A 115343-nucleotide genomic window follows, 5' to 3' on the forward strand; every position below is an offset into this window, starting at 1 on the left:
AAGACAGCCCGATCAAGGGTATCAAGGACATCGCCGGCAAGAGCATCGCGGTCAATACGCTCGGCGCGCATCTCGACTATACCATCCGTGAGGCCTTGCATTCCGTCGACCTGCCGACGGACGCAGCCAATCAGATCGTCGTTCCCGGGCCGCAGCTTGAACAGGTGCTGCGCTCCAAGCAGGTGGATATTGCCGCCTTCGGCTATTGGCAGACGACCTTCGAGGGGGCAGCGCTGAAGAATGGCGGCCTGCGCCCGATTTTTGACGATACCGACGTGCTTGGAGACATTGCCGGGGGCTTCGTGGTACTGCGCCGCGATTTCATTCGCCAGCATCCGGAGGTCTCGAAGATTTTCGTCGAGCAGTCGGCCCGCGCCCTCGACTATGCCCGCGAACATCCTGAGGAAACCAAGAAGATCCTGGCCAAGGCCCTCAGCGAGCGCGGCGAGAACGCTGATATCGCGCAATACTTCCGAGGCTATGGCGTGCGCGCCGGCGGCCTGCCGGTCGAGCGCGACATCCAGTTCTGGATCGACGTGCTGGTTCGCGAAGGCAAGCTGAAGCAGGGCCAACTGGCGGCCAAAGACATCCTCTTTACCGCCGATGCCAAGCCGGCAAGCAACTGAGGAATGGTGATGAGCATCGCTGAGGACACGCGCCGCGGAGAAGTGACGATCCGTCACCTCTCCAAATCCTACAGGTTGAACGGGGCACCTCTACAGGTTCTCAGGGATGTCAACCTCCACGTCCGCTCCGGCGAAAGCCTCGCCATCGTCGGCGCCAGCGGCTCGGGCAAGACAACCCTGCTCAGGGTTCTGGCCGGTCTTGAGGATTCCGACACGGGTGAGGTTCTCGTCGATGGCAAGGCGGTGCGAGGCGTCGGCGCAGAGCGCGCCGTCATCTTTCAGGAACCGCGCCTTCTGCCCTGGCTGACCGTGGTCGACAATGTCGCCTTCGGGCTGAAAACAAGGGGCCTGTCGCGTGAGCAGGCGAGGGGACGGGCGCGCCATTATGTCAAGCTCGTCGGCCTGCAGCAGTTCGAGGCGGCCTATCCCCGGCAGCTCTCCGGCGGCATGGCCCAGCGCGTCGGCATCGCCCGGGCTCTGGCCGTCCAGCCCGAGATCCTGCTGCTCGACGAACCGCTCGGCGCGCTCGACGCAATGACCAAGATCGGCATGCAGCAGGAACTCGCACGGATCTGGCGCGATGAGGATGTGACGACCATCCTCGTCACTCACGATCTCGAGGAGGCGATCTACCTGGCCGACCGGATCCTGATCCTGCCGCGGGAGAAGGGCGGCGAGCCGCGTCTGATCGAAATCGATCTGCCCCGCCCTCGCGACCGCAGCGCGCCGGAATTCGTTCGACACCGCGAAGAGCTGCTGAACCTGTTCGGACTGCACTGACGTCTACAGACGCCAGCCTTCGCAAAGAGCAAAGTATTTGCCCGGGACAGTTCGAACGGGTCGACGCCATATCCGCGTGTGATGTGCTGACCGCGGCGCGCGATCTTCTCGGTGAGGGTCGAGCGACGCAGCAGAAGGATGGTGACGGCATAGGCCACCACCGTTGCGGCGAGGAGCGGAACGAGCGTGCTGACGAACACGGCGTCAAATTGCGACATAGCCGAGTTCCCGACGTGCCGCTTTAACCCAAAAGCGTCTTCCTCAAGCGATGGATATGGGCGGCGCCAATGCCGCAACAGCCGCCGATGATGGTCGCGCCGGCTTCGGCCCAGGAGCAGGCATAACGCGAATAGGCGTCGTCATTCAGATCGGCGCGGGTATCGTGCAGGCCCTCATTGGCGGCTGCGTCGCCTGTTTCCCCTTCGAAGGCATTGGCATAGACGCCGATTTCGATGTGAGCATCCATCTTTCGGAAGACCCGGGCTGCCGTCTCCACAGCCGCCTGCATGACTTCGGGCTTGCTGCAATTGAACAGTAGAGCTTCAGCGCCCGATGAAACCGCCCAGGATGCCGCATCCTCGACCTTTTCTCCGGAGCGAAGCTTCGGTTCGCCGCCACTGATGGCTGCCTCGTCATCCGCCAATGTGAAGGAAATCCAGAACGGCTTGCCTGATGTCGCCACCGCCTTGCGGACGGCCTCTGCCTCGGCGATCAGGCTCAACGTCTCGCCGAGCCATATATCGACGAAGGGGCCGAGGTTCTCGACAAGCACCTGGAGATAATCCTGCACCCGCGAAGGCTGAAAATTCTGCGGCTCATATGAACCGAAGATCGGCGGTAGCGACCCGGCAACCAGCACCTTCCGATCGGTAACGGCATCCGCCGCCTCGCGCGCCAGGCGACCGGCGAGACGGATCAGCGCCGGCCCTTCCTTCCGGAACCGATCCTCGCCGATGTGAAAGGGCACGAGCGCATAGCTGTTCGTCGTAACGACCTCAGAACCGGCGGCGATAAATTCCTGGTGTACCCTACGGACGATATCCGGCGCATTGATCAGCGCCAATGCCGACCATTCCGGTTGTTTCAGTTCGGCACCCAGCCGCAGCAGCTCGCGGCTCATGCCGCCATCGAGAATTCGCGTCGTGCTCATGAAGCAGTCTCCATTCAGTCTGTCGCGCCGTCATCGGCGGCGGGCTTTTCATAACAAAGTGGGCGAGGTGCGCGTGGTTCGTGCGCCAGGGAGTTCATGGGCCAGTCCTGTTCCGTCGGCCTAGCGGCGAACCGGCACCTGCGCTTCGAGACCTCGAAAGACGCGGGCGATCACTGCGGTCAGCGCGAGATAGAAGAGGGTGACGACCAGCAGCGGTTCATAGACGAGCAGCGTGTCCTGCCGAACCTTGTTTGCCACGGCGTAGAGATCCATCACCGTCACCGTAAAGGCGAGCGGCGTCGCCTTGAGCTGCATGACGATCTCTCCCGCAATCGTCGGCAGGGCGATGCGAATGGCGCGCGGCAGCCAGATGCGGCGGGTCAGCATCCAGGGCGACAGGCCAAAGGCCCGGCCCGCTTCGAGTTCGCCCTTGGGAACGGCAAGCAGCGCGCCGCGCAACACCTCTGCCTCATAGGCTGCGTAGTTCAGGGTAAAACTGACGGCCGCGAAGAAGAAGCCCTCGCGCAGGATCGGCCAGAACAGGCTCTGGCGGATGCCGGGGACCATCGGCAGCAGCGAGCCAACCCCATAGTAGAGAAGCCACAGCTGTATCAGCAGCGGCGTGCCGCGAAAGAAGGTGCAGTAGCCGCGGGCGAGCAGCCGCGTCAGTCTGCCGCCGCTGACCTGCGCGAAGGCGAGGCCTATGGCGATGACGAAGCCGAACACCACCGAGATTACCAGCAGGCAAACAGTCTGCCAGGCGCCGGTCAGAAGAAGCGGCCAGTAGGAAGAGATCCAGGTGAAATTCATGGGGCGCTTTCTTCAGGCAAGACGCGGCTGCCCCCGCCGTACCCGTCCCTCGATCAGTTTGAAGACGACGTTGGAAACAAGAGTGATGGCGAGATAGAGAAGGGCCGAAGCAAGGAAAAAGACGAAGTAATGCTTGGTGCTTGCCCCGGCAAGACGGGTGGCGAGCGCCAGTTCCTGGTAGCCGACGACCGCGACCAGCGCGCTGTCCTTGGTGACCGACATCCAGAGATTGGCAAGGCCCGGCAGCGCGTTCGGCAGGAGCGCTGGCAGCAGGATCCGTCGGAACCTCAACACCGGCCCCATGCCGAAGGCCTTGGCGGCCTCGATCTGGCCGACGGGAATGGCGAGGATCGCGCCGCGCAGCACCTCCGTCATGTAGGCACCCTGGACGAAGCCCAGCACGGCGACGGCCGCGACGAAGCCGTTCACATTGACCGGTGGCAGGTCCAACGCGGCGAGCAGCCGGTTGAGACCATCGGTGCCCGCATAATAGAGCCCGACGATCAGGATCAGCTCGGGAACGGCACGGATCAGCGTGGTGTAGAGATCGAGCAGGAGACGAAGCATGCGATTGCCCGAAAGCTTTCCAAGCGCGCCGCCCGTGCCGAGCAGCAGGCCGATCGCGAAGGCGCAAGCCGAGATGGCGACCGTGGAAACTGCACCTGCCAGAAGAACGCCGCCCCATCCCGGAGGATAGGGAGACAGCAGGTCCAGAATACCTTGTTGCGTGGTCGCCATCGTTGGGCTGCTTACTTCGCGCCGTAGATGTCGAAATCGAAGTACTTCTTGTTGATGGTGTCGTATTGGCCACTTGCACGGACAGCGGCAATGGCTGTGTTCAGCTTGGCTTTCAGTTCCGTGTCTTCCTTGCGCAGGCCGCCCGAAACGCCAGCTCCGAGAATCTCCTTGTCGTCGGCGACGTCGCCCATCTTGGCGCAGCAATCCTTGCCGCCATCGCTTTTGAGGAACGCGTCAAGTGCCAGTGAATCGCCAAAAACATAGTCGATACGACCGGAGGCGAGGTCCTGAAAAGCCTCATCGAGCGTCTGATAGGTCTTTTCCTCGGCAGCCTCGGCAAAATATTTCTTGTAATATTCCGACTGGATCGTCGACACCTGGATACCGATGGTCTTGCCCTTCACGTCCTCGGCAGTGGCGCCCGGTTTCTGATCCTTAGGACCGATCAAGGTGCTCGGGGTGTTGTAATATTTGTCGGTGAAGTCGATCACCTTCGAGCGTTCCGCGGTGTTCGACATCGACGACCAAATCACGTCGAACTTCTTGCTCTGGAGCGCCGGAATGAGACCATCCCAGGAAATCTCGACGATCGAGCATTTCTCCTTCATCTCTTCGCATACGGCATTCATAAGGTCGATCTCCCATCCCTGCCATTGGCCGGAGGCGTCCTTGGCGAAGAAGGGTGGATAGGATTCGTTCATGACGCCGAAGCGGACTTCGGCCTGTGCGGTGACGGCGGAAAGCGCTAGCGCTACACCGGCGAACAGTGTGGGGAGCAGTTTCATTCGCAGGATTCTCCTGGTTTGTGTTGTCGATGATAGATCGATGCGCATCAGTGGGCGCTGAGGCCGGTGAATTCCCGGCAGCGGGCGCTGACCGGCGCCCCGAATATCTGCTCCGGGGAGCCTTCCTCCTCGATCCGTCCCTGATGCAGGAAGAGAACACGGCTGGAGACATCCCGGGCAAAGCGCATTTCATGCGTGACGATCAGCATGGTCCGGCCTTCTTCCGCCAGATCGCGGATGACCTTCAGCACCTCGCCGACCAGTTCCGGATCAAGCGCCGATGTCGGCTCGTCGAACAGCATGACATCAGGATCCACGCAGAGCGCTCTGGCAATCGCAGCACGCTGCTGCTGACCGCCGGAGAGGAAAGCGGGATAGGCGTCGCGTTTATCGAAGAGCCCGACCTTGTGGAGCAGGGCCTCAGCCTTTTCGATAGCCTCGCGCCGCGAAATGCCCATGACGTGTACCGGCGCCTCAATGACGTTTTCCAGCACCGTACGATGGGCCCAGAGATTGAAACTCTGAAAGACCATCCCCAATCCGGTCCGTATCCGCTCGATCTGCCGCCAGCTGCGCGGCTGCAGCCGGCCGCCTCGCCCCATTTTGAGCGCGATTTCCTCGCCGTTTACGGCAATGCGGCCACGATCAGGCGTTTCCAGGAAATTGATGCATCTGAGAAAGGTGCTTTTGCCGGAGCCCGACGAGCCGATGATCGAAATCACATCGGACTTTGCGGCCTGCGTCGAGATACCCTTGAGAACCTCTTGCGAGCCGAAGCTTTTATGGAGATCTTCGACGCGAAGAGCAGGAAAGGGTTGATCTGGCATGCATGGTTCCGGCTGAATTGAATTTGCGAAGGATAATGATAAAATAACGCGGTTTTTTCGCGCAGTTTTCATCTATTCTGCATATTTTATGCAAAATAATCTTCCTCGTGCGGCAATTACGGCAGAATGCGCGAATTGTTGCGGCGAGACTAGGACTGGACAATGGAACAACTCGATCGTTTTGACCGCGACATTCTCGATATCGTTCAGCGCGACTGCCAGCTGAAAGCCGAAACGATCGCCGAACGGATCGGACTGTCAGTCTCGGCCGTGCAGAGGCGGCTGAAGCGGCTGCGCGAAGAAGGGATCATCAAGGCGGAGGTGGCCGTCGTCGACCGCAAGGCGACGGGCACAGCGATGGTGTTCATCGTCGGGATGGAGATCGAGCGGGACAATTACGACGCGCTGGCCAAGTTCCGCCTCTGGGCGGAGAAGCAGGATCACATCCAGCAGGTCTATTATGTCACAGGCGCGGTCGATCTGATTGCGATCGTCACCGCCCGCGACGTCGAGCATTACGACGACATCGCTGCCTTGATCATGGCTGACAATCCGCAGATCCGCCGCATGCACACGAATGTCGTTCTGCGCGACGTCAAACTCGGCCTCTTCGTCCCGCTGGAATAGCGCAGACGCGATGGCTCCGCCGGCATTGGTTCCGACAAGCCGCTGGACTCGCATTTGACAAAGGGCATAATTCCCGGCGCAAATTCTCGGGAGGAATGATCGTTGACGTTACGACACCAGATCATCGCATTGGCGATCGTTCCGCTCGTCATTTCGATCCTTGGGATCACCACCTTCATCACATGGCAATCGGCAAACCTCGCCAAGAACAGCATCGACACGTTCGAGCAGAACATGCTGAAGACCAAGGAAGCCGAGATCCTCAACCTGACCAATCTTGCCCTGTCCGCCATCCAGACGATCTATGACAATGCCGGTTCTGATGACGAAGCCGCCAAGCAGCAGGTGGCGGCGATTCTGACCTCGCTCGATTACGGCAAGGACGGATATTTCTTTGTCTACGATTACGACGGCAACAACATCGTCCATCCGCGCCAGAGTTTCCGCCATGGGCACAATTGGCTCGACCTCACCGACCCGGATGGCGACAAGGTCATTGCCGAACTGATCGCCACGGCAAGAGCGGGCGGCGGTCTGCATCAGTACAAATGGCAGAAGCCATCGACCGGACAGATCGCCGACAAGCTCTCCTTCGTCGTCAGTCTCGACAAATGGCACTGGGTCGTCGGCACCGGCGTTTACCTGGATGACGTCTTTGCCCAAAGTGCCGCCGCCAACGCCGGGATGCGCGCCAACATAAGACGGACCTTCGTCATCGTCGCGCTGATCGCCGTGCCTTCGGTGCTCGTCGTTTTCACGACCTGCATGCTGCTGACGTTCCACGAGCGCCGCATGGCCGACAGCCGGCTCAAGGCGCTGACACAGCGGGTCATCGATACGCAGGAAGAAGAGCGCGCACGGCTGGCGCGCGAGTTGCACGACGGCATCTCCCAAAATCTCGTCGGCGTGCGCTATGCGATGGATCTTGCCGTCCGTAAAGTCAGAACCAATGTCGACGATGCGGCTGTCACCATCGACCGCGGTGTCGAAGCGCTGAACAGCGCCATCAAGGAAATCAGGCGGCTCTCGCACGATCTGCGCCCGCGCGTGCTGGACGACCTCGGCCTGACGGCTGCTCTCGAGGCGCTGTGTTATCATTTTGCCGAGCGGACGGGGGTCGAGACGAAAATCGACGCTTCGGGCTTCACTGACACGCTCAAGGCCGAAGCCAATACCGCGCTTTATCGCGTCGCACAGGAAGCGTTCAACAATGTCGAGCGGCACTCGGGCGCCTCCCGGCTTGCGGTCAAGCTCTGGAGCGACGGCGGCCGGGCCCGCATGACCGTCACCGACAACGGTACCGGCTTCGACGGCATCAAGGACGGGGTCTCCGGCAGATCAGGTCTCGGCCTGCGCAACATGCAGGAGCGGATGGCTCACTTCCGCGGCCTGCTGTTGATCAACAGCAGCGAGACCGGGACGACGCTGACGGCGATGATGCCGAAATCGGCCAATCGTCCCGCCGACCAGCAGGCGGAAGCCGCATGACGGAACGCCCGAAAATCAGGGTGCTCTTGATCGACAATCATCCGCTGGTGCTGGACGGATTGAAGGCCGTGCTCGAAACATTCGACCATATCGAAGTTGCCGGTACGGCCGGGCTCGCGCAAGCAGGGCTCGAGATCGGCCGGCAGGTCCTGCCGCAGGTCGTGCTGATGGACATCAACATGCCGAAGCTGAGCGGCATCGATGCGATCGAATTGTTCAGGAACGAACTTCCCCAGGCGCGGGTCGTGATGCTCTCCATGCATGACAGCCGCGAGTATATTTCCTCCTCGGTCATGCATGGCGCTGCCGGTTACGTCCTGAAGGACGTTTCGACCGACGAGATCGTCTCGGCCATCGAGACCGTGGCAAGTGGTGGGACATATTTCTCGTCGGGCGTGTTCGACGCGCTGATGGGCGAACGCGCCGAGGAGGGGAGCGATCCCCTGACGCCGCGCGAACGCGACATTCTCGGGCTGATCGTTGCCGGCAGGAGCAACAAGGAGATCGCCGACGTGCTCGGGATAACCTCCGCCACGACGGAAACCCATCGCAAGAACCTCAAGAGGAAGCTCGGCATCACGACCACGGCAGGCCTTATCCGCTACGCGCTCGATCATGGCATCGTCTCGAAAGTCGGGTAAATCTAGCCTACCCACTTCTGGGTAGGCTCCGGCATTTCGGCGGCGCGCCCATCTTGTGAGGACAAAATCAACGCCATAGGACTCCATCCACGGCTGGCCAAGTGCGAGCCGTTGGGAGGAATTCACATGTATTACATCAGCTTTCGATCGGTCGAAAAACCTCGAGCGACCCGAACCCGGGCTGCCGCGGCCGCCGGCTGACAGACCTGCCTTCCACGCCGACAACTGGAACATGGCGACCGCCGTCGCGGCGCCTGAAAGGTATTCCGACATGGAAAAACCACGTAGCAAGGCAGCGCTGTGGCTGCTCATCATTCCGTACATAGGTCTGCTCTGGCCGCCCTTCTACAATGTCCGCGAGCCGTCGCTTTTCGGCTTTCCGTTCTTTTACTGGTATCAGCTTCTCTGGGTGCCGATCACTGCGACGCTGACCTGGATCGCCTATCGGAGCACCCGCCATGACGACTGACATCAACGGCACGGCGCTTGCCGTCTTCATCTTCTTTTTCGCGCTCGTCACGGTCATGGGCTTCGTCGCCAGCCGCTGGCGCAAGCCCGAAACGCTGGCCCATATCGATGAATGGGGCCTCGGCGGACGCAACTTCGGCACCTGGATCACCTGGTTCCTGGTCGGCGGCGATTTTTATACCGCCTACACCGTGATCGCCGTCCCGGCGCTGGTCTATACTGTCGGAGCCTACGGCTTCTTTGCGCTGCCATACACCATCGTCGTTTACCCCTTCGTCTTCATGGTCATGCCGGTGCTGTGGAAACGCGCCAAGGATTTCGGCTATGTAACGGCTGCCGACGTCGTTCACGGTCAATACGGATCGCGCAGTCTCGAACTCGCCGTGGCGGCAACGGGCGTCATCGCCACCATGCCGTATATTGCCCTCCAGCTCGTCGGCATGACGGCGGTCCTGAAGGCGCTCGGGCTGCATGGCGAGTTGCCGCTGGCAATCGCCTTCATCGTGCTGGCGCTCTACACCTACTCCGCGGGTTTGCGCGCACCGGCGCTGATCGCCTTCGTCAAGGACATCATGATCTATATCGTCGTGATCGCGGCCGTCGCACTGATCCCGTCGAAACTCGGAGGCTACGCCAACGTCTTCGCCTCGGCCGATGCGGCCTTCCAGGCCAAGGGTTCCGGCAACCTGCTGCTCGGCGGCAATCAGTATGTCGCCTATGCCACGCTCGCTTTGGGTTCGGCGCTCGCGGCCTTCATGTATCCGCATACGCTGACGGGCATCTTTGCCTCCAACAGCGGCAAGACGATCCGCAAGAATGCGATCATGCTGCCCGCCTATACGCTACTGCTCGGCCTTCTGGCGCTGCTCGGCTATATGGGGCATGCCGCCAACCTGAAGCTCGACAGCGCCAATGACGTTGTTCCCACGCTGTTCAAGACGCTGTTTTCAGGCTGGTTCTCCGGCTTCGCCTTTGCGGCGATCGCTATCGGCGCGCTGGTGCCGGCAGCGGTGATGAGCATCGGTGCCGCCAATCTCTTCACCCGCAATTTCTGGAAAGCCTATGTCGACCCCGGCGTCAGCGATGCGGGTGAGGCCAAGGTTGCAAAGATCACCTCGCTCGTGGTGAAGATCGGTGCGCTTCTCGTCATCATCTTCCTGCCGACGCAGTTCGCACTCGACCTGCAGCTGCTCGGCGGCATCTGGATCCTGCAGACGCTTCCGGCGCTGGTCTTTGGCCTCTATACCAATTGGTTCCGCGCACCCGGTCTGCTTGCCGGCTGGTTCGTCGGCTTCGGCGGCGGTACTTTCCTCGTCTGGGATGCCGGTTGGAAGCCTTTGCATCTGATCAGCCTCGGCGGCGAACCCTTCACCGTCTACACGGGACTGCTGGCGCTTGCGGCAAACATAGGCGTTGCCCTCGTGGTCAATGCCCTGCTTCCGGCCAAGGCTCCGGCTCGGGCATAAGATTCAAATGCGAAGGGCAGCAAACACTGCCCTTCGTAAAATCATGCCGCTTTGGCGTTCCAGCATAGACTGGAGGGAAATCAGGGCGACTTAAAACTCTTCCCAATCGCCGGCCAATGCCGCATTCCCATTCGTCTGGAACGACTTACTCACTTTGGCAACCATCTGGCGCGCAGGCGAGGGCGCCGGTTGAGCATGTGGCGCCGCGGCAGCGGGCTGCGCTACGCGCTTCGGTGCCACCGCTCCGCCAATGTTGAACTGGCCCAGCAGCTGGAACAGCGCGTCGGCTTCCTTGGCCAGGTTGTGGGCGGCCGCTGTGGCTTCTTCCACCATGGCGGCGTTCTGCTGCGTGCCCTGATCCATCTTGTTGACAGCGGTATTGATCTCTTTCAGCCCCGTCGCCTGCTCTTGCGAAGCGCCGACGATGGCCCCCACATTGCCGTCGACCTGCTGTACCTGCTCCGCAATCTCTTTCAGCGCCTTTCCGGTCTCGCCAACCAGGGCAACGCCGCTTTTCACGTGGCCGTTCGAAGCGTTGATGAGTTCCTTGATTTCTTTTGCCGCCTTGGCGGAACGTTGCGCCAGCTCGCGCACTTCCTGAGCGACGACGGCAAAACCCTTGCCTGCCTCACCGGCGCGGGCGGCTTCGACGCCGGCATTGAGCGCCAGCAGATTGGTCTGGAACGCGATTTCATCGATGACGCCGATGATGCTGCCGATTTCGGTGGCGGAGGATTCGATTTTGCCCATGGCATCGACCGCATCCCGAACGACGCTGCCCGAGCGCTCCGCACTGTCCTTCGTCTTGCGAACGAGTTGGCCGGCTTCCTGAGCCTTGTTGCTCGAGTCGGCAACGGTGGTCGTGATCTCTTCCAGGGCAGCGGCGGTTTCCTCGACGGAGGCTGCCTGCTGTTCGGTCCGCTTGGCGAGATCGTCGGAGGCGGAGCGGATTTCCTGTGCACCGGCCGCGATGGCGCTGGCGTTCTGGGCAACCTTCTGCATGGCGGCACGGAGCTTTTCGACTGCAGAATTGAAGTCGGCTCTGAGCTTTTCGAGAGAGGGAATGAACGGAGTGCCGATCTGCTGTGTGAGGTCGCCGTCCGCCAGCGCCTGCAATGCATCGCCAAGCTGGCCGACAGCCTTGTCCGTCTGCTCGGCAAGGGTGCGGCGTTCATCGGCATCCTGTTCGAGGCGATGCCGCTCCGACACGGCTCTCTTCGCCTCGGCGTCAGCTTCCCGTTCGGCCTTTGCTGAAATTGCGTCGCGCAGCCCTGCCACCGCCCGTGCAAGCTTGCCGATCTCGTCGCCCCGCGCTTCGAGGCGACGATCGCCATCAAGATTGCCCTCGGCCATTGCTTTCAGCGAAAGCTGAAGTTTTGCCAGCGGGCCGACGATCGTGCGTGCGGTGACGGCGGCGGCAACCAGTGAAAGAACAGCCGCAATGCCGAGCGCGGTCAGCGCCAATGGCTTGAAGCCGCTTGCCGTGCTGCGAACCTCGCCGCCAATCGATTTGTTCAGCGCTTCCTGATAGTCGATGAATTTGTTGATGGCGCCAAGCCAGGCAACGAAGGCCGGTCGAGCCTGTTCGAGCAGGATCTTGCGGGCAGCCTCGCCGTCGCCCTTCTCCTGCAGTGCAATGATCTGGGCGACCAATGGATTGGTCTTCGCCTGGATGTCCGCGATCTCACCGAGAATGGTCTTTTCCTGTTCCGTCGCACCGGCCGGAGATGCAACCATATCCGCCATGCGCTTTTCATTTTCGGCGTAGGAGGCCGCCAGCTTTTCGATCAATGCCTCGGCGGCCTTCCGTTCATCGGCAGACGTCACCAGGGTGACGTCGCGAATGGCGATTGCCCGATCATGCACGCTGCCGCGATAGTTGATAGCAAACCGCTGCTTCACGCTGTTGACGTCGTTGATGGTTCCAAGCTTATCGTTGATCTGCGCAACTTTTTCCGTCGAATAGATGGTCAAGCCGACCATCAGCAAAAGGAGAACGCTGAAGCCAAGCGCCAGGCGCGCCACAACCCCGAAACTCATGATATTCTTCATATGCACTCTCCCCTCGCGGTGAGGTTTGTTGGAAGGATGTCTCGCAGCCAGGATTGCTTGTCATATCTCGTTCGAATGCCGAGCCTCGGTATGTCTCCGAGTGCATTCCGACAGGCACCCCTGTGCCCGGAATCGCGCTTGAGATACGGAACATCCGTCAAAGCAATAAAAGCCGATTTCATGCGAAGTTCGGGTGCCTCACCCGCCATCATGGCGGAGGTGACGAGCCTAAAGAACGTCGCCCCGATGTCTAAAAAAAGTTAGAGGAATATATTTTAGAGAGTGTAAACGGAGCCGACGGAGCATGCTATATCGCCATATCTGGATAGCATTTGCGCTTTTCGGACGGACTATTTGAGGAGCGCTCTCCCGGTGGTTGCGAAATCCGCGGACTCCCCTGCCCAACAAGGCTCTGCGGCTTACCTGCGACTACGCGACGCCGTCCTGGCATCGGGTGGTGATTTGCTGAAAGGTCTCGGCAACGGCATGAATTGCAGCTGCGGTGCCGGAGCGTCGGCGCCTCCGGCTTTAGCTGCGTAGCAGCGGAAGTAGCTGATCGCCCTGCCGCTTGATTTCGGAGAGATACGGCGTGTCGGACAGCACGAAATGGGTGATGCCGAGATCCTGGTATTTGCGCAGCGAGCGGGCGACGTCTTCCGCCGAGCCGACCAGCCAGGTGGTGCCGGCGCCGCCGCCGCCGAATTTGCCCGGGGCGGTATAGAGGTTGTCGTCGAGGACGTCGCCGCGCTCATGCAGATCGAGCAGCCGCTGCTGGCCGACGGCGAGCGCGCGCTGGTGATCGTGCCAGCCGCTGCCCTTGCTTCTGGCCATCTCGGCGACCTTCGCCTCGGCATCGGCCCAGGCCTGTTCGGTGGTGTCCCGGACCAGCGTCGTGATCCGCAGTCCGAATTCCAGCGGCGGGAGGTCGCGGTCCAGCTCCCTGCTCAGCGCCTTGAGCCGCGCGATCCGTTCGCGGACACCGTCGAGCGGCTCGCCCCAGAAGAGCTGGACATCGGCCTCGGTGGCGGCCACCCGCTCTGCCGCTTCCGAGGCACCGCCAAAATAGAATTTCGGGTGCCGACGGTCGCCGCGGACCTGGATGCGCGGCACCACGGTAGAGTCGGCAACCCGGAAGTGCTCACCCGCCGAAGTGACATTGTCCTCGGTCCACAGTCTGCGGACCAGCCGCATGAACTCCTTGGTGCGGCCGTAGCGATGCGCCTGATCGCCCTCGCTGTCGCCGTAGGCGGCCAGATTGTCCTTGCCCGACACGATGTTGATCCGCACCCGGCCGCCCGTCAGGTGGTCCAGCGTCGCCGCCGCAGACGCGAAGTTTGCCGGTCGCCAATAGCCCGGGCGGATCGCAATCAGCGGCTCGAAGGTGGTGGTCCGGGCGGCAAGTGAGGCCGCGACGGTGAACGTGTCGGGACGGCCCCAACCGGTGCCGATGAGCGCGCCCTTCCAGCCATGTTCCTCCAGCGCCCTTGCGTGGCTGGTCAGCGTATCCAGGCTGTTGTGGTTCTCGACAGCGGAATCGCCGCGATGACCGGCTTTGACGTCGTTGGGAATATACCAGAGAAATTCGGAATTATTGCTCATGCATGCTGCAGTTCTGTGTGATTGGAACAAGGAAACCAGGGGGAGGCCCCCTGGGAAATCATACGGCCGCCTGCACCTTTTGCTGCTGCCCCGCCTGAACCACAAAGCCATTCGGCGGGCGCTGAAGGCCCAAGTTCTCCCGCAGCGTCGTGCCTTCATATTCGTGCCGGAACAGACCGCGCTTGCGCAGGATCGGCACGACCTGATCGACGAAATCGGTCAGAGCGGTGGGCAGGATCGGCGGCATGATATTGAAGGCGTCGGCCGCACCATTCTCAAACCAGCTCTGCATCGCATCGGCGATCTGCTCGGGCGTTCCCACAACCGTCCGATGGCCACGAGCGGTGGCGACCGCCAGATAGAACTGGCGCAGCGTCAGATTGTTGCGCGAGACCAGATCGGAAACCAGCTTGAGGCGGCTTTTGTTGAGTTCGGTATTTTCAGGCAGGGGAGGGGCGGGATCGTCCAGCGAGTAGCCGGAAAGGTCGACTCCCTTGTAGTGGCGGGCAAGGATATTCCAGGCGATGGAGGGATGAACGAGCGATTGGATATGGTCGTAGCTCGCCTGGGCTTCCGCTTCCGTCCCGCCGAGAACAGGGAATATGCCGGGACTGATCAGCAGTTCGTCCGGCCGGCGTCCATAGCGGGCCAGCCGCCCTTTGACGTCGGAATAGAATTCCTGCGCATCCTCGAAGGTCTGGTTGGCGGTAAAGATCATCTCGGCCGTGCGGGCGGCAAGTTCGCGCCCCGGTTCGGATGCCCCGGCCTGCACGATAACAGGATAGCCCTGAACCGGACGGCCGACGTTGAGCGGACCGGCCACCGAGAAGAATTTGCCCTTGTGATCGACGAGATGCACCTTGTCAGGATCGAGATAGACCCCGCTTTCCTTGTCGCGGATGAAGGCATCGTCCTCATAAGAATCCCACAGGCCCTTAACCAGGTCGACGAATTCCTCGGCCCGCTCATAACGATCGGCATGGGCGGGATGGCCTGCGATTGAAAAATTCTTCGAAACATCCGCTCCCGTCGTGACGACATTCCATGCCGCACGACCCTTGGAGATATAGTCCAGCGACGCAAATCTGCGGGCGAGGAGGTAAGGGTCCTCGTAGGTCGTCGATGCCGTGGCGACGAAGCCGATATGTTTGGTCACCTGCGAGAGGGCAGCCCAGAGGGTCAGAGGCTCGAAATGCGCGCCCTGGGCGGTGCGGCGAAGCGCTTCCGGGTCCTTGGCGCGGTCCCATCCAGCCGGACTGTCTGCGACGAAGACGAGATCGAATTTGCCGCGTTCGGCGGTCTGCGCAAGCTCGCGGTAGTGATCGATATTGAGGCCGGCATCGGCCTGCGCCTCCGGATGACGCCAGGCGGCAATATGATGGCCGGTCGCCATGATGAACGCGCCAAGCCGCATTTGCCTTTTTGATGTGCTCATTGGCTTATCTCCAGATCAAACTGAACTGTTGCTGATGTCAGGCGGCCTTACGGCCCGGAAGCTCGACCCCGAGCCGGCTCAGAAGGTGGATTCGGAATTGCGCAAAGCGCGGATCGCCGTGGTCGCGCGGCGTCGGCAGATCGATCTTGAGATCCTCGATGAGGCGGCCTTCGTCGAGAACCAGTATCCGGTCGGCCAGCGAAATCGCCTCGTCGACGTCGTGGGTGACGAGCAGCACGGCAGGACGGTGTCTTGCACACAACTCCCTGAGCAGATCGTGCATTTTCAGCCGAGTCAGCGCATCAAGCGCGCCAAACGGCTCATCGGCGAGAAGCAGGGCCGGTTCGCGCACCAGCGAACGGGCAAGAGCGACCCTCTGCTGCTCGCCACCCGAAAGCTGGTTCGGCCACGCCGTTTCCCGACCCGCAAGTCCTACCTCCGCCAAAGCCTTCCGTCCGGCTTCCTGGCCGGAGGCGCCGGTCAAGCCGAGCGTGACGTTCTGGATGACGCTGCGCCACGGCAGCAGGCGGGCGTCCTGGAAAACCACCGAGAGGCTCTCCGGCGTCTCGAGGGTGCCGGTTCCCTCGACACCATGATCGAGACCGGCAAGAGCCCTGAGGAACGTGCTTTTGCCGGAGCCACTGCGGCCGAGCAGAGCAACGAACTCGCCCTCCTCGATGTCGAGATCGACGCCGTCGAGGATCGTCTTCGTCGCAAATCGCCGATCGAGGTTTCGCACGTGGACGGCTTTGGTTGCGGACTTCAGTTTGCCAGGGTGCGGCGCCATGAGAGGACCCTCCGTTCAAGCAGGCGGACGAGACCGTCCGAGACGAGACCGAGCAGCACATAGACCACCAGACCGACGAGAATGACGTCGGTCTGCCCGTAATTGCGGGCAAGATCGATCATGTAACCGAGCCCGCTGGTGGCGTTGATCTGCTCGACCACAACAAGAGAAACCCAGCAGAGGGTGACGGCAAACCGCAGGCCCAGAAGGAAACCCGGCAGGGCGCCGGGCAGCACCACCTGAAGGATGAAGTCCTTCTGGCTCATGCGCAGCGTCTCGGCGAGTTCGACATAGCGGCTGTCGATGCTGCGGAGCGCATTATGGGTGTGGATGTAAATCGGCACGATCACGGCAAGCGCGATGGTCGTAACCTTCATGCTCTCACCGATGCCGAACCACAGGATCAGCAAGGGGATCAGGGCCAGCGTCGGTATCGCACGCTTGATCTGGACCGGCCCGTCGATCAGGGCTTCACCGATCCGGGACAGGCCGGCGATAACCGCCAGGATCGTGCCGATCAGCAATCCGATGCTAAGGCCGAGCAGGGCGCGGGTCGCCGACGTCACGAAATTGTCCTGCAGGCGACCCTGCTCTATCAGCCTTACGAAAGCCTCGATGACAGTCCACGGCGCCGACAGGATGCGTGGGTCGATCCATCCCAATGCCGAACCGACGACCCAGGTCAGGACAAGCAATACCGGCCCGATCTGCAACCCGAAAGGGATCGCGGGTCCGGGACCCAGCCTGCGCCGGGCGCGGGGGCCAGCAGAGCTAGCCGGACCGGCCGGCTTTGTCGCGCGCGAGCCTCCATGAACTCTCCCGCTTGTTGTCAGGGATAGTTTCGCCTCATCTGCATCCCAAGTGGTTGCCATGTTTCAGATCTCCTCTCCGAAGGGTGTCGAACGTTACTGGCTCTTGGCCAAAGCCGCGGCGCCGAGCTTTTCGAAGCGGTTGTCGAAAATCTGTTCGACATTGAAAGACTTGTAGCCGAGCTCGTCCGCCAGCAGGTTGATGGTTTCCTGGTGGCGCTTCTTCACTTCGCTCCAATCGGCGGGAACGATCTGTTCGCCGGTCAGCTTGACGAGAAACTCCCCGTCCTCCTGGCTAAGGCCCTGCTGACCGACGTAGTATTCCTTGATCCAGAGGTCCGGGTTCCGGTTCACCCATTCGGTGGCGCGTGCCCATAGACCGACATATTCGGCGAGAGCGGCCGCCTTGGCGGGGTCGTCCAGAACCCATTGCGGCGCATAAAGATGGCTCGGATCATCCCGCAGGCCATGCTCCACGAGGGTCGCTCCGTCCGATCCGTATTGGGTGATATAGCGCCTGATATAGACGCCGCCGAGCGGTGCGATGTCGACTTGCTTGCTCGCCAATGCCTTCGGATAGACGTCGCTGGTGCTTGGCAGTTCCACCAGAGTGACGTCGCCGCTCTTCAAGCCTGCGGCATGGAGGGCACGCAGAACGAGCGTGCCCTGAGCCTGCCCCGGGCTGAAGGCGATGCGTTTGCCGCGGAAATCCGCCAGCGTCTTGACGGCTACGCCTGGTGCGATGCCGAAGCGATAGATGGGATTGGCGATCGGGTCACGGCGTTCGCGATAGGCGATGTTGCGGACGGGGAGGTTGTTCCAGTTGGCGAAGATCGAGGGGATCTCGGCCACCGATCCGACATCGAGCGCATGGGCGCGGAAAGCTTCCGACGTCTGCGGCCCGCCGCTGATATTGGCCCATTTGACTTCAAAACTGAGCTCTTTATCGAGGCCGGACACTTCGAGAGCTTTCTGAGTGACCGGATCGCCGATCGTCAGCACCGTGCCTGGCGGCACTTTGGAAAGCAGGGGGGCGTCTGCCTGGGCTGACGCCAGACCATGAATGGCACTGAGACCAAGCAGACTGAACAACGCAATTTTGAATGTCTTTGCCAATGTCATCGTCGATCTTCCCGTTTCGGATTGTTGTTTGCAGGAACGATGCACGGTAAGATGGCGGATAATCTACTAAATCGATAGACTATTTAGTTTAATAAAAGCGCCGCTGGTGGAAAATTGTCCCCAAAAGTCGAGCAACCGGAACGATCGCATCCGGCGCCTTCGCAGGATGATCGGCGTTAGCAGGCGTGAAAAAAGCGCCTGGGACCGTCGTCCGCGGGCGCTTTACGGGTCTTTGTTCAACCACCTTTCAGGCGCCCGAACCGTCGGAACGTCAGGCTCGCCTGATGTCAGGCAATATGGGGTGCGTATTCATTGGCCGAGAATACGTGGTGATGCACCTTGCCGGTGAAGAGTTGCAGGAGTTCGCCGGTGACTTCGCGGCTCTGCGACCGCACATCGGAGAGAAGTGCCGCCTTCACCGCATCCATATCGGGGTAGCGAATGGCCAAGGCCATGGCGTAGACCGGGGCGCCCTCGTCGCGCTCCATCCCGTCCAGCACTCGTATTTCCTCGGCGCCCGGAAATTTCGTCCAGAGAGGGACGAGCCGCTGCCGCACGAATTGGCGGAATTCTTCTTCCCGACCGGAATGGATTTCGCCTTCAAACAAAGCATAACGAATGATCATAGGTTCTCTTTTCCAAAACTCGCCGGAGCTGGATCGATGGTGGTGTGTTGTCGGAACATCAGGGCGTATCGGTCGATACGCCCTGACTGGAAGGGTTATTTACCCCAGATTTTCTTGTATTGATCGCGATAGCCGTTATCGGGATCGAAGCTGTTCTTCGGTCCACCGTCAAACTCGACGTTTTGGCTGGTCACCACATGCAGCGGCGATACGTAGCCCGACCATGGAGCGCCCGCAAAGGCGCGATTCAATTCGTCAACGAGCTGCCAGCCCTGGAGGTTGAGCGGCTCGGCGACCGTGACGGCCTGGAACTGCTTGGCGCGGATACGCTGATAGGCGCTCTCCGAACCGTCGCCGGCTGCGACGTTCACCGGCTTTCCATCACCTGCAATGCCGGCCGAGGCAAGCGAAGGTCCCATGAAGTCGTAATAGAGGTCGTTGATCGCCAGCGAATGCGTCCACTTCGCGCCATATTTCTGCAGAAGCGAGGTGGTGAGCTGCGGCATGCGCTGAGAGGTTTCGGCAATCGGCGTGTCGACATATTCGAGCACCGTGCCGCCGAGATCCTCGATCTCCTTCTTCATGCGATCGGCCTTGGCGATCGCGATCGCATAGGTGGAGTCGGTGAAGATGATGACACCCGGCTTGCCGCCGGCATCGGCAAAGGCCCAATCCGCCGCGGACTTCGACACTTCCATCGCATCGGTGGTGACGTTTGCGAAGACACCGACCTCGGGAACCGGACCAACCGCCGAGGCGGCGTGCCAGGAAACCATCGGAATGCCGGCAGCCTTGGCTGCTTCCATCGCCGGCTTCTGTTCGACCGCGTCAAAGCCATTGATGATGATGCCATCCGGCTTCAGCGCCATAGCCTGGCCGAACGCCGCGGTGCGCCCGCCGATTGAACCGGCGCCGTCAAGCGCCTTGACCGTCCAGCCGAGCGCGCCAGCCGCTTCCTGCACGCCATTGACCACGCCGAGGATGCCGCCGTTCTTCATATCACCGGCAAGAATGACGATGTTCTTTCCGGCAGCACCCTTGGGGCCGCTCGTCGGGCCATCCCAGGCGCTCACCTTGGAAGCATACTTTTCGACCACGGCCCTGGCGTCAGCCATTGAATCGGCCAGTGCCGGCATGCTGAGCATAACGGCGACGGTTGCGACCGTTGCCTGCAATAACGTTCTGCGCTTCATGTTCACTCCTCCATTTTGTTTGTTATGAAATGCCGGGTTGAGCCGGCATCCTCATTTGGATGCGGGTGTGATCCTCCTCACAGCTCCGCGCTTGCGCTGGGCGTAACCTGCTATGCCGATGGCAATCAGCAGGGTCACGCCGTTGAACAGCGGTTCGACGAAGAACGACCCGCCGAATTGCTGAATTCCTGATATTCCGACCGCCAGGATGATGACACCGATCAAGGTGCCCCAGACGTTCACCCGACCCGGCTTGATCGTCGTCGATCCGAGGAACGCGCCGACAAGCGCCGGCAGGAGATATTCGAGGCCGACGCTCGCCTGGCCGATGCGCAGCTTCGAGGCGAGAAGCACCCCGGTCAGAGCCGCCAGCAGCCCCGAGGTGACGAATGCGCCGATCACGAATTTGCGGACTGGAATACCATTGAGTGCGGCCGCCTTCGGATTGGCGCCGATGGCGTAGAGATAGCGGCCGATCGGCAGGTATTCGAGCACGATCCACATGCAGATCGCAATCAGCAGCACGTAGAAGCCGGTGATCGGCAGGCCGAACAACATGGTGCCGTTCAGCGCATAGAAACCCTCAGGCAGGACGCCGACCACCTGCCGCCCGCCGGTGTGCCAGAGGGCAAGCGCGTAGAGAACCGTTCCGGTGCCGAGTGTTGCGATGAAGCTGTCGATCTTTGCGACTTCGACCAGCAGCCCGTTGATAAAGCCGGTCAGGACGCCGAGCGCGAGGACGATGACAACCGCGACCGGCCAGGGCAGGCCGTAGGCCGTTTGCAGGCTGATGGCGAGGATGTGCCAGAGCACGATGCCATAGCCGACGGTCAGGTCTATGCGGCCGGATGCCATCGGGATCATCGCAGCCAGCGACAGAAGCGCAATGATTGCCTTGTCTGATACAATCGAACGGACGTTCAACACGGTCGGGAACGTATCAGGTAGAAGGATCGAGAAGATCACGATCAGGCCGACGGTCAAGATCACCAGCCCGTAAACCGGGATCAGGCGTCCGATCTTCTGTCCGGTGGACAGACCGGCCATTTCGCTCTTGGTCGGCTCCAGCGCCGTGGATTCAATGGATTGCATGGCTGTTCTCCCGATGGCTCAAGCAGCTTCCGACGCGGATGCGGCCGTGATGACCGCCTCCGTCGTCAGGCCGCTTCCAGTCAGTTCGCTGACGATTTTGCCGCGCGAGAAAACCAGCGCGCGGTGGCAGATATGGGCGATTTCCTCAAAGTCCGTCGACACCACGACAACCGCGAGGCCGGCCTCGAGCGCCTGGGTGATCAGACGGTAGATCTCCGCACGCGCTCCGATATCGACGCCGGCAGTCGGATCTTCTGCGACCAGCAGCTTGCGGCCGGTCGCCAGCCAACGGCCGACGACCACTTTTTGCTGATTGCCGCCCGACAGGGCCTCTACCGGCAGATCCGGGTCGTTCGGCCGCAGGCCGACGGAATGGCCGATCTTATGGGCAAGATCGGCTTCGCCGCGCGGCGACAGGAAGGACAAAAGCCCGCGTCCGACGGCTCCCGGATTGAGGTAGGTATTTTCCCGAATGGAAAGCGAGAGCGCCACGGATTCCTCCGTCCGGTCACGGGCAATCAAGCCGATGCCCGACGCCATAGCGCGCCGCGGGCTGGAAAGGTCGGGGGCCTCGTCATGCAGCAGAACCGAGCCGTTGAAGGGCTCGCAACCGAACAGCGCGCGGCCGATCCGTTCCTGACCGGCGCCACGCAATCCAGCCAATCCCAAAAGCTCGCCCTCGCGGATATCGAACGATATCGCGCCCGTGCCGGCGCAAACGAGATCGCGAACCTTGACGATCGCCTTGCCGGGCGTGATCTGGGTCTTGGAAAACAGGCTGTCACCGCTGCGGCCGATGATCATCGTCACCAGCTCGTCGGGGGTCGTCTCGCTGACCGGCTTCTGTCCCACCATGCAGCCGTCGCGCAGAACGGCGACCCGATCGGCAATCCGGAAAATCTCGTCCAGCCTGTGGGAGACGTAGATCATCCCGACGCCGCGATCCTTTAAGGGGCGGATCGCGTTGAACAGCCGATCGACTTCATCGGCGGGAAGGCTCGCCGTCGGCTCGTCGAGCACCAGGACGTCGGCTTCAACGGCAAGCGCACGGGCAATGGCGACAAGCGATTTTTCGGTGCGCGACAGCGCCGAAACCCGCGTGGTGGGATCAAAGTCGCAGCCGACCAGTTTCAAGGCTTCCTTGGCACGCGCCTGCGTCCTGTTCCAATCGATCAGGCCGCGACGCATCGAGAAACCCTGCGACAGGCCCATGTTCTCGCCGACGGTCATCCACTCGATCAAGCCGAGATCCTGGTGGATGAAGGCAACCGGCTGCCGCTCGTTCGGCCTCGGGGGGCGATGATGGTAGCTCTGGCCGCGAAACAGGATGTCGCCGGCATCGGGCTTGTAGATACCCGCAAGCGTCTTGATGAGCGTCGATTTGCCGGCGCCGTTTTCCCCCAGCAGCGCGAGGATTTCGCCCTCGCGCAGATCGATCGAGACGTCCCGCAGCGCTTGCGTGCCGCCGAAGCTCTTGGTGATCGACTGGAACTCCAGCAGTCTCTTGGCTTCCACTGTGGCTCCTCCCAAAGCTGCGGTTGTCATTGGTCGTATGTTATCGATAACATTTATGGATGGTCAAGCGGAAAGATGACGATCTCGAATTTCTCAGCGAGATTGACGTCAGCCGGCCTGAAATCCGTCGAGAAGACGCATCATCTCGGCGGAGTCCTTCGGCCCGAGGCCGGCAGCGCAGAGCAGGCGGTGAATTTCGACCACGGAGCCGGTCATCGGCAATGGCGTCTTGGTCTTCAGCGCGAAGGCCTGAAGTGAATCCAGGTCCTTCAACATGTTGTCGATTCGGCCTGTCGGCGAGAAATCCCGGGCGGCGAATTTTGCCATGAATTCCTGCATTATCCGGTTATCAGCCCTGCCGCCGGCAAGGGCTGTTGGAATTGCGGCCGGATCGACGCCGCCGGCTTCAGCGAGCTTCACCGCCTCGGCGACGGCCTGAAACAGCACGGCGCAAAACAGCTGATTGATCAGCTTCGTCGTCTGCCCGGCGCCGGATGCACCCATCAGCGTGTAATTGGCGGCAAGATGCCGCATCACCACGCGTGCCCGTTCGAAATCCTCAGCGCTGCCGCCGGCCATAATCGTCAGGCGTCCGCTCAGCGCACCTGGCACGCCGCCGGAGAGCGGGCAATCCACCCATGCCATGCCGGTTTCCCGACGCAGCCGCATCGCCATCTCAGCCGTGTCGGCGGGGTCGATCGACGACATGTCGATCAGCAGCTTGTCGGCATTTGCAGCCGCCGCAACACCCTTTTCGCCGAAGACGACAGCGCGAACAATATTTGCGTGATTGAGGCTCAGCACACAAAACGCCGACCGTGAGACCGCTTCCTCCACAGAGCCGGCCGCGCGTGCGCCCTTGGCCTCTAAAACCGCGACTTTTTCGGTATCCAGGTCGAAGACGGAGACCTTATGCCCGGTTTCGATCAATCGGGTGACGATCGCCGTTCCCATGATACCGGCACCGATGACGGCGACATCTGCTCTGTAGTTATCCTGCATGTTAATCTCCTCCCTTGACGGCCATGCCGCTCAGTCCCTTGCAAGCCAGTGCCACAATATCATCCAAGGCATTGTCGATCGCCACCGTCACCACACCAGCTTCACCGGTCGGCGGCTCCAGTGTCTGCAACTGGCTGTCGAGCAAAGTCGCGGGCATGAAATGGCCCTGACGAGCCTGCATGCGCGACAGCAGCAGATTGCGGGACCCTTCGAGGAAAACAAAGGCGAGATGCCCGTCCGCCGCCTGCCTCAACCTGTCCCGATAGCTTCTCTTCAGCGCCGAACAGGAAATCACCAGCCCTTGCGATGCTCTTTGCGCGGTCTTTATTTCCTCGCCGATCCGGTCGAGCCAGGGCAGGCGGTCGTCGTCAGTAAGCGGTATGCCCTGCGCCATCTTCTCGACATTTCCAGCGGGATGGAGTTGGTCTCCCTCCACAAACTCCATGCCGTTTTGAGCAGCGACGCGTTCTCCGACCGAGGATTTGCCGCAGCCGCTGACGCCCATGACGACGACAGCAAGAGGCCGTGCCTTCTTCTCGAAATCCATCATCTCGTCTCTATCAGAGGCAGGTCGTAATGCCGCCGTCGACATACAGCGTGTGCCCGTTGATGAAAGACGAACCGCGGCCTGACAGGAAAACAGCGGCACCCACCAGTTCCTCGACATTGCCCCAGCGTCCGGCTGGCGTCCGCTTTTCGAGCCAGGACGAGAACTCCGGATTGTCGACGAGCGCCTGATTGAGCGGCGTCTTGAAATAGCCCGGCGCAATCGCGTTGATTTGCAGGCCGTACTTGGCCCAGTCGGCGCACATGCCGCGGGTCAGATTGCGTACCGCGCCCTTGGTCGCAGTGTAGGGAGCAATGCCGGGGCGCGCCAGTTCGCTTTGAACGGAGGCGATGTTGATGATCTTGCCCTGGCCGCGGGCGATCATGGGCTTGGCCGCTGCCTGGCCGACGTAGAACACGCTCGAAATGTTGGTGGTCAGCAGCAGTTCCCATTTGTCCGCCGGAAAATCTTCCAGCGGCGTGCGAAACTGCATGCCGGCATTGTTGATCAGGATGTCGAGCGGCCCGATATCGGCTTCGATCGCGTCTATGCCTTCTTTGGCAGCATTCTTGCTGGTTACGTCGAAGATCGCCGCATGGGCAGACAGGCCTTGATCCTTGAGGCTCTCGACCGCACGTTTGACGCTTTCGGGCGTGCGGCCATTGATGATCACCTCGGCGCCATGCTGCGCCAGGCCTTCGGCCAGGGCATAGCCGATCCCCTGGCTCGAGCCGGTGATCAGGGCACGCCGTCCGGTAAGATCAAACAAGTTCTTCATGTAAATCACTCCTCCGGTCTCGCCGCAGGCGACGGCTTCAACTGCCGCTGACGGTGAAACTCACTTGACATCCCTTTTCCGAATTATATGTTATCGATAACATAATCAACTGTCAAAATGCGGGATGGAAACGGAATGCCTGAGGTAGAAATCTTGATGGCTGGAGCTTATCCGGAATGGGACATGGTGGATCTGGAGGCGAACTACCGCGTCCATCGCCTGTGGGAAGCGGCAGACCGGGACGAGCTGATTTCCAGGGTCGGCAAGGATATTCGCGCCATAGCGACCCGAGGCGAACTCGGAGCGTCTGCAGAACTGATGGCGCAATTGCCGAAACTGGAAATCGTCTCCTGTTACGGCGTCGGCACCGACGCAATCGACTTGTCCTATGCCCGCGCCAACGGCATTCGCGTCACGAATACCCCTGATGTGCTGACCGAAGATGTCGCCGATATCGCCGTCGGACTGCTGCTTGCCACGGCGAGGCAGGTCCCGCAGGCCGATGTTTTGGTCCGCTCCGGCCAGTGGGGCAGTGTCGCCATGCCGCTGGTGACGCGCGTCTCGGGCAAGAAAGTGGGGATCGCCGGCATGGGGCGGATCGGCAAGGCGATCGCCAAGAGGGCTGTCGCTTTCGGCTGCGACATCTCCTATTTCGCCCGCCATGACCACACGGATGTAGCTTACGCCTATGAACCCGACCTGATCGCGCTTGCGGATTGGGCCGACTTTCTGATCGTCATCGTCCCCGGTGGGGAGGCGACCATGAAAATCATCAATGCTGAGGTGCTTAAAGCGCTCGGTCCGAACGGCATCTTGATCAATGTTTCGCGCGGGACGACCGTCGACGAAGAGGCGCTGATCGCGGCCCTTCAAGACCGCACCATCCAGGCTGCTGGCCTTGATGTCTTCCTGAACGAACCGAGGATCGATGCCCGTTTCCTGACCCTCCAAAACGTCGTGTTGCAGCCCCATCACGGCTCTGGCACTGTCGAGACCCGCAAGGCCATGGGCCAACTGGTCAGAGACAATCTCGCTGCGCATTTTGCAGGCAGCCCGCTTCCAACTCCCGTCGTGTGAGGGTCCCGATATGAAAGCCATCGTCATTCATGCCGCCAAGGATCTGAGGATCGAAGAGCGCGAGCCGGAGGTTGCGGGCGCCGGGCAGGTGGAGATTGCCATCGAAGCCGGCGGCATCTGCGGTTCCGACCTGCATTATTACAATCACGGCGGTTTCGGCACCGTTCGCCTGCGCGAACCGATGATCCTCGGCCATGAGATCGCCGGCACGGTCAAGGCGCTGGGCTCCGGCGTCACCGATCTTGCCGTGGGAGACCGTGTCGCGGTTTCCCCGAGCCGGCCGTGCAACCATTGCCAATATTGCCTGAAGGGGCAGCAAAACCACTGCCTCAACATGCGGTTTTACGGCAGTGCCATGCCGATGCCGCATATTCAGGGTGGCTTTCGCCAGCGGCTGGTGGCGGAGCGCTGGCAATGCCACAAGGTCGCCGATGGCATCTCCATTCACGAGGCCGCCTTTGCCGAACCCTTTGCGGTGACGTTGCATGCGGCAAACCGCGCCGGATCGCTGCTCGGCAAACGGGTCCTTGTTACGGGTTGCGGCCCGATCGGGATGTTGGCGATCGTCGCGGCGCGCGTTCTCGGCGCCCGCGAGATCGTTGCGACCGACGTGACAGACAGCGTTCTGGCAATTGCCCGCACCAGCGGCGCGGATCGAACGATCAATGTTGCCACGCATGCTTCCGACCTTGCGGCTTACAGCGCTGACAAGGGATACTTCGATGTCATGTTCGAGGCGTCAGGCAATGAGCGGGCGGTGCGTGCGGGCCTGGAGACGCTTAAGCCCCGCGCCGTTCTCGTCCAGCTCGGCCTTGGCGGCGATGTCTCTATCCCGCAGAACATGATCGTTGCGAAGGAAATCGAGATGCGCGGCACATTCCGTTTTCACGAGGAATTTGCGCTCGCCGTCGAGCTGATCAACGCGCGCCGCGTCGATCTAAATCCACTGCTCACAGGTGTTTTCGGGATCGAAGAGGCCGTCGCCGCCTTCGAACTGGCGGGCGATCGCAGCAAATCCATGAAAGTCCAGATCGCCTTTTGACCGGCTGCATAACTCCTTAGATCGGAATCGATGTAGGGATAAAATTGCCTTCAAAGTGTTACGGCGCCGCGCATGTGAAAAGACGCGCGGCGCTGCAGTACTCAAGCGGACGGCGCGCCGTTACGATCCGTGCTTTCGCGCAAGACAACCTTGTAGCCGGTCAATGTGATCTCATCGCCGGTCGAGTTGCCGGTATGGAGGGCATCCAGCAGGCGGGCGGCCGCCTGACGGCCGATGCCATAACAATCGACATTGATGGTGGTGATGCGCGGATGACAGATGGACGAGATCTCGTAATCGCCGAAACCGGCAATGGCGATGTCCCGCGGAACCTTCATTCCCCGGCGCGTGCATTCCATGATGGCGCCGAAGGCGGAAAGGTCGGAGACGCAGAGAACCACTTCCGTGTCCGGCCAGCGCTCCAGCAGACTGACGATCGCCTGGCCGCCTTGTTCCATGGTGATGGGCGGGACGCCGAAGGAAATCATCCGTCCCGGTCCGAGGCCGAGTTCTTCGACAGTTTTCTGGAAACCGCTTCGCCGCTGGCTGCCGCGCGTATCGCGCGCCGTCGTTCCGCCGATATAGCCGAACTTCCGATATCCCTGGCCGGCAAGCGTCCGCACCAGCAAGGCCATCGCCTCGCCGTTGGAAAAGCCGACGACCTGATTGATCGGATTTTCCGGAAGTTCCCAGGTTTCGACAACGGGAATGCCGGCTTTTGCAAGCATGCGCCGCGCGCGTGCCGTGTGCGAACCACCGGTCAGGATGATGCCTTCAGGGCGGCGGCGCAGCATCGCCTCGATCAGTTCTTCCTCTTTCTCCGCCGAATAGTCGGTATAGCCGAGAAGGAGTTGAAGGCCGGTATTCTGCAGCGCATCGGTAATGCCCCGCGCCGTGTCGGAAAAATTCGAATTGTTGATCGAGGGCACCAGGGCGGCGATGAAACCGCTCCGCCGCGACGAAAGACTGCCGGCCGACAGATCGAGCACATAACCGAGCGCGTCGACGGCTTCCATGATACGCTTGCGGGTCTCCTCGGAAACGCTCGCATCCTGGCGAAAGGCACGCGAGACGGTCATGGCGGAGACGCCGACATATTTGGCGACCTCCGCCATCGTCAGCTTTTGAGCGTCTCCCGGCTTGAGACGCTTGTCTTTCGGCTCATCCTCGTTTTTCACTGGTCTCCGCTTTCACAAAGCTTCCGAGTTGGGCAATTCTAGACACGATAAAGTTATCGCTATCATCGCACAATCGATATTATTGCAGAAATGCACCGTTCCAAAGTCTGAAAACCAAGTTTCTTGGCAGCTTTTCGCAGAGGTCGGCGGACAGATGTCTATACGAAGCCCTCAAAACACGACAGGATGATATCGATAACAATTTGAAGGAAACGGAGGAGCATCATGTTCGGGCAAATTGACGGTACGGGTTTTGAGGTTCTCGACCCGCGCTTTGAAAGCTGCTTCGTCGGTCACGCTCGCGTCGAGCGGCTTTGGACGGGTGGCCGCTGGCTGGAGGGGCCGGCCTGGTTTGCCGCCGGGCGCTATCTGGTTTTCTCGGACATCCCCAACAACCGGATGATGCGCTACGACGATACCAGCGGACACACATCGGTATTCCGCTCTCCCAGCAACAACTCGAATGGCAACACTGTCGACAATCAGGGACGGCTCATCACCTGCGAGCATCTGACGCGCCGTGTCACGCGAACCGAATTCGACGGCAGGATCACCGTTCTGGCCGATCGAATTGCAGGCGAGCGGCTCAATTCTCCAAATGACGTCGCCGTCAGGTCCGATGGGACCGTCTGGTTCACCGATCCGAGCTACGGCATCCTCCACGACTATGAGGGCGACTACGGCGAGGAGGAAATCGGCGGATGCCACGTCTACCGGCATGATCCGGCAACGGGCACGACCGATCAGGTGACGGCCGATTTCGTCAAGCCGAACGGGCTGGCTTTTTCCCCGGATGAGACGGTGCTCTATGTTGCAGATACCGGCGCAACGCACCTGCCCGGCGGTCCGCGCCATATCAGAAGGCTCGCAGTCTCGAATGAGGGCAGGCTGACCGATCTCGGCGTTTTCGCAGAATGCACCTCAGGTCTGTTTGATGGTTTTCGCGTGGATCGCAAAGGCAGGATATGGACGAGCGCCGGCGATGGTGTCCACGCCTATGATCCGGATGGAACGCTGCTCGGCAAGATCCATATTCCCGAGGGCGTCTCCAACGTTACGTTCGGTGGAGAGAAATTGAACCGTCTCTTTATCACCGCGAGCACGTCTCTCTACGCCGTTTATCTCACGGCCAACGGGTCGAGACTGGGATAACGGAGAAAAAGGCCGCCTTCCGGGACGGCCTCTCGTTTGGTGCAGTTTTTCCTCATGCCTCACCGTTGACTGAGGCCGTCCGCCAAACGAACGAGGCTGAGGAAATCCGACCTGTAGCCGAAAGTGTCCGCTCCCCGCGATGCCGCGGCGAGATCGGCGATTGCCTGGTAAGAATAGGAATCGACGGCGGCAATCCGGCTCAGTTTCTGGCCGAAGGCGGCGACGGCCACCGAGAAACGGACATCCTGCGGCGCGGCATCGACGGCGGCGACGGCGTTGCTGTCATTGACGGGCGTGGTGACGAGAGCACTCTTATCCTCGCCCGGCCGTTTGTAACGCATCTTGACGAAGGCAAGCTCGCCTTGACGCGCGGTATCGGCGTTCTCGGCCGGCGCATTGTTGGCCGCGCCATAACGCAGGTCGTCATTCATGACCGCGGGGCTTCCCTTCGGCGTAATTTCGTAAATCGCCGTGACGCTGTGGCCGGAGCCGATATCGCCGGCATCGACACGATCGTTGTTGAAATCCTCGCGCTTCAGCGCCCGCGTCTCGTAGCCGATCAACCGGTACTCGGCGATCCGTTCCGGGTTGAACTCAACCTGGAACTTGACGTCGCTGGCGATCGGAAACAGCGTCGATCCGGCTTCTTCGACCAGCGTCTTTTGCGCCTCCGCCAGGGTGTCGATATAGGCAGCACTGCCGTTGCCGTTCTGCGCCAGCGTCTGCATCAGGGAATCGTTGAGATTGCCCCGCCCAAAGCCGAGAACGGTGAGGAAGATGCCGTCCCTGCGTCTCTCTTCGATGATCCGCTTCAAATCCTCGTCGCTCGACGGGCCGACATTGAAGTCGCCGTCCGTCGCCAGCATTACGCGGTTGACGCCGTCCTTGACGAAGGCCTGTTTGGCAAGATCGTAGGCCGCCTCGATGCCTTCGGCGCCGCCGGTCGAGCCGCCCGGCTCCAGCTTGTCGATCGCCGACAGGATCTTCGATTTCTCCGCCACGCGTGTCGGGGACAGCACGGTGCCGGCATTGCCGGCATAGGTGACGATCGAGACGGTATCGTCGGCCTTCAGCCTGTTGACGAGGAGCCGGAAGGCGCTCTTCAGCAGCGGCAGCTTGTCCGGCTCGTCCATCGAACCCGACACGTCGATCAGGAAGACCAGATTGGCATGCGGCGTGGTCGCCGGCGCGATGTCATAGCCCTTGATCGCCACATGCATCAATTCCGTGTCGTGGTTCCACGGGGTCGGCATCACAGTCGCCGTCGCCTTGAAAGGCTGGGCGGCATTTTCAGGACCCGGCCAGTCATAGGGGAAATAATTGATCATCTCCTCAACGCGAACCGATTGCGGATCGGGCATCGCCCCGCCGGTCAACGAGCGGCGGACGAAGGCATAGGACGCGCTGTCGACATCGGCGGAAAAGGTCGAGACCGGATCCGTCGAGACGCTCTTGATCGGATTGGCCGCGGCATTGGCAAACCGCTCGCGATTGGGATTGAGCTGCATCTGCACGCGCCCCTCCGCAGGCGGAGCAGGCGAGGGGGCGATGGCGGCCATCGGTTCGGCCAATTGCTGCTGGGGGGCGATGCCGGGAGCGGCCGGCGCAGAGCGTTTGGCCGCCCCGAGTGCCGTGGCGGAACCCTCCGATTTGTTCGTGAGGGTGGCGATGTCATTGGCGTCGAATTCGGATATCCGCGCGCCGGGTTTCGCGAGGGCCGGTGTCTCCTTGTCCTGCAGCGCTTGCGCGTCAGCGACAGATTGCTCAGCCAAGCTGCCGTTCTCGGCCGGTGCTTGCGGCGGAAGTTGCGGCGCGGCCTTGACCGATTGATCCGCCGTTGCGACCGGTTGTTTCGACGCTCCGCCTTGCGAAAGGTCGCCGGCGATCTCAGTCTGGTCGACGATCGGCAATCCGTTGCGGGTCAGCTCGATCGCGAGATAACCGGCGGCCGGAATGACGAGCAGCGTCGCAAGGGCTGAACCGGCGAGGAATTTCTTGTTCATGGCAGGGCTCCATATCCAGTTGATGATGGAGCTTTGACGCCAGCCTTTCGCATTTCCTTGGGGCGCCAGCGCATTATTTCCGGCGGTGTCGAAGGCCTGCATCGCCGCGGCAAGCGCGCGCGCGCGCGCCTCCGGCGTCGCTGCCGGCGGTGTGGAGTGGGAGAGCTTTTCGAGTTCCTTGTCCACGGTCATACCTCTTCCTTCCCAAGCACGGCCTTCAGCCTCTTGCGCGCCTCATGGACCTGCCAGGACACGGTCGCCTCCGAGCAGCCCATGATATCGGCAGCAGCCGAATGGCTGAGACCTTCGCCGTAAACGAGCAGCACGGCGTCGCATTGCCTCTCCGGCAAGGCGCGCACGGCCGCCCACAATTCGCTCGATATCTCGTCGTCATTTCCGCCCGGCGCATCCTGCGGTGGTTCGGCTGCGTAAGCGCGGAATGTCTGCTCCTCTCGTGCAAGCTTGCGTCTATGGTCGCGGGCGGCGTTGAGCGTCAGAGTGTAGAGCCATGTCCTGAAGCGGCTGGCGCCGCGAAAGCTGCGGATGGCCGCGCCGAGCTTGACGCAGACCTCCTGGGCAATGTCGTCGGCGTCCGTGGAACTGCCCGACCAACGCCACGCCGTCGCATGGACGAAATCATAATGGCGCGAGACCAGTTGCCCGAAGGCCTCCCGGTCGCCGCCCTGCGCTCGTTCTATGAGCTCCGCGTCCAATTCCGCACCTACCCCATGCTGCCAAGCAAGATGCTATTTCCAGATTGAGACGTTTCTCGGATGGCTTTCCTTGGGTCGATGGCCAAAAAATTATCGGGAATTTTGAGTTGGCGCGACATTCACGGGTCGCGACCAGACAGGTTGTTCACGCCACGTAGGCGCATGATGAGGACAGAGTCGGCCAGGGACATGACCTGTCACGTCCCAAATCGCGAAAGGACCTCCATGTCCGCTCAACCACCTGCCCCCACCGAAAAGGGCATCCTGCAGTTTCTCGCGATTTGCGATGCCTTCTATCCGCCAGACGCCGTTCAAGCATCGATCGAACAGCAGCGACATTGGTACGACGCTCTCTGCGCACGCTTCGATCGCCCGCTGCCCCCGGAGATGATCTTTGCGGACGGCATGCTCCAGCGCATACCGATCCGGCGTTACCGTCCGCGGAAAATCAGCACGCGCACCATTCTGCTCTATCTTCATGGCGGTGGCTTCGTTGTCGGTTCGCTCGAGAGCCATCATGCCATCTGCGCCGAGATTGCTGATTTTGCCGGCGCGGAACTTGTTTCGGTCGATTACCGGCTAGCCCCTGAATATCGCTGGCCGGCACAGACGGATGACGGCTTTACCGTGTTGAAACATCTGCTTTCCGCCAACAGCAAGGTCGTGCTGATCGGCGACAGCGCTGGGGCCAATCTTGCGGCGGGCCTTGCGTTGCGCGCGCGCGACGCGGGCCTGTCAGGCGTCGTCGGCCAAGTCCTGATCTATCCGGCGCTCGGCGGTGACCTTACTGCAGGCTCCTATGTCGAAATGGCCGCGGCCCCCGGATTGACGACGGCGGATGTCGCCTATTATCGCGAGATCTTGCGGGCGCCAGCAGGCAACGAGATTGCCGAACCACTGCAGGCAGCTTCGCTTGCCGGGCTGCCGCCGGCCTTCATCACGGTCGCGCATTTCGATCCGCTCCGGGACGACGGCCGGCACTATGCCGCCCGGCTCACCGCGGAGGGCGTCGAAGTCTGGTTCCGGGAGGAGCCGCAGATGGTGCACGCGTGGCTGCGCGCCCGCCACATGAGCGATGGCGCGCGGGACGGCTTCCGTGCCGTGTGCGAGGCCATAAGGCGTTTGGCAGTGGCCTAGAGCCTTTCCGGGTTAGATTGCAGCATTCTGCCGGAGCAGGTTTTCGTCAGGGCAGAGGCGATTGGCGACGGGCATACCCCTTGGTACGTCCGAGCCGATCGCCTTTGATCCTGGCGGAAAGATGCCCGGCCCTTCGGGTTGGCTGAAACGGGCCGGCTGATCGACCGGCCGACTTGGCCGTAGAGCCGGGCTACGACGCGCGCCGACCGGTCGACCATCCGACTCCGTTTGAGCCAACAGAATGCTGCAATCTAACCCGGAAAGGCTCTAACGATCACATCAGGTCACGCGCGATCCGCTTTTCCGCAAAGACCTTTTCGAAGATCTGCACATCGTCCTCGAAAGCGGTGACGACAGCGCTGATGATCCAGTCGGTCTGGGTGCAGGCAATGCGCGCGGTCGCGACTGTGCGGACGAACCAGCCGGGGCGGCGCATGTCGCAGGTCCAGGTCGACGTCCCGGTCATCGACAACGGATTATCGGGCGCAATCGACCAGACTTCCTCCCGCAATTGCCGGGTCGAGAGGCCGGTCTCAGGGTGTTCGGTGAGCCCGGTATCCTCGTGGATGTGATACTCCGTTCGGGCGGCCGAGAGATCGCGGACGACCTGCCGCTTCGTCGCGACGGCCGCGTGCTCGATGTATTTCGGCAGCGGATCGGGATTGGCCGGTTCCTTGATGTCGATCCGCTGGTGCTCGCCGAGCATCGGCAGCCCCAGGCCGAGTGCCGCGATATCGACCTCGATGCCTTCGTCATCAGGCGGCGGCAGGATCATCGGCCAATATGCGGTGGAAAGCGAAAGGCGGATGCGATGCCCCTTGCGGAAGCGATAACCGCAGGCATCGAGCACCAGCCGGATCGACACCTTCTCGCCTGGTATCAGCGGCTTGGGATCTGCATTGCCGTCGCGGTGAGTGAGATTGACGACGCCGAAGGCGACACGCGTTGCCGTGCCATCCGGATGGACATCGACGAGCCGGGCGCAGAGATTTCCGCCCGCCGTCCGAGAGCGCAGCGCAAGCGTGAGCACAGGCCGGCCGAGATAGTCGTAATCGCCAGCAAGCGGCATCGTATCGAAGATCAGCGAGCCGGCATCGTCCGAGCGTTGATCGATCGCCATTTCGGCATCGGGCTTCAGCGTAAAATACTCACCGGATGCCGTCCCGGTGTCGAGCGGAGAGCGGAGATAGACGGGATGCTCGGGCGCGTGCGGAATCGGCATGCCTTCCGTCAGCTTGCCGAACTGCTCGACATAGAAACACTGCATCTGCGGCGGCGACCAGACGTCCTTGGCGACCCAGAAACCCGGGTCGCTGTCGCGTCGCGGGGCAGGGCGGATGGCATCGAGAATATAGGCGCGGGCCTGCGGCAAGGTGTCGATGCCGTTATCCTCGCCACGCAGCCATTTGTTCCACCAGGCGATCGCTTCGCCATGGAAATCCGTGCGCGGCTTCGGCCAGGCAAAGTGCGGATATTTGTGGACCCAGGGACCGATCAGTGCCTTCGCTTTGTGGCTCAGGCCTTCGGCCGCCATCAGAGGCGTATTGCGGTAGCCGTCCGCCCAGCCCGCGATGACAAGCGCGGGAATCTCCACGCTCGAAAAATCCTCTGAGATCGAGCCGTGACGCCAGAAATCGTCGCGCCGCTGATGGGTCAGCCACTCCTCCATGAAGAAGGGTTCGCCGGCCAGGCGTTCCAGCCACATCTCCTTCCAGCGTTCGCCGACAAGTGCGGGATCGGGCGGGCGCGACTGGTAGCCGAGCATCGTTGCCGCCCATGAGAGCTGGGCGGAGAGATGGCAGCCGTTCTTGTAGTGGATGTCGTCATTGTAACGATCGACGGTCGAGGCGATCGATATGACGGCCTTCAGCGCCGGCGGTCGCAATGCTGCGACCTGCAGGCTGTTGAAGCCGCCCCAGGAGATGCCCATCATGCCGACCGAGCCGTTCGACCATGGCTGCGCGGCAATCCAGGCGATCAGCTCGCAGGCATTGGCAAGCTCGCTTTCGGTATATTCGCCGTCGATGACGCCGCCGGATTCTCCGGATCCGCGGATATCGACGCGCACACCGGCAATGCCTGCGGCCGCGAACACCGGATAGGTCGACTCATCCCTGAGGCAGGTTCCGTCCCGTTTGCGATAGGGCAGGAATTCGAAGACGGCAGGAACCGGATCTTCCTCAGCACCATCCGGCATCCAGATGCGCGCGGCAAGCCGCGTCCCATCCTTCAGGGTAATCCATTCATTCTCGATGGTGGCGAAGCCGCGCGAGGTCATGCTCATTCCTTGATGCACTTTCCGTGAGACGAGGGCTCTGCCCTCGTCGAGTCAGTTACCGGCGCTCTCCATGCGACGCGTGGCAAGCACCCGTTCCAGCCAGCCGATTTCCATTTCCGGTACGGATTTCAACAGCAGATCGGTGTAGTCGTCAAAGGGCGGGGAGAGCGCCGTCGATTTCGGACCGAACCGCACCAGCTTGCCACGATGCATCACCGCCACGCTGTCGGCAATCGCCCTGACGATCGCGATGTCGTGGGTGATGAAGACGTAGGACAGCTGTTCTTCTTCCTGCAGGCGCAGGAGAAGCTTGAGGATACCCTCCGCCACCAGCGGATCGAGCGCCGAAGTCGGCTCGTCGCAGAGGATGAGTTCGGGCTTGGCGGCAAGCGCTCTGGCGATCGCGACGCGCTGCTTCTGGCCACCTGATAGTTCGGCCGGGTAGCGGTCGACGAAACCCTTGCCCATTTCGATCTGGTCGAGCAACTCCTTCACCCGGGCGGTCTTCTCGGCACCTCTGAGGCCATAATAGAAGGTCAGCGGGCGGCCGATGATGTCTCGAACCGTCTGGCGCGGGTTCATCGCCGTGTCGGCCATCTGGTAGATCAGCTGGATACGCCTCAGATCGTCGTTCGGTCGGCTCTTGAGACCCGGCATCAGCGGTTTGCCGTCAAAGACGACGCGCCCGCTGCTCGGCGGCAACAGGCCGGTAATTACGCGCGCCAGGGTCGATTTGCCTGAACCGGATTCACCGACGACCGCAAGCGTCTGCCCCCTCGGCACGTGCAGCGTGACATCGTGCAGCACCTTGAAACCGTTGGAATATTCGGCGCTGACATTTTCGACCTTGAGAAGTGCTGCGGACTGGTCGGCCGCCTCCTCACGATAGGCCTGCCTGACATTGACGAGGGCGCGGGTATAATCCTCCCGCGGCGCCTCGATGATCTGCTGGACGCTGCCATATTCGACCTGTTTGCCATAACGCAGGACCATGATGTCGTCCGAGATCTGGGCGACGACGGCAAGGTCGTGGGTGATGTAGAGGGCGGCCGTGTGCGTTTCCTCGATGGCATGCTTGATCGCCGCCAGCACGTCGATCTGCGTGGTGACGTCGAGCGCCGTTGTCGGCTCGTCGAAAACGATGAGTTCGGGGTTGGAGCAGAGCGCCATCGCCGTCATCGCCCGCTGCAGCTGGCCACCGGAGACCTGGTGGGGAAAACGTTCGCCGAAGGTTTCGGGATTGGGCAGGCCGAGAACCCCGAACAGATAAAGCGCTCGCTCACGCGCCTTGTCCTTGGTCATCAATCCATGTTTGACTGAAGCCTCGATCACCTGATCGCCGAGCCGATGCGCCGGATTGAAGGCAGCGGCTGCCGACTGCGCGACGTAGCAGACCCGCGCGCCGCGGATCTGGCGGATGCCGTTCTTGCCGAGCGCGAGGATATTGTCGCCGTCGAGCAAGACCTCGCCGCCGGTGATTTCGGCGCCGCCCCGGCCATAGGCGAGTGCGGAGAGACCGATCGTCGATTTGCCGGCGCCCGATTCCCCGATCAGGCCGAGGACCTTGCCCTTCTTGAGGTCGAAGGAAACGCCGTCGACGATCGTCACCCGCTTGGGCGGTTCGCCCGGCGGATAGCTGGTTGCTTCGATCTTCAGATTGCGAACGGAAAGAAGCTCAGGCATCGCCGCGCCCTCCCTTGAGGCTGGATGTGCGTTTCAGAAGCCAGTCGACGACGAGGTTGACGCAGACGGCCAGCACGGCAATCGCCGTGCCCGGCACCAGCGCTGCCGAAATGCCGAAGATGATGCCGTCCTTGTTGTCCTTGACCATGCCACCCCAATCGGCCGCCGGCGGCTGAATGCCGAGGCCCAGGAAGGAGAGCGTCGACAGGAACAGGATCGAGAAGGCGAAGCGCAGCCCGAACTCTGCCAGCAGCGGCGACAGCGTGTTCGGCAGGATCTCGCGGAAGATGATCCAGAGCTTGCCTTCGCCGCGCAGCGTCGCCGCCTCGACGAATTCCATCACGGCGACATCGAGTGCCACCGCACGGCCGAGACGATAGACGCGAGTGGAGTCGAGGATCGCCATGACAAGGATCAGCACGACGATGTTTTGCGGCAGCACCGCAAGAACGACGAGCGCGAAGATCAGCGTCGGGATCGACATCATCAGATCATTGAAGCGTGACAGGACGGTGTCGATGAGGCCGCGCGAGACAGCGGCGGTGAAGCTGAGGATGATGCCGAGCGAGAAGGAGATGATGGTGGCGGCGGATGCGACCGTCAGCGTCGTGCGCGCGCCGTAGATCAGGCGCGAGAAGATATCGCGACCGAGATTGTCGAGACCGAAGATATATTGATTATCCGGCAGCTGCCAGACGTCGCCGACGACCTGCGTCTCGCCATAGGGGGCGAGCCAGGGTGCGAAGATTGCGAAGATGAAGGCGATGGCGATACCGGCCATGCCGATCCAGGCGGTGATGGGGATGTCTCTCAATCTCATCGCGGATGCCTCAGCCGGGGATTGGCGATAATCGCGAGGATATCGGCCGTCATATTGAGGAAGATGTAGACGGCGGCGAAGATCAGGCCGCAGGCCTGCACGACCGGCATGTCGCGCACGGTGACCGCATCGACCATATATTGCCCCATGCCGGGATAGACGAAGACCACTTCGACAACGACGACGCCGACCACGAGATAGGCAAGGTTCAGCGCGATGACATTGATGATCGGCGCGAGCGCATTGGGGGCGGCATGCTTGACGATCGCGCGGAAGGCGCTGAGGCCCTTCAGCTCTGCCGTCTCCATGTAAGCGGAGGACATGACGGAGAGGATTGCCGCCCGCGTCATGCGCATCATATGCGCGAGCACGACGAGCACGAGGGTCGCCGTCGGCAGCGCGATCGCCTTCAACCGCTCGACGAAACTCATACTGTCATAGACGGTCGCCGGAAAGGTGGCCATGCCAAGGTTCACCGCGAAGAACAGGATCAACAGGTAGCCGATGAAGAATTCCGGCAGCGAGATCGCCGCAAGCGAAATCACGTTGATGATCTTATCCGGCAGGCGATTACGGAAATGCACCGACAGCATGCCGAGGCCGACCGCGAGCGGGACGGATATCACCGCTGCGAAACCCGCCAGGAACAGCGAGTTGCCGAGGCGCTTGCCGATCTGTTCGCTCACCGAATTCTTGCTGGCCCAGGAAGTGCCGAAGTCACCCTGGACGGCGTTGCCGAGCCACTCGACGTAGCGCGTGGTTATCGGGCGGTTCAGTCCGAGATCCTCTCGAATATTGGCGACGGCCTGCGGCGTCGCCGACTGGCCGAGATAGGTGGTGGCAAAATCGCCGGGCAAAGCTTCCAGGCCGCCGAAGATCAGGATGGAGACGGCAAAAAGCAGGACGAGGCTGAGCACGAAGCGCTCGAGGATGAGGGCAAGCAGCGGAAAACGCTGCCGGAACCTGAGGCCGGGCAAGATGCTTGGGGCAGGATTGGTCATAGCGAGGACCTCGCGCTAAAACGTCGGGAGGACCGCGGGTTTTCATCCCACGGTCCCGGCTTCGTTAGAGATCGGAGGGGCATACGCCCCTTGCCATCAGGCGTCCAGCCAGACGCGGGTCGCGACGTAGCCGTTCGACATGTCGTTGCCGATGTCGTGGACATAACCCTTCACCTGCTTGGTGGAGGCGTTCACGAAGTCGTTGAACATCGGCAGGATCACCCCGCCCTCGTCACGCACCGTCATCGCCATGGTGCGATACATGTCCTTGCGCTTGGCTTCATCCAGTTCGGAGCGGGCCTGCAGCAGCAGCTTGTCGAAATCAGGACGCTTGAACTTGGTGTCGTTCCAGTCCGCCGTCGAGAGATAGGCGGTGGAATACATCTGGTCCTGCGTCGGACGGCCGCCCCAGTAGGAGGTCGAGAAGGGCTGGACATTCCAGACGTTGGTCCAGTAGCCGTCGCCCGGCTCGCGCTTGACCTCGATCTCGATGCCGGCCTTCTTGCAGCTTTCCTGATAAAGGACGGCCGCATCGACGGCACCGGGGAAGGCGACTTCGGAGGTTCGCAGGAGGACCGAGCCGCTATGGCCCGACTTCTTGTAGTGAAAGGCCGCCTTGTCGGGATCGTAGGCGCGCTGCTCGATGCCCTCGGGGAACAGCGCATAGGTGCTGTTGATCGGGAAGTCGTTGCCGACCTTGCCGTAACCGCCGAGGATCTTCTGCACCATGGTCTCGCGATCCATGGCGTATTTGAGGGCCAGGCGCAGGTCGTTGTTGTCGAACGGCGCCTTGTCGCAATGCATGATGAAAACGTAATGACCGCGGCCGGCGGTCGAGAGGATCTCGACATTGGGGGCACGCTTCAGCAAATTGACGGTCTTCGGGTCGACGCGGTTGATGTAGTGCACCTGGCCGGACGACAATGCCGCGATGCGAGCGGTGGCGTCGTTCATGCCGATGATTTCGATCGAATCGACATAACCCCGGTCGGAGCGCCAGTCGTCCTTGTTCTTTTCGAAGGTGGCGCGGACGCCGGGCTCGAAGCTCGTCATCTTGTAGGGGCCGGTGCCGATCGAGGCCAGCGGATCGTCGACGCCGCCATTCGGCTGGATGACCAGGTGGTAGTCCGACAGCAGCAGTGGCATGTCGGCATTGCCTTCGCTGAGCGTCAGCACGAGATTGCCGCCGTCGGCCTTGATCTCCTTGATCGAGCCGAGAACACCGAGCGCGCCGGATTCCGACTTCGCATCGGTATGACGCTTCAGCGTCGCAACGACGTCGTCGATCGTCAGTTCCTTGCCATTGTGGAACTTGACGCCCTTGCGGATCTTGAAGGTCCAGGTCGCCGCGTCCTTCGACGGCTCCCAGGATTCGGCGAGCGCCGGCACGGCAGCACCCGTCAGCGGATCAGACTCGACCAGCATGTCCCCCCAGCAGCGGCCGATGCAGAACATCACCTGCGACAGGAATTTTGCCGGATCGTTGGAATCGGTGGCCGCACCACCTTCGAGGCCGAGCTTCAGGTGGCCGCCGCGCTTCGGTTCGGCGGCTTGCGCACTTTCGGTAAAGAGCTTGTCGGCGACGGCAAGTGTGATGCCCGCCGCCATGGCGCGTCCCATGAATTCGCGGCGGCTAAGCCCGCCGGCGGTGACACGGCTTGCGAGATATTTCGTGTAGTCGTTCATTCCCCAGTTCCTTCTTTATGGTGCGTTGACAGAACTTCCGGGCAAGTCCGCAGGCGGTTTCCTCTCCACCTCCGGTGCCCGCATCATGCGGGAAAATAATGCGGTTGCTGCCGCCTGGTTATTTTCCTTTCCAAATGGGGCTTCGCTTCTCGGCGAAGGCCCGTGCGCCTTCCAATTGGTCTTCGCTCGAATAGAGCCTGTCGACGGTCGCAAACTGCCGCTTGGTGATCTTGTTCATGGCAGTCTGGAACGTCGAACCCTCCGCTTCGCGCACGATTTCCTTGATGGCCGCATAGACGAGCGGCGGCCCGCTCTCGAGCAGGCGGGCAAGCTCCCAGGCTCTCTCCATCAGCCTGTCGGCAGGCAGGACCTCGTTGACGAAACCCCAGCGATGCGCCTCTTGAACGTCGAGCCAACGACCGGTCAAAAGCATGTCCATGGCGATGTGGTAGGGAATGCGCTTCGGCAGCTTGATCGAGGCCGCATCGGCAACCGTGCCCGAACGGATTTCCGGCAGGGCGAAGGTCGCGTGCTCGGCGGCGATGATCAGGTCGGTCGACAGCGCGATCTCCAGACCGCCGCCGCAACAGATACCGTTGACCGCTGAGATGACCGGCTTGTTGAGATCGCGCAGTTCCTGCAGCCCGCCGAAGCCGCCCACACCGTAATCTCCGTCGACCGCATCACCTGATGCCGCCGCCTTGAGATCCCAGCCGGCACAGAAAAACTTCTCGCCAGCGCCCGACACGATGGCGACACGCAACGCCGGATCGTCGCGGAAATCTCGGAAGATCAACCCCAGGGCACGGCTGGTCGCAAGGTCGATGGCATTCGCCTTCGGCCGGTCGATGACGACTTCGAGTACTCCACCGTCCTGTCGTGTGCGAATGTGGTCGCTCAACCTATGCTACCTCCTCCGCCGTATCAGAGCATCGACTACGGCAACGCCACGCCCTTCGGGAAGAACCATCAATGGATTAATGTCCAGTTCCTCCAGGGATGCCGCGTTCTTTACGACATAATCTGCCGTTGCTGAGACAGCGCCGACAGCGGCTTCGAGGTCGCCTTTTGGTCGTCCGCGATAGCCATAAATCAATTTTGCAAGTTTGAGACGCGAAATCGCCGCGTGAATGTCGGTTTTCGTCGCCGGAAGCGGCAGGATGATGGAATCTTCAAGCAATTCAACGAAGATACCTCCCGCTCCAAGCGTGAGCGACAATCCGAAGACAGGGTCGCGGATGGCGCCGACAATGAGCTCGGCGACCGGTGGATCGATCATTTTCTCAACGAGATAACCGGCATTCGGCGGCATTGCCGCCGCCGCATTCGACACCGCCTTAGTATCCTTTAGGTTGAGTGCGACGGCTCCGGCCTCGGTCTTGTGTGCAATGCCGAGCGCTTTCAGCACGACGGGAAAGCCGAGCCGCTCAGCCTGCTCGGCCGCTTGACCGGGAGAGGAGGCCAACAGGCCCTGGGGAATCGGAAGGCCGAAGGCGGCAAGCTCTGCCTTCGCATCGGCTTCCGTCAACGTCTCGATCTCGCCATCCATAAAGGACACATCGAGCAGCGGCAGGGGAGGCGGGCGATCCCAGGCCTGGCCGATACCGGCGGCGACTTCCGCTGCCGTGATGGTCTCGTCGATACCGCAGAAGGCGATGATGCCATTTGCCATCAGCCGATCGGCGATAGGCTCCGGCATGTTTTCCGGAAGGGTTGCCAGAAGGCCGGCCAGCGCACCGGTTGCTGCAGCGGCTGTCATGACCGCGTCTGCCGTCATCGCCCATTCGGACGCATCGCAGCGGTCACCGCGGGGGAAGTCGAGGACGACGAGATTGAGGGCATAGCCGCCCTCGAACATGGCGCTGAAGGCTTCGGTCTGGCGTGCAAGATCCCCCCACACGAAGGTGTGGTAATCGAGCGGATTGGAAAGTGTCACCATCTCGCCGAGGACCCGCCGCAGACGGGGTAACTGTTGTGGCTGCAGCGCGGGGAACTCCACGTTGCGACCGACGGCGGCATCCGCCATCAGCGAGGCTTCGCCACCGGAACAGCTCATCGACGAGATCGAATGGCTTGCGAGCGATCCGGCGACATGCAGCAGCTTCAGGGTTTCGAGCAGCGCCGGCAAGGTCTGGACACGGCCAAGACCGAGGCGGGCGAGCACGGCGTCTGCGACGGCATCGCTGCCGGCGAGCGAGGCGGTATGCGACACCGCCGAGCGTTTTGCCTGCTCGGATCTGCCGACCTTCAGCACGACGACGGGCTTCCTCGACCGCCGGGCAATGGCGGCCAGGCGTTCGAGTGCAGAGAGATCGCCGAAGCCTTCGACATGAAGGCCGACCGCCGTGACGCGCGGGTCATCGATCAGTGCGCAGGCGACATCGGCAAGCGATGTCTGCGCCTGGTTGCCGGCCGTGACCACATAGGCGATCGGCACGCCGCGGGTCTGCATGGTCAGGTTGATAGCGATATTGGAGGACTGCGTAAGGATCGCGACGCCACGTTCGATACGCTGCATGCCATGCTGATCGGGCCAGAGCAGCGCACCGTCGAGACCGTTGATCAGCCCGTAGCAGTTCGGCCCGAGGATCGGCATGTCGCCAGCCGCCTCCAGCAGGGCCTGCTGCAGTTCGGCGCCGTCGCTGAGTTCCGCCGTCGCCTCGCTGAAACCCGATGCATAACAGACCGCCCCGCCGGCACCGGCCTCAGAAAGGCTGCGGACAATCTCGACGGTCAGCGTCCTGTTGACGCCGACGAAGGCGGCGTCAGGCGCCGAAGGCAGATCGGATACGGAGCGATAACAGGGCCGCCCGAGCACCTCTTCGAGCTTCGGATGGACAGGCCAGATCTCGCCGGCAAAACCCATGCGGTCGCACTGCTCGATCACCCTGCGCGCCTCGCGGCCGCCAAAGACGGCGATCGTTTGCGGTCTGAGCAGGCGGTCGAGCGGGCGAGGCGTCATCGGCTCACGCTCCCAAGGGTCTAAGCAGGTCGCGGCTGATGATATGCCGCTGGATTTCAGAGGTGCCGTCCCAGATGCGCTCGACGCGCGCATCGCGCCAGAAGCGGGCGAGCGGCAGGTCGTCCATCAGGCCCATGCCGCCGAAGATCTGGATCGCCTCATCGGTGACGCGGGCCAACATTTCGGAGGAGTAAAGCTTGGCCGAGGCGATCTGCCGGTCTGCGGAGAGCCCGGCATCGAGCCGCCAGGCGGCGGCGAGCGTCAGCCAGTCGGCCGCGTCGATCTCGGTTATCATATCGGCGAGCTTGAACGACACGCCCTGATTGGCGCCGATCGGCTTGCCGAACTGTTTGCGCTCGGCGGCGTAGGGCAGCGTCATGTCGAAGACGCGCCGTGCCCGGCCGACGCAGGTGGCGGCAACCGTCAACCGTGTGCCGTAGAGCCATTGATTGGCGATATCGAAGCCGCGATGCACCTCGCCAAGTACCTGGCTCGCCGGAATCCGGCAATCTTCGAAGCTGAGCGTTGAGTTGTGGTAGCCGCGATGCGAAACGGAATCGTAGCCTTTGAGGATTTCGAAGCCCCGCGTGCCGCGATCCACCAGGAAGGCGGTGATCTTCTTCTTGATGCCTTTCGGCGTCTCTTCCTCGCCCGTCGCGGCAAAGACGATGACGAAATCGGCGACATCGGCATGGGAGATGAAATGTTTCGTGCCGTTGAGGACGAAATCGCCACCGTCGCGGCGGGCGGCGCATTTCATGCCGCGCATGTCAGATCCGGCGTCCGGCTCGGTGATGGCGAGCGCGTCGATCTTCTCACCGCGCACTGCGGGCAGGAGGTAGCGCTCTCGCTGCTCGCCCTCGCAGGCCATCAGGATGCCGGAGGGCCGGCCGAAGAAAACCGTCAGCCCCAGGGAACCGCGCCCGAGCTCCCGCTCGACCAGCGTGAAGGTGAGATGGTCGAGGCCGGCGCCGCCGACTTCTTCCGGGAAATTGCAGGCATAGAAGCCAAGATCGATGCATTTGCGCCGGATCTCGTCTCCGAGCTCCGGCGGGACGACACCGCTGCGCTCGACCTGGTTCTCGTGCGGATAGATTTCGGTCTCGACGAAGGCGCGGACCGTCTCGACGATCATTACCTGTTCTTCGCTCAGTCCGAAATTCATGCCGATCCTCCTACCGTTTCTGGCCGACGTGACGGCCAACACCTTCAGGCGAGACCAAATTCGCATGCGCTTCGGCAATCGACTTGACTTTGTCGAGAATGACGGCCGGCGCCGGTGTCGCCTTGCCGGCCTTGCTGTCGACATGCAGCAACATGTGCTCGGCGGTTGCCAGAGCTTCGCCCGTCACTGTGTCGTGGAGGGTGTGGAAGACATGCAGCCGCTTCTCGTCGACGGAGAGGATCTGGCAGGTCGAATGGATCGCCTGGCCGAGCTTCGCCTCGCCGAGATGGCGGATGTGGGTTTCCACCGTGTAATAGCTCCGCCCCGCCTCGACATAGGCGAGATCAACGCCGATGAGGCGCAGCAATGCATCCGAGGTATCCCCGAAAACCTGCAGATAACGGTGTTCGGTCATATGGCCGTTATAGTCGACCCAGGCGGGGCCGACTTTCGTCTCGACTAGCCGCAGCGGCTTCAACGGGTCGAAAGACGTATTTGCCCTGCCGGCTTCTGCCCACAGCGATTGCTCGAAGTCTTTCAGCAGCTTGCCGGCGCCCCAGCCCTCGCCGTCGTGACCGCCCTTCAGGGCCTGCAGGATGCCGACGAGGTTTTCGTCGCGGATGCGTTCGAGCTCGCGGATCGACAGTCCAGCCGCCTGTTCATCGGATTGCCGGCCGATCTTTTCGATCAGTGCATCGTCGAGATCGACGACATCGGTGAGCTTGGTCCACGGCCAGGCGAGGCATGGACCGAATTGGGCAAGGAAGTGGCGCATGCCAGCCTCGCCGCCGGCAATGCGGTAGGTCTGGAACAGGCCCATCTGCGCCCAGCGCAGGCCGAAAGAGTAGCGGATGACGTCATCAAGCGTCTCGACGGTGCAGATATCGTCGTGGATCAGCCACAAGGCCTCGCGCCAGAGCGCTTCGAGCAGCCGGTCGCCGACAAAGGCCTCGATCTCCTTGGCGATGTGGACGCCCTTCATGCCGATCGGCACCAGTCTTTCCATCGCCGCCCGGATGGTCGCCGCCGAGGTTTTTTCGCCACCGACGATTTCGACGAGCGGCAGCAGATAGACGGGATTATAGGGGTGGGCGACGAAGAGGCGTTCGGGATGCTTCATGTCGCGCTGCAGATCGGTCGGCAGCAGGCCTGAGGTGGAAGAGCCGATCAGGGCGTCCGGGCGCGCCACAGCATCGATCTCCGTCAGGACGCCGCGCTTGAGGTCGAGCCTTTCCGGCACGCTTTCCTGAATCCAGTCGGCGCCGGCGACGGCTTCCTCGAGCGTCTTGCAGAAGGTCAGCCTGCCGCGCGGCGGCAGCGGTGCTCCGGTCAGCATGGCATAGGCTTTTTCGGCGTTGGCAAGCACTTCGCCGACGATGCGGCTCGCTTCCGGATGCGGATCGAACACGTTCACGTCGATGCCGGCTAGCAGAAATCGCGCGATCCATCCGCCGCCGATGACGCCGCCGCCGATACAAGCCGCTTTGGTGATCCCTGTCATGCTGTCCTCAGCGCTTTGTCAGTTTGAGTTTCTTGCGAACGTCTTCCGGACCGATGATCCGGGCACCCATGCCCTCGACCACCTGCACGGCCTTTTCGACGAGCTGGGCATTGGTGGCGAGCTGGCCCTTGCCGACGAAGAGGTTGTCCTCAAGGCCGACGCGCACATTACCGCCGGCGAGAACGGCGGCTGCCGGATAGGCCATGGCGTTGCGGCCGATCGAAAAGGCCGAGAAGGTCCAGCTCTGAGGCACGTTGTTGACCATCGCCATGAAGGTATTGAGATCGTCGGGCGCACCCCAGGGAATGCCCATGCAGAGCTGGATCAGCACCGGGTCTTCGATCAGGCCTTCCTCGGCAAGCTGCTTGGCAAACCAGAGATGACCGGTGTCGAAGGCCTCGATTTCGGGCCGCACGCCGAGATCCGTCATCTTCTTTGCCATGGCCCGCAGCATGGCCGGCGTGTTGGTCATGACATAATCGCCGAGATTGAAATTCATAGTGCCGCAGTCGAGCGTGCAGATCTCAGGCAGGCACTCGGCGACGTGGCTGACGCGCTCGGTGGCGCCGGCCATATCCGTGCCCTTAGGATTGAGGGGAAGGGGGCTTTCGACGTCCCCGAAGATCAGGTCCCCGCCCATGCCGGCGGTGAGATTGAGGACGACGTCGACATCGGCCGAACGGATGCGGTCGGTGACTTCCCTGTAGAGATCGTTGCGGCGGCTGGCAGCACCCGTTTCTGGATCGCGGACATGGCAGTGAACGACCGCAGCACCGGCCTTTGCCGCATCGATGGCGGAATCGGCGATCTGCTTGGGAGTGATCGGCACGTGGCTGGATTTGGAAACCGTATCGCCGGCGCCGGTGACGGCACAGGTGATGAAGACATCGCGGTTCATCGCAAGAGGCATGCTTTTGTTCTCCCTCGTCTTGTCCGCATTACGCGACAGGATGGATGGCGATGCGTTGCATTTTCGGAAGCAGTTGATACATTATCAGAACTCGAGGGAGGTGGCCTTGCTGCAGCGATCGACGGAACGGCTCGATATCGACCTTCTCGTCCTGCCGGACGCGAACCTGATCCTGATCGCCTCGGTCATCGAGCCGCTGCGCGGTGCCAACCGCATTTCCGGCAGCGAACTCTATCGCTGGCGGCTGCTCACGCCGGACGGAGCACCGGTCCCGACCACCAGCAATATCGCCGTGCCCGCACAAGGCGCTTTCAAGGCGACGACCGAGGATACGCCGCTATTCGTGCTTGCCAGTTACAACTGGCGCCACAGCGCGACGCCGGCCCTCAAGATGCAGCTCTCCCAGGCTGCCCGCTATCGCACGGTGATTGCCGGCATCGAGTCCGGCACATGGCTGCTGGCGGAAGCAAGCCTGCTCGACGGACTGCCGGCGACCGTCCACTGGGAGGACTACGAGGATTTTGCGCTGGCCTATCCTGAGGTGCGGGCCGTCAAGGATCGTTTCGTCATCGACGGCAAGCGGCTGACGACCTCCGGTTCGCTTCCAACCGTCGACCTGATGCTGGAAGTGATCAGGCAGCGGCAGGGTTATTCGCTGGCGCTCGAGGTCAGCCGGCTGTTCCGCTATGAGCAGCCGTCCTTCCATGCCGATGAGTCACTTTCCGCAGCCTCGGCTGGGTTGCGCATGCACGATCCCCGTGTCGCGCAAGCGGTGCGGCTGATGGAGGAGCATATCGAGCAGCCTCTGATTCTTACGCGGCTCGCCCGCAGGGTGGGCATCAGCGCCCGACATCTGCAGGATCTTTTCCAGCAGAGTATCGGCGCGCCGCCGCATGTGCATTATCTCGCCCTGCGCTTGAATGCGGCCCGCCGCAAGGTGATCGAGACGACGGCCTCCTTCGCCGACATCGCGGCGGCAACCGGCTTCAACTCGGCCTCAGCCTTTGCGAGAAGCTACCGGGCGAGTTTTTCCGAAAGCCCGTCGGAGACCCGGCGCCGCTTGCGGCGCCGCATCACGTCATCGGAGGTGCGGGCATAGGCTGGAATGCGTCCCGTATCATTTCGGCAAGTTCCCGAACGGCCTCGCTGGAACGGTAAGTGCTCCGGCGGAGCACGACCTTGGAGGAATCGACCGGCGGGAAACCGTCTTCGGCGGTGAGTTCCCGGCAGCCGGGCGGAATGCTGCTGCGGGAAAGCGTGGTGACGGCAAGGCCTGCGGTCACGGCATTCTTCAGCCCCGAGCCAGTATCGGCGATGAAAGCGATTCGATAGTTGCGGCCGATCTGCTCCAGCGACCGGAGCGCAAAATCGCGTGACCAGGTGGAGTTGCGATAGGTCGCTATCGGCAGGGGATCGATGTCGTGCAGCCTGTGGACCATCGATGTGACCCAGACTGTGGGATCGATACAGATGACCTCGCCTTTCGTCTCATCGCTCCAGTCGAAAACGACGGCCAGATCGAGCTCATCCCGCTCGAGGGCGGCCAGGTTGCGAACTGTGTAGTCGCAGGACACGGTGACCTCGACGGCCGGGTGGCGTACGGCGAAAGCAGCAAGGGCTGCCGGCAGCACCGTCTGGCTGTATTCCTCCGGAATTCCGATGCGCACCGGTCCGTCCAGCGGTTTGCTCCGGATCGTCGCGGCGGCCTCGTTCAGGAGGTCGATTATCCTGCGGGCGTAGGGGACGAGCTGTATGCCCTGGCGCGTCAGCAGCACGCCGCGGGCGCCCCGCTCGAACAGAGCTTCGCCGATCGTCTGCTCAAGCCGCTTGATCTGAGTGCTGACCGCCGACTGCGTCCGCCCGATGCGCTGGGCAGCCGCGGAGAAATTGGAAGTCTCGGCAACGACCAGGAAGGTTCTGAGCAGGTCGCTCTCAATCGGCTCGTGCATAGGAATAGCCATAGAAAAAATCGATGGTAGCTATCTCTACTATTCGTTTGTCTAATGTCAATTCTTGGCGCAGAAAAGAACCGCGTTCGACTTCCTTCTTTGAGAATATCTGCGTGACCATTGAAAATCCGGCCAGACGCCTCGCAGGCAGCGAGCACGAGAAGGGTGTGCTTCTCATCATTGCCGCGACGCTTGCCTGGAGCGCGAGCGGCGTCTATTCGCGGCTCCTGACGACCGACGTATGGACGGCGATCGCCTGGCGGTCGTTGTTCGGCGGCCTGTTTCTGCTGATCCCCTGCCTTTTCCTCGAAGGGGGCATCTCACGGCAGCAATGGCGATCCGTCTTCCATCCGTCAGGTCTTGCGATGATCGCATGCCAGACCTTCAGTCAGGTATGCTTCATCGGGGCGCTTTACATGACCACCGTCGCCAATGTGACGATGATCTATGCGACCGCGCCCTTCATCGCGGCACTGCTCGGGTGGGTCATCCTCAGGGAGAGGGTCTCCAGGCGGACGCTGATTGCCGGCGGCATCTCGCTCTTCGGCGTTGCGGTCATCGTCGCCTCGTCGATCGGCGGCGGGACCGGTTGGGGCGACCTGCTGGCGCTCGGCATGACGGCGTCCTTCGCGCTCGTCATCATCATTCCGCGCATCAGTCCCGACGTGCCGAGCCTGCCGCCGACCGTGGTCAGCGCTTTCCTGACACTTGCACTCTTCGCTCCGTTCGGTTCGGTCGGCTCGCTCGACCTGCACAACTGGATCGTCCTCGCCGCCTTCGGCGCGACCAATTTCTCCCTGGCGCTGGTGCTCTTCCTTGCCGGGGCGAAGCGGATGCCGCCGGCGGAGGCGGCGCTGATCGGCACGATGGAAATCGTGCTCACGCCCTTCTGGGTCTGGCTGTTGTTTTCCGAAGAGCCGCCCGTCGCCACCTTTTTCGGCGGCGCGATCATCCTCGGCGCCGTGTTCTGGCACACGGCAATCGACGTCAGCCGCAGCCGGCGACCGCATCGCGCCTAAAGCCTTTAGGCGGCGATCAAATCTTCCGGGACGATCCGGAAAACCGCCGTATTCGCGGGATCAATTATTTCTGCTACGCAGCGCTATTGCGACTTTGCCGACTGTCGTCTTTGAGTTGCGCCCATGTCGTTTTCTTGATCGCTGTTTTACGTCAGGCATGGTTTGCTTGTGGTGTTCAAGGCGCTATCTCGCAAACTGGCGAAATGGACCATTGGGACGCTGGCCTGACGCCGGCGCCGCCCCGCAGCGGTAGAAGAACTGAAATCCTCAAGGAAATCGCCGGATAGACATCCGGAAAGATATCGAGATGGATCGAAAGGAGATTCTGGAGCCGGAAACCAGCTCTTGGCACAGCAAATCGACGGATTGCGGCAGACGATCACGAGCGGAACGACAGGCGAAAACCATGGCGTTCACTCCTCTTCTCCATCCAATCTGTCCCTTTTGCAAATCTGAATATCGCCCGATGCGGCGGTATCCTCGTGTTGTGGACCGGGCTGCAGAGGAGGCAGGCCGGAGGGAAGGTTGCCATCGACTGCATCGGTTGCAGATCGAGGCATTCAAACAAGTGGGAGGAATTCATGAGCAAAAATAGAGGCGTCGTCTATCTCCGGCCGGGCAAGGTTGAAGTTCGCGACATCGACGACCCGAAGCTGGAAGCGCCTGACGGCCGCCGCATTGAACACGGCGTGATTTTGAAGGTGATCTCGACCAATATCTGCGGCTCCGATCAGCACATGGTCCGCGGCCGCACGACGGCGATGCCGGGCCTGGTCCTCGGCCATGAAATCACCGGCGAGATCATCGAGAAAGGCATCGACGTCGAGATGCTCGAAATCGGCGATATCGTCTCGGTGCCTTTCAATGTCGCCTGCGGCCGATGCCGCTGCTGCAAGTCTCAGGATACCGGTGTCTGCCTGACGGTAAACCCGGCCCGCGCCGGCGGTGCTTACGGTTATGTCGACATGGGCGGCTGGATCGGCGGACAGGCGCGCTATGTCACCATTCCCTACGCAGATTTCAACCTGCTGAAAATCCCCGATCGGGATAGGGCAATGGCGAAGATCCGTGATCTCACCATGCTCTCCGACATTCTGCCCACCGGCTTCCATGGCGCAGTGCGTGCAGGTGTTGGGGTCGGCTCGACCGTCTATGTCGCCGGTGCCGGCCCTGTCGGCCTTGCGGCTGCGGCTTCGGCTCGCATTCTCGGCGCTGCTGTCGTGATGATCGGTGATTTCAACAAGGACCGTCTGGCGCATGCGGCGAAGGTCGGTTTCGAACCGATCGACCTGTCGAAGAGCGACCGTCTCGGCGACATGATCGCGCAGGTCGTCGGCACCAATGAGGTGGACAGCGCCATCGATGCGGTCGGCTTCGAGGCACGCGGCCACTCGGGCGGCGAACAGCCGGCGATCGTGCTCAATCAGATGATGGAGATTACCCGTGCCGCGGGTTCGATCGGCATCCCCGGCCTCTACGTTACCGAGGATCCGGGCGCCGTCGACAACGCCGCCAAACACGGCAATCTGTCGCTCCGCTTCGGCCTCGGATGGGCCAAGGCGCAGTCCTTCCACACCGGCCAGACTCCGGTGATCAAATATAATCGTCAGCTCATGCAGGCGATCCTCCACGACCGGCTGCCAATTGCCGATATCGTCAACGCCAAGGTCATTCCGCTCGACGATGCCGCCAATGGATATGAGAGCTTCGACCAGGGAGCGGCGACGAAATATGTCCTCGATCCGCACGGAGAGGTCGCGAAAGCCGCCTAGAGCAATTCCAGCAAAAGCGCGTAGCGGTTTTGCGTCCGGAATTGCGAGAAAACAAAGGGATAGAGCATTTCCGTGATTCGAAGAAAAACGGAAATGCTCTAGCGACTACGACTGAGGACTTTACCTGATAGGAATGGCCGGCGGAAAGCCGGCCATTCTGCATCGCACAACGATTTGATTGACGAACTACTGGATGCTGAACGGGAAATATTTTGCGTTGATCATGTCGTAGGTCCCGTCCGCCTTGATGCTCTTCAACGCTTCGTTCAGGCGCGCAAGACGCTCCTTGTCATCGAGGCGCAGCGCGATGCCGGCACCCTCACCGAAGTATGTGATGTCGACCAGATCCGGTCCTTTGAACTCGCAGCAGCTTCCTGCCTTGGTGTTGGCAATCCAGTCGTAGATGGCGAGTTTATCCTCGAGGATAATGTCGACGCTCCCGTCCGCCAGACCCTTGTACAATTCGGGCGAAGACCGAAACACCTTCTTTTTCATTTCCGGATAAAGATGGTTGGCATAGGATTCCTGCGCTGTCGACGATGTCACCCCAAGAATTTTATCGTTGAGGGCGGCGGGGCTGACATCGCTGATCGACGAATCCTTCCGGGCGATGAACACAGACGGGCTGTTGTAGTATTTTTCAGTGAAGGCAACCTTTTGACGCCGCTCAAGGCTCATCGACATGGATGAGATGATCGCGTCGTATTTGTCGGCAACGAGATCGGGGATAATGTCGTCCCACTTCTCGATGATAAATTGGCATTCGAACTTGCCAACCTCGCACAGCGCATTGGCAATATCGATGTCGAAGCCCTGAAGTTTGTTATTTGCATCGAGATAGTTGAAGGGCGGAAATGCACCTTCGACGGCAATTCTCATTGGCATGCGATCTTGCGCGGCCACCTCAAGCGGCGAGGTCGCGGCCAAAAAAATACCCATCCCGCCCGCCATCAGCGCTCCGCGCAGTATAGTCTGAATGGATATGCGCAACATCGTCGGGAGCTCCTCGGGGAATAGTCGATCTCGCCCCATAGTGCGCCGCAGCCTTTAATTCTACGTGAACGCTTCTTTGTTAGCGTCGGCCAATGCGCCCGTGTGGTGGTGTTCAGGGGTCTAGGCTTGCAGATCGTTCTTCCTTCCAGCTCCAAGACGTTTCAGCAATCCTGGATTGCCTCGGGAAGAATTCTGTTTCTGATTGCCGTCAGCGGACTTGGAGCGATCGGACTTGTTGTACTCTCGGCGCTCTGGGCAGGAACCGAAAGCGATGCTGCCGCCCTTGATCGACAGCGCCAGCTTGTGAATGCCCGCCTGCGGGAACAGGTCGATCAAGTCGCCCATGTCATCGGCCAGTTCGGCAACGGCTACCTCACACGTGTTTATCCGGCTGCCCGGTCAAGCGGAGGTTCCTCCAGCCTCGATGCCGTTCTGACAGCGGCCGCCGGGAGTGCGATCAGCCAGACCGCAATGTCCGCCTTCGGCTACGATCAGGCCTTTGTCGTCGACGAGAAGGCTCAACTGCTGATGCTGGCGGACGCCCAAACGGAAAAGCGTTATCGCTGGATGAAGCCTCTCTTTTTGCCTCTGCTTCAGGATGCCCGCCTCGGGGTGAGACCAGGCGCGGTTTCCAACGAAAGAACGCCGTCCTCGATGGAAAGCCGCCTTGCGAGCCCAGGACGCTCCAACACTGCGTTGGCCAATCTGATGCGGCTGGAAGGTCGGCCGACGATCGTCGGCGTCGTCGCCATCAACGATCCCGAAGAGGGGCAACGGCAGACGATGCGGCAATTCCTGATCGTCGTGCGGTTTATCGATGGTGCGGCGCTGGACGAATTGAGCCGGCAACAGGGCCTCAACGGCGCGCGCTTCGCGCGCACAGCCGATGCAGACGAAAACGAGGTTGCCTTCCAGATCGACGCCACGGCAAATGGCGAACCGATCGGCTTCATCGTATGGCGGCCCGATCTTCCAGGCTCGAGAGTGATCGGCCGATTGATGCCGGCGCTTTCGATTGCCGCCCTGGTGATCGCGATCCTGTTCTCCGTTTTGCTGGTGCGCCTGCGAAGCAGCCTCGGCGAGTTGAGAAAAAGCGAGCTGCATGCAAGACAGCTTGCCTTGCATGACGTGCTCACGAGCCTTCCCAACCGCGCTTTGTTCGCGATGAGGTTCGACGAGTGCCTGGCCGAGACGAAGAATTCGGCCGAGCGCTCGGCAGTCGCGCTTCTCGATCTCGACCGCTTCAAGGCCGTGAACGACACGTTCGGCCATGCCGCCGGCGATGAACTCATCAGGATGGCTGCGGAGCGGATCCACTCCCTGCTTCGTCCGGGCGACACGCTTGCCCGGCTCGGAGGGGACGAATTCGCCCTGCTTCTTCGGGACATCAAAGATCATGATCAGGTTTTGCCTGTAATATGCGACGCGATCGTTGCCGAACTTGGCAAGCCCTTCCCGCTTCTGAGGGGCGAGGCGGTCGCACGGGTCGGCGGCTCGATCGGCGTGACCGTCGTGCCGGACGCCGGACGGAATGCCGATGACATCATGCGCTACGCCGACGTCGCGCTGTACGAAGCAAAGATGGGCGGCAGAGGCCAATGGCGCGTCTATTCACCGTCCATGGACGGCGGCAGGAATGCGCGCGACATACTCAAGAACGAATTGCGGGAAGTTTTGGCCAAAGGCACGGCCTCATCCGCTGACGGTCCACAATCCGACCCGATTGCGAACAAGCCGGACTTCGGATCGCTCGAAGTCTACTACCAAACGGTACATCGCGCCGAGGGCGGCGGATACTCGGCGTCGGGCGCGGAGGCTCTCGTGCGTTGGCGTCACAGTCAGCGCGGACTATTGACGCCTGCCAGCTTCATCCCTGTCGCCGAGGAGGGCGGCCTCATCGACGCTCTCGGTTTCTGGGTATTGCGCGAAGCCTGTAGAGCCGCCTGCAAATGGCCTGAAAACACATTTGTTGCGGTCAACGTGTCTCCCGCCCAGTTGAGAAGACCAAATTTTGCCGAGGAAGTATTCGCCGTGCTCCAGGAGAGCGGCCTGCCGCCGTCCCGGCTCGAGCTCGAGCTCACCGAGTCCTCGCTCATCGAGGATAACTCGGACGTCTATACGGTGCTGAAGTCGCTGCGCAGCCAAGGTGTTCAGATTTCGCTCGATGATTTCGGAACCGGCTTTTCATGTCTCAGCCATCTGCTACGCTTCGATATCGACCGCATCAAGATTGATCGTTCGTTCGTCTCACAGCTCGGCACGAAAGCCAACGGGGCGGCCATCATTGGCGCCATCGTCGCGCTTAGCCGCAACCTCGGTATCTCGACGACTGCTGAAGGGGTCGAAACCGAATATCAACGCGACTTTCTGGCCGCCCTCGGCTGCACCGACCTCCAAGGCTACTTCTTCTCCAAACCGGTTCCTCTTTGCGACCTTGATAGTTTCCGGACAGCTGAGAGTGCTGTCGCCTGAGAGGCTTTTGATCTTCCGCCAGGAACTTTCGCCGCGCGCGGCGGTTGACGCCCGAAGACCGAGTGGAGGATGTGATGGGCGAGGTCGGGGAGTGGCGGCACCTTTGCGTCGATATGCAGCGGATGTTTGCCGAAGACACGCCGTGGCACGTTCCCTGGATGGCACGGATCTCTCCCCAGATCGAAGAGCTGGCCGGGCGGCACTCGTCGCGAACGATCTTTACCCGCTTCCTGCCACCCGAGCATGCCGACGACATGCCGGGGAAATGGCGGGATTATTACCAGAAATGGTGGATGATGACGGGTGAGCATCTTCCGCGCGGATTCATCGATCTCGCCCCATCGCTGGCGTCGTTGGTTCCACCGGCAAGGCACTTCGACAAGCGCACCTATTCCCCCTGGATTGACGGCCGCCTGCATCCGATCCTTCAATCGGAGCGGGTCGATACCCTTATTATAACGGGTGGTGAAACGGATGTATGCGTGCTGGCCACGACGCTCGGCGCAATCGATCTCGCCTATCGTGTCATCGTGCTGAAGGACGCCGTCTGCAGCGGCGCCGACGATACGCATGACGCGTCACTGGAACTTCTGCATGATCGGTTCTCCGTGCAGCTCGAACTCATGAAGACCGAAGAATTTTTGAGCGAGTTTGGCTAGAGCCTGGTGTGGCGATACAGCCTTCACAGCAATACTGCATCGCCACCAATGACATGGAGATGACCGATGGGTCGGCCTTAGCGTTTGCCGATCGACGGACTAAACACCATGAGGCTCAGAATCTCAAAGAGCACCTGTGCTGCGGCGTGCGCTGTGTTGGTCGTCGCGTCATATTGCGGGGCAACTTCGACGACGTCACCGCCCACCAGGTTTATCCCTTTCAGCCCCCGTATCAGTTCAAGGACTTCACGCGTGGTCAATCCACCGACCTCGGGCGTGCCCGTGCCGGGCGCAAAGCTCGGATCGAGGCTGTCGACATCGAAGGAAAGATAGGTCGGGCCGTCGCCGACGATGGATTTTGCCTTGGCAACGACAGCCGCAATCCCCATTCCGCTGATGTCCTCTGCGTGGATCACGGTCATCCCCGACGCATAGGAGAATTCCCACAAATATTCCGCCGAACCACGGATGCCAATCTGGATAGTCCGTGTCGGATCGAGCACGCCGTCCAGCACCGCATTGCGGAACGGCCCACCGTGGTGAAACTTCGTCTGATCGAAAGCGCCGCTTGTATCGCAATGGGCATCAATATGAATGAGGCCGACTGGTTGCTGCCGACCGATGGCCTTCAAAATCGGGTGGCTGATGGAATGATCGCCTCCGACGGAAAGCGGGGCAACGCCGGCATCGACGATCTGGCCGATGCGCCTTTCGATGTCGTCGTGGCTGAGCTCCAGCCGGTAACGGCTTTGGAACGATACGTCGCCGATGTCGGCGACCCGAAGATCGAAGACCGGCGCCGTGGCAAGGACGTGATTGTAGGGGCCGATCCTTTCGATGGCGCGAAGTGCCCTCGGTCCGAAACGCGAGCCTGGACGATTGGTGACGCCAAGGTCCATGGGGATCCCGGTGATTGCAACCTGGAGATTGCCGAAATCCGGATCATCGGCCGCGACCTGCATGTAGGGTGCGCTGAGGAAGGTCGGCACTCCGGCGTATGGCGCCAGTCTCGTGCCGCTCTTGGAGATGATCTTCTCCGCCACTTTGCGAAACTTCTCATCGAATATCTCGCCGCCATTGGCGTCTGCAAATTCTGCGCGCAGCTGTTCTAGCCGCGTTTTGTCCCACACCATGCGCATGCATCTCCGCTTCAGGTCCGTCTCGTCAGACAAAGAGGTTGAGAAAACAATTGGTATCGTTGTAGCAATCGGTATCAAAGAGAAATCGATATGATCGCTGCAAAACCCAACTCGCTCGTTGCCCGCCTCGCTGCCCCGCCCATTCCTTCCGTCGTCGCCTGGAGCCGCGAATACAAAGGAGAAAAAGGGCCGCTCATCGATTTGTCGCAAGCCGTGCCGGGCTATCCCGCGCATCCGGAGATGCTTCGGCTTCTTGCCGAGGCGGCCGGACAACAGGCGATGACGGGATACGGGCCGATCGAGGGCGAACCTCTGTTGCGCAAGACCTACGCGGCTCACGTTGCCGAGCTTTATGGCGCCGACCTTTCCGCCGGTAATATCCACATTACCGCCGGCTGCAATCAGGCGTTCATGTGCGCAGCGATCGCGCTTGCGGGCGCCGGCGATACCGTAGCACTGACCAATCCCTTCTATTTCAATCACGATACGACGCTGTCGATGCTGGGGATAGGGCGTCGATTGGTCGATTGCGACGCCGCCGCCGGCTTTCTTCCCGATCTGAGTTCGGCCGAGGCTGCACTTGCGGCCGGCGCGAAGATACTTGCCGTCGTGACACCCAACAATCCCACAGGAGCCGTGTACCCACCCAGCCTGCTTCACAAGCTTTTTGTGCTCTGCCGGAAATACGGCGCCTGGCTGATCCTCGATGAAACCTATCGGGATTTTCTTGGCGAGGATTACGGGCCGCCGCACTCTCTTCTGTCCGAGCCGGGTTGGGAGGACACGCTCGTTCTTCTCTACAGCTTCTCGAAATCCTTCTGCATTCCCGGTCACAGACTGGGTGCAATCACGGCAGGCCCCAAACTCATCGCCGAGATCGCCAAGGTGATGGACAATATGCAGATCTGCGCGCCGCGTTCGGCTCAGATCGCCGTTGCATCGGCGATCCCGGCACTCGCCGAGTGGCGAGCCGGTAACCAGCTGGAGATCACTCGCCGTGCGGATGCGTTGAGGCTGGTCTTTTCCGGGCTGCCGGATTGGGAAATCGCCGCGATCGGCGCCTATTTCGCCTTTGTCCACCATCCCTACGCTGATCGATCGTCTTCAGAGGTTGCCGAAAAACTCGCCAAGCAATCCGGCATTGTTTGTTTGCCCGGAGCCTATTTCGGGGAAGGGCAGGAGCGCTACCTCAGACTTGCCTTTGCCAACGCGGATGTCGCCTCGATAAAGCTATTGTCCGAGCGCCTTCGCTAGGCCGCTGCGATCAACCTCCGCCGGAAGTTGGTGATAACCACCGCGCCAGTAAAGCAACGGTCCTATGCCCAGCCGAATTTCAATCGCGCAGACATGTCCGACCAAAATGGCATGGGAATTGTAGTGGAATGCGGTTTCGAGCTTGCAGTCCAGGACCGTCAGGGCATTTTCAAGGACCGCCGCACCGGTCTTGAGGCGATACCATCCCGCGTTGCCGTAGCGTTCGGCGCCCTTTCGCCCGTCAAGACCGGCAAAGGATTGCGCCACCTGCTGCTGGTCGGCAGCGAGCACGTTGACACAAAAGCAGCCGTATTGCTGCAGCGCCGGCCATGAGGAAGACGCTCGGTTGACACTGACGATGACGGAAGGCAACTCCGCCGAAAGCGAGGAGACCGACGTTGCGGTGAAGCCGGTGCGGTCTTTACCGTCGCCGACCGTAATCACACTGACCGCACCCGCCAGATGACGCATCGAAAACTTGAAGTCCGCCTCGCTGATCAAAGGCTCGGCACTCATCGGGCTGGCTCTTTCGTTTTGGCAAAGCGGTTTACAGGCCTTGAAAGACCGAGGTTTTCTCGCAAGGTCTTGCCCTCGTACTCCTCACGGAACAGCCCTCGGCGCCGAAGCTCGGGCAGGACCAGCCGCACGAAGTCGTCGAGACTGGACGGCAAGGTGGGGAACATCAGGATGAAGCCGTCGGCGGCGCGCGTCTCAAACCATTCCTCCATGAAGTCGGCAATCTGGGCTGGCGTGCCTGTGATGCCATTTCCGGTATGCTTCTCGGCATAGTGCCGGATGAGTTCGCCGACGGTGTGGCCGCTTTTCACGAAATCGACCAGTTCGTCGAACAGAGCGCGTGATCCCTTTGGCGCCGCCGGCAGCCGATCCATGGGGAAAGGCTTGTCGAGCGCCACGTCGCGCAGGTCCGCTTCCAGAAATTCGGAAAGCATCAGCCGGCCGACATCCGGATGCATCTTGTCGATCAGATAGTCGACCTTCGCCTTTGCCTCGGCTTCAGTTTCACCGACGTTGATCACGATACCCGGCATGATTTTCAGGTCGTCCGGATCGCGCCCATGGGCCGGCATCCGGCGCTTGACGTTGTCGTAGAAGGCACGGTTTCGGTCGATATTCGATGCGAGGCTGAAGACGATCTCCGCCGTGCGTGCCGCCATGTCCATTCCGGGTTCCGAACCACCCGCCTGGGCGATGACGGGGCGACCCTGGGGCGTTCGCGCGATGTTGAGGGGGCCGCGAACCTGGAAGTGCGTGCCTTTGTGGTTGAGCGTATGGTGCTTGTCTTTGTCATAGTAGACACCGTTTTCACGGTCGAGAAGCAGTGCGCCATCCTCGAAGCTGTCCCAGAGGCCGAACACGACATCGACGAATTCGTTGCCGCGCTCGTAGCGCAGCGCATGCGGGTCGAGCCCCTCGCGGTTGAAGTTGTAGCCGGTTTCGTCGTGATCGGAGGTGACGACGTTCCAGCAGACGCGCCCCTTGCTCAGATGGTCGATCGAGGCGAACAGACGCGCGACATTGTATGGCTCGTAATAACTCGTTGAGACCGTCGCCACGAGACCGAGATCGTTGGTGGTGACCGCCAGAGCCGAGAGCAGCGAGAGGGGTTCGAAGCGGTTCATCTTGGTCGGAATTCGGGCAAGCGCATTCGGATCGCCGACGGCGGCGGCAGGAGAATCCGCCATGAACATAAAATCGAATTTGGCCGCCTCGGATCGCTTGGCGACATCGAGCAGATGAGCGAAGTCGTTGGCGCCATTGACGTCGCTTGCCGGATGCAGCCAGGAGGCCGGATGAAAGCCGAACGTATAGACGAAAGTCCCGAGTTTCATCTTGTCGGTCCGCGCCATTGGGCTCTCCTGTCATTGTCCGCCACGCCGTCCCCTTGAAGGCGACTGTGCAAATTATCGCCAGGCGCAAATTTTCATCAATATCGCGTAGCTGAGTTCCGTTTTAGTTTTTCTAAAGTGTTGACTTACAGCGCCGCGCGTCTTTTCTGACGCGCAAAGGACGCTGTAACATTTTTGAATCGATGCATAATTTCTCAAATCGATTCCGATTTGAGAAATTATGCAGCAGGAGCCGATGCCGAAGCCTGCTGACGGGAAATAGCAATGAGCCAATCGCGGAATTCGCGCCCATGGGGCTTCTGCAAGGCAGCACGATCCCAGGCGAGAAAATAGCTTTCACGCAGTGCAATGCGCATGTCGACCGGAATGACGAGCGTTTGCGCCTCAAGCTCATCTGATATCATCGACATTTGTGCGAGCACGACGCCGCGCTTGTTGACGGCTGCGTCAATTGCACTGCTCGACAAAGTGAAGGAAAGGCCGGGCGTCGACACATCGAACGCGACGCCGGCCTTGGCGGCAAACTCCGCCCAGCTGGGGTAGGGGGTGAAGTGTCGTTCCCACTCGACATGGAGGAGGGGTTGTTCGAAAAGATCGCGCGCCGTATGTGCGCGATCCTGCATCAGCGCCGGCGAGCAGGCCGGAACGACCCAATCGCGGAACAGTTCGGTATAATGTTCGTGCTGGAGGACGTCCGATCCGTAGCTGACGCGGAAATCGACATCGTCGAAACCGATCCGGGGCTCTTTGTCGCGTCCGATAATCCTCACTGGAACTTCGGGATGAAGCGCCTGCCAGTCGAAGATGCGCCTGCCGATCCATTTGTTGACGACGGAGGAAAGCGCACTGAGCACCAGTGCCGTCTCGTTGCGCGCCTTTTCCAACAGTTGCTGAGCGAGCGCAAATTGCTCGAACCCCTTCGATATCTCCTGATGGTAGAGCCGGCCCCAGGCGGTCAGCTCGACGGTTCGCCCGCTGCGCTCCAGAAGCGAAATTCCAAGAAAGCTTTCGATCTTGCGAATCTGCTGGCTGATGGCCCCCGGCGAAACCCTCAGCTCCAGTGCCGCGGCCGTCACGCCGCCGCAGCGCCCCACCGCCTCGAACGCCTGCAAACTTTTCAGCGGTATCGCCTTGAGGCGCTCATCGGTCACTTGCAGAACCTCTCGTGATTTGCGTCGAACTCAATTTGCTGCCGGATGAAACGTCCCCGCAAACTGGAACCGGTCGCCCGGATGGGTAAACTCGACATAGGTCACCGTGCGTCCGTTCTGCCAGGTCTGGCGAATGAGGCTAAGGCAGGCCTCGCCACGTTCCGTCTGCAGGATCCGCGCTGTCGTGGTGTCGGCCGAGACGGCGCGAATGACATGTTTGGCCTTGGACCAGGGAACCTCGTCAAGCAGCCATTTGCCGGGCGGAATTGAAGCAAAACTCTCCTCCCTCGCCCGTGGGACAGCATCGAGCATGATGATCCGCCGCTCGATGGCATTCGGTCTGCCGTCGACGATATGCAGGCACTGAAGCCTGAGGACTTCTGCATCGGCGGGCTCGGACAGCTGCTGTGCCTCCGCCTCTCCAAGGCGCTCGATCTTGCGGGCGAGGATTTCGAAGCGGTGTTCGTGCCCGGCCAGTTCCGCTTCGGTGCTGATATCCTGGATATCCATCACCGTGCGGTCGATCTGGGGCGATGCGACAAACGAACCTGTCTTGCGCCGTCTGACGATCATGCCGCGCTCGGCGAGCGCCGACAGCGCCTTGCTGACGGTCATCCGCGAGCACCGATATTTCGCCGCGAGTTCGTGTTCGACGGGAATACGGTCACCGGGCCGCCAATCACCGCTGATGATCTTCGTCTCGACATCGGTGAAAATACGCTGATAAATCGACACCAAGCCCGCACCTCATCCGGCGTCAACGATCATAAATTCCGGAACGGTCATGCCAGCGAGATCGACGCCACCCGGCACAAATTTTGCGTTCCTCGTCTTTTACATTGACACTCTAGGCCAGCCTATATCTATTTGTATAGTCAAAAGCGGAGCATAGAAATCCGCGCAGAGGAAATCGAAGTCGGGAACCAACACTCCTCCGCCGGGGGAATAAAACTGGAGAGATGATCATGAAGGCAAATTCACTGCTGAAGGGTCTGGTCGGCGCTGCGTTCCTGTTCGGAGCAGCCGTTTCCGCCCATGCAGCCGACACGCTGGCCGCCGTCAAGGCAGCCGGCACCCTCAAGGTTGGCACCGAAACAGCTTTCGCACCGTTCGACTATATCGATGCCGGTGAACATACCGGCTTGAACGTCGATCTCTTTGCCGAGATCGGCAAGGAACTCGGCGTCAAGATCGAGTGGATAGCGCTTCCTTGGGACGGCGTCTTCCCCGCGCTCGAGGCCGGCAAGTTCGATGTCGTCGCAGGTCCTGCAACGATCACCAAGAAGCGCATGGAGCGCTATCGCTTCACGCCGCCGATCGCCGAAGCGACGATCGCCATTCTGAAGAAGGCTGGCGACACGACGATCAGCAAGCCGGAAGATATTGCCGGCAAGACGATCGGTGTCGGCAAAGCAACTGCCCAGCTCGACCAGCTGAAGGAATTCTCCGGCACGCTGCCGACCAAAGTCGACGTGCGCGAATATCCAGCCTTTACCGAATCCTACGCCGATCTCGCCGCCGGCCGCATTGCCGGCGTTGCCAACTCGCTGCCGAATATCGCCTTCGTCGCTAGCCAGCGAAAAGGCACGTTCGAAGTCGTCCTGCCGCCATTCGGCAAGAAGTCCTATTTCGGCTTCATCGGTCTCAAGGATGCCGATCATGCGCCCCTGATGGATGCGATCGATGCCGCGATGCTCAAGATCAAGGCAGACGGACGTATGGCAGAGCTGCAAAAGAAGTGGTTTGGTGCGTCTTTCGATACGCCTGATGCTGTCAAGGATCCGGCATTCTGATTAGCCGCCGGTGAAACGAACGCGCCCCGCCATCAGTCGGGGCGCAATCCGCCGTGGGATCAAAGTTCACGGCCGCAGCGCCCAGGCAAGCACCGCCCATGTCCATCAAGCTATTCGAACTGCTTCTGCAAGCCTCGATCTACACGGTGACGATCAGCGTGGTCTCCATCCTGATCGGCTTTGCGATCGCGATCGTCATTTCGGCCATGCTGCTCTCACGGCAACGGCTTTTGGTGTTGCCGGCGCAGATTTTCATTAGTTTCTTTCGTGGTGCACCGCTACTGGTCCAGCTGTTGCTGATCTACAATCTGTTGCCGGTGATCGGCATCAACGTGCCGAGCATCGTTGCGGCCGTCGTTGGCCTATCCTTGTGTACTGCGGCCTATCAGGCTGAAAATCTGCGCGGTGGTTTTTCCAGCGTTCCCGTGGGCCTGGTCGAATCTGCCGAAATGGTCGGCATGACTCCCATTCAGATCTTCCGCCGCATCAAGGCGCCGATCGCCCTGCGCCTGACTTTCCCGGCGCTCGTCAATGAAGCGATCCTTATTCTGAAGGCGTCTTCGCTCGTCTCCGTCGTCGGAATCGTCGAGCTTACACGCATGGCTCAGGACCTTGCCGGCAGCACCTTCCTGCCGCTTGAGATTTTTGCTTCCGCAGGCCTGATCTATCTCGTCATCAATTGGATCGTTGCCCTTGCGGGCGGGCTGATCGAACGCTCCCTGCCAGGAGTGCCGCGATGACCTTTGATACCAATGTGATTTTCAGCAACTTGCCGGAGATTCTCCACGGTGCGTGGGTCACCATCCTCATCTGGATCGTTACCACTCTTGCCGCTGCCGTACTGGGTTTCCTAGTCGCTGTCGCGCGAGGTTTTGGCGGCGTGCTGTTGGACAGAGCGTTCAGCCTTGTCATCGCAGTGCTGCGCGGCACGCCCTTTCTGATTCAGATCTTCCTCGTCTACTATGGCGGCCCCTTCGTCGGATTGTCGCTCGATCCGATCCCGGCCGGCATTGTCGGCCTTTCCATCTACGGCGCGGCTTATTTCAGTGAGATATTCCGCTCGGGCTTTGCCGCCGTCCCGAAGGGACATATCGAGGCCGGCCTGTGCGTTGGCCTGACACAAGGGCAGATCATCCGGCGCATATTGCTGCCGGAGATGACCATGCTGGTGTTGCCACCTTCAGTCAACATGACGATCATCCTCATGAAGGAGACGGCCGTTCTGTCCATTATCACCGTGCCGGAGTTGACGGCGACACTCAGCGCCATCGGCTCGCAGCAATATGCTTTCGTCGAGGCGCTCTTCGTCCTTGCGCTATTTTATTGGGTACTGGTCGAAATCACCGGCTGGCTCGGCCATCTCGCCGAAACGAAACTCACCAGATTCAGGTTTTTCAACATATGAGCGTTCCTGCGATCGCAGTCAAAAATCTCGTCAAGACGTTCGGCGGCTCCACCGTGCTGCACGGCATCGACCTCGAAATCGAGCAAGGACAAGTTTCTTGCGTCATCGGCCCGTCGGGATCCGGCAAGAGTACGCTGCTGCGCTGCATGGCGTTTCTGGAGGAATCGACGAAGGGGACGATTGCCGTCAACGGCGAGGTGCTTGGCTTTGTGGAAAACGCCAAGGGTGTCCGTGAGCGGGTGCCGACTGCTGTGAACCGGCAGATTCGATCGCAGATCGGGATGGTTTTTCAGCAGTTCAATCTCTGGCCGCATATGACGGCGCTCGGCAATGTCAGCGAGGCGCTGAAGACGGTTCACAAGATGAGCCGCAGGGATGCGGAGGAACGGGCCATGGCCCAGCTCGTCAAGGTCGGCCTGGAGGGCAGGGCGGGGCACTATCCATCGCAGCTCTCGGGAGGGCAACAACAGCGTGTCGCTATCGCCCGGGCGCTTGCCCTCAACCCGAAGATCATGCTGTTTGACGAGCCGACCTCGTCACTCGATCCCGAGCTGACCGGCGAAGTGCTCAACGTCATGCGCGATCTCGCCGCCGAGGGCATGACGATGGTCGTCGTCTCCCACGAGATCGGATTTGCCGCGACGGTCGGCCAGCAGATCATCTTTCTCGACCACGGCAAGGTGCTGTTCACCGGACCGCCGCAGGACGTCTTCAAACGACCGAGAAACCCCCGCCTCGAACAATTCCTGGACACCTATATCGATCGTGGAGCCTCGATGCTGCTGTGAAATTCATGTCCTTCCGGATCGTCGGGCAGACCTCCAAGGCCGGCGCGGGTTCAGGCAATTTCGTCTTCGAGTATTTTCACGGGCCGGTCCCATTGGATGAGTACAATACAGCCGGTATCACTCCTTACCGAGTGTTCGCTGCCCGGCGCATTGACGATATAACTGCCGCTGTTGTAATCGCCCGTCTCGTCGGATTGAACGCCGTCGAGCACCAGGATGGTCTCGAGCCCTTCGTGGCGATGGCGGGGAACGGAGGCGCCGGGCTCATATTTCAGCAGCGCCACGCCCGGCTGATCACCCTCGAAGGGGCGGATCCAGTGAATGGTGACAGCATCGCGGAAGGGGCCGAATTCCAGCTCCTTCCAGCCGCCTGACGTCAGGCGTTCGCGGGTCGTTTCAGGCATGGGCGATACTTTCCAGAATGTCGTCGACATGCGCGGTCCAGCCGACGATCGCGCCTTGGGCGCGGATCATGGCGATGGCTGCGGCTTTGAATTCTGGGAAGTAGCTTTCCGTCGCCTCCTCGGCGAGAAGGCATTCATAGCCGCGGTCGTTTGCTTCGCGCATCGTCGTCTGCACGCAGACTTCGGTGGTGACACCGGCAAAGACCAGCTGACGAATGCCCTTCTCTTGTAGCACGGTGCCAAGTTCGGTGGCGTAGAAAGCGCCCTTGCCGGGTTTTTCGATGACGACTTCGCCCTTCACAGGAGCGAGCTCCGGCAGGATTGCCGTGCCGGGTTCGCCCGAGATCAGGATACGGCCCATCGGGCCTTCGTCGCCGATCCTGAGCGACGGATTGCCGCGATCCCGTTTGGCCGGTGGCAGGTCCGAAAGGTCCGGCCGGTGGCACTCCATCGTATGGATCACAGGCAGGCCGGCATTGCGGAAGCCCAGAATGAGGCGTTTGACATCAGGCACGATCCTGGTGATACGGCTGACATCATTGCCGAGGCTTGCACCGAAGCCGCCGTGCTCGGCGAAATCACGCTGCATGTCGATGACGATGAGGGCGAGTTCATCGTGCTTCACCGGAAAGGCGAAAGGTTCAGCTTTGATCTTCGCCATCAATGATGCCCCGCCATGTGGGCGCCGATCACGCCAATATCGGCCGAGCGCGCCGGTGTCTCGTAGACCAGCTTGCCTTCCGAAATGACCATGATGCGGTCGGACATCTCGAGCAGTTCGTCGAGGTCTTCGGAAAGCAGCAGCACGGCAGCGCCCAAATTGCGTGCCTTCATGATGCGGGCGCGGATTTCGGCGACGGCCGAGAAATCGAGACCGAAACAGGGGTTCGAGACGATCAACAGATCGACATCGCCGGTCAGTTCGCGGGCGAGCACGGCACGCTGCACGTTGCCGCCCGAAAGCGCTGCGATCGGCGAGGCGGAAGAGGCCGTCTTGACCTTGAAGTCGGAGATCAGCGCCGAGGCACGCTTCTTCATGCTGCCCTTATTCAGCCAGATCGCGTCCTTGCCGTCCGATTTCAAGTCGAAGGTGCGAAACGCAAGGTTCTCGCTCACGGTCATCTTCGGCGCACAGGCATTCTGCAACGGCTCTTCGGGGATGAAACGCACCCTGTTCTTGCGGGTCTCGTCGCGGGTGGCGCCGTAAGCCTCGCCATTGACCATGACCTGGCCGCTATCGGTCGGGCGCTGGCCGGCCAGAATTTCCGTCAGCTCCTTCTGGCCGTTGCCCGATATGCCGGCAATGCCGACGATCTCGCCGGAGCGGACCGTAAGCGCGTCGATCTCGATCGTCTTCAGGCCGGAGCGATCCGGAGCTTTCACTTGGCTGACAGTGAGCACGGATTTGGCCGCTTCCGCCACCGGCAGACGGCTGTCGAGCTCGGCGAGCTTGACGTCGCCGATCATCATCGCCGCCATCTCGGCGGTGGAGAGCTCGCCGACCTTACCGGTGCCGACCAGCTTGCCGCGCCGCAGGATCGAAACGGCATCAGCGAACTTCGTCACCTCGTGGAACTTGTGGGAAATCATCAGCACGGTGAGCTCGCCGCGCTCGGTCATCCCGCGCACGATGCCGAGCATCTCATCGGCTTCGGCGGGCGTCAGCACCGAGGTCGGCTCGTCGAGGACGAGGAAGGAGCGGCCGAGATAGAGCTGCTTGACGATTTCGAGCTTCTGCTTTTCGCCGGCGGCAAGCTCGCTCACCGGCCTGTCGAGCGGGATCTTGAACGGCATGCGCTCCATGAAATCCGCCAGATCCTTGCGTTCCCTGGCCCAGTTGATCACCGCGGGCACTTCGGTGCGGCTGATGACCAGGTTTTCCGCACCGGTCAGGGAGGGAACCAGTGTGAAATGCTGGTAGACCATGCCGAGCCCATAGGCCGCGGCATCCTTGGGTGAGGCAACCGCCACCTCGCGACCGTCGACCGACAGCGAGCCTGAGGTTGCGTGATAGAAGCCCATGATGCATTTGACGAGTGTCGACTTGCCGGCGCCGTTTTCGCCGAGAAGCGCGTGAAAAGACCCGGCCGGAACGACGATCGAGACGTTGTCGAGCGCGGTGAAGCTGCCGAAACGCATGGTCATATCGAGCGTCTCGATGCCGACGGCCTTGCCGGCTTGCGGAAGGGGCGTGTCGCGGACTGTGCTCACTTCATTGCTCCTTTTCGACGATGATGGCGACGGGACCGCCGCCGGGCGGACCCTGGTGTTCGGCGCCGCCGGACACATAGAGATCGGTAATCCCGAAGATGCCGGCGAGAACGCCGCCGACGAAGGCACGGGCATGGCGGGTGCCTGCAATATCCGAGTCATCGAGCATCGTGTGGCGCCTGCCGCCGATCCTGCCGGACGGGTCCGGCTCGGCCTTGGCGAGAACCGCCGCCAGCCGGCTGTTTTCCGGCAGGCGTTCGCGGGCTTTCCTGACGGAATGCGCGTCGATCGCATCCCGCATGACCGCGTGGTCGATCGACAGCGGACCGGACCATTTTGCGCTCATGCCGAGGACGATGATTTCGTGATCGGTGAGTTCGACCCCGGACGAGGTTGAGGCGCAGCGGGAAAAGAGATCGAAACGTGTGCAGATGTCGGCATCGCCGATCGATGTCGCATCTATCTCGCCGAGTGCCACGGCGACGCCGAGAGCCGAAGCGCCGCGCGAGAGGCCCATGGATTTCAGCGTGTCGTGGGTTGCGACCGTCCTGCCTGCTGCCTCGGCCTCGGCAATCCGGCGCGAGGTGAGCAGCGGACACTTGATCTGCACGAAATGGACATCGGCGGGATCATCGATGCCGGCATCCCTCATCGCGGACTTCACGCCTGCGGCAACGAGCAGGATCTGTTCCCGGCGCCCGAGATGTTCGGGGGGCAGCGCGGGGGTACGCGACACACCAATGGCCAGCGCCCGTTCGCCCGGGTTTTCTAAGGTTTCACGCGCAAAAACCGTCCAATGCGGCGAGAGCGCACCCTCGGTGCCGCCGGACATGATGATCGAGACGCCGTCGACGCCATATCTGCTGAACAATGTCTCGAAGCTGCGGGTGGCATAACCGCGGGTAAAATCATTGACGCAGCCGTTGCCTTCCGTCTTGCCGAGAACGGCGACGACGTTGTTCGCCTGAAGGCCGCTGGCAAAGAGCGCCTCGACGCCGGCGACGTCATCGGGCCCGTCGGCTGGCACGCGAAAGACATGGGCACGCAATGACGGCATCAGGGCAGCGCCTCGACTAGAGCCGCGGAATTGGAGACCGAGCCGAAGACGCCGCCCTGCATCTTCACCATCTTGATCGCGGCGAGGTGGTTTCCGTGGTCGGTCGCACCACAGCAGTCTTCCAGCAGCAGGCATTCGTAGCCGCGGTCATTTGCCTCGCGCATCGTCGTCGAGACGCAGACATCGGTGGTGATTCCGGTGAGGATAATGTTCTCGATGCGCTTCTGGTTGAGGATGAGTTCGAGGTCGGTGGCGCAGAACGAACCCTTGCCCGGCTTGTCGATGATCGTCTCGCCTTCGATCGGGTAGAGTTCGGGGATGATGTCCCAGCCGGGTTCGCCACGCGTCAGGATGCGGCCGCAGGGGCCGGGATCACCGATGCCGGCGCCGATCCGCTGCGAGCGCCAGCGTTTGTTGGCCGGCAGATCGGCGAGGTCGGGGCGATGGCCCTCGCGGGTATGGATGATGTGGTAACCCTTGGCTCGCATGGCGGCAAGCACACGTTTGATGGGTTCGATCGGCGCCTGCACCAGCGACAGGTCGTAGCCCATGTGGTCGACATAGCCGCCCTTGCCGCAGAAATCCGTCTGCATGTCGATGATGATGAGGGCGGTATTATCAGGCCTCAGAGCGCCGTTATAGGGCCACGGATACGGATCGGCGTCGATAAAATGCCCTTTGGTTTCGACCATCGCGTCCATCATTCTCTCTCCTATTCCGCGGCAGGTTTGAGGGGTTCGCCGTAGCGGCGCATCGGCTTGTCAAATCCGCAGGACGTGCCGTCCTTGACCTTTATCTCGTCTTCCCACGGCAGGCGGTATTTGCCGGCGATCAGGTCGTGCATGTAGGTGTAGGGCGCATCCTGGGCGCCGCCGGCGACGGCGACATAGCCGCGATGGCCGAACTGGTAGATATTGTTCTCCACGCCCCAGCCGAGCCGGGCCTCGCGCACCAGGTCGGGACGCACCTCGGCGGTGATGATCTCGTTGGGCCGGCCGGAGGTGCCGTGGGCGATGATCGTGCCGTCGAAATTGCAGATCATGCCTTCACCCATGGAATCGAACGTGCCGTCCGAGCCGCACATGCAGACATTCGCGGTGATCATCAGATTGCAGAAGGCGTTCGCCTGGTTGGTGAAGCGCCAGGCATCGCGGATCGGCGCCGTGTAGCCGGCGGTGCGGATCATGATTTCGGCGCCCTTATAGGCGCATTCGCGCGCCATCTCCGGGAACATGCCGTCATGGCAGACAATCAGCGCGAGCTTGGCGCCCCGCGGGCCCTCGATGACAGGGATGCCAAGATCGCCGGGCTCCCAGGGCTCGACGGGGATCCAGGGATGCATCTTGCGGTAATAGAGCTTCAACTCGCCCTGATCGTCGATGACGATGCCGGAGTTGTAGGGCATGCCGCCAGGGTTCAGCTCCATGATCGAGAAGCAGCCCCAGATCCGGTTGTCCCTGCAGGCCTGCTTGAAGGCCGCGACCTCCGGCCCGTCGAGCGTGCACATGATCTCCGGATTGATGTCCATGGAAAGGCCATGCAGCGCGTATTCGGGAAAGACCACGAGGTCCATGCCCGGTTGGTTGCGCCGCGCTTTGGCCACCAGATCGACGATCACCTGCGTCTGTTTTGCCAGATCCACTTTGGTGACGGTCACCGGCAGTTGGAGCTGCACCAGGCCGATACCGATGCCGTGTTCGGATTTGTTGAGACCGCCAAGTCCGTTCATCGGGATGCTCCGTTATTTCGTGAGCGACAGCGCACCCGGCGCACCGGCGAGCGAGCGGGTGGGCGAGGAGGTGGCGATCAGGATGACGAGGGTGAGCACGTAAGGCGCGGCGTAAAAAAGGTAGTAGCCTTGTGTGACGCCGACCGATTGCAGCGCCGGGCCGAGCGCGCCGGCACCGCCGAAAAGCAGGGCAGCGAGAAAGCAGCCGATCGGGTTCCAGCGGGCGAAGATGACGAGGGCCACGGCCATCAGGCCCTGGCCTGACGAGATGCCTTCGTTCCATGAGCCCGGATAGTAGAGCGAGAGGTAGGCGCCGCCGATTGCCGCCAGCGAACCGCCCACTGCCGTCGCCAGCAGGCGAACTCGGTCCGGGTCGATGCCCATGGCCCGGGCCGCGTCGGTGCTGTCGCCGACGACGCGCAGGATCAGGCCGATGCGGGTGTTCTTGAAGGCCCAGAACAGGAAGAGGGCAAGTGCCGCGCCGATGAAGAACAGTACGTTGATATTGAGCGCCGCCTGCACCTGCGGAATGCTCGACCAGCCGCCGAGCGCAATCGAGGGCAGTTTCGGCGCGACCGGCTGGATGAAGGATTTGCCGAGGAAGAACGCCATGCCGAGACCGAACTGCATCATGGCGATGCCGATGGCGATGTCGTTGACCTTGGGGAACTTGCAGATCCAGCCGTGGATGAGGCCGAAGATCGCGCCCGCCATCATTGCGGCCAGCACGCCAAGGGTCGGCGAGCCGGTCATGACGGCCACCGCATAGGCCGTCATGGCGCCGAAAACCAGCGTGCCTTCGAGGCCGAGATTGATGCGGCCGGAGCGTTCGGTGATCGTCTCGCCGAGGCTGACGAAGATGAACGGGGTGGAAACGCGAATGGCGCCGGCGAAGATCGCCAGCGGCACGCCCCAGATGCCGATGCCTGTCTCCTCCATCAGAGGCTCCTTTTCCAGAGGTCGGGATTGAAGATCTTGAAGCGGCCGTAGAAGGTTTCGCAGAAGAGAATGACGATGAAGAGCGCCCCCTGCAGCACCAGAACCGTCGCATCCGGCAGGCCCATGCGCCGCTGGATGAGGCCGCCCGAGGCGTCGATGCCGCCGAGCAGGATCGCGACCGGAATGATCGCCAGCGGATTGTGCCTGGCGAGGAAGGCGACGAGGATACCGGTATAGCCGTAGCCGGCGGCAAGCGAGGCATTGGCACTTCCCTGCACCGCCGCCACTTCGATCATGCCCGCCAGGCCGGCAAAGCTGCCGGCAAGCGCGGTAAATCCGGCAATCAGCTTGCCGACCGGCAGTCCCTGGATCTGCGCGGCGCGCACGTTGCCGCCGGCGATGCGGGCGGCAAACCCGTAGCTCGTCGCCTCGATCACGATCCAGGAGAGCATGCAGGCGAGGATGCCGATCACGAGACCCCAATGCACGTCCATGCCGGGAATATTGCCGAGCATGTATTCCGCCGGCAGCGGCCTGGTCGACGGCTTGTTGAGGCTTGCAGGATCGCGCAGCAGCCCTTCGACGAACTGGTTCATCAGGGCAATGGCGATATAGGAGAGCAGCAGCGAGGAGATGGTTTCGTTGACGCCGCGGTAATGGCGCAGGAAACCGGCAAGGCCGATCCAGATGCCGCCGACCACCATGGCAGCGATTGCCATCAGAATGAGGGTGAGGAAAACAGGCGCGGTGCCGGCGAGCGGCAGAGCCATGGCTGCGGCGGCAACGCCGCCCAGCACGACCGCTCCTTCCCCGCCGATGATGACGAGGCCGAGACGGGCGGGCAGGGCGACGCAGAGTGCCGTCAGGAGAAGGGGTGCGGCACGACTTAAACTGTTCTGCACCGAAAACCAGCTGCCGAAGCCGCCGGTATACATCAGTTGAAAGAGGGTGGCCGGCGACTTGCCGACCGCCAGGATGAAGAGGGAGAAGAGCGCAAGACCGATCAGGATGGCCGCAAGGCCGATGACAACAGGCTCGGCTCGCCGCGCGACCCATTCGAGGACGGGGCGTAGCGAAGCCGGTTTTTCCACGATGGCTATTGCGGGATCATTGGCCTCGATGGTCATGGCGCTTCTCCCTTCGCGGCTTACGCCGTGGACCCGACAACGCCCTCGACCAGGTAATTCATGCTTTCGAGCTCGATCGCGTCTTCGGCATAGCTCTTGTCGGCAGCCACGACGGTGTCGCCCTTATTGTCCTTCAAGGGTCCCTTGAAGACCGAGAAGCCGCCCTTCATCATCTCCGCCTGCGTGGCTTCGAAGGCCTTGCGGCCCTCCGCGGACACGCCGGGGCCGAGCGCGCTCATCTTCACGAAGCCGTCCTTCAGGCCACCGCGCACGAAGTTGCCGAGCTTTTCGCCGGCCTGCGCCTTCTTGACGAAGTCGCTGTAGACGTTACCCCAGGCCCACTCGGCGCCGGTGAGGTACTTTTCGGGAGCAAGCGGGCTCTGGTTGGCGTGATAGCCGCAGACGAAGGCGCCGCGGCCGGCAGCAGTCTCGACAACCACTTTGGGGCTGTCGACGTGGCAGGTGATGACGTCAGCGCCCTGGTCAACCAGCGCATTGGTGGCTTCGGCCTCCTTGACGGCAAGCGACCATTCGCCGGTGAAGATCACCTGGCAGGTGATACCAGGATCGACCGTGCGTGCGCCGAGCAGGAAGGCGTTAATATTCTGCAGAACCTGTGGAATCGGCTTGGCGGCGACGAAGCCGATCTTCTTGCTCTTCGTCGCATGGCCGGCGGCGATGCCGTTCAGATACTGGCCCTGGAAGATATAGCCGAAATAGGAGCCCGTATTGGCCGGGTTCTTGCCTTCCTGCCAGAGACCGCCGCAATGCCGGAACTGGATGTCGGGATGTTTAGCGGCCACGGCCAGCATGTGTGGGTCGAAGTAGCCGAAGGAGGTCGGAAAGAGCAGGGTCGCGCCGTCCAGGTTGATCATGGATTCCATCGTCTTCTGGACGTCGACGGTTTCCGGCACATTCTCTTCTTCGACCAGCGTCACGCCCGGTAGCGCCTTGATAACGGCCGCACCCTCCGCATGCGCCTGGTTATACCCGTAGTCGTCCTTGGGGCCGACATAGATGAAGCCGACGGTCAGCGCGGTTTGGGCTGCGGCGGAGGAGCCGATCAGGCCGGGCATGGCGCCGGCGAGCGCACCGGCAGCGGAAGCCTGGAGGAAATTGCGGCGGTTCATGGAAAGGAGTTTGGTCATCGGAATGCTCCTTGCGGCGCTGGGCCGGTTGTGAACGGGTACAGAAAAGTGCATGCAATGCATGTGCCAGAAATTAATCTATTGTTTTTTATAGATTATCTGAAACGACAAGATCTGCGCATTGCAAAGTGCATGCAGATTGATCGAATCTTTGCGCAAAAAGTAATCAATAGATATTTCTTGTTCGTTGTTACTGCGCGGTTGGCATAAAGTCGGATTGCCTGAGGTGCTCGTGCATCAGAAAGCGAAAATTTAACAATATCTTCTCCACTAGATTTGACTTATCGAGTCTCGAACCGCATCTGTATGCAGAATGTTGACGTGAGCAGATTCGTATTGTGAAGCAGACTAGGCGCAGAGAAGTGATCCGTACCGGGACCACCGTCGAACAGATGGTGCGAGCGATTGCCGACATGATCGTCACGGGTGAAATCCTGCCGGGCGCGAAGTTGGACGAGGTGTCGCTCGCGGTTCGTTTCGACGTTTCGCGCACGCCGGTACGCGAGGCTCTGCGTGAGCTGGGCGCCATGGGATTGATTGCGCGTGAGCCAAACCGCAGTGCCGTCGTTACCAATGTCACCGAGGCTTATCTGCATTCGATGTTCGAAGCGATGGCCGAACTCGAAGCGATCTGCGCCAGGCTCTCGGCCGAGCGTATGACGGTCGACGAGCGGCGCGCGCTGGAGCTGGAGCATCGGGGATCGGTGAGGCTCGTGCATGCCGGCGCGGAGGAAGAATATTCGGCTCACAATACCGAATTTCACACCCGGCTTTATCGTGGCGCGCATAATGATCATGTCTTCGAGATGGTGACGCAGACGCGGGCGCGGCTTGCGCCTTTTCGGCGGGCGCAGTTCCGTCTGCCTGGGCGTCTGGCAAAATCCTATGAGGAGCACGGCCGGATCGTCACCGCGATCATGCGCGCGGACGCAGCCGCCGCGGGGCAGGCGGCATATTCCCATGTGGAAATTGTCAGCGATGCCAGCGCGGTCTTTGCAACGCCCGGGGAGTAAAGGGGGGCAACGCCTAAAATCAGGCGCTGCCGGACCCGCCACGAAGACGAAAAAATCAAGGCCGGCAAGCGCCGAGGTTATTTCCCGGTTTCTACTCCGCCGCTTCGATGAAGCGGTGGCGTTCATAGAGGAATTTCAGCACGGCTTCACGGCATTTGAGATATGTCCGATCGGAGGCGAGCTCGATGCGATGGCGGGGGCGGGGCATGGTCACATCGAGCACTTCGCCGATACGGGCCGCCGGGCCGTTGGTCATCATGACGATGCGATCGGACAGCAGCACCGCTTCATCGACGTCATGGGTAATCATCACCATCGTATTGCCAAGCCGTGCGTGGATTTCCATCACCGCGTCCTGAAGATGGGCGCGGGTCAGCGCATCGAGTGCGCCGAAGGGCTCGTCGAGCAGCAGGATCTTCGGCTCCATCGCAAGCGCGCGGGCAATGCCGACGCGCTGTTTCATGCCCCCGGAAATTTCCGAAGGCCGCTTATCCCTCGCATGCGCCATTTGCACAAGGTCGAGGTTGGCCATGACCCAGTCATGCCGCTCGGCCTTGGTCTTCGTTCTGCTGAAGAGTTTGGAGACGGCGAGATTGACGTTCTCATAGACCGTCAGCCAGGGCAGCAGCGAGTGGTTCTGGAAGACGACGGCGCGCTCCGGTCCCGGTCCGTTGACCTCTCGGTTTTCAAGCAGCACGGCGCCCGCCGAAACCGGCGTCAGGCCGGCGATAAGGTTGAGGAGAGTGGACTTGCCGCAACCCGAATGGCCGATGATCGAGACGAATTCGCCTGCGGATATCGTCAGGTTGATATCCTTCAGGACCTCGGCGCGGACGCCGCCCCGATCGAAATGTTTGTCGATATGATCGAGCTTAAGATAGGCGTTCATAAATACCTCCCTCAGTTGGCCATGGCGCCGCGGGTGATGAGTTTGCCGAGCGCAGCCACCAGTTTGTCGAGAGCGAAGCCGACGATGCCGATATAGACGAGCGCGACGATGATGTCCGAAAGGCGCGACGAGTTCCACGCGTCCCAGATGAAGAAGCCGATGCCGACGCCGCCCGTCAGCATTTCGGCCGCGACGATGGCGAGCCAGGAGAGGCCGACGCCGATCCTGAGGCCGGTGAAGATGTAGGGCGCTGCCGATGGCAGCATGATCTTCCAGAAAAATTCGAACTGATTGAGGCGCAGCACCTCGGCGACATTGCGGTAATCCTGCGGGATATTGCGGACGCCGACGGCGGTGTTGATGATCACCGGCCAGATCGAAGTGATGAAGATAACGAAGATCGCCGAAGGGTTGGAATCCTGGAATGCCGCGAGCGACAGCGGCAACCAGGCGAGCGGCGGAACCGTCCGCAGTACCTGGAAGATCGGATCGAGGCCACGCATCGCCCAGACCGACTGGCCGATGATCGCACCGACGATGACGCCAGCGACCGCGGCAAGGCCAAAGCCATAAACGACGCGCTGCAGCGAAACGAGCACGCGCCAGCCGAGCCCGATATCCTGGGAGCCGTAGTTGAAAAACGGAAAGGCGATCAGGTCAAAGCTATCCTGCCAGACCCGATGCGGCGAAGGCAAAGACGCATCGGCCGATGAACAGAGCACCTGCCAGACGAGCAGGATAAGTGCCAGCACGACGACCGGCGGGACGACATTGCGAAGTGCGGTCAGTACCGCTCGCCGAAAATCGATCCGCGATCCGTGTTTGCCGGAAAATGGCACAACCTTTGCTGCCGGCTTGGCAGAGGCGGCCATGGAGGGATTTTCTTTATTTGCCAGGGCGGACATCAACGCGCTCCTCACGTGAATGAAAGGCCGGCGCGCCCGTCGCGCGCCGGAGGCGGGGGTCAGGAGGCAGCCTTGATCGAAAGGCTGTCGAGATAGGCGGAAGGATTTTCGGGGTCGAAGACCTTGCCGTCGAAGAAAGTCTCCTTGCCACGAGAAGACGATGCGGGAATATCGGCCGCCGCGACGCCGAGATCCTTGGCGGCCTCGCGCCAGATATCTTCGCGGTTCACCTGGTTGACCAACGCCTTGATGTCGGTGCTCGCCGGCAGATTTCCCCAGCGGATGTTCTCCGTCATGAACCAGGTATCGTGGCTCTTGAACGGGTAGGAGGCGCCGTCCTTCCAGAACTTCATATAGAGGTCGGTGGCCTTGACCTCGCGGCCATTGCCATAATTGATGTCGCCCTTGAGGCGGCCGAGTACGTCCTTCGTCGGAACGTTGAACCATTGGCGCTTGCCGAGAATGTCAGCCATCTCCGCCTTGTTGTCCATGCTTTCGCACCACTGCTGAGCCTCCATGACAGCCATCAGCAGGGCCTTGGCAGCATTGGGATTCTTTTCGATCCAGTCGGCGCGCAGTCCGAGCGCTTTTTCGGGATGGCCCTTCCAGAGCTCGCCGGTGGTGGCTGCGGTAAACCCGATGCCCTGGTTGACGAGCTGCTCATTCCACGGTTCGCCCACACAGAAGACGTCCATGTTGCCGACCTTCATGTTGGCAACCATCTGCGGCGGCGGCACGACGATGGTCGAAACGTCCTTGTTCGGATCGATGCCGCCGGCGGCGAGCCAGTAGCGGATCCAGAGGTCATGAGTGCCGCCCGGGAAGGTCATGGCGGCCTTGATCTCCTTGCCCTCCGCCTTCTTTTTCTCGAATGCCGCCTTCAGCTTGGAGGAATCGAGCTGCACGCCGGTTTCGGCATATTCCTTGGCGACGGAAATGCCCTGGCTGTCGAGGTTGAGCCGGGCGAGGATCGCCATCGGCACCGGCTTATTGTTCTGCGTCACCTTGCCGGTATGCATGAGATAGGGGAGCGGCGAGAGGATATGGGCACCGTCGATGCCGTTTGCTGCGCCGCCCAGCACGAGATTGTCGCGGGTCGCACCCCAGGATGCCTGTTTGGCCACATCCGTTTCCGGAAGGCCATGCTTGTCGAAAAAGCCCTTTTCCTTGGCGATGATCAGCGGTGCGGAATCGGTGAGAGCGATAAAGCCGAGCTTGACACCTGTCACCTCAGGGCCTGCTCCGGCTGCGAAGGCGCCGGACGGAAAGGCAGCCTTGACGGCGCCGATGAGGGCAGCCGCTGCGGTCGTCTTGAGCATGCTGCGGCGGGTAATGCCGGTTGTCGAAATCCCAGTCTGCAAATTCTTTGTCATGCGCAGGTTCCCTCTGCTGGCTGAATTTGGACACAAAAAAACGCCGCCGGAATTTGCGTCCAGGGGATGAGAGAATCCCGGATTGCAAAGACCTTGCGACGTCGGTGTCTGTTGTAGGCGCTTATGCCGCGCCTATCTGCACCGGTCGCCGTTGACCGATGCGTCTCAGAACCTGCAAGCAGCGTGCCAATTTCGAGAGGAATTGGTAACAGCATGAAGCAAAAGGAGAAATGGTAAGAATTGACGAATGCTTATTTCTTAGGCTTTCTATTTTCTGCTTCCGTTTTGTGCGATTGCTAGCGTAGTGGCGGTCATGGGAGCGCTCTATTTGTGCAGTGCACGCAATATCGAAGCTACACGACGCAGGCGGCAGAATGGGTTCTGCTCGCTTTATTCGTCGGTATTTGCCAGCAGCAAAGCTCAAGAGGGAAGCGCAGGCGTGGCGATTGCCTCGCCATCACCTCATTTCATTGCAGCAAGGATACGAGGCCGTAGAACGCTGCGGATATTGCTGCAGCCGCTGGCATCGTAACGATCCAGGCTATCACGATGTTGCCGGCCAATCCCCAGCGCACGGCCGAGACACGACGAGCTGCGCCCACTCCAACGATTGCTCCGGTGATGGTATGCGTCGTCGAAACGGGAATACCGAGCCACGTCGCTCCGAAGAGTGTCAACGCTCCGCCCGTCTCTGCGCAGAAACCTTGCATGGGATTGAGCCGGGTGATCTTCGACCCCATGGTATGAACGATCCGCCATCCGCCAAAGAGCGTCCCGAGAGCCATTGCCGACTGGCAGGAAATGACCACCCAGAAAGGCACGTAGAATGTCGGGCCGAGATATCCCTGGCTGAACAAGAGCACCGCGATGATGCCCATCGTCTTCTGCGCATCATTCCCGCCGTGGCCAAGCGAATAAAGCGAAGCAGACACAAACTGCATGACGCGAAATGTGCGATCCACCGCAAACGGCGTTTGCCGGATGAATAACCAGGAGACGGCGAGCACCAGCACGAGGGCAAGCAGGAAGCCGATGGCTGGCGAAAGGAAAATGGCACCGACGGTCTTTAGGAGGCCGTTCCAGACGATCGAGCTGAAGCCCACCTTTGCCAGACCGGCCCCCACCAGCCCACCGACAAGCGCATGCGACGAGCTCGACGGAATCCCGAAAATCCAGGTAAGAATATTCCAAACGATGGCGCCCATGAGTGCGGCGAAAATCACTTGAGGCGAAACGATCGCAGGATCGATGATGCCGGTCCCCAGTGTTTCGGCCACGTGCAGGCCGAAGAACAGGAATGCGATGAAGTTGAAGAATGCTGCCCAGGCGACCGCATATTGCGGCCGCAGGACGCGGGTCGAGACGATCGTGGCAATCGAATTGGCCGCGTCATGCAGACCGTTGAGAAAATCGAAGAACAGGGCGACGACGACCAAGCCGACAAGCAGCGGCAGAGCGAGGGAGGCTTCCATCAGACGTTCTCGATGAGAATGCCGCTGATTTCGTTGGCGACATCCTCGAAGCGGTCGACGACTTTCTCCAGCTCTCCGTAAATTTCGCTTCCGATCATGTAGGCCATCGCATTGCCGCTGGCGCCATGTCGCAGAAACAGATCCTTCAAACCCTGGTCGTGGAGCTCATCGGAACGTCCCTCCACGCGGGTGACCTCCTCCGCGATGGCCGCGAGGCGCTGCGCATTGGCTCCCAATCTGTCGAGGAGGGGTATCGCTTCCGCGACAAGGTTTGCCGCCTTGACGATTTCACTGCCCATCTCCTGCATGAGCGGATCGAAGCTGGATTGCTCGAACAAGCGGATCGTCTTGACTGTCTTGTGCATCATGTCGATCGCATCATCCATCGACTGAATGAGGTCTTTGATGTCTCCCCGGTCGAAGGGCGTGATGAAGCTTCGTCGAACGGCAAGAAGAACGTCACGCGTGACGTCGTCCGCCTCGTTTTCCAATGCGACGATTCGATCGCAGTTTTCCTGAACGTCATTGCCCTTCAGAAGTTGATCGAGGGCGTGCGCCGCAGCAACGACGGTCTTCGAGTGCTTGGAAAACATTTCAAAGAATCTGTCTTCCCGTGGCATCAGCTTGCGAAAAATGCTCATCATGCCTGCGAACCTTCCTCGTGCGGCCGATTGTCATAAAAGTGTCATAAACACGCTCAGGCAATTGAAGCAACATGCAAATTCGGTAATTCAATCAATATGACACCTAGCAAAAAAGCCAGGAAGCCTCGACCGGACAAGTCCCAACCACTGCTGCGACAGCTCGCTGCTGTTCCTGAAGTGCTGTTCGCCGGTGCATTCCGTCAACAATATGGTGCTATTTGCTTCCGTCACGGCAATGCCGGATCCGAGGTCGAAATCCTGGTGATCACGTCTCGCGAGAGCGCGCGCTGGGTCATCCCGAAAGGATGGCCGATGAAGGGGAAAAAGCCTTTCGAAGCAGCAGCAATCGAGGCCTGGGAGGAGGCAGGCGTACGCGGGGTGGTGAAGAAGAAGCCGGTCGGCCGCTATACCTATCTGAAAGAACTCGACAATGGCGATGTGGCGCCCTGTATCGTCGACATGTTTCAGATTGAAGTCACGGAGGTCAGCGGCGATTTCAAGGAGCGGGGTCAGCGTATTCTCGAATGGGTCAGCCCGGATGAAGCGGCAAGACGCGTTCGCGAGATCGAACTCAAGTCGCTGCTCGTCCAATTTGACGCGCGCGGTGGCAAGAAACGCGATCGCGGCTGACCACGGGCTTTTTCGGCGACACGTTACAGCGCCGCGCGTCTTTTTAAGGAATTATGCAGTAGGTGTTTGATCCCGAAACCCGCCTTCCGCACCCCTATCGCTCGAATGGTTCGCCGAGTGAAGCGACGCCGTTCAGTTTCAGCAGACGACGGTCGGCGGAGATGATGCCGAGCACGATGATCGTGACGAGATATGGCAGGCTCGAGAGCAATTGCGAGGGAACGTCCAGTCCGGTTGCCTGGGCTGCAAGCCCCATCAGCGAGACCGCCCCGAACAGGCAGGCCCCGAGGAAGATCCGGCCGGTGAGCCAAGTCCCGAAAACGACGAGGGCGATGGCGATCCAGCCGCGCCCGGCGATCATCCCGTCGGCCCAGAGTGGGGTATAGACCACCGACGCATAGGCACCGGCGAAGCCGGCCATCGCACCGCCGAAGGCGATAGCGAGAACGCGGACTGATATTACCGAATAGCCGATCGCGTGAGCGGCCTTCGGGTTCTCGCCAACGGCGCGGACGATGAGCCCAAGCTTGGTGTAGGCAAATATGGCCCAGAGAGCGAGGGTCGCGGCGAGTGAAATCCACACGACGATGTCCTGGACGAAAAGGCCGCCGACAATCGGCAATTCCGAAAGCCCGGGAAGGGCAAGCTTCGGAAGTCCCCTGACCGTGAGGCTTTCATAGGTCTTGCCGAAAAGCGCGGAGAGGCCCTGGCCGAGAATGCCGATGGCAAGGCCCGCTGCCACTTGGTTTGCCCGGAATCCCAGTGTGACCAAGGCGAAGAGCAGGGAAAGGACAGCGCTGCCGAGCCCCGCGACGACGAAGCCCAGGAGATGTCCGCCGCCCTGGTAGACGATAATGAAGGCGAGCACGGCACCGAAGGCCATCAATCCCTCGACCCCGAGGTTGAGGACGCCGGCGCGCTCGGCCACCAGTTCGCCGAGGGCTGCCAGAAGAAACGGTGTCGCAGCCGCAAGCATGCCGGCAAGAATGAACTCGATGGCGTTCATGATGGGCTCCGATGGACGGCGCGTCGCCATTCAAGGCGATAGCGCACGAAGGCGACTGCGATCAGGTAAGCGAGCAGCAGGCTACCCTGGAAGACACGGACGGCGGCGATCGGCAGGTTGGCCGAGACCATGGCATTGTCGCCACCGATATAGATGACCGCCACGACCAGCGCCGAGACCACGATGCCGATCGGATGCAGGCCGCCGAGATAGGCGACGATGATGGCCGCATAACCATAGCCGCTCGCGACCGAACGCTGCAACTGCCCGAGCGGGCCTGCGACTTCGGCGGCACCGGCAAGACCGGCCGCAAAACCGCCGATCAGCAGCGAAAGCCAGATCGCCCAACCTTCCTTAAAGCCAGCATAGCCGGCAGCCCGCGGCGCCAGACCGCCGACCTGCAGCTTGTAGCCGATGAAGCTCCTCTGCATGAAAACCCAGGCCGCAACCGACAAGGCGAGCGTGATGAGGAATGAGACATTGAGGCGGGTACCGGCGATTAGGGTAGGCACCATCGCATCATACTGGAACATCACCGACTGGGGGAAGTTGAAGCCGTTCGGATCCTTCCAGGGGCCGAGCAGCAGGTAGTTCAGCAGTTGCGCCGCAACGAGGCTCAGCATCAGTGAAACGAGGATCTCGTTGGCGTTGAGGCGCACGCGCCAGAAAGCGGTGAGAGAAGCCCATAGTGCGCCGCCGATGGCGCCGAGCAGCAGCATTGCCGGCCAGATCCACTGGCCCGTTGCCTGGGGAAACCAGACCGGAATGGCAGAGGCGAAGATCGCACCGAGAATGAACTGGCCTTCGGCGCCGATGTTGAAGACCTTGGCGCGAAAGCCGATCGCCAGTCCCTGTGCGATCAGAAGGAGCGGGCCTGCCTTTAAAAGCACTTCCGAAAATGACGCCCAGGAGAGGAAAGGCTCGAAAAGCATCGCATAAACGACCGCGACAGGGTCACGGCCCATCAAGATGTAAAGGCCGAGGTTGAGCGCGATTGCTATGACAAGTGCTATGACGGGCGCCAGCAAGGTCGCAGCAAGCGAGGCGCGCTCCCGGCGGACCAGGGTGGGAACGAAAGCAGGGGACCAAGCACTCATAGATGGACTTTCTCGGGCGAGGCTTGAGCCCCGGTCATGTATCGGCCGATCTCCTCGGGCTTCGTGTCCCGCGTTGCGAGCGGCGGGCTGAGCCGGCCGTGATGCAGCACCTGGATGGAATCGCAGAGCTCGAACAGTTCTTCCAGCTCCTCGGAAATGACGAGGATCGCCATGCCCTGATTGCGCAATGCGACCAGGCGGCTGCGGATGGCGGATGCAGCGCCGATATCGACGCCCCAGGTCGGCTGCGCCACGAAAAGCAATTGGGGAGACAGCATGATTTCCCGGCCAACGATGAACTTCTGCAGATTGCCGCCGGACAGGGTGCCGGCTTCCGCATCCGGGCCTGGCGTGCGCACATCATACTGACGGATGCAATCCTTGGTGAACGCCATCGCCCGCGCCCTGTCGACGAGACCGTGCCGCAAAAGCTTGAGCGGATGGGCGGTCAGCAGGCTGTTGAGGGCGAGCGACATTTCAGGTACGGCGCCGCGTCCGAGCCGGTCTTCCGGAACGAAGGCAAATCCGAGCCTCCGCCGCGCGGCCGCATCGAGCCTGCCGACATCGATCCCCATCATGTAGATCCGGTCGCGTTGGTCGCGCCCCAGTACCGTCTCACCTGAAATCAATGCAGCAAGCTCGCTTTGGCCGTTGCCCGAAATACCGGCGATCCCGAGGATTTGGCCGGCACGCACTTCGAGGCTGATGCCGGAGAGCGGCACCGCGAAGGGATCGTCGGGCTGATAATCCAACCCGATGATCTCCAGTCGCTTTTCCCCGCCAGACAGCGGCAGCGCCGAGATGGGGGCGGGCATCTCGCGACCGATCATCATACGGGCAAGGTCATGGGCATCATATTCGCGCGGGTCGACATCCCCGGTCACCCGTCCGCCGCGCAGGATCGTCGCCCGGTCACAGATCGCCCGGATTTCTTCCAGCTTGTGGGAGATCAACAGGATGGAGACGCCGCCGTCGCGCAGCCGGCGCAGCGTGTCGAAGAGCTTCTCCACCAATTGCGGCGGCAGGACGGAGGTGGGCTCGTCGAGGATCAGCAGCTTCGGATCGGTCATCAGGCTTCGGATGATCTCCACCCGTTGCCGCTCGCCGACCGACAGCGCATGCACATGGGCGAGCGGGTCGACCTCAAGGCCGAATTCCCGTCCAAGCGTCCGAATGCGTTGCTTGAGCTCAGCCTTGCGACCCGGCACGACCAGCCGAATATTCTCAAGGACGGTCAGGGTCTCGAACAGCGAAAAATGCTGGAAGACCATGCCGATGCCGTGGCGCCTCGCCTCGGCGGGGGAGGAGAGGCGCAAGGGTTCTCCTTCCCAGACGACGTCGCCGTCGTCCGGTTGCTCGACGCCGTAGATCAGCTTCATCAGCGTCGATTTTCCCGCTCCGTTTTCTCCGAGGATCGCATGGATCGATTGCGGAGCCACGTCCAGATCGATTGCCTGATTGGCGTGGATCTGGCCGTAGCTCTTCGAAATGCCGCGCAGCGACAGGAGCGGGGTCGTCATGACTTATTTCGGCAACGGCGTGGACACGCCCTTGACGTGCCAGTTCATGGCGATGATCTCGGGGTCGGCCATGGTTGCGCCGGATGCGACACCCTCGCTGCCGTCGGCCTTGGTGATCGGCCCGGTGAAGGGCGAGAAGCTGCCGTCGGCGATCTTTGCCTCGATCTCCTTGATCTTGGCCATCACGTCTGCCGGAACATCCGGATTCCAATCGACCACTTCGACGACCTTGTCGGCGACGCCGAGGAACGCATTGGCGCCCTTGAACGTGCCGGCGAGATGGGCGTCGACCGATGCCTTGAAGAACGGCGACCAGTCCGTCGAGATGCATCCGAGATAGGTTTTCGGTGCGTATTTCTTCATCGAGGAGTTGAGGTTGAAGGCGTAGACGCCGGCTTCCTCGCAGGCCGAGATGACGGACGGCGTGTCCTGGGCGTTGGAGAAGATCACGTCGCACTTCTGCGCGATCAAGGCTTTGGCGGCTTCCTGCTCCTTGGCCGGGTCGAACCAGGAATTGACCCACACCACCGAGACCTCGATATCGGGCTTGACGGCCTGGGCGCCGAGGGTGAAGGCGTTGATCGAAGTGATGAGTTCGGGAATGGCGAAGGCGGACACGGAGCCGAGCTTGCCGGTCTTGGAAAGCGCTGCTGCGGCCATGCCGAGCAGATAGGTGCCCTGGAAATATTTGGCGGCGAACGGCGAGAAGTTCGGAGCGACCTGGAAGCCGGAAGCATGCAGGACCGTAACACTCGGGTCGCGGCGGGCGATCTGCAGGGCGCCGTTCTGATAACCGAAAGAGCCGGCAACCAGGAATTTGTTTCCGTCGGCGACGGTCTTGTTCATGATGCGGTCGGCGTCCGGGCCTTCGGCGATATTCTCGAGCACGGTGACCTTCACCTTGTCACCGTAAGCGGCCTTGATCGGCTCGAGACCGGCCGCAAGTGCATGCCCCCAGCCGACGTCGCCGATCGGCGACGGGACGACGAGCGTGATGCCGAGCGGCTCGTCGGCCGCCAAAGCAAGACGGCTGCCGAGCACGCCGGCAAGGCCGGTGGCGGCAGCGGCCGTCATCAGGTTTCTGCGGGTCAGTTTGGTCATGTTCTCAGTTCCCTCTTTTGGTTTTTTAAAATTCCACGGCGGATAGTGCGGCCTCGGCATCGGCTGACAGCTTGGCCTCGTCGAGACCGGGGAATTCGCCCTTCTGCCAGACGATGCGGCCATTGGTCATGGTCATATCGGTCGCCATGCCGATGCCGACGCGGGCAATCAGGCTCAGCGGATCGTGCCGCGTGCCGACATAATCCATGCGGCGGGTGTCGATCGCAAACAGGTCAGCGGCCATGCCGGGCGCCAGCCGGCCGATATCGCGCCGGCCGAGCAGGCTGGCACCCCCTGTCGTGCCGTAGCCGAGGAAATCGACCGGCGGCGGCACGGGATGGGCACGGCCGGAGGAGACGAGGCACTGCAGCATATAGGCGGAGTGCAGGCAGTGCATCAGGTTGGAATTGTCGTTGGAGGCCGCACCGTCGCAGCCGAGGCCTATGCGCAGGCCGAAGGCGGCCATGGCGGGAATGTCGGTAACCTCCGCGCCGACCAGATAGACCGGTTCCGGGCAGTGCGCCACACCGGTGCCGCTGGCCGCCATCTTCCTGAGTTCGTCGTGGGTCAGTTCCCAGCAATGGGCATAGAAGGCGTCGGGCCCGGCAAAGCCGAGTTCTTCCAGATAGTCGACCGTGCGCATGCCGTGGCGAGCCTGAATGACCGGGCTCTCGCCTTCCCCGACATGGGTATGCATCATGACGCCGCGATCGCGCGCCAATGCCACCGATTCCACAAAGGTCTCGCGATAGCAGTTCACCGGCTGGCAGGGCGCGACCACGACCTGACGCATGCTGAAGGGGCTGGTATCGTGGTAGGTCTCGATCAGCCGGGCGCAGTCAGCGATGAATTCGTCGGTCGTTTCCAGCATTTCGTCGGGAATGGTCGAGCCTTCCGACTTCGGCAGGGTATTGCCGCCGCGACCGGCATGGAAGCGCATGCCGAGCAGCTCGGCTGCTTCAAACTGGCGGTCGATCAGCCGCTTACCGGCATGCCGGGGGAAATTGTACTGGTGATCGAAGGCCGTAGTGCAGCCATGCTTGATCATCTCGGCCATCGCCGTGACCGAGGAGTGGTAAAAGCACTCCTCGTCGAGCTGTGAAAAGATCGGGTAGATGCGGTCCAGCCACTCGATCACCGAGAGCTTCGTCCAGTCGAGATCGGCGCGGTTGCGCACGAAGCACTGGAAGAAGTGATGATGGGTGTTGACGAGACCTGGATAGACAAACCAGCCGGCGGCATCCTGAACAGTCGTGCCGGCGGGCAGCGCATCCCTTCCCAGATTTTCGCCGATCGCCACGATCGCCGGACCGCTGGTCAGGAGATCGACATTGCGTTGGACGACCGGTCCCTTGCCCTCGTCGACAATCACGGCTGCGCAGTTCTTCAGGAGATATCCAGCCATGTCACGCCTCGCCCGGTTCGAGATGAGGTTCGGGCTTCAGCTCGTGCAGCCGGTGAATACCTGGCATCTCGATAAACCTGTCGAGGGCGCGCAGCGCGCGGGACCAGAGCCGGATGGCAGGATAAGCGTCCAGCGTGACGCCGCCATCGGGCGCCAGCGCCACATAGGGAAAGCAGGCGATGTCGGCAATTGTCGGCCGGTCGGCGGCGAGGAAGCGCATGCCGCGAAGGCCCTGCTCGACAAGCCCGGCTTCAAGCTCGCGAAGGGCGGCGATGCCCTGGGCCTGCAGCGCGCCGATATCGCCCGGCCGCAGCAGCATTTCATGGAGCCGCGCGCCACCGAGGCTTGCCGTCAGCCGGCCGGAAAAGGACAGCCATTGCTGCACCCGCGCCGCTTCCTCGGCCTTACCGCTGCCGAGCCATTCGGGTGCTGCCTTGGCGGCGAGATAGACGAGGATCGCCGACGATTCCGTCAGGATCAGGTCGCCATCCTCCAGGATCGGAATGGAGCCTGCCGGGTTGAGCGCAAGCAGCTCGGGGCCGCGATGCTCGGCGCCGGGATGGAAATCCACCGGGCGCAGGTCAAGCTTCACGCCGGTCAGCGCCGCCATCAGGCGCACCTTGTAGCAACTGGGCGAGAGTATGTAGTCGTAGAGCTTCATTGCGCCACCAGCTGTGCGCCGTAGGTATAATTGTGGCGCTTCAGCCAGCGCCTATAGGCGATCGATGTCAGATCGGCACGTGTCGGGATTTCCATGCCCGGGTCGAGCGGCAACAGCCGCGGGATCTGGTTTTCGAGGATCGACCGGTCCTGCAGAAAGATCGTCTGCTGGAAATGGATGAGATCGGTCATCGCGGTCTCGTCGTCGAAAAGCGCCATCCATGGCCAGACGTCGCAGAGGTCCTCAGCCAGCGGCTGCACGAAGAGCGTGATGACATCCCATTCGCTCGGACGCGGCGGGCAGGTCTTGTAAAGCACGGAGCAGGTGGGCGCCGGCACGCGGTACATATATTCCGTCGTGATCCCGCCGCTTGCCGATTTGGCGGCCTGCGGCTGGTAAAATTTCACCTGCGTTGCCCAGACCTCGTCTTCTTCCTCGCGGATCTCGACCTTGTAGTTCTGGACCTCGGTGTGCGGCTCTGCGCCGAGAATGTCGGTGTGGACGAAGGGGAAATGGGCGATGTCGAGAAAGTTCTCGACCGCACGCAGGGGCGAGCAGCGCACGCGCACCACGCCGACATCGACGAAGCGGCGACCGGGCTGATCGGCCTCGGGAATGGGGAAAAGTTCCTTCTTGGGCTCGCCGAGGGAGGACCAGACATGACCGTAACGCACACGCACCGGCAGAACGCGGCCATCGCCGCCCGTCACCTTCGCATTGCCATCGGCATCGCGCGCCACTTCGATCGACTCGCCCATCAGCGCCGTCGTGCGACCGGCGCTGTCGAGCTGGCTGAAAAGCCCGACTGGATACCATTCGTTAATCATCGCCTGCATGGTCATTGCGCGATCTCCCTCTGAAGACCCTCAGCTCGGCGGCGCAGGCTCTCGGCGGCGCGTGAAGCGCGGATGCCCGCTGCGGGGCCGGCGTCAGCCTTCAGCAGCACATGGATCAGCGTCTGTCCGTCTTCCCAAGCGGATAATAACAGACAGACGGCCCCGGTGGATGCATCGAACTCGACAAAACCTTCGGGGCTCGCCTTCGCACCGGCCGCCGCCTCGATCGCCGCGAGGCCGGCGAACGCCGTCAGCGAACGCAAGGGGGTGAGGCCATCAAACCTCGGTGGCTTCGAAGCGGGCGTACCCACAGCCACCCAGATCACGCTGTCTGTTTCCTCGACGTCATGGGTGGCGACGCGAATGGTTTCCGGTGGCGTCAGCCCCGGATGGGCGGGAATGCGGAGACAGTTTCCGGCCTGGCCGTAGCTCCAGCCGTGATAGATGCAGGAGAGCGTCTCGCCGCGCACGAAGCCGTGAGACAAGCGCATGCCACGATGCGGACAGCGATCCGCCGATGCCGATATGTGCCCCGAAGCGCTGCGCCACAGGGCAATCGATCCGGCTGCCGTCCGTGCCGGCACTACGGTTCCGGCCGGCAAATCCCGGGAAAGGGCGACTGGCGTCCAAAAGCCGGTCGTAGCGGATGGCATGACTAGAGTTCCCAAACAAAATCATATGCTTGTCGAGCACGCTCCACCTCGGCATCGAGGCAATTCCACTCAACCTTATCAGGTTTGCATAATTATTTCGCATTGGCAACATTGAGTAAATAATATGCACGAGGGAAATACGCCACAGCCCGATACTAGGTCCTTTCGCCGCTGATCGCCGTGCGATCTATCCTCTCGACCCATACGTCGATGGGCCCGAGAGAGCATCCCATCTCCATCATGTCGATCAGCTCCTCCGGCCCAGCAACCTCAAGTTCGATCCGCATGGAACTCGTATGAGATATGGTGTGCGAGAGGCCAAGCTTGGCGGCATGGCGCCGGATCCAGGGGACAAAGGAAGCAGCCTTGAGATCACCGACAATCGTCATCCGCTCCTGGAAGTGAGTTGTATCTTGTCCCGTCATAAGGATCCCCGTCCTTGCTCTGCTACACCTTAGCGCCTGAATGACCTTGGCGAGGGGCATCGTCATGGCGAGGATATGGCGTCGGGGTTTCTTTTGCAAAAGTCCTCGGCGGTAGGCCTGACAGCTTCGACTTGTGAAACCGCGAAGTTTGTATTTAAACGAATATCGTGAAAAAGCTGGTTCGCTGGCTGCTTACGGAAACGATTGCGGCCGTCGTTCTGACCGGCTTCCGCTGGTATCGCTGTTTCCACCACCGACAGCCCCGATGATGAGATTGGCATCGCGCTCAACAATTCCATGCCTGGCCGAACAGCAGCTGGGGCTGCGCCAGGCTCGTAAACACCTTTGCCGATTCCTCGCCACCCCGCGGCTGCACCGCCGGCGACGCAACACGGTGGAGGTAATACTGCAGGGGTTGCACCCATGGCGCAGCCTAGCCGCGCGCGTCGAGTTGTGGCTCCCGCGCGGACTGCCGGCCTCGACGCCCCACAACATCGCGCTGTGCCGGCGCTTCGATGCTCACGCCGAGGCTGTTGCCCGTCACTTCACCGCCTGCCAGTCAGCATTGTGACAAAAGCCGTGACTTTCCGCCCGCGAAGTTGGCTGGTTCGCAGCCGCCTGGAGCGTCTGGCCTGAAATCAATCCCCGTTGATCGTCGCCGGCATCGCCATCGCGACACACGTCTTGCAGCGCTCACTCACACTGGAGCCGGCTTCGGTCGGCGACGGAAGAGATTCCGATCGCCAAGCCCTCGCCACGTGGATCATGCGCGCCGGTCGCCATTCCGCTCTCATCGATGGCAATCACGCCAGCCTGTCCCGCGAGCGGGCTCCGCGCTTCGATCGGAGATAGGACGTGGCCTCGAGCGGCCAGTTCCGCAAGCACTGTTTCACCCACGTCGCTTTCCAGCTTCAGGCTGTCGCGGCTATCGGAAAATGTCTTGCCGAGAAGAAAGCGCGGACCGGCCAGCGCTGCTGCCGGTTCCTCGTCAAAGTCGATCAGCCGGGTCAGCAGCATCGCCAGTGTCTGCGGCTGGCCGTCGGCGCCTTGCGTGCCATAAAGCAGGGCCGGCCTGCTGTTGCGCAGGCCGAGGCCGGGGTTCAACGTGTAGAAAGGACGCTTGCCGGGGGCGATGCCATTGACATGCTTGGGATCGGGCGAAAAGGCCGCCCCGCGGTTCTGCCAGAGAATACCCGTATCGCCGACAACCACGCCGCTGCCCCAGTCGAAATAAGTACTCTGCAAGACGCTGACGCTGCCGCCCACGGCATCCGTTACGGCAAAGAACACGGTGTCGCTGCTGCGAAAGGGCGCCGGCCATTCAAGCGCCCGCACGGGATCGATGGAGGCCGCCGCCTGCGCAAGGTGCTGCGTGCTTAGCCATTCCTCTACCGGCTGCGATGCGACATCGGGATCGGCAATGCTGTGGCGATCGAGAAAGGCGCGTTTGACAGCTTCGACGCAGAGATGCAGATGGTCTGCGCTGCCGGCCTTATGGGCGGCAATGTCAAAATGGGCGAGAATCCCCATAATCGCCAGTGTCGTGAGACCCTGTGTCGGCGGCGGCGGCGCAAGCAGCTCAAATCCCCGATAGGAAAGACTGACGGGCGCGACCTCGCGCGTTCGGGTCGCCTCAAGATCGTCACTGGTCAGTGGAGAGCCTACAGCCTGCAGCCCTGCCGCGATCTTTGCGGCCAGTTCGCCCTCGTAGAATGAACGTGGCCCATCGCGGGCAATCAGCGAAAGCGACCGCGCCAAATTCGCCTGCTGGAACAGGCTGCCTGTTTCCGGCGCCGCGCCATCCGCCATGAAAAGCGCCGCAAAACCCGGCCAGCCGGCCGCTTCCGCCCGCCGGAAGGCAAGCCAGAAGCTCTGCGAGCGCGTGATGGGAAACCCCTTTCCCGCGTGGCGGATCGCATCAACAAGCAAGACAGGAAAGTCGATCTTACCGCCCCAGTGCCGCGCGGAATAGTCATACGCGTGCCGCCACGCATCAACCGCGCAGGCCGAGGTCAACGCCGAAAGCGGTCCGCGTAGCGGAATTTTTCCGTCGAAATCCGGCAATTTCTGCGCCGCCTGGCCGATGCCGAGAAAACATGTCTTCCGCCCGCTGCGATCGGCAACAATCCAGACGGAATCGCCGCCAAGCCCGCAGAAATGCGGATAGACGACAGCGATCGTGCTGCCGATGGCGATCGCAGCTTCCAGCGCGTTGCCGCCGGCCCGCAGGATTGCCGCGCCCGCCTCGCTCGCCAGCGCATGCGGACTCGTCACCATGCCGCCACGTCCAGTTGCCTGCATCGTCGGATCCCGGTCTATCCCTGTCATCGCGCTCGAATTCCGCTGAGTCTATGGTCTGTAAAGCGCACGATAGGTCCGATAGCCCTCGTTATAAACCGCCGCATTGTCGGGATTGGGCACGATACTTTCACCCTGGCTGACAAAGGCGGTTACACCGGACCAGTCCTCGGTCAGTCCGGCGCCGATCGCCGCTGCCCAGGCGACGCCGAGGCAGGAGCCGGGATGGCCGGTCAGACCTTGTAGTGGCTGCTGCAGCACATCGGAAACGATCTGCATCCAGATCCGGCTCTGCGATCCCCCGTCGGAGACGATGAAACGTGTCGTCGGGTGACCGATGTCGTTCAGTACGTCGATATGATGACGCAGCGCATAGGCATAGGCTTCCAGCATCGCCCGCCAGAGATGGCCGATATGATGCGACAGCGTCAGTCCCTCGATCAGTCCGCGCGCGCCGGCGTCGTGAATCGGTGTCTTCTCGCCGAGGAAGTAAGGCAGGATTGTCAGCCCGTCCGCGCCGGGCGCGCATTGCGCGGCCAACCGGTCGAGATAGCGGTGCACGGATATTCCCTCCGCCTTTGCCGCGATCTCCTCGTATTTGGCGAAGGTGCCGATAAACCAGTTGAGCCCCGAGCCGCCGGTCGACATGCAGCCGTTCGGCATATAGAGCCCTGGAACCAGATGATAATCGAGAAACATACGGGGATCGGGCCGCACGACATCGGTCGCCGTCAGAATATCCACTGCACCCCCGAATTTCAGCAGCACGTCGCCGGCCTTATTGATCCCCGCGCCGAAAGCCGACGCGATCATGTCGGCTGCCCCGCCGATGACAGGCGTTCCAACTGCAAGCCCCGTCGCCTTGGCGGCTTCGTCGGTCACATGGCCAAGCACCTCATGCGATACCGCCTTCCCAGGAATGGCCTCCCGCAGAATTCTGGCAAGCCCGATGAGTTCGTCGTCGAGATTGCCGGTATTAATATCGACGAAGCCCGCTTCCAGCGCCCAGTTCTGTTCGATTGCCTGCACGCCGGTCAGCTTCCAGTTGATGAAATCATAGGACCCCATAACGGTGGCAATGCGCTCGAAGACCATCGGCTCGTGCCGGGCGATCCAGCGCAGTTTTGCCGTCACCAGTTGCTGGTTGATGCCGTTTCCCGCCCGGCGGAGAAAATCCGTCTCATCCCACTCTCCCTTAAGTTCCTCGACTTCTTCGCCGCAACGCCCGTCGCTCTGCTGGATGCTGGCCCTCAGCACTTGGCCGGCGTCGTCAAGCAGCACGACGGCCGGCAGCATGCCCGTCACGCCAACGGCCGAGATTTGTCCGGCCTCAATCCCACTCGTTACAATCAGTTCCCTGGTAACCTCACAGACATTCGCCCACCATTCCGCCGGGTCTTCCTCGGCCCAGCCATGCTGCGGTGAATGAAGCGTCGAAGGCCGTGAGGTGAGCCCGAGCACGCGGTTCGGCAACTCGATCAAGATGCCGATGGTGGAGGTGGTGCCGATATCGAGGCCGAGCGTGATGGACATGGCGGTTCCGTTGTTCAACGCAGCGTCTCGACAGTCTCCATGAAGCGCTTTACACGGTCGCTGTCGACCGGGTTCCACGTATTGCCGTCCACCTTGAAATGTGTGCCGATGATGACACCGCTGGCAACGCTCAATATGTCGCGCACATTGTCCTTGTTCACGCCGGTATTGGCAAAGACTGGGACATCCCTGACGGTCTCGCAGACACGTCTCAGGTCTGATTGATCGACTGCCTGTCCAGTCAGCGGCCCGGAAACCAAGATGGCATCGGCGAGCGACGAGAATACTGCGCTCTTCGCTCTGAGTTCAATCGGCCGCTGGTCCAGCGAATGGGCAAATTCGGCGTTGATGTTGAAGAGCATCTTCATGTCGTCGCGGCCGAGACTGCGCCGCAGCCGCGCCGCCTTGGCGCAATCGGGCTGCCAGATCCCCATGTCGGAGGCAAAGACGCCGGTGAAGATCTCGCGAACGAAGCTCGCGCCAGTCACCGCGCCGATCGCAACGCTTGCCGAGGGATCCCAGAGATAGTTGACGCCGAACGGTACGCTCAGGTGCGGCTTTACCCGCTCGACGATCGAGGTCATCGCCGCCAGTCCTTCCGGCGGCGCCTGGAAGACGTAGGGCCGGTCGTTCTCGTTGCCAAACATGATGGCGTCGACACCGCCCGCTTGCAGTTTCTCGACATCGGAAAGCACGTCGTCGACGAGCTTATTCAGCCCGCCGGCGACGTCATAGGCGGGCGAGCCGGGCAGGGCGCCGATATGCGCCATGGCGATGACCACTTTCTTCTTGACGCCGAAAAAGTCGAAGACCATGCGAAAACTCCCTGAAGCGCAATCGAGTGGACGGCATCCGCTGGAAGATCGGATGCGAAAGGGCAATCAAAGCAGTGGCTGCTCCTCGGGCGCGATGCGCACCTCGACGCCGGCAGTGGCGAGCGCATCGGCAAGGTCGGACGGCGGCATGGCATCGGTGATCAGCATGTCGAATTGCTGCAGCGGCGCGATATGCACCAGCGACATGCGCCTGAATTTGCTGGAATCGCAAAGCACCACCTTCTGTGTCGCGCGGCGCAGATAGACCCGTTTCATGTCGGTGTCTTCGAAGGAATAGTCGTAAATTCCCTGCGCCGTGATCCCGGACACGCCGACGAAGGCGATGTCGAACCAGAGTTCCTCGAATTGCAAGACGGCGGACTGGCTGCTGATCGCCATTTCCTCGCCACGCATGCGCCCGCCCGGCAGGTAGACCTCGCCAGAGCCGGCGCCGAGCTGCATCGCGTTGCGCACGCTGTTGGTGAAGATCTTCGTATGCGGCTGGTTGAGCAGCAGGCCGGAAAGCAGATAGGTCGTGGTGCCGACGTCGAGCGCCAGGGTTCGCGCGCCGGCAGCAACGCCTGCGGCTGCCATCGCGATGGTTCGCTTCGAGGCGGCATTGCGCGTCAGTCGGGATTCGAAAGTCGGTTCTTCGCGGTCGACAGCCTCGTTGGCGATCGGCTCGAAGGCCTTGCCGCTGCGCACTGCGCCGCCATGGGTGCGCACCAGCCTGCCGTCCTTCTCGAGCTCGATCAGGTCGCGGCGGACGGTCATTTCGGAAACGGCAAGCTGGGAGGCGACGTCGCTGACGGAGACCGCGCCTTTGCGCGCCAGTGTCTCCAGGATGCGCGCATGCCGCACCTGGGCCAGAACCTTCGGTTTTTCCGCTGCGGCGACCATCTGCTGTTCCGCGTCCATGATACCGTTCTGATCCTCCCGCCGTCGCAACCCGTGGCTACGAACTGATTGTTGCCCTCTATGTATCGAATGAGTCGAACAAATTCAAACATAAATTTCTCTTGTTGTGTATGATTTTGTTGATATATGATCGGGGATGTTTCCATTCGATGAGGGCGGGCATGCAGTCACCGAGCTTTCCAGAACTATCCGGCAAGCGTGCGATTGTAACCGGCGGAGCGACAGGGATAGGGCGCGCGATCGCGACCGCGCTCTCCCGCCAGTCGATCCAGGTGGCGATCTGCGACATCAACCTGGCTGCCGCCGAACAGACGGCGGCCGAGATCGGCAACGGCGCCACTGCCTATGCGATCGACGTTCGCAAGCGAGCCTCAGTCGAGGCGACCTTTTCCGAGGTTGTCGAGAGGACCGGCGGTTACGAGATCCTCTGCGCTAATGCCGGTGTCTCCACGATGCAGCATGCGCTGGAACTGACCGACGAGGAATGGGACTATAATTTCGACGTCAACATTCGCGGCATCTTCCTGACCAACCAGGTTGCCGCGCGCCGCTTTACGAGCATCGGTACCGGCGTCATCGTCAACACCGCCTCGCTCGCCGCAAAAATCGGCGCGCCGCTGCTGGCCCATTATTCCGCCAGCAAGTTCGCCGTGCTCGGCTGGACGCAGGCGCTCGCCCGCGAGCTGGCGGCTTCGGGCATCCGCGTCAATGCCGTCTGCCCCGGTTTCGTCAAGACTGGCATGCAGGAGCGCGAGATCGCCTGGGAGGCGACCCTGCGCGGCGTAACGCCCGAACGCGTCGTGGCAGATTATATCGCCCAGACGCCGCTCGGCCGGCTGGAAACGCCTGAAGATGTGGCCGATGTTGTCGTTTTCCTCTGCTCGAATTCGGCCCGCTTCATGACCGGGCAGGGCGTCAACGTCACCGGCGGCGTCTACACGACCTGACCCGTCCAGGAGCTGCAACAGGCCTCCCGTTCAGCAAGGAAAGAGCATGGCTGAAATCGTCTTCGACCAGATCAGCAAGAGCTATGGCGATGGTTATGCGGCGATCCGCAACCTGAACATGACCATCCGCGACGGCGAATTCCTGGTCCTGGTTGGCCCCTCCGGCTGCGGCAAGTCGACGGCGCTGCGCATGATCGCGGGCCTCGAGGAGATCACCGATGGCCGCCTGACGATCAACGGCGCCGTCGTCAACGATCTTGCCCCGCGCGACCGCGATATTGCCATGGTCTTCCAATCCTACGCGCTTTACCCGCATCTGACGGTGGCCGAGAATATCGGCTTCGGCCTTCGCGTTCGCGGCCTCGATAAGGCCGACATCGCCCGCAAGGTGCAGGAGACGGCGAAGCTCCTGGAGCTCGAGGACTATCTCGCCCGCAAGCCCGCCCAACTCTCCGGCGGCCAACGCCAGCGCGTCGCCATGGGCCGGGCGTTGGCCCGCAGCCCCCAGGCCTTCCTGATGGATGAGCCGCTTTCCAATCTCGATGCCCGCCTGCGCGGCCAAATGCGCGCAGAAATCGCCCGCATGCAGAAGATGTCGGGTATAACGACGGTCTATGTCACCCACGACCAGGTCGAAGCGATGACCATGGGTGATCGTGTCGCCGTCATGAGGAGCGGCGTCCTTCAGCAGCTCGGTACGCCGCGCAGCCTCTATGATCAGCCGGCCAATCTCTTCGTCGCAAGCTTCATGGGCTCGCCGGCGATGAACCTGCTGGCGGCCGATCTCTTCGTGACGGAAAACGGCCCCGAGGCCCGCTTCGGCCAGGCATCCATCCTTTTCTCGGGCGAGGTGCTTGCCGAGCGGCCGCGCATCGCCTCCGCCGCCGGACGTGCCGTCGTGCTCGGTATCCGCCCGGAAGCCTTCCGGCCGGTCGATGCAGGTGGATTGGCCGGGTCCGTCGCCTTCATTGAGGATCTCGGCGCCAACCTGCTCGTCCACGTCGATGTCGAAGCCGCCGACCGGTTGAAGTCGCTCTCGGCCGAAGAGGACGACGTGACACTCTCTGCCCCGCAGCTGCGCGTCATCGTTGACGGCACCAACCGGGTGAAGATCGGCGAGCGCCTGTCGCTTGCCGCCGATCCCGCCCGGATCCACGTCTTCGATGCCGCGACCGAAGCGGCGATCCGCGCTTGAGCGCAGCGTCTCTTTAGTGAATGCCTTTTGTCAGGCCCTGCACGAAATAACGATTGAGGAAGAGCACGATCAGCACGATCGGGATCGTCGAAAAATGCGCCAGCGCGCCGAGCGTGCCCCAGGTGATGTCCTTCGTTCCATAGGCTGAAAGCAGCGCCACCGAGATCGGCTTGGAATCGAGCCGGGTGAGAAACATCGGATAGAGGAAGTCGTTCCAGGAAAACATCAGGCAAAACAGTGTAGAGGCGACGACGCCTGAGCGCACCGCCGGCAGCGCCACGCGCCAGAAGGCGCCGAAGAGCGTACATCCATCTGTCAATGCCGCCTCTTCCAGCTCCTTCGGCAGGCTGCGGAAATAGGAAAACATCATCCAGGTGACGAAGGCCGAATTCAGCATTGCGTTGATGAGAACGACGGCAATCCAGCTGCCGAGCAGCCCGATATCGCGCATCATCAGATAGAAGGGGATCAGCGCCGCCACGGCCGGCACCATGCGGATCGCCATGAAGAAATAGGCAACTGCAATGGCATAGCGGCTGGTCGAGCGTGCCAGCGCATAGCCTGCCGGCACGCCGAGAAGCAGCGACAGGATGACGGAACCGCCGGCAATCAGCAGGCTCGACGAAACGAGGCTCCAGACATCGAACAGGCGGAAAACTGTCGCGAACTGTTCGAAGGTTGGTGTGAAGGTCAGTTTCGGCGGGATCGAGAAGATGTCGCGCGATGGTTTGTAAGCGGTCGATGCCAGCCACAGGAAGGGCAGCAGGAAAAAGGCGAGCATGACAAGGATGAAGCTGCGCTCGCCGATGCGGCTGAGAGTACGTGCGCTCATCGCCCGTTCGCCTTTCTGTCCGCCTTGCGGATCAACAGGATGAAGCCTGCAGCGATCACGGCGATGCAGATCAGCGTCAGATTTGATATCGCCGAGGCGCGGCCGATATTGAAGAATTCAAGCCCCTGCTTTACCGCATGCAGCATCAGCGTGTTGGTTGCATTGCCCGGCCCGCCGCCTGTCGTCACGTAGACGCTGTCGAAGATGCGGAAGGCATCGATGGTGCGCAGCGTCAGCGCCAGCAGGATCGAAGGCAGCATGAGCGGAATGACGATGATCCTCAGACGCTGCAACGCTGTCGCTCCATCCACTTCCGATGCCTCGAGAATATCGCCCGGCAATGCCTTCAGGCCGGCGAGCAGGATCAGCGCCACGAGTGGCGTCCATTCCCAGATGTCGACGAAGATAAGGGTTGCTAGCGCCGAGTTCGCATTGGCGAAAAGCCCACGCGGATTGGAAATCCCGAACTCAGCAAGATAGTAGCCGACAAGCCCGTAGTCGGCGAGCAACAGCGCCCGGAAGATCAGTCCGACCACAAGCGGCGTGATCGTTACTGGAATGAGGATCAGCGCCAGACAGATCCGGTTGAAGCGATCATCGCGCCAGAGCGCCAGCGCTATGGCAAAGCCGAGCAGCAATTCGACAGTCACAGCGCCGACCGTGAAGATGACAGTGTTGACGAAGGCCCCGCGCGTCACCGTGTCGGAGAGAAGATCGATATAATTGCCGAGGCCGACGAAATGCGTCCGCGCCGGCTTGAGCAAATTATATTCGTAGAGGCTGAACCAGATACCCTGCGCCAGCGGCCAGACGCCGATGACGAGCACGTAGATGACGGCCGGCAGTGTCATCAGGATGAAGAACAGCCGCCTGCGCTCCAGATAGGAAACGCTGAAGGCCGGGGTGGGCTTCAGCGCGGAAGTAAGGGATAGGGTCACGTCATGTCCATCAGGTTCCTGGTTCGATGCGCGCTACCGGGATCAAGCCCGGGGCTCACCCGATCATGAAGCCTGAGGCGCATCGGATCAATGGTCTGGAAATGGCGGGGCCGCGACGTAGGTTGCGGCCCCGGGGAGGAAACCGTTTTGTTCTCAGAAGAGCTTTGCGGCGGCTTCCTGAGCGGCATCGAGCGCCTTCTTAGGATCGGCATTGCCGACGAGCACGTCGTTGACGGCGGTGCCGAGCAGATCCTGAATCTCCGGATATTGCGGGATGCGCGGACGATATTCGCCGTCGCCATGCTCGAAGGTTTCGGCGATGACGGGCAGGAAGGGGAACTTATTCAGAAGATCAGGATCGGTCATCTCGCTCTTGCGCAGGAAGCTGCCGGCGCCCATCATGTTGAATTCCTTGTGCACCGGCGGGCTGACCAGCCACTTGATGAAAGCCCAGGCGGCTTCCTTCTGCGTGTCCTTGATGCCGGCGTTGATCGCCATGCCCCAACCGCCTATGCCGTAGAGCTTCGGCAGGCCGGCGCCGCGCGGCGCCGTCGTGATCGCTACCTTGTCGACGATCTTGGAAATCGACGGATCATAGTAGCCGGGCGCGCCGACCGACCATGTCTGCATGGTCGCGGCAATGCCCTGGCGGAAGCTTTCCTCGCGTCCGCCCCAGTCGTAATCAACGGCGCCGGGAGGTGCAGCCTTCATAAAGAGGTCCTTGTAGACGGTCAGGCTCTTGATATTGGCTTCGGAATTCAGCGCCGGCTTGCCATCCGAGCCGAGGATCGATCCGCCCATTTCGGTATTGTACTGCATCCAGTCCTGCGCGACCGCCGGGCCCTTCTGGCCGTTGGCGACGAAGCCGTAGGTCTTCTTGGCCGGATCGGTCAGCTTGTAGGCGGCCTCGACCAACTCTTCCATCGTCGTCGGCGCCTTCAGGCCGGCGGCGTCAAACAGATCCTTGCGATAGGCGAGCACGTTGGCATAACCGGCGAAGGGGAAAGCGACTTGCTTGTCGCCCCAATGGCCGAGCGCATTGAGAAGCGTCGGGTAGATGTCGTCGAGCTGCAGTTCGGCAGCATCGCGCTTCATCCAGTCGGTGAGGTCGACCGTATAGTTGTTCTCGGCATACTGGCCGGACCAGACGATATCCATGGTAACGAGATCGTAGCCGCCGGTGCCGCCGACGAAATCGGTCGTCGTCTTGGTGAGCAGCGAGCCATAGTCGAGAATGTCGACCTTGACGGTCGCGCCCGTCTCCTCGGTGAATTTCGGAGCAAGGGCCGCCAGGACCGCGGCAAACTGGTCGTTCTGCGAAGCAAGCGTGAGGGTGATGCCGCCATACTTCTTGTCGGCACCGATGGCTGAGCCGGCAAAAACGACCGAGACGAGGCCTACGATCGCCAATTTCTGTGTGAGACTGCTGAGCGATTTCATTTTTGCTCCCCTTATTTTGATTGGCCGGGGCACTATACATCAAACAAAATCGCACTCAAGCGCACTTGACAAAAAATTGTAAACATTAAAAATCACAAAATAAAACATATTCGCGCATGAATGTCCATATTTTATGCGCGTTGCTTAAAAAATAGCAGGGAGTGACGATTGCTTTACTGTCCTATCCACTGCGCACGAGCTGCCCATCGATGACGACTACGCCGGACGAGCGACTGAAAGAGCTGGAATGCCGCGCACATGATGAAATGGCGCGCATCGAAGCGCTCGGCGCAGACTGGCCGGCGCTCGCCGACGAGGACAGAGACGATTTCCATTCCATCGTCATCTGCGGTGCCGGCTTCTCCGGGCTGTCGATTGCTTTTGCTTTGAAGCGGCGCGGCATCCGCTCGGTGCATCTTATCGATCAGAGCGAGGAAGGTCGCGAAGGTCCGTGGGTGACCTGCGCCCGCATGCAGACGCTGCGGTCGCCGAAATATCTCTCAGGCCCGGATCTCGGCATCCCCAGCCTGACGTTGCGTTCCTGGTATGAAGCGCTGAACGGCACGGAGGCCTGGGAGGCGCTCGACAAGATCAGCCGCCAGGACTGGATGAACTATCTCGTCTGGTTTCGAAGGACTGTCGGTATCGACGTCGAAAACGGCACGATGCTTTCCTCGATAAATCCGGCGGGGGGCGAACTTGCTCTCACGCTGACAAAGGGTGACGGCACCAGCCGTATGATCACCTGCCGCCATCTGGTGATGGCGACCGGCATCGACGGCTGCGGCGGTCCGCGCATACCCGCGATGGTCAAGACGCTGCCGAAATCCACCTGGACGCATAGCAATGAGCCGATCCCGATCGATTTCCTCGAGGGTAGGGATGTCGCAATCCTTGGCGGCGGCACGTCGAGCTTCGACTGGGCGGTGGCGGCCCTGGAGACAGGAGCCAGAAAGGTGACCATGTTTGCGCGGAGCGCCGATCTGCCGCGCACGGAGGTTCTCGCCTGGACAAACTTCCCCGGCTTCCTCGGCCATTTCGCCGACCTGCCTGATCTGGAGCGCTGGCGCTTCGCCCACCTCTACTTCAATTTCAAGGTGCCGCCGACGCAGGAGCAGTATGACCGAGCCTGCCGCCACCCTGGCTTTACCTTGCAACTCGGCTGTGGCGTCGGCGAACTCTCGATGGACGGCGGCAAGATCAGGCTGACGACCGCAAATGACATCTTCCACGCCGATCACCTTCTGCTGGGCACCGGTTACGAGATTAATTTCGCGCTCAGGCCCGAGCTTGCCAGCCTTACCGAGGCCGCAGCACTTTGGAAGGACCGTTTCCAGCCGCCGCAGGGAGAAGAGAATACCATGCTTGCCGACCATCCCTATCTCGGTCCTGGTTTCGAACTTATGCCGAGACACGCTGAAGCCGGCTGGGTCTCGCGCATCCATATGTTCAATGCCGGCGCGCTGGCGAGCCTCGGCCCCATCAGCAATGGCGTCACTGGTCTCAAATACGGCGTGCCGCGCATCGTCGGTGCCCTGGTGAAAGCGCTGTTCATCGAGGACTCCAACCGGTATCTTGAAGCATTGGCCGCCTATGACGAACCGCATTTCGATCCTGGCATAGACGATGACGTCACGACATCAAGAGAGGTTTTGGCATGAGACAGGCCGCCGCCGTTCAATTTTCCGGACTGGAGACCATCCTTTCGCGCGCGCGCGAGGACAGTGTCGAATTTCCTTACCTCCTCGCCAACCATGTTCCAATGGTGCTGATCGCGCTTGATCGCCTCGGTGCCTCGCCGGAACGGCTGGATCAGTGGTACGAGCAGTATCGCGACAGCCACAAGCTTCAGCCGATGCCGCCGCCGGTTGCTCCGATTATCAGGGCAGCCTGGGCCGAGGCGCTTGGCGACCGCACCCGCGAGACGGATTACCGCGCCTTCTTCATCGGCGAAACCCACCGGCTCGGCATTGATGCCGTTATCCGAACCTACCTGCCTGCCATGGTGAACGGCCTTGCCGGCAGCGCCATGCATCCGCTGATGCGTCTTGCTTATGGTGTCCTCAAAAAGGACAACGAGGAGGTCGGCAACGCGCTTGGCTATTGGGCGGCCTGTTATCTGCCGCTTCCTCCCGCGACCGGCACCGCTCCCGATACGGACGATCCTGGAAGGGTGCTTGCCGATGTCAGCAATATCGAAGGCATCCGCGATTATGCGCCGGAAACGGATCTGCTCTGGCATAATATCCGCGCTGTCGCTGCCCTTCCGGGCTTCCGTCCTGTTATCGATCGCCTGGCTTTCGGCGCAGCTACGCCGCGCCGAATGGCCGCGACTTCGCTTGCGCTCTTCGCCGGAACCATGGATTTCTCCGCACTCCATTCCGTCACTGGCCTGCATTGGCTGCGCCTCGTCTCTCTGCACCTGGAAAATGCCGAGCCCTTTTACCGCGCTTTCTGGCAGGTGATTGCCTCGCTGGTGCCGAAGATCGGCTTTCCAGAACTTCCCACCGCCGAGGCGCTGGAAGAAATGCGCAGTCGAGAGGCGCCCGTCTGGGCAGAGATCAAACGCGCAGCGATCGCTTCGGACGACGAACACGATGTCAGCCTGGTTTTTTCCGCCTTGCAGGAGGAAGAGGTTTGGAAGGATCCCCTCTATCGCGTCGTTGCGGCGTGCAGGGTTGGGCTGATCGCATAGCGGATGATGGAAGGATTGATGACGCCGAGCCTCGTAATCGAAAATGCCAGGACCGAAGCCGGCGCGATCGTCTCGCTCATTCTGGCCAATGACCGGATCGCCGCGATCGGTCCGAATGCGGCGGCCGGCATCGACCCCGCGGTGCCGCGGTTTGATGCTGCCGGCGGCCTGCTTTGCCATCCTTTCGTTGACGGTCATATTCATCTCGACAAGACCCTGATCGGACTGCCTTTCATCCCGCATATCCCCGGCGATACCGTCGCCAAGCGCATCGAGGCGGAAAAATCCCTGCGGCGCACGGTGTCTTTATCGGTCGAAGCCCGCGGCGGCGCCCTGCTGGAGAGGCTCGCAGCCTATGGAACGCTCTCCGTGCGCAGCCACGTCGATATCGATACCGAAGTTGGCCTGAAGGGTCTGGAGGCCGTGCTCTCGCTGAAGCAGAGCCATGGTCATCTCGTCGATATCCAGACCGTTGCGTTCCCGCAATCCGGCGTGCTCCGCGATCCCGGCACCGCAGGGCTGCTCGATGCGGCGATCGCCGCCGGCGCTGATCTCGTCGGCGGCCTTGATCCTGCCGGCATCGATAACGACGTGACCGGCCATCTCGATGCGATCTTCGCCGTCGCCGGCAAATACGGCGTCGGGCTTGATATCCATCTACATGACGGCGGCGCGCTGGGCGCTTTCGAGCTGCGCCAGATCGCCGACCGCACAGTAGCGCTCGGTCTCGAAGGAAAAGTGGTCGTCAGCCACGCCTTCTGCCTCGGCGAGTTGGGGGATGCCGATTTCGGCCGCACCGCCGCAGTACTCGCCAGGTCGGGCGTAGCGATCATGACCAGCGCCCCAGGACCCGTGCCCATGCCGCCAGTCAAGCGGCTTGCCGCCGCCGGCGTCCGGTGCTTCTGTGCCAACGACAATATCCGCGACGCTTGGTCGCCCTTCGGCAATGGCGATATGCTGGAGCGTGTCGGCATTCTCTGCGATCGCCAGGATCTTCGTTCGGATGAGGATCTGGCAGCGGCCTTCCGCCTGGCAACCCAGGCGCCGGCCGAGATCCTCGGCCGCCCCGTCGGCTCCTTTCAGGCCGGCTCGCCCGCCGATTTTAACATCTTGCCTGCCGCGTCGCTGGCAGAGGCCGTCGCTGCCCGTCCTCTCGATCGTACCGTCTTCCGCGGGGGCGCCATCATCGCCCGTGGTGGCCGGCTGATCGTCTGATTTTTTCCGTCAATGCAGTGCGCATGGGAGAACCACCGATGAAGGGTCGTCTCTGGATTCAATCACCGCTCGCCATCATGGCCGAGGGCGCTGGGGGCGGCATCGTCGTCGAGAATGGCCGTATCGTTGAACTGGTCACGGCTGGACGGCAGCCCGCAGACTCCGTCGATGCGCGCTTCGACGCCGGCCGGCACGTCGTCATTCCGGGTCTCGTCAACGCCCATCATCATATGTTCCAGACCCTGACGCGCGCCCATCCGGCTGCGATCAACAAGTCGCTGTGGCCATGGATCCGCACGCTCTATCCGATCTGGGCAAAACACATGACGCCCGAAGCCTTCCGTCTTGCCGTCCGTCTCGCATTGACCGAGCTCCTGCTTTCCGGCTGCACCACCACCTCCGACCACCACTATCTCTACGCCGCCGGCCTCGAAGACGCGATGGATGTCGAGGCCGAGGAGGCAGCTCGCCTCGGCATGCGCATCACGCTGACGCGAGGCAGTCTCAACATCAAAGACCAGCAGGGTGTCATTTCGCCCGCCAATGTCGTGCAGGACGACGACGTGATCCTCGCCGACAGCGAGCGTGTGCTTCGGCGTTATCACGACCGCTTCGAAGGGGCGATGGTGCAGGTGGCGCTGGCACCCTGCGCGCCCTTCGACGTCACGCTGGAGCTGATGCGCGAAACAGCAGCACTGGCTGAACGCTATGATTGCCGGCTCCACACCCATCTGGTCGAGACCAAGACGGAAGCAGAATATTGCCGCAGCAAATTTGCTTGCACACCGGTGGAATATCTCGACCGTTGCAACTGGCTGAATGCCCGCACCTGGCTTGCCCACGGCATCCATTTCGATGATGCCGAGATCGCCGAGCTTGGCCGGCACGGCGTCGGCATCTGTCATTGCCCGACCTCGAACATGGTGCTTGCTTCTGGTATGTGCCGCACATGCGAGCTGGAAGCAGCAGGCGCGCCGGTCGGTCTCGGCGTCGACGGTTCGGCCTCCAACGATAATTCCAACCTGATGGAAAGCGTGCGCCATGCACTGATGCTGAACCGCCTCAGCTACGGCGCTGAAGCCGTCACCCATATCGACGCGCTTCGCTGGGGAACCGCTGGCTCGGCAAAGCTGCTTGGCCGCGATGATATCGGCAGCATCACGCTGGGCCGTCAGGCGGATCTGGCCTTTTACAGGCTCGACGACTTGCGTTTCTCTGGTGCCGGCGATCCGCTGGCCGCCCTGGTGCTCTGCGGCGCCACCACGGCCGACCGTGTCATGATCGCAGGCGAATGGCGCGTCGCCGACGGAATGCCTGCGGGTGTCGACATCGAGGCGCTGATAGCCGATCACAATCGCGTCGCCCGCAATTTTCTTCTGTCAGTCTGAGGAGGCTCCATGGCGATCGACTTTGTCATCCGCAACGCCCGACTGGCAGGCTTGACTGACCCGACCGACATCGCCTTCGAGGCGGGCCGCATCGCGGCGATCGCGCCTGGTTTCGTCTGCGATGCCCCGCATTATGATGCCGGGGAAAAATTTGCCTGTGCAGGTCTCATCGAAACCCATATCCACCTCGACAAGGCCGGGATCATCAGTCGCTGCAATCTCTGCACCGGGACACTCGCGGAAGCCATCAGCGAAACCTCCCGGGCCAAGGCGGCCTTCACCGAGGAAGACGTCTATGCCCGAGCTGCCGCGGTCGTCGAAAAGGCGATCCTCAACGGCACCATCCGCCTGCGCACCTTCGTCGAGATCGACCCACGCGCCGGGTTCCGCTCCTTCGAGGCGATCAGGCGTCTGAAGGCGGATTATGCCAGCCTCGTCGACATCGAAATCTGCGCCTTTGCCCAGGAGGGCCTGACGAACGATCCCGATACGGAAGAGATGCTGGAACAAGCGTTGAAGGCGGGCGCCGATCTGGTGGGAGGCTGCCCCTACACCGATCCCGAGCCGACCGAACACATCCGTCGCATCTTTGACATCGCCATGCGCCATGACGTCGCCGTTGATTTCCACCTCGATTTCGATCTCGACCCCGCAGGCTCTGATCTTCCGACCATTATCGTCGAGACCGTCGCGCGCCGATACCAGGGGCGCGTCTCGGTCGGCCACGTCACCAAGCTCTCGGCCCTGCCGCTGGAAGAGCTGGAGCCGATCGGCCGCCGTCTCGCCGAGAGCGGCATCGCGCTGACCGTCCTGCCGGCCACCGATCTCTTCTTGACCGGCCGCAATTCGACCTTTCTCATCCCTCGCGGCGTGACACCCGCTCATCGCCTGGCAGCACTCGGTGTCGTGACGACCATCTCCACCAATAATGTCCTCAATCCGTTCACGCCCTTCGGCGACGTCAACCTGATGCGCATGGCCAATCTCTACGCGAACATTGCCCAGATCGGCACCACCGATGGCCTCGACGGCGTCTTCGCCATGATCACGGCGCAGGCAGCCACCCTCCTGGGAATAAAGGGCTACGGCATTGCGATCGGTAGCGGGGCAGATGTCGTCCTCTTCGACGCTCGGTCGGCTGCCGATGCCGTTGCGACCATCGCGCCCGCGCTCATCGGTTGGAAAAAAGGCCGCCGGAGCTTCCTGCGACCGCGCCCTCGGCTTTTCGTGCACGAAGGCTAATTTCGTCGCTGGTCGGCCGCGTGGCGTGGCTTTCAGACGATTGTAGATATAAGTGAGATTGCGGTCAGTGATCGAGAGGGAAGATGGGACGAAGAGGTTTCGGACGGCGGAGAAGATCAACACGAAATGTTGCAATGAGCCAACCGACCATAAACCCTGTCGCGTTCGCTGCCGTTTTCTGAACGGCAGGTGAGAATTCTCCGCCCGGTTGTTCAAGCCTTTATGCGAGCGGTGTTCCACGTCCGGCATGAGCTGGCGTTTAGCCGCCCCGTTGGAGCGCAATTTGTCGGTGATCACACGCTTTGGCGGCGTGGCTTGCTTGTTCAGAAGTCGCGTCAGCAGGCACTTGGCCGCCTTGGTGTAACTTCGCGTCTGGACGATCTCATCGAGCACATATCCGTCCTGATCAACCGCTCTCCACATTTCTGACCGTTGATGCGCACAGGACTTCAATCGAACTGCCAAACGTTGCCGCAAAAGGGTTGCCGCAAAAGTCGCAGTTCCATAATGTTGATTATGCCAGATTTGCATGTATAACTAGCATTTTATATTTTAAGCAACCTATAGTAAAGAAGCGCCTTACCGCCTGGTCGACGTGGATGAATCCCACAAGATCCTCCGCCCAAGCACGGCGCCTTCCCGGATCTTCAGTGCCCGGACCCAGGCGTAACTCAGATATGCAGGGCGGTTCCCAAAGCTTTCAGCGCCGCCTCCATGACCGCTTCGCCGCGGGTCGGATGCGCGTGGATGGTACCGGCGATGTCTTCCAGGCGCGCACCCATCTCGATGGCCAGCGCAAAAGCTGCCGAGAGCTCGGAGACCCCGGCTCCCACCGCCTGCAGGCCGAGCACGAGATTGGTGTCGGCGCGGGCCACGACGCGCACGAAGCCCTCTTCGGATAGCATTGTCATCGCCCGCCCGTTGGCGCTGAACGGAAACTGGCCGGTGCGAATCTCATAACCTTGCGCCTTCGCTTCCGCCGGCGACAGGCCGGCGCTGACGATCTCCGGATCGGTGAAGCAGATGGCTGGGATGCATCGTTTGTCCCAGGCCCGCTTCTTCCCGGCGATGATTTCCGCCACCATCTCCCCTTGCGCCATGGCCCGATGGGCAAGCATCGGCTCGCCGGTCACATCGCCGATCGCATAGATGCCGCGCATCGACGTACGGCAGCGGTCGTCGATCCTCAAATAAGGGCCGGCACGGTCGAGATCGAGCTCTTCGAGACCGGATCCTGCGGTTCTTGGGCGGCGGCCGACGGTGACGAGGATGCGGTCCGCCGGCAGGGACTGTTGGCGGCCATCGGCCGTTTCGACGATCAACGCCTCGCCATTGTCGGCAAGGCCGATCGCCTTGGCACCTGTCAACACCCGGATACCGCCTTCGGTCAGCTTGCGCATGACGGGCCGCACCAGCTCGGCATCATATTGCGGCAGCACCTGTGGCGTCGCCTCGACGATCGTCACATCAGACCCCATCTTGGAAAAAGCCGTCCCGAGCTCCAGTCCGATGTAACCGCCGCCGACCACGGCGAGCTTTTTCGGCAGCTCCGTCAGCGACAGCGCCTCTGTCGAGGAAATGACGCGGCCGCCGAAAGGCAGGTTCGCAAGCTCCACCGGATCCGAACCGGTGGCGATCACCACCGTCTCGGCGCGGATGATCTGTTGGCCTATTTCCGTCTCCACCTCCACCGTCTTGCCGTCGCGGAAGTGGGCGCGGCCGTGGACGATCTTGACGCGAGCCTTCTGCAGCAGCCCCGAAACACCACCTGTGAGCCGGCCGACGATCCCGTCCTTCCAGGCAATCGTCCTGCCGAGATCGATCGAGGCGCCCTCGACGCGGATGCCCATCGGGTTCTTGCCGGCAAGCATCCTTTGCGTCGCATCGAATTCCTCCGCCGCATGGATCAACGCCTTGGAGGGAATGCAGCCGACGGTCAGGCAGGTGCCGCCCGGTTTGCCGGCCTCGACGATAACAGTATCGATGCCGAGCTGCCCGGCGCGAATGGCGCAGACATAACCGCCCGGACCGGCGCCGATGACGAGGAGCTTGCAGACGATCTCTTTCATGGATCTCAGCTTTCGATAAAAATGAGCGCCGGCGTTTCGAGCAGCGTGCGGATGCGCTGCACGAAGTTTGCCGCATCCCAGCCGTCGATGATGCGATGATCAAAGCTGGAGGAGAGGTTCATCATCTTGCGCGGCACGAATTGCGTGCCGTCCCAGACCGGTCGTGTGGCGATCTTGTTGACGCCGACGATCGCCACTTCGGGATGATTGATGATCGGTGTCGAGACGATGCCGCCGAGCGCGCCGAGCGAGCTGATGGTGATGGTGGAGCCGGAAAGCTCATCGCGTGTCGCGGTGCCCGAGCGCGCCGCTTCCGCCAGCCGGTTCATCTCCGTGGCGCAATCCCAGATGCCGCGGGCTTCCGCATGCCGGACCACCGGCACGGTCAGACCGGCGGGCGTCTGCGTGGCGATGCCGATGTGCACGGCACCATAGCGCGTGATGATGCCGGCATCGTCGTCGAAAGTGGCGTTGACGTCGGGCTGTTCGGAAATGGCCTTGACCAGCGCCCGCATCAGGAAGGGCAGAACCGTCAGCTTCGGATGATCAGGCTTGCGATCGCCGTTCATGGTGGCGCGCAACTCCTCAAGCGCGGACATATCCACTTCCTCCACATAGGTAATGTGGGGGATGCGCGAGGCGGAAAGCATCATCTTTTCGGCGATGCGGCGGCGCAGGCCGGTCAGCTTGATCTCCTCGGTCGCCGTCTTCTTGGCAAAGCCGTTCTTGACCGCAGCAGGAGCGGTTCCAGGAGTCAGGAATTGCTCGATATCCTCGCGCAGGATACGCCCCGCCGGTCCTGTCCCCTGCACCTGCCTGAGATCGACACCGCTTTCCCTGGCGAAGAGCCGCACGGAGGGAGCGGCAAGCGGCTTTTCCGCCGGCGTCGCCGCCGGCACTGGTACCGCCGCAGGCGCTGGCGCTGCCGGAGCAGGTCTTGCCATCTCGGCTCTGGGCGTTTCGGCAATCGGCGTCTGCGAGATCTGCATAGGCTGAGCCTCGCCGACATCTCCCGCCGTCTCGATCCGCACCAGCGGGGCCTTGACCGCGATGCGGTCTCCAACCTCGCCGGCAAGCCATATGACGATGCCATTGACGGGAGACGGAATTTCCACGGTGGCCTTGTCGGTCATGACGGCGGCGATCACCATGTCCTCGCGGACGGGATCTCCTGTCCTCACGTGCCACTCCACAATCTCGGCCTCGGCGACCCCCTCCCCGACATCGGGCATCTTGATGATGAATTCGCCCACGGCTCAAGCCTCCATGACTTCGGCAAGCGCCCGCCCGACACGGCCGGGACCGGGGAAATAGTCCCACTCCTGCGCATGCGGATAGGGCGTGTCCCAGCCGGCAACGCGCACGACCGGCGCTTCGAGATGATAGAAGCAATGCTCCTGCACCAGCGCCGCGACTTCGGCGCCGAAGCCGGACGTCAGGGTTGCCTCATGCACGACGACACAGCGACCCGTCTTCGAGACTGAGTTGACGATCGTGTCGAGATCGAGCGGCAGCAGGCTTCTAAGATCGATCACCTCGGCATCGATGCCGGCATCCTCGGCTGCGGCAAGCGCCACATGCACCATGGTGCCGTAGGCAACCACGGTCACCGCCGATCCCACGCGACGCACCTCGGCCTTGCCGATCGGGATGGTGTAGTGGCCGTCAGGCACCTCTCCGAGGTCGTGTTTCGACCAGGGCGTCACCGGCCGCTCGTGATGGCCATCGAAGGGGCCGTTATAGAGGCGCTTCGGCTCCAGGAACATGACAGGATCGGGATCCTCGATCGCCGCGATCAGCAGGCCTTTGGCGTCATAGGGATTGGACGGCACGATCACCTTCAGCCCGCAGACATGGGTAAAAAGCGCCTCCGGACTCTGGCTGTGCGTCTGGCCGCCGAAGATTCCGCCGCCGGTCGGCATGCGCACCACGATCGGGCAGGTGAAATCGCCGTTGGACCGGTAGCGGATGCGAGCCGCCTCCTGCGTCAGCTGGTCATAGGCCGGATACATGTAATCGGCGAACTGGATTTCGACACAGGGCTTCAGCCCGTAGGCGGCCATGCCAATCGCCGTGCCGACGATTCCGGATTCGCTGATCGGCGTATCGAAGCAGCGCGTTCTGCCGTATTTTGCCTGCAGGCCCTGCGTGCTACGAAAGACGCCGCCGAAATAGCCGACATCCTCGCCGAAAACGACGACATTGTCGTCCTTCGCCATTGAGACGTCCATGGCGCTGCGCACGGCCTCGATCATCGTCATTCTTGACATGTCAGTACCCCGCCTTCTGCCGCTGGCGGCGGATATGCGGCGGCATCTCGGCATAGACGCCCTCGAAAATGTCGCGCACCGAAGGCCTGCCGCCGGCATGCAGCGTGCCATGCGCCTCTGCCTGGCGCTGCGCCTCGATTACCTCGTCCATGATTTCGGCTTCGGCCTGCACATGCCGCTCCTCCGACCATGCACCCTTGACGATCAGATGTTTCTTCAGCCGCAGCACGGGATCGCCGAGCGGCCATGCCTCCGATTCCGTCTTGGGCCGATAGGCGCTCGGATCGTCGGAGGTCGAATGGGCGCCGACGCGATAGGTCACATATTCGATCAGCGTCGGGCCGAGATTGCGCCGCGCGCGATCCGCCGCCCAGCGGGCGACGGCATGGACGGCGAGATAGTCGTTTCCGTCGACACGCAGCGCCGGAATGCCGAAGCCAAGGCCGCGGGCAGCGAAGGTGCCGGAGCCGCCGCGGGCGATGCCCTGAAAAGTGGAGATCGCCCATTGATTGTTGACGATGTTGAGAATGACCGGCGCCTTGTAGGTCGAGGCGAAAACGAGCGCCGAGTGGAAATCCGATTCCGCCGTCGATCCGTCGCCGATCCAGGCCGCGGCAATGCGGCTGTCATTCTTGATCGCCGAGGCCATCGCCCAGCCGACGGCCTGCACATATTGGGTGGCGAGATTGCCCGAGATGGTGAAGAAGCCATGTTCCTTGGAGGAATACATGATCGGCAATTGCCGGCCGCGCAGGGGATCGCTCTCGTTCGAGTAGATCTGGTTCATCATCTCGACCATCGGATAGTCGTCGGCAATCAGCAGGCCTGCCTGGCGATAGGTCGGAAAATTCATGTCTCCCTTCTCGAGCGCCTTGCGAAAGGCGCAGCTGACGGCCTCTTCGCCGAGATGCTGCATATAGAAGGAGGTCTTGCCCTGCCGCTGCGCCATCAGCATGCGGGCGTCGAAGGCGCGCAGCTTCATCATGTTGCGAAGCCCGGTCAGCAACTGCTCATTGGAGAGCGACCCTGCCCAGGGACCGACCGCCTCGCCTTCGCGATTCAATACACGGATGATGGAATAGGCGAGGTCGCGGATATCTTCGGATGCGACATCCACCTCCGGCCGTGGCACCGAACCGGCCTTGGCAATCTTGACGTTGGAAAAATCGGGCTGACCGCCGGGGCGAACGGCGGGTTCGGGAACATGCAGGCTCAACCGAGCGGAATCCACCATGCTTTTTCTTTCCTCCCTTTGCCGGCCTTGCTCCTCTCCTCCAGAAGCAGGGCCGGATGTGGTTCTTATAGGTTGCGGGCGATCACCATGCGCTGCACGTCGCTCGTTCCTTCATAGATCTGGCAGATGCGCACATCGCGGTAGATGCGCTCAACCGGATAGTCAGCCATGTAGCCATAACCGCCATGGATCTGGATCGCATCGGAGCAGACGCGCTCGGCCATCTCGGAGGCAAAGAGCTTCGCCATCGAGGCTTCCGACATGCAGGGCAGCCCGGCCTCCCTGAGCGAGGCGGCATGAAAAACAAGTTGCCGGGCCGCCTCGATCCGCACCGCCATATCGGCAAGGCGGAAAGCAACGGCCTGATGCTCGACGATCGGCTTGCCGAAGGCCGTGCGCTCTTTGGCATAGTCGCGCGCGGCCTCAAAGGCCGCCCGCGCCATGCCGACAGCCTGCGCCGCGATGCCGATCCGTCCCCCCTCGAGATTGGCGAGTGCGATGCGATAGCCCTCGCCTTCCGCGCCAAGCCTGAGTTCTGCCGGAATGCGCATGCTGTTGAAGGCGATCTGGCAGGTATCGGAGGAATGCAGTCCAAGTTTTTCCTCGACGCGGATCACCTCGTAGCCCGGCGTATCCGTCGGCACGATGAAGGCGGTGATGCCCTTCTTGCCGACATCGGGATCGGTAACGGCAAAGACGATAATGACATCGCCGTTCTTGCCCGAGGTGATGAATTGCTTGGAGCCGTCGATCACGTAGTGGTCGCCGTTACGCCGCGCCCGGGTCTTCAGGTTCGAGGCATCGGAACCGGCCTGCGGCTCGGTCAGCGCAAAGCCGCCAATCCATTCTCCGCTTGCCAGTTTCGGCAGGAAGCGCTGCCGCTGCTCCTCGGTACCGAATTTCAGGATCGGCACACAGCCGACGGAGCTATGCACGCTCATGATCGTCGAACACGTCCCGTCACCCGCGGCAATTTCCTCCAGCGCCGCGGCATAGGCGACCACGCCGGTATCCGATCCCCCATAGGCTTCCGGCACCAGCATGCCGAGCAGCCCGAGTTCACCCATCTCCTTCAGTTCCTCGCGCGGGAAGAGATGCTCCCGGTCGCGTTTGGCCGCCCCCGGCGCCAGCCGGTCGCGGGCAAAGTCGCGGGCGAGATCTGAGATCTGCTGCTGGAGGTCGGAAAGGATCATCTGTTCTCTCCCTCTCCTATTGCCGTTCGATGGCAACGGCGGTCGCCTCGCCGCCGCCGATGCAGAGCGCGGCCATGCCGCGCTTCAGGGCGTAGCGCTCCAGTGCTGCAAGCAGCGTCACCAGAATCCGGGCTCCCGAGGCGCCGATCGGATGGCCGAGCGCGCAGGCACCGCCATGCACATTCACTTTTTCATGCGGCAGGTTGAGATCGCGCATCGCCGCCATGGCGACGACGGCGAAAGCCTCGTTGATTTCGAACAGATCGACCTCCGACAGCGGCAAGCCGGTGCGATCGGACAGTTTCTGCAGTGCGCCGATCGGTGCAGTGGCAAAAAGATTGGGCGCCTGCGAATGCGTGGCATGGCCAAGAATAGTGGCGAGCGGCTTGAGGCCACGACGCTCCGCCTCGGAGCGACGCATCAGCACCAGGGCTGCCGCGCCATCGGAGATCGAGCTGGAATTGGCGGCCGTCACCGTGCCGCCGTCGCGGAAGGCGGGCTTCAGCGTCGGGATCTTGTCGAGCTTCGCCTTGCCGGGCTGTTCGTCCCGGCTCGCCACCTGCTCGGCTTTACCCGATTTTACCGTGACCGGCACGATTTCGCTTTCGAAACAGCCTTCCGCAATCGCCTTCTGCGCCCGCGTCAGCGAGGCGATGGCGTAATTATCCTGCGCCTCACGTGTGAACTGATAGGCCTCGGCGCAATCCTCCGCGAAGCTGCCCATCAAGCGCCCCTTGTCATAAGCATCCTCCAGCCCGTCGAGGAACATGTGATCCACGACACGCCCATGGCCGAGCCTGTAGCCGCCACGGGCCTTGTCAAGGAGATAGGGCGCATTCGTCATGCTTTCCATGCCGCCTGCAATCGCCACTGAGGCGCTGCCGGCGGCAATCAGGTCATGCGCCATCATCACCGCCTTCATGCCTGAGCCGCACATCTTGTTGACGGTGCTCGCCGCAGTCGCAAACGGCAGACCGGCATGGATCGCCGCCTGGCGCGCCGGCGCCTGCCCCTGCCCGGCCGGCAGCACGCAGCCGAAGACGACCTCCTCGATCGCATCGGCCTCAACGCGGCTGCGCTGCAGCGCCGCGCGGATCGCCGTTGCTCCCAGTTCCGGCGCTGTCGCCTCCTTCAGCTCTCCCTGAAAGCTGCCGATCGGGGTGCGCGCCGCACCAACGATGACGATGGGATCCTGCAAAACCATCTTTCCTCCTTCGGGCGTAGCGCTCACCGCGCGCCCATCCGCAATGCGCCGTCGAGGCGGATGACCTCGCCGTTCAGCATGTTGTTTTCCAAGATATGGCGTACCAGCCCGGCAAATTCCGCCGGCCGACCGAGCCGCG

105 protein-coding genes, 2 pseudogenes and 1 riboswitch (2 of these 108 only partly in view) are annotated in these 115343 nt (G+C 61.5%); of the genes and pseudogenes, 30 read left to right on the forward strand and 77 right to left on the reverse strand.

Going from position 1 to position 115343, the window contains the following annotated elements:
• Together ACD590_RS33860 and ACD590_RS33865 are read left to right on the forward strand one after the other, a co-directional pair.
• Positions 1 to 626, forward strand: partial view of an ABC transporter substrate-binding protein gene (locus ACD590_RS33860; protein ID WP_439004303.1) — the 3' portion only. It extends 358 nt beyond the left edge of the window; only the last 626 of its 984 coding nucleotides appear in the window; its start codon lies off the left edge, out of view; its stop codon occupies positions 624 to 626.
• Between the two features lie 9 nt (positions 627 to 635).
• Positions 636 to 1406, forward strand: coding sequence for an ABC transporter ATP-binding protein (locus ACD590_RS33865; protein WP_439004304.1), 771 nt, complete (start codon positions 636 to 638; stop codon positions 1404 to 1406).
• Positions 1407 to 1426: 20 nt separating this feature from the next.
• On the opposite strand, the pseudogene ACD590_RS33870 reads toward ACD590_RS33865, so the two are convergent.
• The 6 genes and pseudogenes from ACD590_RS33870 to ACD590_RS33895 all read right to left on the reverse strand — a co-directional run.
• Positions 1427 to 1600: pseudogene (locus ACD590_RS33870) on the reverse strand (chloride channel protein); the annotation flags it as partial.
• 47 nt (positions 1601 to 1647) lie between these two features.
• Complete coding sequence (locus ACD590_RS33875; RefSeq protein WP_018449085.1) at positions 1648 to 2556, reverse strand: homocysteine S-methyltransferase family protein; 909 nt, start codon at positions 2554 to 2556, stop codon at positions 1648 to 1650.
• Between the two features lie 120 nt (positions 2557 to 2676).
• Positions 2677 to 3366 (reverse strand): ABC transporter permease, encoded by a 690-nt coding sequence (locus ACD590_RS33880; RefSeq protein WP_018246860.1) that lies wholly within the window; start codon positions 3364 to 3366, stop codon positions 2677 to 2679.
• Between the two features lie 12 nt (positions 3367 to 3378).
• Positions 3379 to 4104 carry an ABC transporter permease gene (locus ACD590_RS33885; protein WP_247263944.1) on the reverse strand — a complete coding sequence of 242 codons (726 nt, stop codon included), beginning with the start codon at positions 4102 to 4104 and terminating at the stop codon, positions 3379 to 3381.
• A gap of 11 nt (positions 4105 to 4115) precedes the next feature.
• On the reverse strand, positions 4116 to 4889 hold the full coding sequence (locus ACD590_RS33890) for a transporter substrate-binding domain-containing protein (RefSeq protein ID WP_247263943.1): 774 nt from the start codon (positions 4887 to 4889) through the stop codon (positions 4116 to 4118).
• Positions 4890 to 4936: 47 nt separating this feature from the next.
• A complete protein-coding gene (locus tag ACD590_RS33895) occupies positions 4937 to 5716 on the reverse strand; it encodes an ABC transporter ATP-binding protein (protein WP_018246857.1) in 780 nt (259 codons plus the stop codon).
• Between the two features lie 162 nt (positions 5717 to 5878).
• On the opposite strand from ACD590_RS33895, the gene ACD590_RS33900 reads away from it, so the two are divergent.
• The 5 genes from ACD590_RS33900 to mctP all read left to right on the forward strand — a co-directional run bounded on the left by ACD590_RS33900 (position 5879) and on the right by mctP (position 10406).
• The gene (locus tag ACD590_RS33900; RefSeq protein WP_018246856.1) at positions 5879 to 6343 is read left to right on the forward strand and encodes an Lrp/AsnC family transcriptional regulator; all 465 of its coding nucleotides are present in this window, start codon (positions 5879 to 5881) and stop codon (positions 6341 to 6343) included.
• Between the two features lie 102 nt (positions 6344 to 6445).
• On the forward strand, positions 6446 to 7831 hold the full coding sequence (mctS, locus tag ACD590_RS33905) for a sensor histidine kinase MctS (protein ID WP_439004305.1): 1386 nt from the start codon (positions 6446 to 6448) through the stop codon (positions 7829 to 7831).
• Positions 7828 to 8472 (forward strand): two-component system response regulator MctR, encoded by a 645-nt coding sequence (gene mctR, locus ACD590_RS33910; protein ID WP_247263941.1) that lies wholly within the window; start codon positions 7828 to 7830, stop codon positions 8470 to 8472. The genes mctS and mctR overlap by 4 nt, the downstream gene beginning before the upstream one ends.
• Before the next feature lie 271 nt (positions 8473 to 8743).
• Complete coding sequence (locus ACD590_RS33915) at positions 8744 to 8941, forward strand: DUF3311 domain-containing protein (protein ID WP_018517713.1); 198 nt, start codon at positions 8744 to 8746, stop codon at positions 8939 to 8941.
• Positions 8931 to 10406: a sodium:solute symporter family monocarboxylate transporter gene (mctP, locus tag ACD590_RS33920; RefSeq protein WP_131606770.1), complete on the forward strand. Its 1476-nt coding sequence runs from the start codon at positions 8931 to 8933 to the stop codon at positions 10404 to 10406. The genes ACD590_RS33915 and mctP overlap by 11 nt, the downstream gene beginning before the upstream one ends.
• Positions 10407 to 10496: 90 nt before the next feature.
• On the opposite strand, the gene ACD590_RS33925 is transcribed toward mctP, so the two are convergent.
• The 13 genes from ACD590_RS33925 to ACD590_RS33985 form a co-directional block, all read right to left on the reverse strand.
• On the reverse strand, positions 10497 to 12458 hold the full coding sequence (locus ACD590_RS33925; protein WP_028732411.1) for a HAMP domain-containing methyl-accepting chemotaxis protein: 1962 nt from the start codon (positions 12456 to 12458) through the stop codon (positions 10497 to 10499).
• A 528-nt stretch (positions 12459 to 12986) separates the two neighbouring features.
• Positions 12987 to 14057 carry an LLM class flavin-dependent oxidoreductase gene (locus ACD590_RS33930; protein WP_439004306.1) on the reverse strand — a complete coding sequence of 357 codons (1071 nt, stop codon included), beginning with the start codon at positions 14055 to 14057 and terminating at the stop codon, positions 12987 to 12989.
• A gap of 58 nt (positions 14058 to 14115) precedes the next feature.
• Entirely contained in the window at positions 14116 to 15492 is a 1377-nt protein-coding gene (locus ACD590_RS33935) for an LLM class flavin-dependent oxidoreductase (RefSeq protein ID WP_331841457.1), read from the reverse strand.
• 37 nt (positions 15493 to 15529) lie between these two features.
• Positions 15530 to 16279 (reverse strand): ABC transporter ATP-binding protein, encoded by a 750-nt coding sequence (locus ACD590_RS33940; RefSeq protein ID WP_439004307.1) that lies wholly within the window; start codon positions 16277 to 16279, stop codon positions 15530 to 15532.
• The gene (locus tag ACD590_RS33945; RefSeq protein ID WP_115157872.1) at positions 16255 to 17151 is read right to left on the reverse strand and encodes an ABC transporter permease; all 897 of its coding nucleotides are present in this window, start codon (positions 17149 to 17151) and stop codon (positions 16255 to 16257) included. Before ACD590_RS33945 ends, ACD590_RS33940 begins: the two co-directional genes overlap by 25 nt.
• A 33-nt stretch (positions 17152 to 17184) precedes the next feature.
• On the reverse strand, positions 17185 to 18210 hold the full coding sequence (locus tag ACD590_RS33950) for an ABC transporter substrate-binding protein (protein ID WP_439004308.1): 1026 nt from the start codon (positions 18208 to 18210) through the stop codon (positions 17185 to 17187).
• A gap of 287 nt (positions 18211 to 18497) precedes the next feature.
• Positions 18498 to 18836, reverse strand: a complete 339-nt coding sequence (locus tag ACD590_RS33955) for a hypothetical protein (RefSeq protein WP_047620510.1) — start codon at positions 18834 to 18836, stop codon at positions 18498 to 18500.
• A 95-nt stretch (positions 18837 to 18931) separates the two neighbouring features.
• Positions 18932 to 20029, reverse strand: coding sequence for an ABC transporter substrate-binding protein (locus tag ACD590_RS33960; RefSeq protein WP_439004309.1), 1098 nt, complete (start codon positions 20027 to 20029; stop codon positions 18932 to 18934).
• 51 nt (positions 20030 to 20080) lie between these two features.
• Entirely contained in the window at positions 20081 to 21121 is a 1041-nt protein-coding gene (locus ACD590_RS33965) for an ABC transporter permease (RefSeq protein ID WP_018449098.1), read from the reverse strand.
• Between the two features lie 18 nt (positions 21122 to 21139).
• Positions 21140 to 22636: a sugar ABC transporter ATP-binding protein gene (locus ACD590_RS33970; RefSeq protein ID WP_018449099.1), complete on the reverse strand. Its 1497-nt coding sequence runs from the start codon at positions 22634 to 22636 to the stop codon at positions 21140 to 21142.
• Positions 22637 to 22744: 108 nt separating this feature from the next.
• Entirely contained in the window at positions 22745 to 23638 is an 894-nt protein-coding gene (locus ACD590_RS33975; RefSeq protein ID WP_157213634.1) for an NAD(P)-dependent oxidoreductase, read from the reverse strand.
• A gap of 1 nt (position 23639) precedes the next feature.
• Positions 23640 to 24185, reverse strand: a complete 546-nt coding sequence (locus tag ACD590_RS33980) for a gluconokinase (RefSeq protein ID WP_020572937.1) — start codon at positions 24183 to 24185, stop codon at positions 23640 to 23642.
• A 13-nt stretch (positions 24186 to 24198) separates the two neighbouring features.
• Complete coding sequence (locus tag ACD590_RS33985; RefSeq protein WP_018246839.1) at positions 24199 to 24963, reverse strand: SDR family oxidoreductase; 765 nt, start codon at positions 24961 to 24963, stop codon at positions 24199 to 24201.
• A gap of 135 nt (positions 24964 to 25098) precedes the next feature.
• Between ACD590_RS33985 and ACD590_RS33990 the strand changes: the two genes are divergently transcribed.
• The gene (locus ACD590_RS33990) at positions 25099 to 26040 is read left to right on the forward strand and encodes a 2-hydroxyacid dehydrogenase (protein ID WP_018246838.1); all 942 of its coding nucleotides are present in this window, start codon (positions 25099 to 25101) and stop codon (positions 26038 to 26040) included.
• A 10-nt stretch (positions 26041 to 26050) separates the two neighbouring features.
• Positions 26051 to 27082: an L-idonate 5-dehydrogenase gene (locus ACD590_RS33995; RefSeq protein WP_028732402.1), complete on the forward strand. Its 1032-nt coding sequence runs from the start codon at positions 26051 to 26053 to the stop codon at positions 27080 to 27082.
• Between the two features lie 101 nt (positions 27083 to 27183).
• Here ACD590_RS33995 and ACD590_RS34000 read toward each other — a convergent pair whose 3' ends face one another.
• Positions 27184 to 28260 carry a LacI family DNA-binding transcriptional regulator gene (locus tag ACD590_RS34000; protein WP_018246836.1) on the reverse strand — a complete coding sequence of 359 codons (1077 nt, stop codon included), beginning with the start codon at positions 28258 to 28260 and terminating at the stop codon, positions 27184 to 27186.
• 225 nt (positions 28261 to 28485) lie between these two features.
• On the opposite strand from ACD590_RS34000, the gene ACD590_RS34005 reads away from it, so the two are divergent.
• Positions 28486 to 29412, forward strand: coding sequence for an SMP-30/gluconolactonase/LRE family protein (locus tag ACD590_RS34005; protein WP_018246835.1), 927 nt, complete (start codon positions 28486 to 28488; stop codon positions 29410 to 29412).
• Positions 29413 to 29471: 59 nt separating this feature from the next.
• On the opposite strand, the gene ACD590_RS34010 is transcribed toward ACD590_RS34005, so the two are convergent.
• Together ACD590_RS34010 and ACD590_RS34015 are read right to left on the reverse strand one after the other, a co-directional pair.
• Positions 29472 to 31607, reverse strand: a complete 2136-nt coding sequence (locus ACD590_RS34010) for a vWA domain-containing protein (protein ID WP_018246834.1) — start codon at positions 31605 to 31607, stop codon at positions 29472 to 29474.
• Positions 31604 to 32128 (reverse strand): RNA polymerase sigma factor, encoded by a 525-nt coding sequence (locus ACD590_RS34015; protein ID WP_018246833.1) that lies wholly within the window; start codon positions 32126 to 32128, stop codon positions 31604 to 31606. Before ACD590_RS34015 ends, ACD590_RS34010 begins: the two co-directional genes overlap by 4 nt.
• 225 nt (positions 32129 to 32353) lie before the next feature.
• Between ACD590_RS34015 and ACD590_RS34020 the strand changes: the two genes are divergently transcribed.
• Positions 32354 to 33265, forward strand: coding sequence for an alpha/beta hydrolase (locus ACD590_RS34020; protein WP_018246832.1), 912 nt, complete (start codon positions 32354 to 32356; stop codon positions 33263 to 33265).
• 274 nt (positions 33266 to 33539) lie between these two features.
• Here ACD590_RS34020 and ACD590_RS34025 read toward each other — a convergent pair whose 3' ends face one another.
• From ACD590_RS34025 to ACD590_RS34070, 10 genes are all read right to left on the reverse strand, one after another.
• Positions 33540 to 35543: a CocE/NonD family hydrolase gene (locus ACD590_RS34025; protein ID WP_439004401.1), complete on the reverse strand. Its 2004-nt coding sequence runs from the start codon at positions 35541 to 35543 to the stop codon at positions 33540 to 33542.
• A gap of 51 nt (positions 35544 to 35594) precedes the next feature.
• Positions 35595 to 37226 (reverse strand): ABC transporter ATP-binding protein, encoded by a 1632-nt coding sequence (locus ACD590_RS34030; protein WP_018246830.1) that lies wholly within the window; start codon positions 37224 to 37226, stop codon positions 35595 to 35597.
• Positions 37219 to 38046, reverse strand: a complete 828-nt coding sequence (locus tag ACD590_RS34035; protein WP_018246829.1) for an ABC transporter permease — start codon at positions 38044 to 38046, stop codon at positions 37219 to 37221. Before ACD590_RS34035 ends, ACD590_RS34030 begins: the two co-directional genes overlap by 8 nt.
• Positions 38043 to 39047, reverse strand: a complete 1005-nt coding sequence (locus ACD590_RS34040) for an ABC transporter permease (protein WP_018246828.1) — start codon at positions 39045 to 39047, stop codon at positions 38043 to 38045. Before ACD590_RS34040 ends, ACD590_RS34035 begins: the two co-directional genes overlap by 4 nt.
• 96 nt (positions 39048 to 39143) lie before the next feature.
• Positions 39144 to 40733 carry an ABC transporter substrate-binding protein gene (locus ACD590_RS34045; RefSeq protein ID WP_018246827.1) on the reverse strand — a complete coding sequence of 530 codons (1590 nt, stop codon included), beginning with the start codon at positions 40731 to 40733 and terminating at the stop codon, positions 39144 to 39146.
• Positions 40734 to 40851: 118 nt separating this feature from the next.
• A complete protein-coding gene (locus tag ACD590_RS34050) occupies positions 40852 to 41634 on the reverse strand; it encodes a carnitinyl-CoA dehydratase (protein WP_439004310.1) in 783 nt (260 codons plus the stop codon).
• 6 nt (positions 41635 to 41640) lie between these two features.
• Positions 41641 to 43695 (reverse strand): acetate--CoA ligase family protein, encoded by a 2055-nt coding sequence (locus ACD590_RS34055; RefSeq protein ID WP_439004311.1) that lies wholly within the window; start codon positions 43693 to 43695, stop codon positions 41641 to 41643.
• A gap of 4 nt (positions 43696 to 43699) precedes the next feature.
• Positions 43700 to 44860 carry an acyl-CoA dehydrogenase family protein gene (locus tag ACD590_RS34060; RefSeq protein ID WP_018246824.1) on the reverse strand — a complete coding sequence of 387 codons (1161 nt, stop codon included), beginning with the start codon at positions 44858 to 44860 and terminating at the stop codon, positions 43700 to 43702.
• Positions 44861 to 44870: 10 nt separating this feature from the next.
• On the reverse strand, positions 44871 to 46361 hold the full coding sequence (locus tag ACD590_RS34065) for a carnitine 3-dehydrogenase (RefSeq protein WP_128408923.1): 1491 nt from the start codon (positions 46359 to 46361) through the stop codon (positions 44871 to 44873).
• Between the two features lie 7 nt (positions 46362 to 46368).
• Positions 46369 to 47271, reverse strand: a complete 903-nt coding sequence (locus ACD590_RS34070; protein WP_018449115.1) for a 3-keto-5-aminohexanoate cleavage protein — start codon at positions 47269 to 47271, stop codon at positions 46369 to 46371.
• Between the two features lie 100 nt (positions 47272 to 47371).
• Between ACD590_RS34070 and ACD590_RS34075 the strand changes: the two genes are divergently transcribed.
• Positions 47372 to 48370, forward strand: a complete 999-nt coding sequence (locus ACD590_RS34075) for a GlxA family transcriptional regulator (protein WP_026231093.1) — start codon at positions 47372 to 47374, stop codon at positions 48368 to 48370.
• Here ACD590_RS34075 and ACD590_RS34080 read toward each other — a convergent pair.
• A complete protein-coding gene (locus ACD590_RS34080) occupies positions 48345 to 49220 on the reverse strand; it encodes a LysR substrate-binding domain-containing protein (RefSeq protein ID WP_439004402.1) in 876 nt (291 codons plus the stop codon). The two genes, ACD590_RS34075 and ACD590_RS34080, sit on opposite strands and share 26 nt — an antisense overlap.
• A gap of 113 nt (positions 49221 to 49333) precedes the next feature.
• Here ACD590_RS34080 and ACD590_RS34085 point away from each other — a divergent pair, with 113 nt between their 5' ends.
• Entirely contained in the window at positions 49334 to 50239 is a 906-nt protein-coding gene (locus tag ACD590_RS34085; protein WP_027683063.1) for a DMT family transporter, read from the forward strand.
• 161 nt (positions 50240 to 50400) lie between these two features.
• Positions 50401 to 50600, forward strand: a riboswitch (cobalamin riboswitch).
• Positions 50601 to 50820: 220 nt separating this feature from the next.
• On the forward strand, positions 50821 to 52011 hold the full coding sequence (gene fdhA / locus ACD590_RS34090) for a formaldehyde dehydrogenase, glutathione-independent (RefSeq protein WP_018449119.1): 1191 nt from the start codon (positions 50821 to 50823) through the stop codon (positions 52009 to 52011).
• Positions 52012 to 52197: 186 nt separating this feature from the next.
• Here the strand turns inward: fdhA and ACD590_RS34095 are convergent, their stop codons facing one another.
• Positions 52198 to 53004, reverse strand: a complete 807-nt coding sequence (locus ACD590_RS34095; RefSeq protein WP_026231094.1) for a transporter substrate-binding domain-containing protein — start codon at positions 53002 to 53004, stop codon at positions 52198 to 52200.
• Positions 53005 to 53109: 105 nt separating this feature from the next.
• On the opposite strand from ACD590_RS34095, the gene ACD590_RS34100 reads away from it, so the two are divergent.
• Entirely contained in the window at positions 53110 to 55476 is a 2367-nt protein-coding gene (locus ACD590_RS34100; RefSeq protein WP_112908379.1) for a putative bifunctional diguanylate cyclase/phosphodiesterase, read from the forward strand.
• A 74-nt stretch (positions 55477 to 55550) separates the two neighbouring features.
• Positions 55551 to 56135, forward strand: a complete 585-nt coding sequence (locus ACD590_RS34105; protein WP_047620493.1) for a cysteine hydrolase family protein — start codon at positions 55551 to 55553, stop codon at positions 56133 to 56135.
• Between the two features lie 77 nt (positions 56136 to 56212).
• Here ACD590_RS34105 and speB read toward each other — a convergent pair whose 3' ends face one another.
• Complete coding sequence (gene speB, locus ACD590_RS34110) at positions 56213 to 57268, reverse strand: agmatinase (RefSeq protein ID WP_065277370.1); 1056 nt, start codon at positions 57266 to 57268, stop codon at positions 56213 to 56215.
• A gap of 96 nt (positions 57269 to 57364) precedes the next feature.
• On the opposite strand from speB, the gene ACD590_RS34115 reads away from it, so the two are divergent.
• Complete coding sequence (locus tag ACD590_RS34115) at positions 57365 to 58528, forward strand: aminotransferase (protein ID WP_439004312.1); 1164 nt, start codon at positions 57365 to 57367, stop codon at positions 58526 to 58528.
• Here ACD590_RS34115 and ACD590_RS34120 read toward each other — a convergent pair.
• From ACD590_RS34120 to ACD590_RS34135, 4 genes are all read right to left on the reverse strand, one after another.
• The gene (locus ACD590_RS34120; protein ID WP_112908381.1) at positions 58505 to 59044 is read right to left on the reverse strand and encodes a flavin reductase family protein; all 540 of its coding nucleotides are present in this window, start codon (positions 59042 to 59044) and stop codon (positions 58505 to 58507) included. The genes ACD590_RS34115 and ACD590_RS34120 overlap by 24 nt on opposite strands.
• Complete coding sequence (locus ACD590_RS34125; protein ID WP_112908382.1) at positions 59041 to 60396, reverse strand: LLM class flavin-dependent oxidoreductase; 1356 nt, start codon at positions 60394 to 60396, stop codon at positions 59041 to 59043. The genes ACD590_RS34120 and ACD590_RS34125 overlap by 4 nt, the downstream gene beginning before the upstream one ends.
• Before the next feature lie 218 nt (positions 60397 to 60614).
• The gene (locus ACD590_RS34130) at positions 60615 to 61547 is read right to left on the reverse strand and encodes a LysR family transcriptional regulator (protein ID WP_018246810.1); all 933 of its coding nucleotides are present in this window, start codon (positions 61545 to 61547) and stop codon (positions 60615 to 60617) included.
• Positions 61548 to 61577: 30 nt separating this feature from the next.
• Entirely contained in the window at positions 61578 to 62285 is a 708-nt protein-coding gene (locus ACD590_RS34135) for a UTRA domain-containing protein (protein ID WP_018246809.1), read from the reverse strand.
• A 227-nt stretch (positions 62286 to 62512) separates the two neighbouring features.
• On the opposite strand from ACD590_RS34135, the gene ACD590_RS34140 reads away from it, so the two are divergent.
• The 4 genes from ACD590_RS34140 (at position 62513) to ACD590_RS34155 (ending at position 65533) form a co-directional block, all read left to right on the forward strand.
• Positions 62513 to 63340, forward strand: a complete 828-nt coding sequence (locus ACD590_RS34140; RefSeq protein ID WP_026188802.1) for a transporter substrate-binding domain-containing protein — start codon at positions 62513 to 62515, stop codon at positions 63338 to 63340.
• Between the two features lie 98 nt (positions 63341 to 63438).
• On the forward strand, positions 63439 to 64080 hold the full coding sequence (locus ACD590_RS34145) for an amino acid ABC transporter permease (RefSeq protein WP_439004313.1): 642 nt from the start codon (positions 63439 to 63441) through the stop codon (positions 64078 to 64080).
• Entirely contained in the window at positions 64077 to 64745 is a 669-nt protein-coding gene (locus tag ACD590_RS34150; RefSeq protein ID WP_439004314.1) for an amino acid ABC transporter permease, read from the forward strand. Before ACD590_RS34145 ends, ACD590_RS34150 begins: the two co-directional genes overlap by 4 nt.
• Positions 64742 to 65533, forward strand: a complete 792-nt coding sequence (locus ACD590_RS34155; protein WP_439004315.1) for an amino acid ABC transporter ATP-binding protein — start codon at positions 64742 to 64744, stop codon at positions 65531 to 65533. Before ACD590_RS34150 ends, ACD590_RS34155 begins: the two co-directional genes overlap by 4 nt.
• A 50-nt stretch (positions 65534 to 65583) precedes the next feature.
• On the opposite strand, the gene ACD590_RS34160 is transcribed toward ACD590_RS34155, so the two are convergent.
• From ACD590_RS34160 to ACD590_RS34200, 9 genes are read right to left on the reverse strand one after another with little or no spacing between them, the layout of a single operon-like run.
• A complete protein-coding gene (locus ACD590_RS34160) occupies positions 65584 to 65937 on the reverse strand; it encodes a cupin domain-containing protein (RefSeq protein ID WP_439004316.1) in 354 nt (117 codons plus the stop codon).
• Positions 65930 to 66598, reverse strand: a complete 669-nt coding sequence (locus tag ACD590_RS34165; protein WP_065277314.1) for a cysteine hydrolase family protein — start codon at positions 66596 to 66598, stop codon at positions 65930 to 65932. Before ACD590_RS34165 ends, ACD590_RS34160 begins: the two co-directional genes overlap by 8 nt.
• On the reverse strand, positions 66598 to 68148 hold the full coding sequence (locus tag ACD590_RS34170; RefSeq protein ID WP_439004317.1) for an ABC transporter ATP-binding protein: 1551 nt from the start codon (positions 68146 to 68148) through the stop codon (positions 66598 to 66600). Before ACD590_RS34170 ends, ACD590_RS34165 begins: the two co-directional genes overlap by 1 nt.
• Before the next feature lies 1 nt (position 68149).
• Positions 68150 to 69205: a cyanuric acid amidohydrolase gene (gene atzD, locus ACD590_RS34175; protein WP_439004318.1), complete on the reverse strand. Its 1056-nt coding sequence runs from the start codon at positions 69203 to 69205 to the stop codon at positions 68150 to 68152.
• Positions 69205 to 69906 (reverse strand): biuret amidohydrolase, encoded by a 702-nt coding sequence (gene biuH / locus ACD590_RS34180; protein ID WP_113542867.1) that lies wholly within the window; start codon positions 69904 to 69906, stop codon positions 69205 to 69207. Before biuH ends, atzD begins: the two co-directional genes overlap by 1 nt.
• An 11-nt stretch (positions 69907 to 69917) precedes the next feature.
• Entirely contained in the window at positions 69918 to 70934 is a 1017-nt protein-coding gene (locus tag ACD590_RS34185) for a formamidase (RefSeq protein WP_247263917.1), read from the reverse strand.
• A 12-nt stretch (positions 70935 to 70946) separates the two neighbouring features.
• On the reverse strand, positions 70947 to 71873 hold the full coding sequence (locus ACD590_RS34190) for an ABC transporter permease (RefSeq protein WP_247263916.1): 927 nt from the start codon (positions 71871 to 71873) through the stop codon (positions 70947 to 70949).
• Positions 71873 to 73000 carry an ABC transporter permease gene (locus tag ACD590_RS34195; RefSeq protein WP_247263915.1) on the reverse strand — a complete coding sequence of 376 codons (1128 nt, stop codon included), beginning with the start codon at positions 72998 to 73000 and terminating at the stop codon, positions 71873 to 71875. Before ACD590_RS34195 ends, ACD590_RS34190 begins: the two co-directional genes overlap by 1 nt.
• Before the next feature lie 20 nt (positions 73001 to 73020).
• Complete coding sequence (locus ACD590_RS34200) at positions 73021 to 74148, reverse strand: BMP family ABC transporter substrate-binding protein (protein WP_018246796.1); 1128 nt, start codon at positions 74146 to 74148, stop codon at positions 73021 to 73023.
• Between the two features lie 338 nt (positions 74149 to 74486).
• Between ACD590_RS34200 and ACD590_RS34205 the strand changes: the two genes are divergently transcribed.
• Positions 74487 to 75161, forward strand: coding sequence for a GntR family transcriptional regulator (locus tag ACD590_RS34205; RefSeq protein WP_018246795.1), 675 nt, complete (start codon positions 74487 to 74489; stop codon positions 75159 to 75161).
• Between the two features lie 91 nt (positions 75162 to 75252).
• On the opposite strand, the gene ACD590_RS34210 is transcribed toward ACD590_RS34205, so the two are convergent.
• From ACD590_RS34210 to ACD590_RS34230, 5 genes are all read right to left on the reverse strand, one after another.
• On the reverse strand, positions 75253 to 76050 hold the full coding sequence (locus ACD590_RS34210; protein ID WP_018246794.1) for an ABC transporter ATP-binding protein: 798 nt from the start codon (positions 76048 to 76050) through the stop codon (positions 75253 to 75255).
• An 11-nt stretch (positions 76051 to 76061) separates the two neighbouring features.
• Positions 76062 to 76955: a nitrate ABC transporter permease gene (ntrB, locus tag ACD590_RS34215; RefSeq protein WP_112908397.1), complete on the reverse strand. Its 894-nt coding sequence runs from the start codon at positions 76953 to 76955 to the stop codon at positions 76062 to 76064.
• Between the two features lie 59 nt (positions 76956 to 77014).
• A complete protein-coding gene (locus ACD590_RS34220; RefSeq protein ID WP_028732376.1) occupies positions 77015 to 78328 on the reverse strand; it encodes a CmpA/NrtA family ABC transporter substrate-binding protein in 1314 nt (437 codons plus the stop codon).
• A 467-nt stretch (positions 78329 to 78795) separates the two neighbouring features.
• Entirely contained in the window at positions 78796 to 79800 is a 1005-nt protein-coding gene (locus ACD590_RS34225; protein ID WP_247263913.1) for an inorganic phosphate transporter, read from the reverse strand.
• Positions 79800 to 80444 (reverse strand): DUF47 domain-containing protein, encoded by a 645-nt coding sequence (locus ACD590_RS34230; protein ID WP_018246790.1) that lies wholly within the window; start codon positions 80442 to 80444, stop codon positions 79800 to 79802. Before ACD590_RS34230 ends, ACD590_RS34225 begins: the two co-directional genes overlap by 1 nt.
• 96 nt (positions 80445 to 80540) lie before the next feature.
• Between ACD590_RS34230 and ACD590_RS34235 the strand changes: the two genes are divergently transcribed.
• The gene (locus ACD590_RS34235) at positions 80541 to 81074 is read left to right on the forward strand and encodes an NUDIX hydrolase (RefSeq protein WP_018246789.1); all 534 of its coding nucleotides are present in this window, start codon (positions 80541 to 80543) and stop codon (positions 81072 to 81074) included.
• Positions 81075 to 81168: 94 nt separating this feature from the next.
• Here ACD590_RS34235 and ACD590_RS34240 read toward each other — a convergent pair whose 3' ends face one another.
• The 13 genes from ACD590_RS34240 to ACD590_RS34300 all read right to left on the reverse strand — a co-directional run bounded on the left by ACD590_RS34240 (position 81169) and on the right by ACD590_RS34300 (position 95342).
• Entirely contained in the window at positions 81169 to 82080 is a 912-nt protein-coding gene (locus ACD590_RS34240; protein WP_018449138.1) for an ABC transporter permease, read from the reverse strand.
• Positions 82077 to 83177 (reverse strand): ABC transporter permease, encoded by a 1101-nt coding sequence (locus ACD590_RS34245; protein ID WP_439004319.1) that lies wholly within the window; start codon positions 83175 to 83177, stop codon positions 82077 to 82079. Before ACD590_RS34245 ends, ACD590_RS34240 begins: the two co-directional genes overlap by 4 nt.
• Positions 83174 to 84697, reverse strand: a complete 1524-nt coding sequence (locus ACD590_RS34250; protein ID WP_047620482.1) for an ABC transporter ATP-binding protein — start codon at positions 84695 to 84697, stop codon at positions 83174 to 83176. The genes ACD590_RS34245 and ACD590_RS34250 overlap by 4 nt, the downstream gene beginning before the upstream one ends.
• A 3-nt stretch (positions 84698 to 84700) precedes the next feature.
• Positions 84701 to 85798, reverse strand: coding sequence for a BMP family ABC transporter substrate-binding protein (locus tag ACD590_RS34255; protein WP_018449141.1), 1098 nt, complete (start codon positions 85796 to 85798; stop codon positions 84701 to 84703).
• A 25-nt stretch (positions 85799 to 85823) separates the two neighbouring features.
• Positions 85824 to 87203 (reverse strand): amidohydrolase, encoded by a 1380-nt coding sequence (locus ACD590_RS34260; RefSeq protein WP_247263912.1) that lies wholly within the window; start codon positions 87201 to 87203, stop codon positions 85824 to 85826.
• Between the two features lies 1 nt (position 87204).
• Positions 87205 to 87864: a glutathione S-transferase family protein gene (locus ACD590_RS34265; RefSeq protein ID WP_247263911.1), complete on the reverse strand. Its 660-nt coding sequence runs from the start codon at positions 87862 to 87864 to the stop codon at positions 87205 to 87207.
• The gene (locus ACD590_RS34270) at positions 87861 to 88706 is read right to left on the reverse strand and encodes an aromatic ring-hydroxylating oxygenase subunit alpha (RefSeq protein WP_247263910.1); all 846 of its coding nucleotides are present in this window, start codon (positions 88704 to 88706) and stop codon (positions 87861 to 87863) included. Before ACD590_RS34270 ends, ACD590_RS34265 begins: the two co-directional genes overlap by 4 nt.
• Positions 88703 to 89353, reverse strand: coding sequence for a Rieske 2Fe-2S domain-containing protein (locus ACD590_RS34275; RefSeq protein WP_439004320.1), 651 nt, complete (start codon positions 89351 to 89353; stop codon positions 88703 to 88705). Before ACD590_RS34275 ends, ACD590_RS34270 begins: the two co-directional genes overlap by 4 nt.
• Positions 89354 to 89508: 155 nt before the next feature.
• The gene (locus ACD590_RS34280; protein WP_193445918.1) at positions 89509 to 89778 is read right to left on the reverse strand and encodes an acylphosphatase; all 270 of its coding nucleotides are present in this window, start codon (positions 89776 to 89778) and stop codon (positions 89509 to 89511) included.
• A gap of 693 nt (positions 89779 to 90471) precedes the next feature.
• On the reverse strand, positions 90472 to 92055 hold the full coding sequence (locus ACD590_RS34285; protein ID WP_130654232.1) for a gamma-glutamyltransferase family protein: 1584 nt from the start codon (positions 92053 to 92055) through the stop codon (positions 90472 to 90474).
• A gap of 72 nt (positions 92056 to 92127) precedes the next feature.
• A complete protein-coding gene (locus ACD590_RS34290; protein ID WP_439004321.1) occupies positions 92128 to 93609 on the reverse strand; it encodes an FGGY-family carbohydrate kinase in 1482 nt (493 codons plus the stop codon).
• 14 nt (positions 93610 to 93623) lie between these two features.
• Positions 93624 to 94424, reverse strand: a complete 801-nt coding sequence (locus ACD590_RS34295; protein WP_168278287.1) for a BtpA/SgcQ family protein — start codon at positions 94422 to 94424, stop codon at positions 93624 to 93626.
• A 66-nt stretch (positions 94425 to 94490) separates the two neighbouring features.
• Positions 94491 to 95342 (reverse strand): DeoR/GlpR family DNA-binding transcription regulator, encoded by an 852-nt coding sequence (locus ACD590_RS34300; RefSeq protein WP_018246776.1) that lies wholly within the window; start codon positions 95340 to 95342, stop codon positions 94491 to 94493.
• A gap of 161 nt (positions 95343 to 95503) precedes the next feature.
• Between ACD590_RS34300 and ACD590_RS34305 the strand changes: the two genes are divergently transcribed.
• Complete coding sequence (locus ACD590_RS34305; protein ID WP_028732368.1) at positions 95504 to 96289, forward strand: SDR family NAD(P)-dependent oxidoreductase; 786 nt, start codon at positions 95504 to 95506, stop codon at positions 96287 to 96289.
• A 46-nt stretch (positions 96290 to 96335) separates the two neighbouring features.
• Positions 96336 to 97484 (forward strand): ABC transporter ATP-binding protein, encoded by a 1149-nt coding sequence (locus ACD590_RS34310; protein ID WP_018246775.1) that lies wholly within the window; start codon positions 96336 to 96338, stop codon positions 97482 to 97484.
• Positions 97485 to 97497: 13 nt separating this feature from the next.
• On the opposite strand, the gene ACD590_RS34315 is transcribed toward ACD590_RS34310, so the two are convergent.
• The 3 genes from ACD590_RS34315 to ACD590_RS34325 all read right to left on the reverse strand — a co-directional run bounded on the left by ACD590_RS34315 (position 97498) and on the right by ACD590_RS34325 (position 100694).
• A complete protein-coding gene (locus ACD590_RS34315) occupies positions 97498 to 98316 on the reverse strand; it encodes a carbohydrate ABC transporter permease (RefSeq protein WP_018246774.1) in 819 nt (272 codons plus the stop codon).
• Entirely contained in the window at positions 98313 to 99254 is a 942-nt protein-coding gene (locus ACD590_RS34320; protein ID WP_018246773.1) for a carbohydrate ABC transporter permease, read from the reverse strand. The genes ACD590_RS34315 and ACD590_RS34320 overlap by 4 nt, the downstream gene beginning before the upstream one ends.
• Before the next feature lie 153 nt (positions 99255 to 99407).
• Positions 99408 to 100694 carry an ABC transporter substrate-binding protein gene (locus ACD590_RS34325; protein WP_018517719.1) on the reverse strand — a complete coding sequence of 429 codons (1287 nt, stop codon included), beginning with the start codon at positions 100692 to 100694 and terminating at the stop codon, positions 99408 to 99410.
• A gap of 209 nt (positions 100695 to 100903) precedes the next feature.
• Here ACD590_RS34325 and ACD590_RS34330 point away from each other — a divergent pair, with 209 nt between their 5' ends.
• From ACD590_RS34330 to ACD590_RS34350, 5 genes are read left to right on the forward strand one after another with little or no spacing between them, the layout of a single operon-like run.
• The gene (locus tag ACD590_RS34330) at positions 100904 to 102355 is read left to right on the forward strand and encodes an NAD(P)-binding domain-containing protein (RefSeq protein ID WP_439004322.1); all 1452 of its coding nucleotides are present in this window, start codon (positions 100904 to 100906) and stop codon (positions 102353 to 102355) included.
• A complete protein-coding gene (locus tag ACD590_RS34335; protein WP_439004323.1) occupies positions 102352 to 103389 on the forward strand; it encodes a questin oxidase family protein in 1038 nt (345 codons plus the stop codon). Before ACD590_RS34330 ends, ACD590_RS34335 begins: the two co-directional genes overlap by 4 nt.
• An 18-nt stretch (positions 103390 to 103407) precedes the next feature.
• Positions 103408 to 104604: an amidohydrolase gene (locus tag ACD590_RS34340; protein WP_047620471.1), complete on the forward strand. Its 1197-nt coding sequence runs from the start codon at positions 103408 to 103410 to the stop codon at positions 104602 to 104604.
• A gap of 38 nt (positions 104605 to 104642) precedes the next feature.
• Entirely contained in the window at positions 104643 to 105992 is a 1350-nt protein-coding gene (locus ACD590_RS34345; RefSeq protein ID WP_439004324.1) for an 8-oxoguanine deaminase, read from the forward strand.
• A gap of 9 nt (positions 105993 to 106001) precedes the next feature.
• Positions 106002 to 107234 carry an amidohydrolase family protein gene (locus ACD590_RS34350; protein ID WP_439004325.1) on the forward strand — a complete coding sequence of 411 codons (1233 nt, stop codon included), beginning with the start codon at positions 106002 to 106004 and terminating at the stop codon, positions 107232 to 107234.
• A gap of 84 nt (positions 107235 to 107318) precedes the next feature.
• Here ACD590_RS34350 and ACD590_RS34355 read toward each other — a convergent pair.
• From ACD590_RS34355 to ACD590_RS34390, 8 genes and pseudogenes are all read right to left on the reverse strand, one after another.
• Positions 107319 to 107657 (reverse strand): annotated as a pseudogene (locus tag ACD590_RS34355) (DDE-type integrase/transposase/recombinase); the annotation flags it as partial.
• 248 nt (positions 107658 to 107905) lie between these two features.
• A complete protein-coding gene (gene lpdA / locus ACD590_RS34360; RefSeq protein WP_439004326.1) occupies positions 107906 to 109303 on the reverse strand; it encodes a dihydrolipoyl dehydrogenase in 1398 nt (465 codons plus the stop codon).
• Positions 109304 to 109308: 5 nt separating this feature from the next.
• Complete coding sequence (locus ACD590_RS34365) at positions 109309 to 110556, reverse strand: dihydrolipoamide acetyltransferase family protein (protein WP_439004327.1); 1248 nt, start codon at positions 110554 to 110556, stop codon at positions 109309 to 109311.
• 3 nt (positions 110557 to 110559) lie between these two features.
• Positions 110560 to 111573: an alpha-ketoacid dehydrogenase subunit beta gene (locus ACD590_RS34370; protein WP_065277330.1), complete on the reverse strand. Its 1014-nt coding sequence runs from the start codon at positions 111571 to 111573 to the stop codon at positions 110560 to 110562.
• Position 111574: 1 nt separating this feature from the next.
• Positions 111575 to 112807, reverse strand: coding sequence for a 3-methyl-2-oxobutanoate dehydrogenase (2-methylpropanoyl-transferring) subunit alpha (locus ACD590_RS34375; RefSeq protein WP_168299744.1), 1233 nt, complete (start codon positions 112805 to 112807; stop codon positions 111575 to 111577).
• Positions 112808 to 112872: 65 nt separating this feature from the next.
• Entirely contained in the window at positions 112873 to 114000 is a 1128-nt protein-coding gene (locus ACD590_RS34380) for an acyl-CoA dehydrogenase family protein (protein ID WP_439004328.1), read from the reverse strand.
• 16 nt (positions 114001 to 114016) lie between these two features.
• Positions 114017 to 115204, reverse strand: coding sequence for an acetyl-CoA C-acyltransferase (locus ACD590_RS34385; protein WP_439004329.1), 1188 nt, complete (start codon positions 115202 to 115204; stop codon positions 114017 to 114019).
• Between the two features lie 23 nt (positions 115205 to 115227).
• Positions 115228 to 115343 carry the final stretch of a 3-hydroxyacyl-CoA dehydrogenase gene (locus tag ACD590_RS34390; RefSeq protein WP_439004330.1) on the reverse strand. 652 nt of this gene lie beyond the right edge of the window, so the window shows 116 of its 768 coding nt (coding positions 653–768); its start codon lies beyond the right edge, outside the window; it ends in the stop codon at positions 115228 to 115230.

It is taken from the genome of Rhizobium sp. 862_C5_N1_2, assembly GCF_051811205.1.
GTDB lineage: Bacteria > Pseudomonadota > Alphaproteobacteria > Rhizobiales > Rhizobiaceae > Rhizobium > Rhizobium leguminosarum.

Bases quoted from the DNA above. Each gene is read 5' to 3' on its own strand.
- mctR (WP_247263941.1), top strand. From the start codon at position 7,828: ATGACGGAACGCCCGAAAATCAGGGTGCTCTTGATCGACAATCATCCG.
- ACD590_RS33990 (WP_018246838.1), top strand. From the start codon at position 25,099: ATGCCTGAGGTAGAAATCTTGATGGCTGGAGCTTATCCGGAATGGGAC.
- ACD590_RS34005 (WP_018246835.1), top strand. From the start codon at position 28,486: ATGTTCGGGCAAATTGACGGTACGGGTTTTGAGGTTCTCGACCCGCGC.
- ACD590_RS34105 (WP_047620493.1), top strand. From the start codon at position 55,551: ATGGGCGAGGTCGGGGAGTGGCGGCACCTTTGCGTCGATATGCAGCGG.
- ACD590_RS34245 (WP_439004319.1), bottom strand. From the start codon at position 83,177: ATGAGTGCTTGGTCCCCTGCTTTCGTTCCCACCCTGGTCCGCCGGGAG.
- ACD590_RS34030 (WP_018246830.1), bottom strand. From the start codon at position 37,226: ATGCCTGAGCTTCTTTCCGTTCGCAATCTGAAGATCGAAGCAACCAGC.
- ACD590_RS34140 (WP_026188802.1), top strand. From the start codon at position 62,513: ATGAAGGCAAATTCACTGCTGAAGGGTCTGGTCGGCGCTGCGTTCCTG.
- ACD590_RS34220 (WP_028732376.1), bottom strand. From the start codon at position 78,328: ATGACAAAGAATTTGCAGACTGGGATTTCGACAACCGGCATTACCCGC.
- biuH (WP_113542867.1), bottom strand. From the start codon at position 69,906: ATGGACGCGATGGTCGAAACCAAAGGGCATTTTATCGACGCCGATCCG.
- ACD590_RS33930 (WP_439004306.1), bottom strand. From the start codon at position 14,057: ATGAGCAATAATTCCGAATTTCTCTGGTATATTCCCAACGACGTCAAA.
- ACD590_RS34185 (WP_247263917.1), bottom strand. From the start codon at position 70,934: ATGAACGGACTTGGCGGTCTCAACAAATCCGAACACGGCATCGGTATC.
- lpdA (WP_439004326.1), bottom strand. From the start codon at position 109,303: ATGAAAGAGATCGTCTGCAAGCTCCTCGTCATCGGCGCCGGTCCGGGC.
- ACD590_RS34290 (WP_439004321.1), bottom strand. From the start codon at position 93,609: ATGTCCATCACGCTCGGCCTCGATATCGGCACCACCTCCACCATCGGC.
- ACD590_RS33900 (WP_018246856.1), top strand. From the start codon at position 5,879: ATGGAACAACTCGATCGTTTTGACCGCGACATTCTCGATATCGTTCAG.
- ACD590_RS34145 (WP_439004313.1), top strand. From the start codon at position 63,439: ATGTCCATCAAGCTATTCGAACTGCTTCTGCAAGCCTCGATCTACACG.
- ACD590_RS34240 (WP_018449138.1), bottom strand. From the start codon at position 82,080: ATGAACGCCATCGAGTTCATTCTTGCCGGCATGCTTGCGGCTGCGACA.
- ACD590_RS34080 (WP_439004402.1), bottom strand. From the start codon at position 49,220: ATGCACGAGCCGATTGAGAGCGACCTGCTCAGAACCTTCCTGGTCGTT.
- ACD590_RS34150 (WP_439004314.1), top strand. From the start codon at position 64,077: ATGACCTTTGATACCAATGTGATTTTCAGCAACTTGCCGGAGATTCTC.
- ACD590_RS34125 (WP_112908382.1), bottom strand. From the start codon at position 60,396: ATGGCGCGGACCGACAAGATGAAACTCGGGACTTTCGTCTATACGTTC.
- ACD590_RS34250 (WP_047620482.1), bottom strand. From the start codon at position 84,697: ATGACGACCCCGCTCCTGTCGCTGCGCGGCATTTCGAAGAGCTACGGC.
- ACD590_RS34315 (WP_018246774.1), bottom strand. From the start codon at position 98,316: ATGAGCGCACGTACTCTCAGCCGCATCGGCGAGCGCAGCTTCATCCTT.
- ACD590_RS34065 (WP_128408923.1), bottom strand. From the start codon at position 46,361: ATGACAGGGATCACCAAAGCGGCTTGTATCGGCGGCGGCGTCATCGGC.
- ACD590_RS34055 (WP_439004311.1), bottom strand. From the start codon at position 43,695: ATGACGCCTCGCCCGCTCGACCGCCTGCTCAGACCGCAAACGATCGCC.
- ACD590_RS34370 (WP_065277330.1), bottom strand. From the start codon at position 111,573: ATGTCAAGAATGACGATGATCGAGGCCGTGCGCAGCGCCATGGACGTC.
- ACD590_RS34120 (WP_112908381.1), bottom strand. From the start codon at position 59,044: ATGAGTGCCGAGCCTTTGATCAGCGAGGCGGACTTCAAGTTTTCGATG.
- ACD590_RS34345 (WP_439004324.1), top strand. From the start codon at position 104,643: ATGAAGGGTCGTCTCTGGATTCAATCACCGCTCGCCATCATGGCCGAG.
- ACD590_RS33915 (WP_018517713.1), top strand. From the start codon at position 8,744: ATGGAAAAACCACGTAGCAAGGCAGCGCTGTGGCTGCTCATCATTCCG.
- ACD590_RS33975 (WP_157213634.1), bottom strand. From the start codon at position 23,638: ATGCAGGATAACTACAGAGCAGATGTCGCCGTCATCGGTGCCGGTATC.
- ACD590_RS34325 (WP_018517719.1), bottom strand. From the start codon at position 100,694: ATGAAATCGCTCAGCAGTCTCACACAGAAATTGGCGATCGTAGGCCTC.
- ACD590_RS33940 (WP_439004307.1), bottom strand. From the start codon at position 16,279: ATGGCGCCGCACCCTGGCAAACTGAAGTCCGCAACCAAAGCCGTCCAC.
- ACD590_RS33885 (WP_247263944.1), bottom strand. From the start codon at position 4,104: ATGGCGACCACGCAACAAGGTATTCTGGACCTGCTGTCTCCCTATCCT.
- ACD590_RS33935 (WP_331841457.1), bottom strand. From the start codon at position 15,492: ATGAGCACATCAAAAAGGCAAATGCGGCTTGGCGCGTTCATCATGGCG.
- ACD590_RS33890 (WP_247263943.1), bottom strand. From the start codon at position 4,889: ATGAAACTGCTCCCCACACTGTTCGCCGGTGTAGCGCTAGCGCTTTCC.
- ACD590_RS33950 (WP_439004308.1), bottom strand. From the start codon at position 18,210: ATGACATTGGCAAAGACATTCAAAATTGCGTTGTTCAGTCTGCTTGGT.
- ACD590_RS33985 (WP_018246839.1), bottom strand. From the start codon at position 24,963: ATGAAGAACTTGTTTGATCTTACCGGACGGCGTGCCCTGATCACCGGC.
- fdhA (WP_018449119.1), top strand. From the start codon at position 50,821: ATGAGCAAAAATAGAGGCGTCGTCTATCTCCGGCCGGGCAAGGTTGAA.
- ACD590_RS34045 (WP_018246827.1), bottom strand. From the start codon at position 40,733: ATGAACGACTACACGAAATATCTCGCAAGCCGTGTCACCGCCGGCGGG.
- ACD590_RS33980 (WP_020572937.1), bottom strand. From the start codon at position 24,185: ATGGATTTCGAGAAGAAGGCACGGCCTCTTGCTGTCGTCGTCATGGGC.
- ACD590_RS34225 (WP_247263913.1), bottom strand. From the start codon at position 79,800: ATGGAAGCCTCCCTCGCTCTGCCGCTGCTTGTCGGCTTGGTCGTCGTC.
- ACD590_RS34300 (WP_018246776.1), bottom strand. From the start codon at position 95,342: ATGGACGCGGAACAGCAGATGGTCGCCGCAGCGGAAAAACCGAAGGTT.
- ACD590_RS34260 (WP_247263912.1), bottom strand. From the start codon at position 87,203: ATGGCTGGATATCTCCTGAAGAACTGCGCAGCCGTGATTGTCGACGAG.
- ACD590_RS33960 (WP_439004309.1), bottom strand. From the start codon at position 20,029: ATGAAGCGCAGAACGTTATTGCAGGCAACGGTCGCAACCGTCGCCGTT.
- ntrB (WP_112908397.1), bottom strand. From the start codon at position 76,955: ATGTCCGCCCTGGCAAATAAAGAAAATCCCTCCATGGCCGCCTCTGCC.
- ACD590_RS33880 (WP_018246860.1), bottom strand. From the start codon at position 3,366: ATGAATTTCACCTGGATCTCTTCCTACTGGCCGCTTCTTCTGACCGGC.
- ACD590_RS34155 (WP_439004315.1), top strand. From the start codon at position 64,742: ATGAGCGTTCCTGCGATCGCAGTCAAAAATCTCGTCAAGACGTTCGGC.
- ACD590_RS34275 (WP_439004320.1), bottom strand. From the start codon at position 89,353: ATGCCATCCGCTACGACCGGCTTTTGGACGCCAGTCGCCCTTTCCCGG.
- ACD590_RS34235 (WP_018246789.1), top strand. From the start codon at position 80,541: ATGACACCTAGCAAAAAAGCCAGGAAGCCTCGACCGGACAAGTCCCAA.
- ACD590_RS34010 (WP_018246834.1), bottom strand. From the start codon at position 31,607: ATGACCGTGGACAAGGAACTCGAAAAGCTCTCCCACTCCACACCGCCG.
- ACD590_RS34095 (WP_026231094.1), bottom strand. From the start codon at position 53,004: ATGTTGCGCATATCCATTCAGACTATACTGCGCGGAGCGCTGATGGCG.
- ACD590_RS34385 (WP_439004329.1), bottom strand. From the start codon at position 115,204: ATGGTTTTGCAGGATCCCATCGTCATCGTTGGTGCGGCGCGCACCCCG.
- ACD590_RS34375 (WP_168299744.1), bottom strand. From the start codon at position 112,807: ATGGTGGATTCCGCTCGGTTGAGCCTGCATGTTCCCGAACCCGCCGTT.
- ACD590_RS34165 (WP_065277314.1), bottom strand. From the start codon at position 66,598: ATGGCGAAGATCAAAGCTGAACCTTTCGCCTTTCCGGTGAAGCACGAT.
- ACD590_RS34255 (WP_018449141.1), bottom strand. From the start codon at position 85,798: ATGACCAAACTGACCCGCAGAAACCTGATGACGGCCGCTGCCGCCACC.
- ACD590_RS34210 (WP_018246794.1), bottom strand. From the start codon at position 76,050: ATGAACGCCTATCTTAAGCTCGATCATATCGACAAACATTTCGATCGG.
- ACD590_RS34115 (WP_439004312.1), top strand. From the start codon at position 57,365: ATGATCGCTGCAAAACCCAACTCGCTCGTTGCCCGCCTCGCTGCCCCG.
- ACD590_RS34195 (WP_247263915.1), bottom strand. From the start codon at position 73,000: ATGACCATCGAGGCCAATGATCCCGCAATAGCCATCGTGGAAAAACCG.
- ACD590_RS34350 (WP_439004325.1), top strand. From the start codon at position 106,002: ATGGCGATCGACTTTGTCATCCGCAACGCCCGACTGGCAGGCTTGACT.
- ACD590_RS34160 (WP_439004316.1), bottom strand. From the start codon at position 65,937: ATGCCTGAAACGACCCGCGAACGCCTGACGTCAGGCGGCTGGAAGGAG.
- ACD590_RS34025 (WP_439004401.1), bottom strand. From the start codon at position 35,543: ATGACCTCGCGCGGCTTCGCCACCATCGAGAATGAATGGATTACCCTG.
- ACD590_RS33895 (WP_018246857.1), bottom strand. From the start codon at position 5,716: ATGCCAGATCAACCCTTTCCTGCTCTTCGCGTCGAAGATCTCCATAAA.
- ACD590_RS33875 (WP_018449085.1), bottom strand. From the start codon at position 2,556: ATGAGCACGACGCGAATTCTCGATGGCGGCATGAGCCGCGAGCTGCTG.
- ACD590_RS34285 (WP_130654232.1), bottom strand. From the start codon at position 92,055: ATGGTGACGAGTCCGCATGCGCTGGCGAGCGAGGCGGGCGCGGCAATC.
- ACD590_RS34070 (WP_018449115.1), bottom strand. From the start codon at position 47,271: ATGCCTCTTGCGATGAACCGCGATGTCTTCATCACCTGTGCCGTCACC.
- mctP (WP_131606770.1), top strand. From the start codon at position 8,931: ATGACGACTGACATCAACGGCACGGCGCTTGCCGTCTTCATCTTCTTT.
- ACD590_RS33945 (WP_115157872.1), bottom strand. From the start codon at position 17,151: ATGGCAACCACTTGGGATGCAGATGAGGCGAAACTATCCCTGACAACA.
- ACD590_RS34040 (WP_018246828.1), bottom strand. From the start codon at position 39,047: ATGACCAATCCTGCCCCAAGCATCTTGCCCGGCCTCAGGTTCCGGCAG.
- ACD590_RS34280 (WP_193445918.1), bottom strand. From the start codon at position 89,778: ATGACGGGACAAGATACAACTCACTTCCAGGAGCGGATGACGATTGTC.
- ACD590_RS34060 (WP_018246824.1), bottom strand. From the start codon at position 44,860: ATGAATTTCGGACTGAGCGAAGAACAGGTAATGATCGTCGAGACGGTC.
- atzD (WP_439004318.1), bottom strand. From the start codon at position 69,205: ATGCCGTCATTGCGTGCCCATGTCTTTCGCGTGCCAGCCGACGGGCCC.
- ACD590_RS34295 (WP_168278287.1), bottom strand. From the start codon at position 94,424: ATGGTCTTCGACTTTTTCGGCGTCAAGAAGAAAGTGGTCATCGCCATG.
- ACD590_RS34190 (WP_247263916.1), bottom strand. From the start codon at position 71,873: ATGGAGGAGACAGGCATCGGCATCTGGGGCGTGCCGCTGGCGATCTTC.
- ACD590_RS34305 (WP_028732368.1), top strand. From the start codon at position 95,504: ATGCAGTCACCGAGCTTTCCAGAACTATCCGGCAAGCGTGCGATTGTA.
- ACD590_RS34020 (WP_018246832.1), top strand. From the start codon at position 32,354: ATGTCCGCTCAACCACCTGCCCCCACCGAAAAGGGCATCCTGCAGTTT.
- ACD590_RS33965 (WP_018449098.1), bottom strand. From the start codon at position 21,121: ATGCAATCCATTGAATCCACGGCGCTGGAGCCGACCAAGAGCGAAATG.
- ACD590_RS34380 (WP_439004328.1), bottom strand. From the start codon at position 114,000: ATGATCCTTTCCGACCTCCAGCAGCAGATCTCAGATCTCGCCCGCGAC.
- ACD590_RS34035 (WP_018246829.1), bottom strand. From the start codon at position 38,046: ATGAGATTGAGAGACATCCCCATCACCGCCTGGATCGGCATGGCCGGT.
- ACD590_RS34270 (WP_247263910.1), bottom strand. From the start codon at position 88,706: ATGACCATGCAGGCGATGATTAACGAATGGTATCCAGTCGGGCTTTTC.
- ACD590_RS33955 (WP_047620510.1), bottom strand. From the start codon at position 18,836: ATGATCATTCGTTATGCTTTGTTTGAAGGCGAAATCCATTCCGGTCGG.
- ACD590_RS34265 (WP_247263911.1), bottom strand. From the start codon at position 87,864: ATGAAGCTCTACGACTACATACTCTCGCCCAGTTGCTACAAGGTGCGC.
- ACD590_RS33995 (WP_028732402.1), top strand. From the start codon at position 26,051: ATGAAAGCCATCGTCATTCATGCCGCCAAGGATCTGAGGATCGAAGAG.
- speB (WP_065277370.1), bottom strand. From the start codon at position 57,268: ATGGTGTGGGACAAAACGCGGCTAGAACAGCTGCGCGCAGAATTTGCA.
- ACD590_RS34340 (WP_047620471.1), top strand. From the start codon at position 103,408: ATGACGCCGAGCCTCGTAATCGAAAATGCCAGGACCGAAGCCGGCGCG.
- ACD590_RS33865 (WP_439004304.1), top strand. From the start codon at position 636: ATGAGCATCGCTGAGGACACGCGCCGCGGAGAAGTGACGATCCGTCAC.
- ACD590_RS34230 (WP_018246790.1), bottom strand. From the start codon at position 80,444: ATGATGAGCATTTTTCGCAAGCTGATGCCACGGGAAGACAGATTCTTT.
- ACD590_RS34330 (WP_439004322.1), top strand. From the start codon at position 100,904: ATGACGACTACGCCGGACGAGCGACTGAAAGAGCTGGAATGCCGCGCA.
- ACD590_RS34335 (WP_439004323.1), top strand. From the start codon at position 102,352: ATGAGACAGGCCGCCGCCGTTCAATTTTCCGGACTGGAGACCATCCTT.
- ACD590_RS34310 (WP_018246775.1), top strand. From the start codon at position 96,336: ATGGCTGAAATCGTCTTCGACCAGATCAGCAAGAGCTATGGCGATGGT.
- ACD590_RS34200 (WP_018246796.1), bottom strand. From the start codon at position 74,148: ATGACCAAACTCCTTTCCATGAACCGCCGCAATTTCCTCCAGGCTTCC.
- ACD590_RS33925 (WP_028732411.1), bottom strand. From the start codon at position 12,458: ATGAAGAATATCATGAGTTTCGGGGTTGTGGCGCGCCTGGCGCTTGGC.